Origin of the sequence: Enterococcus casseliflavus NBRC 100478 (assembly GCF_001544095.1) — a bacterium.
Classification (GTDB): Bacteria; Bacillota; Bacilli; order Lactobacillales; family Enterococcaceae; genus Enterococcus_D; species Enterococcus_D casseliflavus.
On the sequence record NZ_BCPT01000010.1, the window covers coordinates 1 to 115,343 of the forward strand.

106 protein-coding genes, 1 riboswitch and 2 other annotated features are annotated in these 115,343 nt (G+C 44.3%); of the genes, 21 read left to right on the forward strand and 85 right to left on the reverse strand.

Features of this window, described 5'->3' with window-relative positions:
* Positions 1 to 11: 11 nt before the first annotated feature.
* The 10 genes from ECA1_RS09700 to ECA1_RS09745 all read right to left on the reverse strand — a co-directional run bounded on the left by ECA1_RS09700 (position 12) and on the right by ECA1_RS09745 (position 9,775).
* Positions 12 to 686 (reverse strand): HAD family hydrolase, encoded by a 675-nt coding sequence (locus ECA1_RS09700; protein WP_016609611.1) that lies wholly within the window; start codon positions 684 to 686, stop codon positions 12 to 14.
* 46 nt (positions 687 to 732) lie between these two features.
* A complete protein-coding gene (gene proC, locus ECA1_RS09705) occupies positions 733 to 1,533 on the reverse strand; it encodes a pyrroline-5-carboxylate reductase (RefSeq protein ID WP_060792363.1) in 801 nt (266 codons plus the stop codon).
* A gap of 61 nt (positions 1,534 to 1,594) precedes the next feature.
* Positions 1,595 to 2,296, reverse strand: a complete 702-nt coding sequence (locus ECA1_RS09710; protein WP_005232219.1) for a GntR family transcriptional regulator — start codon at positions 2,294 to 2,296, stop codon at positions 1,595 to 1,597.
* 41 nt (positions 2,297 to 2,337) lie between these two features.
* A complete protein-coding gene (locus tag ECA1_RS09715; RefSeq protein ID WP_060792364.1) occupies positions 2,338 to 4,776 on the reverse strand; it encodes an FtsK/SpoIIIE family DNA translocase in 2,439 nt (812 codons plus the stop codon).
* Between the two features lie 130 nt (positions 4,777 to 4,906).
* The gene (locus ECA1_RS09720) at positions 4,907 to 5,344 is read right to left on the reverse strand and encodes a type II toxin-antitoxin system VapC family toxin (protein WP_060792365.1); all 438 of its coding nucleotides are present in this window, start codon (positions 5,342 to 5,344) and stop codon (positions 4,907 to 4,909) included.
* Between the two features lie 7 nt (positions 5,345 to 5,351).
* A complete protein-coding gene (locus ECA1_RS09725) occupies positions 5,352 to 5,669 on the reverse strand; it encodes an AbrB/MazE/SpoVT family DNA-binding domain-containing protein (protein ID WP_005227274.1) in 318 nt (105 codons plus the stop codon).
* A gap of 175 nt (positions 5,670 to 5,844) precedes the next feature.
* A complete protein-coding gene (locus ECA1_RS09730; RefSeq protein WP_016609607.1) occupies positions 5,845 to 6,648 on the reverse strand; it encodes an amino acid ABC transporter substrate-binding protein in 804 nt (267 codons plus the stop codon).
* A 13-nt stretch (positions 6,649 to 6,661) separates the two neighbouring features.
* The gene (locus tag ECA1_RS09735) at positions 6,662 to 7,294 is read right to left on the reverse strand and encodes an amino acid ABC transporter ATP-binding protein (protein ID WP_005227272.1); all 633 of its coding nucleotides are present in this window, start codon (positions 7,292 to 7,294) and stop codon (positions 6,662 to 6,664) included.
* A 12-nt stretch (positions 7,295 to 7,306) separates the two neighbouring features.
* On the reverse strand, positions 7,307 to 7,951 hold the full coding sequence (locus tag ECA1_RS09740; protein ID WP_010748717.1) for an amino acid ABC transporter permease: 645 nt from the start codon (positions 7,949 to 7,951) through the stop codon (positions 7,307 to 7,309).
* Between the two features lie 308 nt (positions 7,952 to 8,259).
* Positions 8,260 to 8,494: a binding site (T-box leader), on the reverse strand.
* A gap of 126 nt (positions 8,495 to 8,620) precedes the next feature.
* The gene (locus tag ECA1_RS09745) at positions 8,621 to 9,775 is read right to left on the reverse strand and encodes a cobalamin-independent methionine synthase II family protein (protein ID WP_172462562.1); all 1,155 of its coding nucleotides are present in this window, start codon (positions 9,773 to 9,775) and stop codon (positions 8,621 to 8,623) included.
* 126 nt (positions 9,776 to 9,901) lie between these two features.
* Between ECA1_RS09745 and ECA1_RS09750 the strand changes: the two genes are divergently transcribed.
* The gene (locus tag ECA1_RS09750; protein ID WP_005227268.1) at positions 9,902 to 10,822 is read left to right on the forward strand and encodes a LysR family transcriptional regulator; all 921 of its coding nucleotides are present in this window, start codon (positions 9,902 to 9,904) and stop codon (positions 10,820 to 10,822) included.
* A 129-nt stretch (positions 10,823 to 10,951) separates the two neighbouring features.
* On the opposite strand, the gene ECA1_RS09755 is transcribed toward ECA1_RS09750, so the two are convergent.
* From ECA1_RS09755 to ECA1_RS09775, 5 genes are all read right to left on the reverse strand, one after another.
* The gene (locus ECA1_RS09755; RefSeq protein WP_060792367.1) at positions 10,952 to 13,318 is read right to left on the reverse strand and encodes a phosphoketolase family protein; all 2,367 of its coding nucleotides are present in this window, start codon (positions 13,316 to 13,318) and stop codon (positions 10,952 to 10,954) included.
* A 197-nt stretch (positions 13,319 to 13,515) separates the two neighbouring features.
* A complete protein-coding gene (gene araA, locus ECA1_RS09760) occupies positions 13,516 to 14,940 on the reverse strand; it encodes an L-arabinose isomerase (RefSeq protein WP_060792368.1) in 1,425 nt (474 codons plus the stop codon).
* Entirely contained in the window at positions 14,934 to 15,656 is a 723-nt protein-coding gene (locus ECA1_RS09765) for an L-ribulose-5-phosphate 4-epimerase (protein ID WP_060792369.1), read from the reverse strand. The genes araA and ECA1_RS09765 overlap by 7 nt, the downstream gene beginning before the upstream one ends.
* A gap of 19 nt (positions 15,657 to 15,675) precedes the next feature.
* On the reverse strand, positions 15,676 to 17,271 hold the full coding sequence (locus ECA1_RS09770) for a xylulokinase (protein WP_060792370.1): 1,596 nt from the start codon (positions 17,269 to 17,271) through the stop codon (positions 15,676 to 15,678).
* A gap of 4 nt (positions 17,272 to 17,275) precedes the next feature.
* The gene (locus tag ECA1_RS09775) at positions 17,276 to 18,382 is read right to left on the reverse strand and encodes a GntR family transcriptional regulator (RefSeq protein ID WP_081091733.1); all 1,107 of its coding nucleotides are present in this window, start codon (positions 18,380 to 18,382) and stop codon (positions 17,276 to 17,278) included.
* A 149-nt stretch (positions 18,383 to 18,531) separates the two neighbouring features.
* Here ECA1_RS09775 and ECA1_RS09780 point away from each other — a divergent pair, with 149 nt between their 5' ends.
* The 3 genes from ECA1_RS09780 (at position 18,532) to ECA1_RS09790 (ending at position 21,648) form a co-directional block, all read left to right on the forward strand.
* The gene (locus ECA1_RS09780; protein WP_060792372.1) at positions 18,532 to 19,395 is read left to right on the forward strand and encodes an SHOCT domain-containing protein; all 864 of its coding nucleotides are present in this window, start codon (positions 18,532 to 18,534) and stop codon (positions 19,393 to 19,395) included.
* A 205-nt stretch (positions 19,396 to 19,600) separates the two neighbouring features.
* Positions 19,601 to 20,431 carry a helix-turn-helix domain-containing protein gene (locus tag ECA1_RS09785; RefSeq protein ID WP_060792373.1) on the forward strand — a complete coding sequence of 277 codons (831 nt, stop codon included), beginning with the start codon at positions 19,601 to 19,603 and terminating at the stop codon, positions 20,429 to 20,431.
* Positions 20,432 to 20,538: 107 nt separating this feature from the next.
* Complete coding sequence (locus ECA1_RS09790; RefSeq protein ID WP_005227260.1) at positions 20,539 to 21,648, forward strand: ABC transporter ATP-binding protein; 1,110 nt, start codon at positions 20,539 to 20,541, stop codon at positions 21,646 to 21,648.
* Positions 21,649 to 22,160: 512 nt separating this feature from the next.
* Here the strand turns inward: ECA1_RS09790 and ECA1_RS09795 are convergent.
* The 4 genes from ECA1_RS09795 to chvE form a co-directional block, all read right to left on the reverse strand.
* Positions 22,161 to 22,496, reverse strand: a complete 336-nt coding sequence (locus tag ECA1_RS09795; RefSeq protein ID WP_060792374.1) for a PTS sugar transporter subunit IIB — start codon at positions 22,494 to 22,496, stop codon at positions 22,161 to 22,163.
* Positions 22,497 to 22,508: 12 nt separating this feature from the next.
* On the reverse strand, positions 22,509 to 23,705 hold the full coding sequence (gene mmsB / locus ECA1_RS09800) for a multiple monosaccharide ABC transporter permease (protein WP_060792375.1): 1,197 nt from the start codon (positions 23,703 to 23,705) through the stop codon (positions 22,509 to 22,511).
* Between the two features lies 1 nt (position 23,706).
* The gene (gene mmsA / locus ECA1_RS09805) at positions 23,707 to 25,236 is read right to left on the reverse strand and encodes a multiple monosaccharide ABC transporter ATP-binding protein (protein WP_005231476.1); all 1,530 of its coding nucleotides are present in this window, start codon (positions 25,234 to 25,236) and stop codon (positions 23,707 to 23,709) included.
* Between the two features lie 147 nt (positions 25,237 to 25,383).
* Positions 25,384 to 26,484 (reverse strand): multiple monosaccharide ABC transporter substrate-binding protein, encoded by a 1,101-nt coding sequence (gene chvE, locus ECA1_RS09810; protein ID WP_005231478.1) that lies wholly within the window; start codon positions 26,482 to 26,484, stop codon positions 25,384 to 25,386.
* A 232-nt stretch (positions 26,485 to 26,716) separates the two neighbouring features.
* Between chvE and ECA1_RS09815 the strand changes: the two genes are divergently transcribed.
* From ECA1_RS09815 to ECA1_RS09825, 3 genes are read left to right on the forward strand one after another with little or no spacing between them, the layout of a single operon-like run.
* On the forward strand, positions 26,717 to 27,721 hold the full coding sequence (locus tag ECA1_RS09815) for an ABC transporter substrate-binding protein (protein WP_005227255.1): 1,005 nt from the start codon (positions 26,717 to 26,719) through the stop codon (positions 27,719 to 27,721).
* 10 nt (positions 27,722 to 27,731) lie between these two features.
* Positions 27,732 to 29,180: a sensor histidine kinase gene (locus tag ECA1_RS09820; protein WP_010748706.1), complete on the forward strand. Its 1,449-nt coding sequence runs from the start codon at positions 27,732 to 27,734 to the stop codon at positions 29,178 to 29,180.
* Positions 29,158 to 30,711: a response regulator gene (locus ECA1_RS09825; protein WP_060792376.1), complete on the forward strand. Its 1,554-nt coding sequence runs from the start codon at positions 29,158 to 29,160 to the stop codon at positions 30,709 to 30,711. The genes ECA1_RS09820 and ECA1_RS09825 overlap by 23 nt, the downstream gene beginning before the upstream one ends.
* A gap of 77 nt (positions 30,712 to 30,788) precedes the next feature.
* Here the strand turns inward: ECA1_RS09825 and ECA1_RS09830 are convergent, their stop codons facing one another.
* Positions 30,789 to 32,861 (reverse strand): DNA topoisomerase III, encoded by a 2,073-nt coding sequence (locus tag ECA1_RS09830; protein ID WP_005227252.1) that lies wholly within the window; start codon positions 32,859 to 32,861, stop codon positions 30,789 to 30,791.
* Positions 32,794 to 33,171: a DUF1033 family protein gene (locus ECA1_RS09835; protein WP_005227251.1), complete on the reverse strand. Its 378-nt coding sequence runs from the start codon at positions 33,169 to 33,171 to the stop codon at positions 32,794 to 32,796. The genes ECA1_RS09830 and ECA1_RS09835 overlap by 68 nt, the downstream gene beginning before the upstream one ends.
* 313 nt (positions 33,172 to 33,484) lie before the next feature.
* On the opposite strand from ECA1_RS09835, the gene ECA1_RS09840 reads away from it, so the two are divergent.
* Positions 33,485 to 34,345, forward strand: coding sequence for an AAA family ATPase (locus tag ECA1_RS09840; protein WP_060792377.1), 861 nt, complete (start codon positions 33,485 to 33,487; stop codon positions 34,343 to 34,345).
* A gap of 56 nt (positions 34,346 to 34,401) precedes the next feature.
* Here ECA1_RS09840 and ECA1_RS09845 read toward each other — a convergent pair whose 3' ends face one another.
* From ECA1_RS09845 to ECA1_RS09870, 6 genes are all read right to left on the reverse strand, one after another.
* On the reverse strand, positions 34,402 to 34,692 hold the full coding sequence (locus ECA1_RS09845; protein ID WP_236596099.1) for a hypothetical protein: 291 nt from the start codon (positions 34,690 to 34,692) through the stop codon (positions 34,402 to 34,404).
* Positions 34,693 to 34,846: 154 nt separating this feature from the next.
* Positions 34,847 to 35,599 (reverse strand): class II aldolase/adducin family protein, encoded by a 753-nt coding sequence (locus ECA1_RS09850; RefSeq protein ID WP_010748701.1) that lies wholly within the window; start codon positions 35,597 to 35,599, stop codon positions 34,847 to 34,849.
* Positions 35,600 to 35,616: 17 nt separating this feature from the next.
* Positions 35,617 to 35,868, reverse strand: coding sequence for a hypothetical protein (locus tag ECA1_RS09855; RefSeq protein WP_008376154.1), 252 nt, complete (start codon positions 35,866 to 35,868; stop codon positions 35,617 to 35,619).
* Positions 35,869 to 35,896: 28 nt separating this feature from the next.
* The gene (locus ECA1_RS09860; RefSeq protein WP_010748700.1) at positions 35,897 to 37,288 is read right to left on the reverse strand and encodes a PTS galactitol transporter subunit IIC; all 1,392 of its coding nucleotides are present in this window, start codon (positions 37,286 to 37,288) and stop codon (positions 35,897 to 35,899) included.
* 36 nt (positions 37,289 to 37,324) lie between these two features.
* The gene (locus tag ECA1_RS09865; protein ID WP_005227245.1) at positions 37,325 to 37,624 is read right to left on the reverse strand and encodes a PTS sugar transporter subunit IIB; all 300 of its coding nucleotides are present in this window, start codon (positions 37,622 to 37,624) and stop codon (positions 37,325 to 37,327) included.
* 20 nt (positions 37,625 to 37,644) lie between these two features.
* Complete coding sequence (locus tag ECA1_RS09870; protein ID WP_060792379.1) at positions 37,645 to 38,106, reverse strand: PTS sugar transporter subunit IIA; 462 nt, start codon at positions 38,104 to 38,106, stop codon at positions 37,645 to 37,647.
* Between the two features lie 281 nt (positions 38,107 to 38,387).
* Here ECA1_RS09870 and ECA1_RS09875 point away from each other — a divergent pair, with 281 nt between their 5' ends.
* Positions 38,388 to 39,149, forward strand: coding sequence for a DeoR/GlpR family DNA-binding transcription regulator (locus ECA1_RS09875; protein ID WP_005227243.1), 762 nt, complete (start codon positions 38,388 to 38,390; stop codon positions 39,147 to 39,149).
* Positions 39,146 to 40,102 (forward strand): 1-phosphofructokinase family hexose kinase, encoded by a 957-nt coding sequence (locus ECA1_RS09880; protein WP_060792380.1) that lies wholly within the window; start codon positions 39,146 to 39,148, stop codon positions 40,100 to 40,102. The genes ECA1_RS09875 and ECA1_RS09880 overlap by 4 nt, the downstream gene beginning before the upstream one ends.
* A 123-nt stretch (positions 40,103 to 40,225) precedes the next feature.
* On the opposite strand, the gene mnmA is transcribed toward ECA1_RS09880, so the two are convergent.
* Positions 40,226 to 41,344: a tRNA 2-thiouridine(34) synthase MnmA gene (gene mnmA, locus ECA1_RS09885; protein WP_026008140.1), complete on the reverse strand. Its 1,119-nt coding sequence runs from the start codon at positions 41,342 to 41,344 to the stop codon at positions 40,226 to 40,228.
* Positions 41,345 to 41,847: 503 nt separating this feature from the next.
* Here mnmA and ECA1_RS09895 point away from each other — a divergent pair.
* The gene (locus ECA1_RS09895; RefSeq protein WP_060792381.1) at positions 41,848 to 42,561 is read left to right on the forward strand and encodes a C39 family peptidase; all 714 of its coding nucleotides are present in this window, start codon (positions 41,848 to 41,850) and stop codon (positions 42,559 to 42,561) included.
* Positions 42,562 to 42,647: 86 nt separating this feature from the next.
* On the opposite strand, the gene ECA1_RS09900 is transcribed toward ECA1_RS09895, so the two are convergent.
* From ECA1_RS09900 to ECA1_RS10000, 21 genes are all read right to left on the reverse strand, one after another.
* Entirely contained in the window at positions 42,648 to 43,166 is a 519-nt protein-coding gene (locus ECA1_RS09900) for an Asp23/Gls24 family envelope stress response protein (protein ID WP_005227237.1), read from the reverse strand.
* A 56-nt stretch (positions 43,167 to 43,222) separates the two neighbouring features.
* Complete coding sequence (locus ECA1_RS09905; RefSeq protein WP_005227236.1) at positions 43,223 to 43,417, reverse strand: DUF2273 domain-containing protein; 195 nt, start codon at positions 43,415 to 43,417, stop codon at positions 43,223 to 43,225.
* Positions 43,418 to 43,428: 11 nt separating this feature from the next.
* Positions 43,429 to 43,992, reverse strand: a complete 564-nt coding sequence (gene amaP, locus ECA1_RS09910) for an alkaline shock response membrane anchor protein AmaP (protein ID WP_060792382.1) — start codon at positions 43,990 to 43,992, stop codon at positions 43,429 to 43,431.
* 205 nt (positions 43,993 to 44,197) lie between these two features.
* A complete protein-coding gene (locus ECA1_RS09915) occupies positions 44,198 to 44,803 on the reverse strand; it encodes a metallophosphoesterase (protein ID WP_005227234.1) in 606 nt (201 codons plus the stop codon).
* A 41-nt stretch (positions 44,804 to 44,844) separates the two neighbouring features.
* A complete protein-coding gene (locus ECA1_RS09920) occupies positions 44,845 to 45,690 on the reverse strand; it encodes an aldo/keto reductase (RefSeq protein ID WP_060792383.1) in 846 nt (281 codons plus the stop codon).
* Between the two features lie 177 nt (positions 45,691 to 45,867).
* Entirely contained in the window at positions 45,868 to 46,209 is a 342-nt protein-coding gene (locus ECA1_RS09925) for a DUF1831 domain-containing protein (protein WP_005232263.1), read from the reverse strand.
* Positions 46,210 to 46,277: 68 nt separating this feature from the next.
* Positions 46,278 to 47,417 carry a cysteine desulfurase family protein gene (locus ECA1_RS09930; RefSeq protein WP_015508865.1) on the reverse strand — a complete coding sequence of 380 codons (1,140 nt, stop codon included), beginning with the start codon at positions 47,415 to 47,417 and terminating at the stop codon, positions 46,278 to 46,280.
* 199 nt (positions 47,418 to 47,616) lie between these two features.
* The gene (gene manA / locus ECA1_RS09935) at positions 47,617 to 48,570 is read right to left on the reverse strand and encodes a mannose-6-phosphate isomerase, class I (RefSeq protein ID WP_170920124.1); all 954 of its coding nucleotides are present in this window, start codon (positions 48,568 to 48,570) and stop codon (positions 47,617 to 47,619) included.
* 45 nt (positions 48,571 to 48,615) lie between these two features.
* Positions 48,616 to 49,632 (reverse strand): serine hydrolase domain-containing protein, encoded by a 1,017-nt coding sequence (locus ECA1_RS09940; RefSeq protein ID WP_081091734.1) that lies wholly within the window; start codon positions 49,630 to 49,632, stop codon positions 48,616 to 48,618.
* A 199-nt stretch (positions 49,633 to 49,831) separates the two neighbouring features.
* A complete protein-coding gene (locus ECA1_RS09945; protein ID WP_015508862.1) occupies positions 49,832 to 50,653 on the reverse strand; it encodes a VOC family protein in 822 nt (273 codons plus the stop codon).
* A 175-nt stretch (positions 50,654 to 50,828) separates the two neighbouring features.
* Positions 50,829 to 51,590 carry an acetylglutamate kinase gene (gene argB / locus ECA1_RS09950; protein ID WP_060792385.1) on the reverse strand — a complete coding sequence of 254 codons (762 nt, stop codon included), beginning with the start codon at positions 51,588 to 51,590 and terminating at the stop codon, positions 50,829 to 50,831.
* 35 nt (positions 51,591 to 51,625) lie between these two features.
* The gene (gene argJ / locus ECA1_RS09955) at positions 51,626 to 52,816 is read right to left on the reverse strand and encodes a bifunctional glutamate N-acetyltransferase/amino-acid acetyltransferase ArgJ (RefSeq protein ID WP_060792386.1); all 1,191 of its coding nucleotides are present in this window, start codon (positions 52,814 to 52,816) and stop codon (positions 51,626 to 51,628) included.
* A 78-nt stretch (positions 52,817 to 52,894) separates the two neighbouring features.
* The gene (gene argC, locus ECA1_RS09960) at positions 52,895 to 53,917 is read right to left on the reverse strand and encodes an N-acetyl-gamma-glutamyl-phosphate reductase (protein WP_016609579.1); all 1,023 of its coding nucleotides are present in this window, start codon (positions 53,915 to 53,917) and stop codon (positions 52,895 to 52,897) included.
* Positions 53,918 to 54,063: 146 nt separating this feature from the next.
* Positions 54,064 to 55,209 carry an acetylornithine transaminase gene (gene argD / locus ECA1_RS09965; RefSeq protein ID WP_060792387.1) on the reverse strand — a complete coding sequence of 382 codons (1,146 nt, stop codon included), beginning with the start codon at positions 55,207 to 55,209 and terminating at the stop codon, positions 54,064 to 54,066.
* 204 nt (positions 55,210 to 55,413) lie between these two features.
* Entirely contained in the window at positions 55,414 to 57,294 is a 1,881-nt protein-coding gene (locus ECA1_RS09970; RefSeq protein ID WP_005227219.1) for an ABC transporter ATP-binding protein, read from the reverse strand.
* Complete coding sequence (locus ECA1_RS09975) at positions 57,291 to 59,018, reverse strand: ABC transporter ATP-binding protein (RefSeq protein WP_005227218.1); 1,728 nt, start codon at positions 59,016 to 59,018, stop codon at positions 57,291 to 57,293. The genes ECA1_RS09970 and ECA1_RS09975 overlap by 4 nt, the downstream gene beginning before the upstream one ends.
* Entirely contained in the window at positions 59,011 to 59,679 is a 669-nt protein-coding gene (locus ECA1_RS09980) for a TetR/AcrR family transcriptional regulator (protein WP_005227217.1), read from the reverse strand. The genes ECA1_RS09975 and ECA1_RS09980 overlap by 8 nt, the downstream gene beginning before the upstream one ends.
* Before the next feature lie 266 nt (positions 59,680 to 59,945).
* Complete coding sequence (locus tag ECA1_RS09985; protein ID WP_060792388.1) at positions 59,946 to 60,977, reverse strand: LPXTG cell wall anchor domain-containing protein; 1,032 nt, start codon at positions 60,975 to 60,977, stop codon at positions 59,946 to 59,948.
* Positions 60,978 to 61,103: 126 nt separating this feature from the next.
* Positions 61,104 to 63,116, reverse strand: coding sequence for a glucose PTS transporter subunit IIA (locus ECA1_RS09990; protein WP_081091735.1), 2,013 nt, complete (start codon positions 63,114 to 63,116; stop codon positions 61,104 to 61,106).
* Positions 63,116 to 64,024, reverse strand: a complete 909-nt coding sequence (gene murQ / locus ECA1_RS09995; protein WP_060792389.1) for an N-acetylmuramic acid 6-phosphate etherase — start codon at positions 64,022 to 64,024, stop codon at positions 63,116 to 63,118. Before murQ ends, ECA1_RS09990 begins: the two co-directional genes overlap by 1 nt.
* Entirely contained in the window at positions 64,017 to 65,081 is a 1,065-nt protein-coding gene (locus tag ECA1_RS10000; protein WP_060792390.1) for a DUF871 domain-containing protein, read from the reverse strand. The genes murQ and ECA1_RS10000 overlap by 8 nt, the downstream gene beginning before the upstream one ends.
* 246 nt (positions 65,082 to 65,327) lie before the next feature.
* Between ECA1_RS10000 and def the strand changes: the two genes are divergently transcribed.
* Positions 65,328 to 65,891, forward strand: coding sequence for a peptide deformylase (gene def / locus ECA1_RS10005; RefSeq protein WP_005227211.1), 564 nt, complete (start codon positions 65,328 to 65,330; stop codon positions 65,889 to 65,891).
* A 78-nt stretch (positions 65,892 to 65,969) separates the two neighbouring features.
* On the opposite strand, the gene ECA1_RS10010 is transcribed toward def, so the two are convergent.
* The 7 genes from ECA1_RS10010 to ECA1_RS10040 form a co-directional block, all read right to left on the reverse strand.
* Complete coding sequence (locus ECA1_RS10010; protein ID WP_015508853.1) at positions 65,970 to 67,178, reverse strand: M20 family metallopeptidase; 1,209 nt, start codon at positions 67,176 to 67,178, stop codon at positions 65,970 to 65,972.
* Between the two features lie 59 nt (positions 67,179 to 67,237).
* Entirely contained in the window at positions 67,238 to 68,077 is an 840-nt protein-coding gene (locus ECA1_RS10015; protein WP_005227209.1) for a MetQ/NlpA family ABC transporter substrate-binding protein, read from the reverse strand.
* Positions 68,078 to 68,129: 52 nt separating this feature from the next.
* Positions 68,130 to 68,810, reverse strand: coding sequence for a methionine ABC transporter permease (locus tag ECA1_RS10020; protein ID WP_010748680.1), 681 nt, complete (start codon positions 68,808 to 68,810; stop codon positions 68,130 to 68,132).
* On the reverse strand, positions 68,811 to 69,887 hold the full coding sequence (locus ECA1_RS10025) for a methionine ABC transporter ATP-binding protein (protein ID WP_016609570.1): 1,077 nt from the start codon (positions 69,885 to 69,887) through the stop codon (positions 68,811 to 68,813).
* Between the two features lie 359 nt (positions 69,888 to 70,246).
* Positions 70,247 to 70,485, reverse strand: a binding site (T-box leader).
* Between the two features lie 121 nt (positions 70,486 to 70,606).
* Complete coding sequence (locus tag ECA1_RS10030) at positions 70,607 to 71,131, reverse strand: transcription repressor NadR (protein ID WP_060792391.1); 525 nt, start codon at positions 71,129 to 71,131, stop codon at positions 70,607 to 70,609.
* Complete coding sequence (locus ECA1_RS10035) at positions 71,128 to 71,976, reverse strand: chorismate mutase (protein WP_005227205.1); 849 nt, start codon at positions 71,974 to 71,976, stop codon at positions 71,128 to 71,130. The genes ECA1_RS10030 and ECA1_RS10035 overlap by 4 nt, the downstream gene beginning before the upstream one ends.
* A gap of 13 nt (positions 71,977 to 71,989) precedes the next feature.
* Complete coding sequence (locus ECA1_RS10040) at positions 71,990 to 72,682, reverse strand: NAD-dependent protein deacylase (protein ID WP_060792392.1); 693 nt, start codon at positions 72,680 to 72,682, stop codon at positions 71,990 to 71,992.
* 157 nt (positions 72,683 to 72,839) lie between these two features.
* On the opposite strand from ECA1_RS10040, the gene ECA1_RS10045 reads away from it, so the two are divergent.
* Both ECA1_RS10045 and ECA1_RS10050 read left to right on the forward strand, forming a co-directional pair.
* Positions 72,840 to 73,508, forward strand: coding sequence for a response regulator transcription factor (locus ECA1_RS10045; protein ID WP_015508850.1), 669 nt, complete (start codon positions 72,840 to 72,842; stop codon positions 73,506 to 73,508).
* 14 nt (positions 73,509 to 73,522) lie between these two features.
* Positions 73,523 to 74,428 (forward strand): sensor histidine kinase, encoded by a 906-nt coding sequence (locus ECA1_RS10050; RefSeq protein WP_060792393.1) that lies wholly within the window; start codon positions 73,523 to 73,525, stop codon positions 74,426 to 74,428.
* A 75-nt stretch (positions 74,429 to 74,503) separates the two neighbouring features.
* Here the strand turns inward: ECA1_RS10050 and ECA1_RS10055 are convergent, their stop codons facing one another.
* Together ECA1_RS10055 and ECA1_RS10060 are read right to left on the reverse strand one after the other, a co-directional pair.
* The gene (locus ECA1_RS10055) at positions 74,504 to 75,265 is read right to left on the reverse strand and encodes a DUF2705 family protein (protein WP_010748673.1); all 762 of its coding nucleotides are present in this window, start codon (positions 75,263 to 75,265) and stop codon (positions 74,504 to 74,506) included.
* Between the two features lies 1 nt (position 75,266).
* The gene (locus ECA1_RS10060; RefSeq protein ID WP_060792394.1) at positions 75,267 to 76,184 is read right to left on the reverse strand and encodes an ABC transporter ATP-binding protein; all 918 of its coding nucleotides are present in this window, start codon (positions 76,182 to 76,184) and stop codon (positions 75,267 to 75,269) included.
* Between the two features lie 315 nt (positions 76,185 to 76,499).
* Here ECA1_RS10060 and ECA1_RS10065 point away from each other — a divergent pair, with 315 nt between their 5' ends.
* The 6 genes from ECA1_RS10065 (at position 76,500) to ECA1_RS10090 (ending at position 83,475) form a co-directional block, all read left to right on the forward strand.
* Entirely contained in the window at positions 76,500 to 76,802 is a 303-nt protein-coding gene (locus tag ECA1_RS10065; RefSeq protein ID WP_005227198.1) for a hypothetical protein, read from the forward strand.
* Positions 76,803 to 76,949: 147 nt separating this feature from the next.
* A riboswitch (Lysine riboswitch) is annotated at positions 76,950 to 77,123 on the forward strand.
* 115 nt (positions 77,124 to 77,238) lie between these two features.
* A complete protein-coding gene (locus ECA1_RS10070) occupies positions 77,239 to 78,828 on the forward strand; it encodes an ABC transporter permease subunit (RefSeq protein WP_016609561.1) in 1,590 nt (529 codons plus the stop codon).
* Between the two features lie 11 nt (positions 78,829 to 78,839).
* Entirely contained in the window at positions 78,840 to 79,574 is a 735-nt protein-coding gene (locus ECA1_RS10075) for an amino acid ABC transporter ATP-binding protein (RefSeq protein ID WP_005227196.1), read from the forward strand.
* Positions 79,575 to 79,778: 204 nt separating this feature from the next.
* Positions 79,779 to 81,131, forward strand: a complete 1,353-nt coding sequence (gene brnQ, locus ECA1_RS10080) for a branched-chain amino acid transport system II carrier protein (RefSeq protein WP_010748670.1) — start codon at positions 79,779 to 79,781, stop codon at positions 81,129 to 81,131.
* Between the two features lie 118 nt (positions 81,132 to 81,249).
* Complete coding sequence (locus ECA1_RS10085) at positions 81,250 to 82,755, forward strand: helix-turn-helix domain-containing protein (protein WP_005227194.1); 1,506 nt, start codon at positions 81,250 to 81,252, stop codon at positions 82,753 to 82,755.
* Positions 82,756 to 83,115: 360 nt separating this feature from the next.
* Complete coding sequence (locus ECA1_RS10090) at positions 83,116 to 83,475, forward strand: iron chaperone (RefSeq protein WP_034868967.1); 360 nt, start codon at positions 83,116 to 83,118, stop codon at positions 83,473 to 83,475.
* 65 nt (positions 83,476 to 83,540) lie between these two features.
* Here the strand turns inward: ECA1_RS10090 and ECA1_RS10095 are convergent, their stop codons facing one another.
* The 13 genes from ECA1_RS10095 to ECA1_RS10160 all read right to left on the reverse strand — a co-directional run bounded on the left by ECA1_RS10095 (position 83,541) and on the right by ECA1_RS10160 (position 98,081).
* Positions 83,541 to 83,894, reverse strand: coding sequence for a hypothetical protein (locus tag ECA1_RS10095; RefSeq protein WP_005227192.1), 354 nt, complete (start codon positions 83,892 to 83,894; stop codon positions 83,541 to 83,543).
* Between the two features lie 108 nt (positions 83,895 to 84,002).
* Positions 84,003 to 84,461 carry a low molecular weight protein-tyrosine-phosphatase gene (locus ECA1_RS10100; protein WP_060792395.1) on the reverse strand — a complete coding sequence of 153 codons (459 nt, stop codon included), beginning with the start codon at positions 84,459 to 84,461 and terminating at the stop codon, positions 84,003 to 84,005.
* A gap of 3 nt (positions 84,462 to 84,464) precedes the next feature.
* On the reverse strand, positions 84,465 to 85,034 hold the full coding sequence (locus tag ECA1_RS10105; RefSeq protein WP_005227190.1) for a TetR/AcrR family transcriptional regulator: 570 nt from the start codon (positions 85,032 to 85,034) through the stop codon (positions 84,465 to 84,467).
* A 208-nt stretch (positions 85,035 to 85,242) separates the two neighbouring features.
* The gene (locus ECA1_RS10115; protein ID WP_060792396.1) at positions 85,243 to 86,703 is read right to left on the reverse strand and encodes a helix-turn-helix domain-containing protein; all 1,461 of its coding nucleotides are present in this window, start codon (positions 86,701 to 86,703) and stop codon (positions 85,243 to 85,245) included.
* Positions 86,681 to 87,172, reverse strand: a complete 492-nt coding sequence (locus ECA1_RS10120; protein WP_015508844.1) for a hypothetical protein — start codon at positions 87,170 to 87,172, stop codon at positions 86,681 to 86,683. Before ECA1_RS10120 ends, ECA1_RS10115 begins: the two co-directional genes overlap by 23 nt.
* A gap of 44 nt (positions 87,173 to 87,216) precedes the next feature.
* Complete coding sequence (locus ECA1_RS10125) at positions 87,217 to 88,017, reverse strand: class A sortase (RefSeq protein ID WP_060792420.1); 801 nt, start codon at positions 88,015 to 88,017, stop codon at positions 87,217 to 87,219.
* Positions 88,007 to 89,089 carry a WxLIP family cell surface protein gene (locus ECA1_RS10130; protein WP_060792397.1) on the reverse strand — a complete coding sequence of 361 codons (1,083 nt, stop codon included), beginning with the start codon at positions 89,087 to 89,089 and terminating at the stop codon, positions 88,007 to 88,009. Before ECA1_RS10130 ends, ECA1_RS10125 begins: the two co-directional genes overlap by 11 nt.
* A 67-nt stretch (positions 89,090 to 89,156) precedes the next feature.
* On the reverse strand, positions 89,157 to 89,897 hold the full coding sequence (locus tag ECA1_RS10135) for a WxL domain-containing protein (protein ID WP_060792398.1): 741 nt from the start codon (positions 89,895 to 89,897) through the stop codon (positions 89,157 to 89,159).
* Between the two features lie 11 nt (positions 89,898 to 89,908).
* Positions 89,909 to 90,709: a WxL domain-containing protein gene (locus tag ECA1_RS10140; RefSeq protein WP_016609550.1), complete on the reverse strand. Its 801-nt coding sequence runs from the start codon at positions 90,707 to 90,709 to the stop codon at positions 89,909 to 89,911.
* 45 nt (positions 90,710 to 90,754) lie between these two features.
* Entirely contained in the window at positions 90,755 to 91,468 is a 714-nt protein-coding gene (locus ECA1_RS10145) for a WxL domain-containing protein (RefSeq protein ID WP_016609549.1), read from the reverse strand.
* Positions 91,401 to 91,769 (reverse strand): LPXTG cell wall anchor domain-containing protein, encoded by a 369-nt coding sequence (locus tag ECA1_RS10150; RefSeq protein WP_060792399.1) that lies wholly within the window; start codon positions 91,767 to 91,769, stop codon positions 91,401 to 91,403. Before ECA1_RS10150 ends, ECA1_RS10145 begins: the two co-directional genes overlap by 68 nt.
* Before the next feature lie 14 nt (positions 91,770 to 91,783).
* Positions 91,784 to 96,664 carry a hypothetical protein gene (locus tag ECA1_RS10155; RefSeq protein WP_236596100.1) on the reverse strand — a complete coding sequence of 1,627 codons (4,881 nt, stop codon included), beginning with the start codon at positions 96,662 to 96,664 and terminating at the stop codon, positions 91,784 to 91,786.
* A gap of 1,027 nt (positions 96,665 to 97,691) precedes the next feature.
* Complete coding sequence (locus tag ECA1_RS10160) at positions 97,692 to 98,081, reverse strand: hypothetical protein (RefSeq protein ID WP_060792400.1); 390 nt, start codon at positions 98,079 to 98,081, stop codon at positions 97,692 to 97,694.
* A gap of 462 nt (positions 98,082 to 98,543) precedes the next feature.
* On the opposite strand from ECA1_RS10160, the gene ECA1_RS10165 reads away from it, so the two are divergent.
* Entirely contained in the window at positions 98,544 to 99,437 is an 894-nt protein-coding gene (locus ECA1_RS10165) for a hypothetical protein (protein ID WP_060792401.1), read from the forward strand.
* Between the two features lie 24 nt (positions 99,438 to 99,461).
* Here the strand turns inward: ECA1_RS10165 and ECA1_RS10170 are convergent, their stop codons facing one another.
* The 14 genes from ECA1_RS10170 to msrB all read right to left on the reverse strand — a co-directional run bounded on the left by ECA1_RS10170 (position 99,462) and on the right by msrB (position 115,335).
* A complete protein-coding gene (locus tag ECA1_RS10170) occupies positions 99,462 to 99,719 on the reverse strand; it encodes a hypothetical protein (RefSeq protein ID WP_008376271.1) in 258 nt (85 codons plus the stop codon).
* Between the two features lie 258 nt (positions 99,720 to 99,977).
* Positions 99,978 to 100,142 (reverse strand): hypothetical protein, encoded by a 165-nt coding sequence (locus ECA1_RS17480; RefSeq protein ID WP_016609543.1) that lies wholly within the window; start codon positions 100,140 to 100,142, stop codon positions 99,978 to 99,980.
* 34 nt (positions 100,143 to 100,176) lie between these two features.
* Positions 100,177 to 101,136 (reverse strand): LacI family DNA-binding transcriptional regulator, encoded by a 960-nt coding sequence (locus tag ECA1_RS10175; RefSeq protein ID WP_005227180.1) that lies wholly within the window; start codon positions 101,134 to 101,136, stop codon positions 100,177 to 100,179.
* Between the two features lie 13 nt (positions 101,137 to 101,149).
* Positions 101,150 to 104,440 carry a GH36-type glycosyl hydrolase domain-containing protein gene (locus ECA1_RS10180; RefSeq protein ID WP_060792402.1) on the reverse strand — a complete coding sequence of 1,097 codons (3,291 nt, stop codon included), beginning with the start codon at positions 104,438 to 104,440 and terminating at the stop codon, positions 101,150 to 101,152.
* Positions 104,441 to 104,455: 15 nt separating this feature from the next.
* On the reverse strand, positions 104,456 to 106,606 hold the full coding sequence (locus ECA1_RS10185) for a glycoside hydrolase family 3 N-terminal domain-containing protein (protein ID WP_060792403.1): 2,151 nt from the start codon (positions 106,604 to 106,606) through the stop codon (positions 104,456 to 104,458).
* A 6-nt stretch (positions 106,607 to 106,612) separates the two neighbouring features.
* Positions 106,613 to 107,392, reverse strand: a complete 780-nt coding sequence (locus ECA1_RS10190; RefSeq protein ID WP_060792404.1) for an endonuclease/exonuclease/phosphatase family protein — start codon at positions 107,390 to 107,392, stop codon at positions 106,613 to 106,615.
* Positions 107,383 to 108,303, reverse strand: coding sequence for an acetylxylan esterase (locus ECA1_RS10195; RefSeq protein ID WP_005227176.1), 921 nt, complete (start codon positions 108,301 to 108,303; stop codon positions 107,383 to 107,385). The genes ECA1_RS10190 and ECA1_RS10195 overlap by 10 nt, the downstream gene beginning before the upstream one ends.
* Positions 108,296 to 108,898: a DUF624 domain-containing protein gene (locus tag ECA1_RS10200; protein WP_060792405.1), complete on the reverse strand. Its 603-nt coding sequence runs from the start codon at positions 108,896 to 108,898 to the stop codon at positions 108,296 to 108,298. The genes ECA1_RS10195 and ECA1_RS10200 overlap by 8 nt, the downstream gene beginning before the upstream one ends.
* A gap of 444 nt (positions 108,899 to 109,342) precedes the next feature.
* The gene (locus ECA1_RS10205; protein ID WP_005227174.1) at positions 109,343 to 110,944 is read right to left on the reverse strand and encodes a type 2 periplasmic-binding domain-containing protein; all 1,602 of its coding nucleotides are present in this window, start codon (positions 110,942 to 110,944) and stop codon (positions 109,343 to 109,345) included.
* Positions 110,945 to 110,958: 14 nt separating this feature from the next.
* Positions 110,959 to 111,840 (reverse strand): carbohydrate ABC transporter permease, encoded by an 882-nt coding sequence (locus ECA1_RS10210; RefSeq protein WP_060792406.1) that lies wholly within the window; start codon positions 111,838 to 111,840, stop codon positions 110,959 to 110,961.
* Positions 111,841 to 111,851: 11 nt separating this feature from the next.
* Positions 111,852 to 112,763, reverse strand: a complete 912-nt coding sequence (locus tag ECA1_RS10215; RefSeq protein WP_005232388.1) for an ABC transporter permease — start codon at positions 112,761 to 112,763, stop codon at positions 111,852 to 111,854.
* 352 nt (positions 112,764 to 113,115) lie between these two features.
* Entirely contained in the window at positions 113,116 to 114,117 is a 1,002-nt protein-coding gene (gene ruvB / locus ECA1_RS10220; RefSeq protein WP_060792407.1) for a Holliday junction branch migration DNA helicase RuvB, read from the reverse strand.
* Positions 114,118 to 114,131: 14 nt separating this feature from the next.
* Positions 114,132 to 114,722, reverse strand: coding sequence for a Holliday junction branch migration protein RuvA (gene ruvA / locus ECA1_RS10225; protein WP_005232405.1), 591 nt, complete (start codon positions 114,720 to 114,722; stop codon positions 114,132 to 114,134).
* Between the two features lie 181 nt (positions 114,723 to 114,903).
* Positions 114,904 to 115,335, reverse strand: coding sequence for a peptide-methionine (R)-S-oxide reductase MsrB (msrB, locus tag ECA1_RS10230; protein ID WP_008376288.1), 432 nt, complete (start codon positions 115,333 to 115,335; stop codon positions 114,904 to 114,906).
* Between the last annotated feature and the right edge of the window lie 8 nt (positions 115,336 to 115,343).

Here is a 115,343-nt window from a genome sequence, read left to right on the forward strand (position 1 = left end):
TTTTTTAGGTATTATTTCAGTTGATCCTTTGCCAATAAATCATACACATACTTCAATGAGGTAGCTTCGCCATATAACTGAAGATCTGCTTTTTCCTCTGGGGAATAGACTTGATCAAAGCTTTGATCGGGAATCAGCACGACATCGATGCCCGCACGTGTCGCGGCTGTTGCTCCCACAAGAGAATCTTCCATGACTAAAGCTTTTTCTGCTGCGACTTGCGCTTTTTCTAAAGTCAGCAAGTACGGTGCTGGATCAGGCTTATGGGCGGAGACGTCATCGCCAAAGGTCTGATAGTCAAAGGCCTGCAACAAATCGAAATGCGTCAACAATTCAGAGGCTCTTTTTTTCATCGTCGAGGTGGCTAATGCCGTTTGGAAGCCTTTCTCACGAGCCAAGGCGATGGTTTCTTTCGCATAGGGTTTGGTTTTGAAGGTGCCATCGGTTATTTGCTGGGCAATATAGACTTCCCGTTCTGCTCGTAATTCCTGCACCCGCTGCTGACCGCCTACGAGGTCGGCTAATTTAGTGGCAGTCTGTTGCCAACTTTGACCACGCCAACCAAAAATATCAGCGGCTGTAATCGGAAGCTCATACTTTTTAAATAGCGCCAACCACCCATCAAAATAGACTCTTTCGGTATCGACTAACAATCCATCAAAATCAAAAATCAAAAGTTCTTTCATAAACGCTCCTTCGTTTTGCTAAGATTTTTTCCTCACTCACTGGGGATCAAGACATCTTCCGACTTTTGTCAGCAGCTGCTTGCACTGCTTTGATGACAGCCGCCCGAAAGCCATTTTCCTCTAAGGTTTTGACTGCTTGGATCGTTGTGCCCCCTGGCGAGCTGACACGATCCTTTAAGACGCCTGGGTGTTCCTTCGTCTCTAATACCATCTTCGCTGCGCCTAATACCGCTTGAGCAGCAAATTCATACGCCATCGGACGCGGCATTCCTTCTGCCACTGCTCCATCTGCCAAAGCTTCAATGAACAAATACGTGTAGGCTGGTGAAGAACCGCTGACACCAATGACTGCATCGATCATGCTTTCTGGTACTTGCTCGGCTTTGCCCAGGCTTTCAAAAAGCTGTTTGACTTCGTTGGCTTCGGCTTCCGTCACTTGACCGTTGGGACTGATAGAAGACATCCCTTCCCCCACCAGTGCAGGGGTATTTGGCATGACCCGCACGATTTTGTGCGCACCGATGATTTCTTCCATTTGCGCGATCGTCACACCCGCAGCAATAGATACTAGCAAATGCTCCTTGGTCAAGCCCTCTTTTAAATCAGCAAGCAAGCTGGGAAAGACAAAAGGTTTGACTGCTAAGACGAGGATCTCCGCTTTTTCGGTGACATCTGCTAGCTTAGTTGTCCCAGTGATTCCGGTTTCTTTTTCTAATTGTGCCAAAGTCGGCTCGTAGCGATGGTTATAAACCAAGATCTCTGCTGGTTCATACAGGTTTGCTGCAATCAAGCCGTTGATGATGGCTTTTGCCATGTTACCGGCTCCTAAAAAGGCGATTTTTCTCATAGATTTCACGCTCCACTTCTGATTTTGGTACCACTTTTTGCTAAAAAAGCCTAATCAATGACTAGGCTTCAAACTCGATCATATACGGATGCAAGGCGGTGTTATAGATCCCTTCTGTATATTCTACCACTTCTCCTTGTAGATCATACGAATAACGGGTTCGTTTCAAGGCAGCGACCTCTGGCGTGATCATAAACTTCTGTTGCTCTTCGGTCAAGGTCGTTGCCACGAACGCATCTTGAAAGCGATCGATGATCATTCGATGTTCATCCAATAGGCGATACAATGATTTTTCTTCAAAGACCTCGATGGAGGTACCCTTTAGCTGCTTTGGCAAATGGTACTCATAGTAAATAAAGGGTTGGTGGTCAAAATAATACATGCGACGTAAACGCATGACTTCTTTGCCCATCAAAGAATACGCGGGGTGCTCAGGCGCAAGTTCGACTAATTCATAGCTGAGGTTTTTCTTCGTGTATTCCTTGCCAGTCTTTTCAAGCAATTGGCTAAACGTCGTGCCTTTTGACAGCTTGTTATAAGGGCGATTGCTTAAAACCGTCGTCCCACGTCCGCTGCGTTTTTCCACATACTCATCTGCCGCTAACAATTCGATGGCTTTGCGGACAGTGATCTTGCTGACATTGAAGGTGGCTTCCAATTCTGTTTCCGTCGGTAAAAATGAACCAATCGGGTAGCGACCCGACATGATGTCTTCTTTGAGCTTATCGGCAACATCACGGTAAAGAATGTGTTTGCGTTTCATTGCTATCTCGCCTTTCTCTCATTGGATTGGTCTTGTTCTCCTTATTCATCAAAGGTAGGAATGTCTTCTGGTTGCGGCTCGATCAAGACTTTCCGCGGCTTGCTGCCTTCAGAAGGGCCAACGACACCTTGATCTTCTAATTCATCCACTAACCGAGCCGCTCGGTTATAGCCGATGCGAAAACGTCGCTGCAAGAGAGAAACGCTGGCGGTCTGCATTTCCACCACAAGGGCTTTGGCATCTTCGAATAGCTCATCTTGCGGTTGTCCGCTGCTGCCGGTACTCGTTTCTTCCTCAGTGACCATCATTTTTTCTTCATAATTGGCTTCTTGCTGATCGGTCACGAATTCAACCACTCGTTCGACTTCTTGGTCGGAGATAAAGGCCCCTTGGACCCGAATCGGTTTGTTCTCACCCATCGGCAGATACAGCATGTCGCCGCGTCCCAGCAGTTTTTCGGCTCCGTTCCCATCAATGATGGTCCGCGAATCGACACCGCTGGAAACCGCAAAGGCCATCCGTGATGGAACATTGGCTTTGATGATCCCTGTAATGACATCCACACTTGGTCGTTGCGTTGCTAGTATCATATGGATACCTGCTGCCCGTGCCATTTGCGCCAAACGAATGATGGCATCTTCGACTTCGTTGCTGGCAACCATCATCAAGTCGGCTAACTCATCGACGATCACTACAATGAATGGCAAGATCGGACGATTTTCGCCGTCTTCTAAATTCTTATTGATCACTAAATCGTTGTAGCCAGTAATGTTTCGGACCCCAGTTGCCGCAAATTTTTCGTAGCGCTCTTCCATTTCCTTGACCACTTTTTGCAACGCTTGCGCCGCTTTGCGGGGATTTGTCACGACAGGTGTCAAGAGATGGGGAATCCCATTATAAACATTTAATTCAACCATTTTCGGGTCGATCATCATCAGTTTGACTTCATGGGGTTTTGCCCGCATCAAAATACTGGTGATGATGCCGTTGATGGCTACGGACTTCCCGCTCCCGGTCGATCCGGCAATCAAGAGATGGGGCATTTTCGTTAAGTCTGCCGTTTGGACACGGCCAGAAATATCGCGTCCTAAAGGTACTTCTAATAGTTTATCTGGATGATCCGGTTGAGCTTCGATCACTTCTCGGAATGAAACCATGCTGACTGCACTGTTTGGAACTTCGATCCCAATCAATGATTTCCCTGGGATCGGCGCTTCCATCCGCACATCTTTGGCAGCTAAAGCCAAGGCGATATCGTCGGTCAACCCGACGATTTTGCTGACTTTGACCCCTACTGCTGGTTGAACTTCGAATTTGGTTACTGCTGGTCCTAAGCTGGCTTTGACGACTTTTGCGTCAACACCGAAGCTTTGGAAGGTAGTTTCTAAGACACCGATATTTTGTTCGATCCTTTTGTACTCGCTGCTTTGATCCGTTGAAGGGATCGAATCGAGTAATTGCGCTGAAGGCAATTCATAATCACGATTTTCAGCTTCTTCCGAAATCTCAAATTCCAATACTTCACCATCATCATCAAGGATCTCCCCGTCTTCATTGACCTTTTTGCTTGGTCCTGGTTTGTTTCCTGCTGGATGTGGTGCTTGAGCGGCTTCTGGTCCCGCCGCTTGCGGCAATTCCTGGAAGTGGTCGATGGGTACAAAGCTCAACTGCTCTGGTTCAAAATCAGCTGGTGCTTGCATCTGCTGTTCTTTTGCTGATTTTTCGTCTTCTGTCATTGGTCGGACTTGATTCTTTTCTTTGATCTCTGCCATGACTGCTGCTCGTTCGGCTTCTTTTTTGGCTTCTTTCGCAGCTTGTTTCTCTGCTGCTCGTTCCGCTTTGCGGGCTTCTCGTTCGGCTTGCTTTTCTGGAGAGCCTTCTAACAACCGCTGCAGCTTGTCACCAGCTGCTTGCAGGTGCTCGACTAACTCGTGGCTGCTCATTTGGCTGAACAAGAACGCCCCAATCAGTATGAGTAAAACAGCGATGATGTAGCTGCCGATCTGGGAAACAAGAAAATAGGTCGCCCCATAGAGCATGGCGCCAATCATTCCGCCCCCGACATTTTGGGTCACTTGGCTGCGCCGAATATCGCCTAACAGCGTCATCCACGTCGTTTGGAAGATATTGGCTTGTTCTCCCACCACATTACTAAAGATTTGCGCATGGAGGATGATCAGTAAACCAAAATACACCAATACACAGCCAATCACTCGTCGAATACTCTTAAAGCGAGCATCGGTCGTTTTGATCGCTAACCAGACACCATAAGCGGCTAGGGCAACACTCAAAAATTGGTACGTGTTTCCGCCAACGATCCGAAATCCGTTGGCAATCAAGGTTCCTAAAAAACCTAAATGGAAAAAGCCAAATATCGAAAACAAGACAAAGAGCAGGCCGACGCCGACCAGCATTAATTTCTCTTGCTGTTTTTGTTGTTTTTTTGTTTTGCGTTTCTTTGCGCGTTTTTTTTGCGCCATTTCTATCCCTCTTTTCATCTTTCCCTATTATAACGAAAAAAGAAGGCGAACAAAAGTTTTCCTGTGAGAAATTTTGGTTAGCTGTTGGAATTTAAGGAAAAAAGAGGATGTCTGCCAGATATAGCAGTGATCATCCTCTTTTTAGCTGCTGCACAAATTCAGCGACTGTATAGACAATCAGTCCCGATGATTCAAAATCATCTGTATTGGTCGTTACTAGACTGTCGATTTGATTTCGCTTCGCACAAGCTGCTAAAACAGCATCCTCAAAATCTATCATTGTTGAATCAAGCGCCTGAAGGCAATCTGCTTCCGTAACGGTTAAGACGGTATGCACTTGGATCAGTTTTTTGACTTCCCTCCGAGCATCGACTCCTGCTGCTCCATCGAGAATATAGAAAAGATCCGTTAAGGTACTTGCCGTAATCACGCCCTCGCAAAGTCCATAAATGGAACTGTTGTATATCTGTTTGATGGCTTCTTGATGGCTTTTAGACCCTCTTCCTAATAAATAGTCAAGGATCACATTGGTGTCAATCACGACTCGTTTGGCTTTGTATTTAGTCATGCTTATTTTATTCTCCCAGATATTTTTTCCTACGCCGTTCGTTTCTTACTTTTTTGATGTCCACAACGTCAGGTGTTTCAAATGAATCTGCTAAAATGCCTTGCAAAGAATCGACTAAACGAAGTTTCTCCTCTGGGGACAACTCTCCTACTGACTGCTTTTCTGTAATAACTAACTGTTTTTTGCCATTGACTTCTTCTGCCAGTTCCATTTCTAGTTCAGAACCTACCTGGAGATCCAATTTCCGAATCATTTTCTTAGACAAGCGAACCCCCTGTCCGTTGCCCCACTTAATCAAATGAGCGGTCTCTTTATAATGTTCCACTCGGCTCCCCCCTCTTTATCGGATTTTCCTTACTATCGATCATTATAACATGAGCACGTATATGTATACACAAGTATATACTTCAATCGTTCCTTCTTTCCTTAAATACGCAAAAGAAATGAATGTATAAAAAAACACCAGCTGCTAAGCAGCCAGTGTATCTTGTTGACTTGTTTTAGTTTGGTGTGACATCTTCGCCAAACCACTTTTCAGAGATTTCAGCAAAGGTGCCATTGTCTTGCAATTCTTTCAAGCCATCATTGATTTTATCTGCCATGGCTTGATCGTCTTTACGCACACCTACAGCAAAATCTTCTGCTTCAAAGGGGCTTTCGATTTCGTTGAAGTCATCGGTTTTGCCTGTTTGAGTCAAATAATATTCTGCGTAGACGCGGTCGATCAAAAGACCGTCGATCCGACCGTTTTCTAGATCGATAAAGGCTTCATTAAAGCTGGCATACAAGGTTGCGTCATTGCCGTCTACGAGATCCTTCAGAACTTCCGGTTGGTTGTTGAAGGTCTCATAACCAGAAGAACCTTCTTGGGCACCTAAGACTTTGCCCTCCATATCATCAAAGCTAGTAATGCCGCTGGCTTTCGCTGTGACTAAGACTTGTTTGTTTTCCATATAAGTATCTGTAAACAATACTTTTTCTTCACGAGCTGCGGTTTTGGTATACCCGTTCCAGATCATATCGATGGTGCCATTGCTTAGTTCGGTTTCTTTCATGGACCAATCGATTGGTTGAAATTTGACTTTGGTTCCTGTTAGATCCAAAATCGCTGTGGCTAAATCCACATCAAACCCAACGATGTTGCCTTGGTCGTCTTTAAAGCCCATCGGTACGAAGGTATCGTCTAGGCCGACGATCACTTCTTCTTTGTCAGCGGCACTTGTTGTGGTGTCATTGCTGCTGCCACACGCCCCTAATAAAAATACACTTGCTGCTGCGATTCCCATCAATAGTAATTTTTTCATTTTATTCTCCCCCTTATTCTCCTGCTACTTTTAATAATTGATCACCGATATTTTCGGCAAAAACCAAATCATGGGTCACCACGATCTGGGTCACTCCTTCTTTTTTCAGATCCAAGATCAGCTGTTCGACTTGCTGTCTCAAGCCTGGATCTAAGGCGCTGGTAGGCTCGTCATAGGCCAACACTTTGGGATTCATCGCCATCGCTCGTGCGATAGCCACCCGTTGCCGCTGCCCCCCGGACAATTGGAAGGGATATTGGGCTAGTAGGTCACTTAATCCTAGTTTTTCTGCCAACTGTTCGGCTTTTGCTGTATACGCGGCCTTGTCTTGTTTTAGCACCATTTTTGGCGCCAAAGTGATGTTTTCAAAAACTGACAAGTGCGGAAACAATTGGAAGTCTTGGAAGACGACACCGACGACTTGTTCTTGTTCTTTTGTGTCGGTGGGATCAAAGGCTTTGCCATCCAGCAAAAAGCTTCCAGAATCGATCGTTTCTAAACCAGCCAGTGTCCGAAGCAAGGTGGTTTTCCCGCCACCGGAAGGACCGACCACCGCTAAGATACTGCCGTCTTCGATCGTCAAGTCTAGCTGATCGATGACTTTTTTAGCGCCAAATGACTTTGATACTTGTTTTAGTTCTAACATATGTGGTTCCTCCTAACGGTAATAGTCCAGTTTGGTCTCGATTTGTTTTAACAATAACGTAAAGACGCCTGTCATCACCAAGTAAATCAAGCCGACCCCAACTAACGGAAGCAAGGTACTGTCTCGCTCCATGGCGATTTTCCCGATTCGCATCACGTCTGACAATCCTAAGATGTAAACGAGGGATGTGTCTTTGACAAGATTGATGACTTCATTGCCGACAGATGGCAGGGTGATCTTGACGACTTGTGGGATGATAATTTTTTGGATCGTTTGGATCGGGGACAAACGCAAGACTTTCGCGGCTTCGTATTGTCCGGCTGGAATCGATTGGATCCCTCCACGGAAAATCTCGGCAAAATAAGCAGCGTAATTGATAATAAAGGCGATCAAGGCTGCTTCAAAGCGGTCAAAGACGATCCCTAAGATCGGCAGACCGTAGAATACGAAGATCAGCTGTAGCAATAAAGGCGTTCCTCGCATCAACCAAACGTAGACTTGCACGATCAATTTCAAAATACGCAGGCGACTGGCTAAAACAAAGGCCAACAAGATGCCTAAGGGAATGGACCCGATTAAGGTCAGTGCGAACAATTTAACGGTGATTCCAGTTCCTGAAATTAGTTGGGGCATAACATTGACTAAATACTCAAACATGGTGACTTCCTCCTTGATAGGTTTCAATTTCGATTGGCAGCGATACAGCTTCGCGACGGTTTGCTCCGACGCTTATGTGACGCTGGGCTTTGGCTGGTGAGGGGCAACTGGCAAGTTTCATTTTTCTAAAAAAGAAAAACAAAAAAAGCGCACACTGGCATTTGCCAGAGGACGCTTGATACGTGGTTCCACCTCAATTTGCCTTTCCTTCACAGGAAAAGGCCTCGTGCAGTCCTTGTGATCCTTCCACTTTCGGTTTTCGGTGAGATGCAAAAAAAGAGAAAAAAAACGTCCCCTAGCCATTACAGCTAAAGGACGTTATCAACGCGGTTCCACCTTTGTTTATCAGTGCTTCACAGCAACTGAACTCAGAAAGTCATCAATCAATGACTGCTGCTGTAACGGGCAAACCCGGTCTCTCCTACTTTTCTTTCGGAAAAACGACTCCAAGATGTGTTTCACAACCATGCGTTATCTCTTTGCACCAACCAGAGACTCTCTTCAAACAGCAAGCCTTGCTACTCTTCTTTTCGATGTCTGTTTCATTAAGTTGTGTCTTACTTTACTCGCTCTTAAAGAAAATGTCAAACATTTTTTCTGAAATTTTCGAAACTTTGTCGCATGCACCGGTTTCGAGGGGAAGATTTAGGGAAAAGAAGACGCAGCTGCTTAACCGAAGTACGCTTCAGCTAAGGCTTGCCCTTGCTTGATTTTTGCCCATTGCTGCTCAGTCGAAAGCTCATTGCCGCAGTCACAAGAGGCAAAGCCGCATTGATGAGAAAGATAAAGCCGCTCCTTAGGAATGATTTGGCTGGCTTTGTCTAATAAAGCGATCACTCGCTCTTCATCGTCTAATGTGGCGGTTTTGCTGGATAATAAGCCTAAGACAACTTCCACTTCTGGACGATCTTTCAGCGCTTCTAAAGCCGAGATATCACCGGCACGGTCATCGTCCCACTCTAGGAAAAAGCGGTCATAATGCTGATCACGCAAGAATTTTTCGGCGATCGCTTTGTAAGTACCGCTGGCTGCCGCGCGGCTTTGGTAATTGCCGCGACAATTGTGGGTCCAGACTTTTAATCCTAATTCGTGGGCGTATTCAGCGACTTCGTTGTTGATCGCCACGAATTCATCGGCTAACGCTTCTAAGCCGTCATTGCCTTGGGTGAAGAAGCTCTTGTCATTGTCTTCGGCGAATAATTCCCATAAACAATCATCGAACTGAACGATCTCACCACCGGCTTCTCGGTATTCCTGCAAGAATTCCTTGTAGGCGTTAAGCAGCCCTTCCCGCAAGGCTTCTTTCGTTGGATACACCTGACCTTCACCAACGAGGTCGTTAAAGACAGTCAGCTCGGTAAAGGCGTGGGCAGCCCCCCAGACGGTGATTTTGACTGGCAGGTCGCCAGCTTGGCGTTTGGTTTCTTTAAATAACGTCAAGTAATGATGGTTTTTGCCAGATAATGGTTCTGTGATTCGGATGCCGATGTCTTTACGTGTCTCAAAATGTCCACCGTCCAAATCTTCAAAGGCATACCCATGATCGGAGATATAGCGCTCAACGCCTTTTAATCCCCAGAGAAAATCCAGGTGCCACATCGAGCGGCCGTGTTCGCCGTCTGTGATGACTGTAATGCCGTGTTCTTTTTGCGCTGCAATGATGTCAGCGATCGCTTTTGCTTCCGTTTCTTGGTAGCCAGGAAACGCATCATAAAACGGGTAGCGGATATCCTCCCGATGCTCGATTTGATTTTTGTAGTCCAATAAATCTTGTGGTCGTAACAATGACCCCACAAGCTGAAATTTGTCTGTTGCCATATCCATTCCTCCTATACAAAGTTTTCAAAATTGTTAGATTTATTCTAGCAAACATCTTATACTATAGATAATACTTATAAACTTATATATTCCATAGGCAATACCTATAACATAAAAAGGTGGTTGTATCCCATGCGTATCCAGCAGCTTGAATATTTGGAAAAAATCGTAGAAACTGGCTCTTTCAATGAAGCCGCTAAACAGCTTTTCATCAGTCAGCCCTCCCTCTCTCAAGCCATGAAAGAGTTGGAAAAAGAGTATGATCTGCAGCTATTTTACCGCAGTAAATTAGGGGTGACCTTGACCGATGATGGCCGTTCCTTTCTCAACTATGCTCGAAATGTTTTAGACCAAGTCAATCTCTTGGACGAACGCTTTCGCAAAGACAGCCATCGCAAGCATGTTTTCAGTGTTTCCGCACAACACTATGCCTTCGTCGTCCACGCCTTCGTGGAGCTGGTCAAACAGTTAGGGGAAGATGAATTTCAATTCACCTTGCGAGAGACCCAGACACAAAATGTGCTGGATGATATCCAGACGTTTAAGAGCGAATTGGGGGTCATTTATCTGAATGATTTCAACACGACAGTCTTGACCCGTTTGATCCACGAAAAAGACCTGCAATTCATTCCTTTATTTGAAGCCAAACCCCACGTCTTCATCGGCCGAGAAAATCCCCTGACTCAGAAAAAAAGCATCACATTAGCTGATTTGGAACCATATACCTATCTGTCGTACGAACAAGGGGAAACCAATTCCTTCTACTTTTCTGAAGAGATCTTAAGCACTTTACAGCGCAAAAAACACATCCGCATCAGCGATCGTGCCACGATCTTCAATTTGATGGTGGGTCTCAACGGCTATACCATCAGCTCTGGGATCATCAGCAGTGAGCTGAATGATGAAAAAATCGTTGCGATCCCTTTGGAAGTCGATGATGCGATGACCCTAGGTTACCTCAAACACAAGAAAATGGAACTGAGCGAGATGGCCTTGGACTATCTCGCCTTGTTGAAGCAGCATATCAAAAACTACGGTTTCGACGTCTTTTAAAAAAAACGATCCGCAGACAGTCGGTCGGGCTACCTTAGTAAGGTGTCCCGACCCTGTTGCGGATCGTTTTGTTTCTTTTGTGCTTTTTTTGTTCTTAAACTGTCTTACGTTGGCGTTGTGGAGAATAAATCAACGCAATGGTTTCCATTCCCACTCTTCGACTTCAGCGATATCATAGCCGTTTTCTCGAATAAAGTCATGGTGATACGCAACGGTGTTTGCCATTTTTTTGGCAAAGTCCGCTGCTTTTTCTCCATAGACCCATTCGGCGGCGTCTTTGGCTAAGTGGAAGCGATCCAATTCAGAAAGGATCCGCATATCAAACGGTGTCGTGATGTCGCCATTTTCTCGGTACCCATGAATATGAAGCTGTTGGTTGCGACGGCCAAAGAAGATGTCGCGAATCAGTCCTTCATACCCGTGGAAAGCAAACACGATCGGTTTGTCTTTCGTAAAGTAGGCTTCGAATGCTTCATCGCTCAACCCACGAGGATCGACTTCTGGACGACGCAATTTCAATAGATCGACCACATTGATGAAGCGGACTTTCAACTCTGGGAAGGCTTCAATCAGCAACGAAACAGCAGCTAAAGCTTCCAAATTCGGTTCCGTCCCAGCAGCTGCGATCACAATATCGGGTTCTTGTCCTTCATCTGTCGATGCCCAGTCGATGACTTTCAAGCCATCTTTGACAAGCACTTTCGCTTCATCCGCCGAGTAAAACTGCGGACGTGGGTGTTTTGAAGAGACTACTAGATTGATCTTTTCTTCAGAAGCGAGTGTTTCTGCCATGACAGCCATCAAGCTATTGGCATCGGCTGGCAAGTAGACCCGCACAAAGTCGGCTTTTTTCTCTGCAATATGGGTCATGATCCCTGGATCTTGGTGGGTGTACCCATTATGGTCTTGTTGGAAGACCGTTGATGAAGCAATCAAATTCAATGAGGGGTACGGGTTGCGCCAGTCAAGATCATGGGCTTTTCGTAACCATTTGAAGTGTTGCGTGATCATAGAATCAACGACTCTTAAGAATGACTCGTAGCTGGCAAAGAAGCCATGACGACCCGTCAGCACATAGCCTTCCAAGAAGCCTTCTGCTTGATGTTCTGATAATTGTGAATCAATCACACGGCCCACTGAAGACAGCCATTCATCATAATCAGGATGTTTTGGCTCCAACCATTGGCGGTCCGTGACTTCAAACACATGGTTCAACCGATTGGATTTGGCTTCATCTGGGCCAAAGATGCGGAAGTTGTCGGGATTTTCTTTGATGATGTCACGGGCAAATTTCCCAAAGACCATCATATCTTGGGCAGTCGTTTCCCCTGGTGTCTCGATCGCAATGGCATGTGCTTGCCAATCTGGCAAGCGTAGCGGTTGCGGATCGATCCCCCCATTGGTGATTGGGTTGACCGCCATCCGCTGCTCTCCTTTTGGTGCCAATTCTTGAATCTCAGCTTTGATGCGGCCGTTTTCGTCAAAAAGCTCTTCTGGACGATATGACTGCAGCCAATCCGTCAAAGCATCCACGTGTTCCATATGTTTCGCATTGACAGGGATCGGTACTTGGTGGGCACGGAAGCCCCCTTCAATCGGCTCGCCATCCCAGACTTTCGGTCCAGTCCAGCCTTTCGGTGTGCGAACGATCAAAACAGGCCAATGAGGCATAGCGGCTTCTTCCGCAGAACCTTTGCGGGCTTCTGCTTGGATCGCGTGGATCTGTTCGATGGCTTGATCCATTTTCTGTGCCAATTGCGGATGAACGGCTTCTGGATCGTCCCCTTCTACGAAATAAGGGGTCCAACCCATACCTTCAAAATATTTCGTGAGATCTTGATCACTTTTACGAGCCAAAATCGTTGGATTGGCAATCTTGGCGCCATTCAAATGCAAGATAGGCAAAATTGCGCCATCATTGACTGGATTGATAAAGGTATTTGAAAACCAGCCGCCCGCTAATGGTCCAGTTTCGGCTTCGCCATCACCGACCACTACTGCTGCAATGACATCGGGATTGTCTAAAATAGCTCCGGTAGCGTGGGCGATGGAATAGCCTAGCTCGCCGCCTTCATGGATCGAACCTGGCGTTTCAGGTGCCGCATGAGAAGCGATCCCACCTGGGAAAGAGAAGGTTTTGAATAGATGTTTCATCCCTGCTTCGTCTTGGGTGGCTTTTGGATAGATCTCGCTGTAGCTGCCGTCTAAATAAGCATTCGCAACCATGACTTGTCCGCCATGGCCTGGTCCTTCGATATAAAACATGTTTAAGTCGTACTTATTGATGACGCGATTGAGATGGGTGTAAATAAAATTTTGCCCTGCGATCGTTCCCCAGTGACCAATCGGATTCACTTTCAAATCTTTTTCTTCGATGGGGCGGCGCAATAAGGGATTATCTTTCAAATAAATCTGACCAACGGAAAGGTAGTTGGCTGCTCGCCACCAAGCGTTCATTTTCTGGTAATACTCTGGTGTATCGTAGGTTGTCTTCATTGTGCTCCTCCTTTTAGTCCATTGTTCCACTCTTACATAAAAGTCTATGCCCCCTATATTTAAAAGTCAATTTTGCTGATTGCTGGTGCTTTCAGGGGTCTGCTTATCCGCACTTTGCAGATAGAAGGCAAGAAAGCTTAAGAAAAACGCAAAGAAACCGCCGACCATCGCCAACGGTTTCTTTTGTGATTGGGTACTTATTTGATCGTTACGTATTCTAATCCCACAAGCTTCGCCCATGTTTCGATCTGATCAGAATTTAGGACAAGTGAGACAACGGTGTGATGGCCACCGCCTGTTTCGATCCACTGTTTGACCCCATCGTGGAAGTTTGGTTTTGGTGTCCACATTACTCGTGCAACCGGTAGTTTTGGTGCTTCTTCAGTTGGCTCAAAGGCATCGACTTCATTGATCAATAATTTGTAGTGGGTGCCAAAGTCTGCCATCGAAACCACGACACCTTCGCCGCCTTGGCCGTCAAAGACGAGTCGGGCTGGGTCTTCACGATCCCCCATCGACAATGGCGAAACCACGATTTTTGGTTTGTTGACTGCTAATACTGGATCGACTTCCATCATGTGGGATTGCAAGATGGCTTCTTTTCCTGGTGTCAGCTCATAGGTATAGTCTTCCATAAAGCCAGTCGCTTTATTGTGGGCCATGATTTTCATCAAGCGGTCAATAGCGGCGGTTTTCCAGTCCCCTTCACCAGCAAACCCATAGCCTTCTGCCATCAAACGTTGTACAGCTAAACCAGGCAACTGCTGCATACCATATAGGTCTTCAAAGTTCGTGGTAAATGCCGTATAGCCGCCTGCTTCAAGGAAGCGGCGCAGACCGATTTCTTGTTTGGCTTGGGCTTTGACATGACGTGCCCATTCTTCTTTGTCGTAATCGCCATAATCGAAATCATACAGCTGGCTGTATTCTTCAAAGAGTGCATCGACTTCTTCGTCAGTCACCGCATCGACGACTTGAACCAAATCGCCGATCCCAAAATAATCAACGGTCCAGCCAAATTGGATCTGTGCTTCGACTTTATCGCCTTCGGTCACCCCAACGTTACGCATGTTGTCGCCAAAACGAGCGACTTTGATTTGGAAGCTTTCATTGTAGCCGACTGCCACGTCCATCCAAGCAGCGATTTCTTTTTGGATGGCTTCATTTTTCCAATAGCCGACAACGATTTTGTTTTGCTTTTTCAAACGGGCATTGATAAATCCATATTCTCGGTCACCATGAGCCGCTTGGTTCAAGTTCATAAAGTCCATATCGATGGTTTCCCATGGAATTTGTTCATTGTATTGAGTGGCAAGGTGCAGCAATGGTTTTTGTAATAATTTCGTGCCGCGAATCCACATTTTTGCTGGTGAGAAGGTATGCATCCAGGTGATCACCCCAGCGACTTCATCCCGATAGTTGACTTCTTTCATGATTTTCGTAATCGTATCGGCAGTAACAGCGAGTTCTTGTAAAACGACTGGATAAGGCAGCTTTGAGCTGTCATTTAAGCTTTTGACCATTTCTTCTGCATGGTCCCGTACTTCTTGTAATGCTACTTCTCCGTATAAGTGCTGTGATCCTACGACGAACCAAAATTCTTTTTTCCCGATTTCTAACATTCTACTTGCTCCTTTTTCGTTATTTTTTGCCCGTAATAGGCATTTTCTCCATGTTTGCGTAAATAATGTTTGTCTAAGACCCGCTGCGGCAATTCGGGTGCGTAACTGTTCAGCTGACGCGTGATAAAATTCATCTTAGCAACTTCTTCTAAGACCACTGCGTTCATCACCGCCGCATCCGCCGTTTTGCCCCAGGTAAACGGTCCATGACCGTGAAGCAAGACACCAGGAATTTCTTCTGGCGTGATGCCGCGTTCCTTAAAGGTTTCGACGATCACCTGTCCTGTTTGTGCTTCATAACCTTCATCGATCTCGGTTTGCGTCAAAAAGCGGGCACATGGGACAGCCCCATAAAACGTATCGGCATGGGTCGTGCCCATCGCTGGCAGATCAAGTCCTGCCTGAGCCCAGCTCGTCGCCCATGTAGAATGGGTATGGACGATTCCACCAATTTCTGGAAATGCTTTGTATAAAACGGCATGCGTTGGCGTATCGGAGGAAGGATTTTTCGCTCCTTCCACTACGTTGCCCTCAAAATCACAAACCACCATATCACTGGCTTGCATGGTTTCATAGTCAACACCGCTAGGTTTGATGACAAACAATTGCTGTTGGCGATCCACTGCTGACACATTGCCCCATGTGTATTTGATCAATCCTTGCTTAGGCAATGCCAAATTGGCCTGAAAGACTTTTTCTTTTAATCCTTCTAACACAAAATTCCCTTCTTTCTTTTTAAATCAACGCATCGATTGCCGCTTGCTCGATCGGCAACCCTGCTTGGTAACGTTGGGTAAAGACGGTAAACCCCTGAATGTCGGCTTCTGTCGGGGCTAAGGTCACGCCGTGGTCATTTTTAAACACTTGATCTGCTAAGAATGCTGCCAAGGATTGTTCTGGCGTATGACGGCGAAGGTACGCTGCTAAAAGGGCGATCCCCCAGGCGCCGCCTTCACCAGCCGTTTCCATGACCGTGACTGGGGCTTCCATGACAGCTGCCAAGACACGTTGGGCAACTTCTGGCGTTTTGAAGATCCCACCGTGACCAACGATTCGATCAATAGCGACGTCTTCGGCTTCCAGAATCTTCATCCCGATCTTCATCGCACCAAAGGCACTAAACAGATGTAAGCGCATGAAATTTGCTAAAGTAAAAGAACTCTCTGGCGATCGGACGAAAAGCGGCCGTCCTTCAGGGATCTTAGTGATATTTTCACCAGAATAATAGCCATAAGAAAGCATCCCGCCACAGTCTGAATCCCCTTTCAATGCTTCGTTGAATAAGGTCGTAAACAATTCTTCCGTGGAGAGTTTCATTCCAGCTGCGTCGGCAAATTCGCGGAAAAGTTTGACCCATGCATTGATCTCCGAGGTACAGTTATTCGTATGGACCATCCCCACCAAATCACCAGAAGGCGTCGTGACCAAATCGATCTCTGGATACACTTTAGTTAAGGGTTCTTCTAAGACGATCATGGCAAAAGCAGACGTCCCGGCTGAAACATTCCCGCTTCGCTGTGCCACACTATTCGTGGCAACCATGCCAGTGCCCGCATCGCCTTCTGGCGGACATAACGGGATGCCAGCTTGCAAAGTACCAGTTGGGTCGAGTTTTTTTGCCCCTTCTGCCGTCAATGTGCCGGCTGGTTCGCCTGCTGTCAACACTTGCGGCAAAAGGTCTTTGATCTGCCAAGGATACCCCTGACTGCTGATTTGTGCATCAAATTGCTGCAGCATATTCGCATCATAGTTTTTTGTCGTACTGTCGATTGGGAACATCCCTGATGCATCGCCGATTCCGATAACTTTTTCCCCTGTCAGCTGCCAATGGACATAGCCGGCTAAGGTAGTGAAAAAAGCAACCTCTGGGACGTGGGCTTCTTGATTCAAAATCGCTTGATACAAATGCGCGATACTCCAACGCTGCGGGATGTTGTATTGGAACAATGCCGTCAAGGCTTTTTCTGCTTCTTCCGTGATCGCATTGCGCCATGTCCGAAAAGGTACCAACAGCGTGCCTTGCTGATCAAAAGCCATATAGCCGTGCATCATTGCAGAAAAACCGATACTGCCGATCGTCGTCAAAGGTACCTCGAATTGCTGTTGGATGTTGTGCGCCAACTCTTGGTAGCTGGCTTGCAGTCCTTGCCAAATCGCCTCTAGTGAGTAGGTCCAAATCCCTTGCTCCAATTGATTTTCCCATTCAAAGCTACCTGAAGCGATCGTCTGAAACTGCTCATCGATCAAGACAGCTTTGATCCGTGTCGAGCCTAGCTCGATCCCAAGAGACGTGCGCCCGTCAATAATTGCTTGCCTTACTTGTTGCGTCATCTTCTTATTCTCCTTTTTGGTTATTGACTGAACCGCGAACGATCAGCTCCGGTTCAAAATAAAAGCGTTGCGCTTCTGTTGCCTTACCTGTAGTGATCCATTCTGCCGCCAATTCCCCCATCGCTTCTTTCGGGTGAGTCAGTGTGGTGATCGTCGGTGTGGACAAGGTGCTAAGAGGCGAGTCATCGTTACCCACGATCGAAAAATCAGTAGGAACGTTCTTCCCAGCAGCCGTCAATGCTTGAATCAAGCGATGCGCGATCTCATCGTTGTAACAAACGATGCCTGTGACTTGATTATCGGCAGCCGTCAAGCGCTGGATCGCTTGTTCAATAACGGCTTCTTTCGTCTCGGTCGTATACGTCAAGACGTCTTCTGCTGCAAACGTCCGCTTGGCTTGGGTCAAGGCTTTGACAAACCCTTTCATCCGATATTTCCCTTGTAAGTCATCGATTTTCGTGATCATCATCAACTGCTGATGCTGTTGTTCTAATAAATAATTGGTTGCTAAAAAACCAGAACGTGTATCGTTGACACAAATATGCGGCAAGTCTAGTTCTTCATAATAGGCATTGATCATGACGAGAGGAATCCCGGCTTCTTGGAGGGCGACATAATAAGCAAGATTTGGGTTGTACTGGCTGCTCTTCGTTGGCTCAACGATCAACCCGTCTACCCCTTGATCCATCATTTGCTGCAAGCACGCTCTTTCTTGCTCATGGTCATTGTTGGTTGAGCCTAAAAGCAGTGAATAGCCTTGCTCCCGCAATGTCTGCTCTACGCCGCGCATGATCGAAGGGAAAATATAATCAGACAAATAGGTCATGATGATCCCAATCGTTTTGCGGTTTTTATGATTGACAGTCTCAGGTTTTGAAACGTAGGTGCCTGAGCCCCGTTCTTTTCTTAAATAGCCTTCATTGACCAAAACAGCGATCGCTTGGCGTACCGTGTGACGGCTATAATGAAATTCTTCCTGTAAGGTTGCTTCTGAAGGGATCGCATCGCCTTCTTGATAGGTGCCTAAGCGGATCTTCTCTCTTAAGATATCCGCAAGTTGTTCGTACTTATTCGCCATTTTAATCCCATCTTTCAAAAGTTGTCCGTACATCTAAGATACCAAGAAACCGCTTCCGTGTCAATTGCTGCTATGGTTTTTTTTCTAAAAAAACCTAACGAAAAGAAGGCAAATGATAAATTCCCCTTATTTTCATCAGAATAAAACGAATCAAAACACTATTTGTTGTATAATTGAATAAAATGTTGCTTATTACGTTTAAGGAGGTAAGTATTTTGACGAGAACATCTAATGAAACCTACGAGGAACCCATTATTTTGTATTCAAAAAAATATCGAGAAAATCGCAGACATGATGCCAGCTGTCGTTGGCTCATTACGAAAAAAGGCGTCTGGATAAACAACACCCATCCAAAAATCCCAGATGAAAAGATCCCCATGGCAAAAATTGCCGATGTGGAATTACATATAGGCAAAGGTCTCTTAATGGACTACCTCCGACTGCAGGTACCAGGTAATTCTCAATTGCTCTATTTCACCAATCGAATCGATGCCCAAAAAGCCTATGAGTTTTTAACGGATCATTTGGCAGCACTTGGTGGGCAATCAGCCAAAAGTTACGTGGATGAAGAGGCTGGAAAAATCAAATTACTTTCCTATCATTATCGTGATGCTTGGGTCGTTTCAGAAGATACCCTCACAATCATCGATTACAAGAAGAAAGCGAAACAGGTTCTGCAGATTCCCCAAATCACCAGTGTCAATTTGAAAGAAGTTGCTGAATCAGGTCTTTGGAAAGGCAATGGCTTTTTAGAATTGTATATTGGCGGCGGAGCGATCAGAGAAACCCATTCCTTCAGACGAATGGAACCGAATCACTCCCTTTGCTTTGCCGAAAAAGACCTGGTGATTGCTCGGATCATACAGCGCTACCTCACCAACTTCCCTCGGGAGCGGTCGGTCCCGTTAACGAACCCATCGCCGCCAGCTGCGAAGCCGACGGAAGCGCTCATTGCTGAACTACGTGAACTAAAAGTGTTGGTCGACGAAGGAGTTTTGACTGAAGAAGAATTTGCATTCAAGAAAAAACAACTGTTAGGATTATAGAAGCAATCGCTTCGGAGAAAAAAGCCGCCCTCCTACCATGAGAAGACAGAGCTTTCGGTGAAGAGCTGTGCTTTTTTCCTGGGAAAATTTTGAACGGTTTTTTTAGAACATGCTATACTAAATGAAGAATACGTAGAGTATCTCAAAGGAGGTCTTTCTCATTTTTTCTTTTAATGACATCAAAGCACGTTTCCCTCAGGCAACGTTGCATGACAAAGTTGCCACAACGAAGGATATCGAATCCATCGCCTTCGGCAAAAAATATATTTGGCTGCCAACTGACCAATTAAGTGACAGTGAAAAATTGCTGATCCAACTGGGAAACGGCTCTTTGCAACCAGAAATCGATAACCGAAACCATCCATGGTATCCGATTTTATTTGAACATCAGCCCGTTCAAGAGCCAGAGTGGATTCGCCTGCTGCAAGTTCATTTCACCCGAACCATCGACTCTTTGCAATCCGAATGGCTCGCAGAGATCCAGCAAATGCTCCCTAGCGTGGTGGATCTTTTTTTCCTCACCGAAGACCATGCAGTGATCGTAGAAAAACAAGATGGTGCCAATTTGCCCATCGAAGATCTCGACGGCTTATTCGTCGCTTTGGATATGGATTTCGACTGCTTTTCTCAGCTGTTCGTCGGTCCCTTCCATCATCCGCGCCACGATTTCACTACCTTATGGGCAAGTGAGTCTAGCCTGTTCAAAAATGAGTTAAAAACGAAAACCACCAGTAAAAGTATGGATCTGCCCAAAGTGGTCTTCTCTCTTTTTCGCAACGGCTTTTCCGAGTATATTTCCTTGTTTCGTACCTTGTATCTAGATTGGTTTGAAGAAGAGACCGAAACGATCATTCAATCCCTGTGGCGCAATCAAGGCAATGCAAGCTCCACAGCCAAAGAACTGTTCATGCATCGGAATTCTCTCCTATATAAGATCGATAAGTTTCAAACACTGACACGTTTAAATTTAAAAAATATGGATGATCTGCTGCTTTGCTATTTATTGATCGATCAGTTCACCCATCAGAGCAATTAAACAACATGCACAAGAAAACGTTTTTTTCTTGTGCATGTTTCCGTTGCACCTTCGAAGCGTTTTCATTTATGATGTTCATGTAAACTAAATGGAAAGAGGTAATCCCAATGGTAGAAATGGCCTTAAAAAATATCCACAAAAAATATGATAATAATGATGCGTATTCGGTAACTGATTTTAATTTAGATATCGCAGATCGCGAATTCATCGTTTTCGTTGGACCTTCTGGTTGCGGAAAATCAACAACGCTTCGAATGATCGCTGGTTTAGAAGATATTTCTGAAGGCGAATTGAGCATCGGTGGAAAAGTAATGAACGATGTGGCACCAAAAGACCGTGACATCGCGATGGTTTTCCAGAACTACGCATTGTATCCCCATATGACTGTTTTCAACAACATGGCATTTGGTTTGAAATTGCGTAAATACGACAAAGAAGAAATTAAAAAACGGGTAGAAAATGCCGCTGAGATCTTAGGATTGACAGAATACTTAGATCGTAAACCAGCTGCCCTTTCAGGTGGTCAGCGTCAACGGGTTGCCCTAGGCCGTGCCATCGTCCGTGATGCCAAAGTCTTCTTGATGGATGAGCCGTTGTCAAACTTAGATGCGAAATTGCGGGTTGCCATGCGTGCGGAAATCGCAAAATTACACCAACGTTTAGAAACAACGACGATCTATGTAACCCATGACCAAACAGAAGCGATGACCATGGCTGACCGAATCGTTATCATGAAAGATGGCTTCATTCAACAAATCGGTTCACCAAAAGAAGTCTACAACACACCGAAAAACATTTTCGTTGCCGGTTTTATCGGTTCACCAGCAATGAACTTCTTCAATGTTACGTTGAAAAACGGTATGATCTCTGATGGACAAAGCTTGAACTTACGTATTCCTGAAGGCAAGAACAAGATTCTTGTGGAAAAAGGGTACGAAGGCAAACAATTAGTCTTTGGTATTCGTCCAGAAGATATTCACAGTGAACAAATCGCATTGGAAGCTTCTCCTGAAGCAACTGTACGTGCCGAAGTAGTCGTATCTGAATTATTAGGTGCAGAAACGATGCTTTATACACGCGTAGGTGCGACTGAATTTATCTCGAAAGTTGATGCTCGTGACTTCCACCGTCCAGGTGAAACGGTTGATTTGGCTTTCAACATCAACAAAGCACACTTCTTCGACAAAGATTCAGAAAATGTCATCACACTTCCTTAATTTGTAGTTACCATGCACTGTTCTCGGATTTGCCCCCTAGGCAGTCGCATTTAACTAATATCCACTTTTATTCCTTATTTGTATCCCCTAAAAACAGACAGTCAGCAGACTGTCTGTTTTTGGGTTTCGTTGTGTTTCCTACGAAACGCTTAGTTACGAACGAGAAACCAGAAGCGGTGTAATCAGCTCATTTCCCCCCTCCTACCGCCCACAGCCACGATGCTTTAAGTACGTGAAACACTCACCCATCACTTGCCTTTAGACAGCATACGCGTGGTGTCAGCTTCGTCCTCTTCCCCCTCAACTTCTCTTTTGTTTGTCTATGATGCGATGTCCTAAACACGAGAAAACGAACCAACGGGCTTGCCACGCATTGCTGCTTAAGAGGGGCTTTCTTGGCTAGTGTAGGCAGAAAAGCACCACAAAAAGAGTAGTGCTTGTGGGGGATGACAAGCACTACTCTGGGGAGCCTATTCAACTGCTGACCACCTAGCTTTTTGCCAAGCTGCTGGTTAGCGATCGTTTTGCAAGAGGGTCAGGCTGTCTGCAAGGACAGCTTCGCCATCTAACAACTCGTAATCTGTTTCTTTGATCAATTTATAAGGCACCGCTTTGACCATGAGAAAGTCTTTCAATCGATTGACTTCGTACTTCGACTGCGGACCGATCAGCAAGGCATCGACAGTCTGCTGCTGCAGGATCTGTTCAGCAATGATGGCTGGTGCCGAATAGATATGCACGGCTAATCCTTTTTCATCTGCAACTCGCTGCATATTTTTCACTAATAGACCCGTAGTGATACCTGCGGTACAAATCAATAAAATCGTCTTTTGTGCTTGTTCCTCCATAAACAGGCCCTCCTACGATATTTTCTTTTTCTTATTGTAGATATCCAACACGACGGCCAGCAGCAAAATCAACCCTTTGATGGCTTGCTGCCAATCGACACCGACTCCTAAGATCGACATCCCATTGTTTAAGACACCCATCACGAGCCCACCAACGATCGCACCCATCACAGTACCAATACCACCTGATGTGGAAGCCCCGCCGAAATACACTGCGGCCATTGCATCTAATTCCATTGACGTTCCTGCTTGCGGGGTGGCTGCGTTCAACCGAGCGGCTAAAACCAAGCCCGCCAAAGCTGCCATCATCCCCATGTTCACGAAGACCCAGAAGGTGATTTTCTTCGTCTTGATCCCAGAAAGTTCCGCTGCTTTTTTGTTGCCGCCTGTTGCATAGATTTGACGACCAGCAACGGTTTTGTTAGTCAAAAAGCCATAAGCAGCCACGATCACCCCTAAGACGATCAAAATGATCGGATACCCTTGATAAGAGGCAAAGATATAGGTAGCGCCGAGAAATATGACCGCAGTAAAGACGGCTTTAAAGGCAAAGGCTGCCATTGATTCCACTTCAAAAAGATTTTTTTTGCGACGCTCACGGGTTCGCCATTGGCCTAAAATCAGGATGCCCGTGATCCCTACACCTAAAATCATGGAAAGTAAATGGATCTGACCGCCTGCAATATCTGGCAAATACCCAGTAGAAATTTGTTGGAATGCCTTGGGAAACGGCGCCAATGATTGACCCCCTAAGACGACTTGGGTCAGTCCTCGAAACATCAGTAAACCAGACAAGGTCACGATAAATGCTGGGATACCGACATACGCGACCCAGAAGCCTTGCCAAGCACCGATCACTGCGCCCATCAGTAAGCAAAGAGGCACTGCCAGCCAAGGACTGATGCCGTTATTGACCATTAAGACGCCTGCAATCGCACCGACAAACGCCATCACGGACCCTACGGATAAATCAACGTGTCCTAACAAGACGACCAAAAGCATACCAGCTGCCAAAACGAGAATATGACTGTTTTGCAACACGAGGTTGGTGATATTCAGCGGCCGCCAGAAAATCCCGTCGGTCATGAGCTGAAAGGCCACCAGCAGCACTGCTAAGATAATGATCATACTGTATTTGCTAAAGATTTCCAGTGCCTTTTCTTTCAGCGAATGGCTGCGTTCTTTTTTTAATTTATTGGTTGTTTCCATCTCAAACCCCACTCTCTTCTAATGTCATTAGATTCATCAATCGTTCTTGATCCGCCTCTTCCCGCAGGACCTCGCCAGTGAAGCGGCCTTCATTCATCGTATAGATTCGGTCACACATGCCTAATAGTTCTGGCAGCTCCGAGGAGATGATGCAAATGGCTTTGCCAGCTGCTGCCATCTCTTCGATGATCGTATAGATTTCGTATTTCGCCCCGACATCGATCCCACGGGTCGGTTCATCTAAAAATAAGATGTCTGGTGTGGTCATCAGCCATTTTGCCAAAACGACTTTTTGCTGATTCCCGCCGCTCAAGCTGCCGACGTTTTGATAGATCGAATTGGTTTTCGTCCGCATTTTTTTGCGGAATTCTTCGGCCATCGTGACTTCTTTTTCTTTATCGATGACCCCTTGGCGGCTGATTTTGGCAAGACTAGCAATGGTGGTATTCTCGCGAATATCCATCAGCAGATTCAAGCCCAGCGCTTTTCGATCTTCCGACACATAGGCTAACCCATTTTTGATGGCGGTTGGCACGTCTTTGACAGAAATCGGTTGGCCGTCTTTATAGACTTCCCCCGAAATCGAACTGCCGTAGGAATGACCGAAGACACTCATGGCAAACTCTGTCCGTCCCGCACCCATCAAACCGGCGATGCCGATGATCTCTCCTTTGCGGATCATCAAGTTCAAATTCTCATTCACCACACGGGTATGGTCGATTGGATGATGGACCGTCCAATTTTTGACTTCAAAAAACGGTTCACCAATAGTGGGGTTCCGCTCTGGGTAGCGATTGGTCAAATCTCGCCCAACCATGCCGCGAATGATGCGCTCTTCAGAGATTTCGGCACCACTCAGCGTCTCGATCGTTTGCCCGTCACGTAAAATCGTGATGCGATCCGCCACATTGACGATTTCATTCAACTTGTGAGAGATGATGATCGAGGTGATCCCTTGGTTGCGGAACTCTTTGATCAGCTCTAACAGATTGGCACTTTCTTCTTCATTCAACGCCGCGGTTGGCTCATCTAAAATCAACAATCGGACGGATTTTGAAAATGCTTTGGCAATTTCCACCAGCTGTTGATGCCCGACACCGATTTGTGAAACCAGCGTATTAGGGTCTAATTTCAAGCCAACGATCTTTAAGAGGTTGTCTGTTTTCTTTTCGGTCAGATCCCAATCAATGATGCCGTGTTTGGCTTGTTCGTTTCCTAGAAAGATATTTTCTTTGATCGACAGGTAAGGACTTAATGCTAACTCTTGATGAATAATAACGATTCCTTTGTCCTCACTGTCCCGCAAATCTTTGAACTTGCATAACTCCCCTTCATAATAGATCTCTCCGTCATAGCTGCCGTAAGGATAGAGTCCGCTTAAGACATTCATCAGCGTGGACTTGCCAGCGCCATTTTCTCCACACAGTGCGTGGATCTCTCCTCGCTCGATCGAGAGGTTGACGTTATCAAGGGCGCGAACCCCTGAAAACTCTTTGACGATGCCTTTCATCATCAAAATATTATCTGCCATGTTCTTTCACCCTTTTCCTTTTTATGTAAAAGTGGTGCGCTGCCTTTGTAAGAAAAGCGGAAAGAACGAATAGTGGGGATGATTCGTTCTTCCCTACTGCTTTCGGGGAAACCATGTATCTTTTCTCGCTGGATCAGCGCTTCTTGCTTAAATGCCTAGCTCTTCTTCTGTATAGTAATCGGTATCGATCAGTTCTTCTTTGTAGTTGTCGCTATCCACAGAAACGGGATTTGACAAGTAGGTTGGTACGACTTTGACGCCATTGTCATAGGTTTCCGTATCATTGACTGGCACTTCCTCGCCATTGGTGATGGCTTCGATCATTTCGATCGTGTTTTTCGCCAACACCCGTGTATCTTTGAAAATCGTTTGGGTCTGTTCGCCCGCGATGATCGATTTCACCCCTGCCACCGTCGCATCTTGACCGGTAATCACAGGTAGTGGTTTATCGGAAGAACCATAGCCAACGCCTTTAAGCGATGAAATGATTCCTAGGCTGATTGGATCATAAGGTGAAAGAACGGCATCCAATGTTTGATCCGTATAGTTGGCACTCAACAAGTTGTCCATCCGAGCTTGCGCAGTTGAACCATCCCAACGCAAAGTAGCGATTTGGTTGAAGTTGGTTTGACCAGAAGGAACGACTAGCTGTCCGCTGTCAAAGTATTGTTGGAAGACCGAAAGGACCCCATTATAATTGATCAGTGCATTGTTATCATCTGGAGAGCCGCCGAATAATTCAATGTTAAATGGTCCTTCACCGTCTTTGAGACCCAATTTGTCTTCAATATAAGACGCTTGCAGCACGCCGACTCCAAAATTATCAAAGGTGGCATAATAATCGACGTATTCCGAGTTCATCAGTAAACGGTCATAGGCGATGACTGTGATATCTTCGTTATGGGCTTTTTCCAACACGTCTGTCAGTGCCGAACCATCGATCGAGGCGATCACTAAAGTATCAACGCCTTTGGTGATCATATTCTCAATTTGTGCCACTTGGTTTTCTACTTTGTCTTCTCCATATTGCAGGTCAGTTTTATAGCCGAGCTTCTCTAATTCTTCTACCATGTTGTCGCCATCTGCGATCCACCGTTCTGCCGATTTGGTCGGCATCGCGATCCCAACAAATCCTTTGTCTCCGTCACCGTTTGCCCCGCTGTCTGATCCATTCCCACAAGCTGCTAACAATCCGCCAACCAATAAGGTGGATGCTAGGACGACCAATTTACCAAAAGTACCTTTCATTGTGATCCCTCCATGTCTTTTTCTTACATTCTCAGTATAGCCAGTTAAGGAATCGCTTACATTTAGATTTTTTCGAGGTTTCTTGGATTTCTTGAGAAAAAACGACTCAGTTGCCCCCATTTCTTTTCGTAATCTTGGATTTTTTAAGATTCCCTTGGTTTTTATTTGATTTGATATTTTGTGTAAAGCGCTTCCGTATTTTTTAGTAGAATAGACCATAGAGGTGAAAAAAATGAGGAATATAAAAATTGGGTTACTCGTTTGGTTGTGTTTGTCTTTCTTGGCTGGTTGCCAAGCAGTCAAAGAAACGACCGCTGAAACATCGGAAGAAAGTATCGTGATCGGTTTTTCTCAATCGGGAACAGAAAGCAGCTGGCGCAAGCGCCACACCGAATCGATTCGCACTGAATTAGAGAAGGAAGGCTATGAAGTGCTCTATCGTAACGGCTATATGAATCAAGAACGTCAGATTCAAGATATCCGCAGTTTTATCGTGTATCAAGTCGATGCCATCGTCTTTACCCCGATTCAGGAAAACAATTGGGAACCGATTTTGGAAGAAGCTGCGCAAGCGGGGATTCCCGTTTTCGTGGTGGACCGTCATGTCAACGTCAGCGATCCCTCCTTGTTTCTGACTCATATCGGGCCAAGCTTCAAAGCCGAGGGCAATCGTGCAGGTCTCTACGTCAGCAATTATTATAAAGAACATCAAAATGAAACGATCAATGTTTTAGAATTGACGGGACTGGATGCTACTTCTCCGACGTATTTGCGCTCAGAAGGGTTCCGAGAAACCATCAAGCGTGATTATGCCCACAACAATGTAACGATCCAAGTCAAAGATGAGCTAAATGGTGACTTCATTCGCCGCAAAGGCAAAGAAGTCATTGAACAATACATCGCAGAAGGCAAAATGGAGCAGATCGATGTCTTGTTCAGTCACAATGACGAGATGACTCTTGGCGCTCTTGAAGCCCTCGAAAAAACCGATATTGAGCCAGGGAAGGATTTGGTGATCGTATCGATCGATGCCCAAAAAGAAATGATCGACAAATTGAAGCAAGGGATCGTCAATTGTGTCGTTGAATGCAACCCAGATGCTGGTGTGTTCGTCAAAAATGCCATCTCGCGCTACTTGGCTCGCGGCGCCGATGCCATTCCTCGTGAAATCTATGTCCATGAAACAGTTTTTTCCAGTGATATGGACTTTGATCAGATTCCACCAAGAAATTATTGAGGAGATGAAGATGAAAACAAAAAGTATCAAGGGCATCTTCCAGCAGACCAACAAACTGATGATCCTCGTCGCCTTTATCCCCCTCGTAGTAAGCAGTGTCTTTTACTCGCGGCAGATTTTTATTTACCAAAACACCATCAACAATATTGAAGAAGCCAATCAATTATCGGAAAAAGTCGATGCCATTGTCTTGGAAGAAATGTGGGATTTAGTCTTTGGTCAAAAAACCGTCGCACAAGTCCAAGAAACCAATGTGATCGATGAACTAAGGAGCGATCTGCAGCACATTCAAGAAAATACCAGCACTGCCAAAGAGCTCAATATTTTAGCAGTCGCCTTTCGGACGCTCGATTCTTTAGAAACCTATCAGCAACAGTTGATCGATAATATTCTCAACGATGAACCGGTGGAACAAAACCAATACGTCATGATCCAAGTGGATTCGGTGATCGATTTGCTATCCGATATTTTGCAGCAGTTTGTCGGGGTAGAGATCAGCTTAGCCAGCCAAACCAATCACGAACTGGTCCAATCCGTGTTGCTGCTAATCCTTTTTCAGGTCGTGTTGCTTTTGATCATCTTTGCGATCATCAATAAAAACCGCCGCTTTGTTCGTGACAATCTGCAATACCCGCTGGATCGGTTGTTAGACCTTTCCAATGAACTATCCCAAGGACATTTGAGCTACCGAGCAGAACTGCCCGAAACCCCAGAGCTGCGGACTCTGACGAGTAGCTTGAATCGGATGGCAGATGACTTGACTCGGCTCTTGGAAGAAAATGCCTTGAAGCAGTATCACTTAGCCCAAAGTGAGGTGCGGGTCTTACAAGCCCAGATCACTCCACATTTCATCTATAATAGTTTAGATGCGATCGTTTCTTTGATTGAAGCTGCCCGTTACGAGCAAGCAACCGAAATGACTTATGCGCTGTCAGATTTTTTCCGCATCTCCTTAAGCAAAGGGCAAGACTGGATTCCGCTGGAAAAAGAATTGCGGCATGTGGATGATTACTTGAAGATTTTGCAGATCCGCTATGGTAGGATGCTGTCTTACACCATTGAAGATCAAACCGTCAGTCCAGAACTACAGGTTTTGAAAATGGTCCTGCAGCCCCTTGTTGAAAACGCCGTATATCATGGCACCAAGTTTGTCCGTCGTGTCGGCATGATTCGAATCACAGTGTCAGAATTGCCTCACCAGATTCAAATGACCATCAGTGACAACGGCGTTGGGATCGACCCTGAGCGTTTGCAGGAGATTCGTCGTAACCTTAAAGAAACCACTGATCCCGCCTCTGAGAGCGGCTATGGCCTATATAACGTCTATCGCCGTCTCCAGCTGAACTACGGCAGCGAAGCGCAACTGACGATCCACAGTCAATACCAAGAAGGCACCACGATTAACGTCACAGTACCAAAAAGGGAGGAACCCAACCATGTACAAAGTGTTCATAGTTGAAGATGAACATCTGATTCGCGATAGTTTGCGCCACCAAATCATGACTCTCGCCAAACAATACCCGATCGTTTATAGCGATGAAGCCGCAGATGGCGAATTGGCGCTGGCTTCGATCCTTGATCTGCGTCCTGATATTATTATCAGTGATATCAAAATGCCGTTTATGGACGGCTTGGTCTTTGCGAAAGAAGCCAAGAAATTATTGCCGCAAGTTCGCATTATTTTCGTTAGCGGCTTTGATGATTTTGACTATGCAAAAACGGCACTGCAGCTGCAAGCAGACGATTACTTGCTCAAGCCCATCAAAAACGAAGAATTAGAACAAGCCATCAAAACCGTCGTTCAACACTTAGATGAACAACAAGCCACTCATCAGCAATTATCCAAAGAAGACGATTTATTCGAAATGGAAATCAAAAAGAATCACTTTCTGAATCACCTCTTTAAACAAAAGATCACGATCTCAGAAGCCTTTTTGCAAGCAGAGGAACTGGGCCGGCGCTTTTCAGGTAAACAGTTTTGTGTGCTATTAGCAAAAACCCCCTTCAATCAAAGCTTTTCTGACTACACTCGCTTTAGCCAGCAGCTGACCAAAGCCTATGAACAAGATGATGCCGTCTTGTTCTCCAGTGTGTCCAGCCGCTTCATCAAGTTTTTGCTTTTTGACCATGACCGAGAACAAGTTTTAGAAAAAGCCTATCAGATCGCTCAAAGCCTCGTTCATGGTTCTGGGGAAGAAGTAGCAGTGGCGATCGGACCGGTAGCAGATCGCTTCTCGGGTATCTCTCTTTCTTATCAGAAAGCTCGTGATATGCTAAAAACCTATGGCAGCATCCGCAAGGAAAAAATCATCAGCTATGAAGACGACATTCGCGAAGGGGAACTGTCCCCCACCAATCCTTTCAAAACCGACCTTGCTTCACGGCTGGCAAATGCTGGGAAACAGACGATCCCTGAGCTGATCGCTGAATTGATGGCGCCTCAAGGAACCGTTGAGCGAACGCAAATGTACCGTTTGTTCGTCTTAGTCGAACTGCTGGCATTGTTGAAGAAAAAAGACAGTCATTCGCTGCCCCAGATCGTTCAACACGCCCATGACTTAGACTATCTAGCGGCATTGACCCATGAGCCAGAGAACTATCAAACGACTCTGGCAGAACTGTTGCCATTATTGACCCAACAACCCATCAATCCTGCAATGGCGAAATATCAAAGCGTCATCAATCAAGCCAAAGCCTTTATCAGTGAGCACTTTTCTGATCCCAATATTTCCTTAAATGTAGTTGCTGAAAAAGTTCATTTGAGTCCAGCACATTTCAGCACCATCTTCTCGCAAGCCACTGATTCTACGTTTATCGAATACTTGACCGAGCAACGGTTGACCTTAGCTAAGGAACTGCTGTTAACGACCAATCTACGGCTATCTGAGATCGCCTTTGATGTTGGCTACAATGACCCAAATTATTTTTCCTTTTTGTTCAAGAAGAAAGAAAAAATCTCACCGAAAGAATACCGTCAAAAAAATGCCTAAATGAGTGAAGGGATGCAAAAAAAGAGTGAGGGACAGCAAAATCGTCCTCACTCTTTTTCATTTTCTGCCTCATGCAGTTATTTCTTCTCCATAGCAGCTTTTAAAGCAGCTGCTAATGGGCTTTCTTGCGGTTCTTCTTGATTGATTTTGTTCATCAAGCGGCGTTCTTCGTGTTTCGACAGCTTTTTGCTGCGTTCCTTTTTATCCGCCATTTTTTCGGTGGTCCCATCGAATTTACAGCGGAAATAGGCGCCGTTTTTGCCTTCGATGATCTCCATCTTTCGGTGGCATTGCGGGCAGCGTCGGTTTGAAACTTTCGGGTCTTTCCGACGACGGTACTTGCAGGTCCCACTGGAGCAAACATAGATCTTGCCATCACGGGTATTTTTCTCCCGCAAGGGTTCGCCGCATTCGGGACACCGTTTTTGGGTCAATGAGAAATCTTGGTACTTGCTTTCGCTTTGCTTGATTTCTTTGACCAGTTGTTTTGTGTCTGCTTCGATTTGTGCGAGGAAGGTTTGGGCAGAATAGGTGCCTTTCGCAATGGCTTCCAGTTCCTTCTCCCATTTTTCCGTCAATTCTGGTGTCACCAAGGATGGATTGACTAAGACTAACAGCTGCTTGCCTTTTGGCGATACTTGCAAGCCGCTTGGGGTCCGCTCCATCAGCTCAGATTTGATCAGCTTTTCAATGATCTCCGCACGGGTTGCCGGCGTACCAAGACTGTGTTTTTCCATTTTGCCTAAAAGAGTTCCTTCATTCAACGGTTTCGGTGGTGTAGTCAACTCTTTCTGGATGGTAAACTCAGGCTTGACGGTACTGCCTTTTTGCCAAGCCACATCACTGGTTTCTTCTTCAGAAGTCGTTTTCCATCCCGCTTCTAACACGGTATTGCGGTTGAATACAAAGGTTTCTGAACCAAAGGTCACGGTCACTTTCTGCTGCTGCTTTTTATGGGGTTTCGCAAAGAGCATTAAGAAACGACTAACGATCATTTGATAGATCCGTTGTTCATCGGTAGTTAATTTTTCATAACGTGCCCGCTGTTCCGTTGGCAATAGGGCATGGTGATCGGTAACTTTTTTATCATTGAAGACAGCTTGCTGCACCACTTGTCCGCCATTTTTCAAGTATCCTTTGACTTCTGGGGCAAAATCCGCAACTGCCTGCAGGCGTTCCTTCATGGTTGCCTTCATATCATTGGTCAAATACTTGGAATCCGTCCTTGGGTAAGTGACGATTTTATGGGTTTCATACAAGCTTTGAACAAGCGACAAGGTCTTCTTGGCTGAAAATCCATAACGCTGATTGGCTTCTCGTTGGATCTCGGTCAAATCATAAGGCAATGGCGCACTTTCTGTTTTGACCTTTTCTTCGATCGCTGTCACGCGACCATTTTGTTGACTCATTTGCTTGACCAATGCTTCGGCGTCGCTGCGTTCTTTTAGTTGATAGGGATTTTTTTGCTGCAGGCGGGCCTTGGCATCGCCTACGTTTAGGGTAATCACATGATAGGTTTGCGGACGGAAACTCTCGATCTGCATTTCCTGACTGCGCACCAAAGCTAAGGTAGGGGTTTGGACCCGACCCGCACTAAGATTGTCTTGATATTTGACCGTCAATGCCCGGGTGACATTCAACCCTACCAGCCAGTCGGCTTTTGCCCGCGCAAGGGCGGAGTAGTAAAGATTGTCGTAGTGCTTGGCTGACTGCAATTTTGCAAAGCCTTCTTTGATGGCTTTAGGGGTTTGCGAAGAAATCCACAAACGTTTGACTGGTTTGTCAAAACGAACCCACTCCAAAATCCAGCGAGCGACTAGCTCCCCTTCTCTTCCCGCATCGGTAGCGATCACGACTTCCCCGACATCTTTTCTTTGAGCCAGTTGTTTGATGGCTTTTAGTTGATGACCGGTTTTTGGTAACGGCTTGATCCCGATGGACTTAGGGATCATCGGTAACGTTTCCATCTGCCATGATGCCCAGTCTTTGTTTAAATCTTCAGGCATTTTCAAGCCCAATAAATGACCAAGGGCCCAAGTAACGATCGCCTTGGGTCCTTCGTAATAATTTTTATGTTTTTGCTCACAGCCCAAAACTTTGCTGAGGTCTTTGGCAACGCTTGGCTTTTCCGCTAGAATTAGTTGTTTCATAAAAATCTTTCCTGCTTTCATCGACGACTTGCTGATATTCTTTGAGCAATGCCAGTCCAATATATTGTTGGAGGTAATCGTCGCATTCTTCGCACCAGCGTTCGTCTTCTTCATTCCAAAAAGCCGTCATAAAGTTTGATTTTGCATTTATGTACGAATACTCTTCTCTGATTTCTTGCCATTTTTGTTCATAAAATGACTGCGCCTCGCTGAAAGTTGCAAATGTGAACGCCTCTTGAATATCTGACTGCCATCCCTCAAAAAACCACCACGGTTCATTGTCCCCATACATGACTACTACTTGATACATTCCATTGCTCCTTTCACGATTCCTTCCTCATATTAGTCACTTTTACTTAAACTTGCAAGGAATAAGTTTCAGCATTTAAACATTGCTTTAAAAATTCATTAAACCCTCGTTTTTTTTTGTACGATTTATCGGTTGTTTAAGATTACATCATTTCTATGCCCCTATAGTCTAGCACAGATGTTTCCTGTTGTGAATATAACATCAAAAGATTAAAAAAATATCAAACAAGATTTATTTTAACCTCGTAAAAAAAATTTGACTGCGATGGATATGCTACAATAATGACAACCATGAAATTGCCAGGAGGTGCCCCATGTATCTCGAACAAATCACTTTTCCCGATCAAGAGACCGAGTTTGATTTTTTCCTTTCCATCAAACGAACCGTTTATGATTCTTACTACCCTTTTCAGATTCTCAGTGCCCGCCTTTTTCAGCAGATCGATTTTGAACCGGTCACGATCTTATATGGCGGCAATGGTTCTGGCAAAACCACCGCATTGAACGTGATTGCCGAAAAGATCCACGCGCAGCGCTTTGCTGCGTATAATCGCTCGAATTTTTTTGAGGACTACTTAGCCTACTGTACTACTGGCAGCATCGACGAACCGCAAGAAAAAGTACTTTTGACCAGCGATGATGTCTTTGATTACATGCTGGCTATTCGAAACTTGAATCAAGGGATCGATCATCTCCGAGAAGAAGTATTCCAAGAATACTACCAAGCAAAGTATGCAGACTTTCGTTTCACGGGTTTTGACGATTACCATGAATTGAAGAAAATCAATCTTGCACTATCCAACACACAGTCTAAATTCACCCGTAAGCACTTGATCGACAATGTCCGAGAATATTCCAATGGCGAAAGTGCCTTTCGCTTCTTTCAAGAAAAGATTCGTCCCAACAGCCTTTACTTATTAGATGAACCAGAAAATTCTCTTTCTGCTGAGCGTCAACTGGAACTGGTGCAGTTACTGGAAGATTTTGTCCGCTATGAACAGTGTCAATTCATTATTGCTACCCATAGTCCTTTCGTTTTATCTTTAAAGGAAGCCAAAATCTATGATTTGGATCAAACGCCCGTCGATGTTCGGAAGTGGACCCAGTTAGCCAGTGTCCAGCAGTATTACCGCTTTTTTCAAGCACACCAAGCCGAATTTGATGATCGATCATGAGCAAAGTAAACCATTTTCCGCCAAAGATTTCTTTTGGTGGCTTTTTTCCGTCGCACTCACACAAAGACCAAAATCAAATTGATCAGCGCAATACAGAAGGCGACCACTCCCGCAATTTTGCCCCACTTGACTTCTGCTTGATTATACTGATCGGAATGCCCCGCAATTTGAGAGGACAAAAAGTAGAACTTTTTAAAAACAAGCAAATACCCGGCTAAACCCCATAGTACGGCTAAGGCAAGATGGTTGATTTGGCTTGAAATGACCTGAGTCTGATGAAGCATCACCACCCCTACGACACTAACGACAAGCCCCCATTTCATGAGATTGGCTTTGGTACGATTCATGCTCCTCCTCCTTTCTTTTAAAAATGCCAATGCATCAAAAACATTCATTTTCTATCTAAATTATAGCATAATTTGAATAAAAAAATAAAATCCAAGAACTCGTAAACGAATGTTCTTGGATTTTAATCAATCGAAAAAGATGATTACTTGCTGGCTAATCACCACCAGCAAAAATTTCTTCTTTATTATAAATCGGTGTATGTTTTTTCAAGTCTTCAAGGGTTCCTACTTGTCTCCCTTTGGAGTAAAAACCATCTAACAAGCCTAAAGATTGGAAAATCGTTTGCTTATAGGCAATTTCCGCATTCCATTCCGTGGTATCTAGTATTTGCAAAGCTTTATGGATTGCTTCGATGCCAGATGCTCCTGGCGCACTGATCAGTACCCCATGACTGTTGAGGAGCAACATATTCGGTAAGGCGAGTTGTTCTTTTTTCATATAATCAGAAACTAATTCTGCTAATTCTGGTGAGCAATTAGGTTCAAAGTCTAGTACAGGAATATAGCCAATTTTTTGGGTAGCTTCCGTTAAGTTAGGCATATCCAATCCGGCGGTTGCCCAAAACATCGAGTGAGGAGAATGGGCATGTAAGACTGCTTTTATCGCTGGATTCGTATCATAAACCGCTTCGTGTAAGTTGATTTCTCGTGTCAGCTGACCTACCCCATCAATCACCTTTCTCGTATGAGGCTCAACGACTAAAATCTGGGCTGGTGAGACTTCTCCTAAATAGGCTTCTGACATCATAGTTGGTGTCATAATAATGTATTCTTTTCCAGTTTCATCGGTTGTTTTAAAAGAAAAATTACCGCCTGCAACATTTGTATTCTTCCTGGTAAAAATCAACTTTACGATTCGTGCTAAATCTTCCCGTTCTCTTTCAAAAATCATCCGTCCATCTGACATATTCAAGACCACCTTTTTTATTTTTCAAACGTTTTGTTGCGTAAGATTGTTTGAACAGCTTCTCTTACTTTTGCTGCTTCTTCCTCTTTTTTCTTTTTCCGTTCATCGTATTCTTTAAAAAGTACTGGACTGCCATATTTATACACACAGACTGCTAGACCAATCGCTACGACATTAAATAGGTACTGTTGTGTCACCAAAGCTAAGAGATAGCAGCCAATTGCTAGAAAAAGAAGCAATTGCCATTTTATTTTTTCGCTCTTTCCCATTCCTGTCGCCCTTTCCTTTTTGAAAATATTAGCCATTCGTCGCACGCACTTGCGTCGATTGGGTCCCTTGTTCTTCATATCTTTGACTTGGTACCTTTACCTTACTCATATATTTATACAACCAGACAAACATTGCGATAAACACAACGGAACCGACGATACCCAAGATATTTCCTTTAAACGCTTCTGCAAATAAAATTCGAAATTCTGGTCCTTCGATCGAAGACCAAGTGATTTGCTGCCCTTTTTGTATTCCTTCTACTGCGCCGGTTCGATCTGCTAAGCCCGTTAAGATCGGCGTCAAATACGTAGCTGCATATAGATAGATTGGCATCGAAATAACCCCCATGATCAGCATACGAACCAAGTTTCCGCCGGTAAGCAATAATCCACCTACTGCGATCGAATAGTTAATGATTCCTGCTAAAGGCAACACAGCATTTCCTGGCAAGATGATGGCATAGCCAATAAATACAGGTACCAACAAGATAGCAGTGACCCAAATCTCAGAGCGACCAGCTAATACAGGCCAATCTAACCCAATGTAAACTTCCCGATCTTTAAAGCGTTTTTTCATCATTTCCGACATTGCATCAGCAAGTGGTGAAAGGGACTGCATAAACATTTTTGAGATCATTGGGAACAAAGCCATTGCCGTCGCGATTTGAATAGCTAAATTCAATGAACCTGACACGCCATAGGCTGCGGCTAACCCCAAGCCTAAGCCTATGAGAAAGCCCATCACCGAATTTTCAGAGAAGATGCCGATTTTCTTTTTTAAGGCTTTGGTATCGGCACGTCGATTAAAGAAAGGAATTTTATCCATAATCACATTGATCGGTAATAAAAGTACTGCTGAAATATTCATCAAGTGGGTCACTGTTACTAAAGGAATACCAGTCAAGTCCTCAATGTGGCGTTGGAACATATCCCCCATCTTAAGTTCCAAGATAACCTGTACGACGGCGGTGATAAACCCAGCAAGTAAACTCCCACTGATAAAGTAGACTAGATAGGCAGTCAGCGCTTTGCCCCATACATTCCACATATCAACATTCAACGTCTTGGTCCAGTTCAAAATCAACATGACAAAATTCACACCAAGAACGACGGCAAAGAAAACAAATGCATAAGACCATGACCAGGTGATACTTGCTGCTCCTGTCCAACCTAAATCTAGCGCAGGCAAGTTCAAGCCAGTATTTTTCGCCAATGCTTCGGAAGCTGGACTAACTGCATTTGACATAAAGCCGATGACCATCGACATCCCAGTAAAAGCAATACCTAACGTGATCGCAGACATAAAGGCTTTTTTGAATTTCATCCCTGCAACCAAGCCTAGGATTAAAATGATTAGCGGCACAAAAATAGCGGAACCTAAACCTAAAATATAATTGATAATGTCTTGAAATACTTGCATTTTTTTCACTTCTTTCTTTTGATAGGATGTTTTGTGCTAGCCAATCAATTCTTTGATTTCTTCATAAATCGTATCCATACCCATACCTGTAAGAAACGGAATTCCAGCAAAAACGTGTACACCTAGCTCAGCCGCTTTTTCCAATACTTCATCATCTGGCTGTGCAACATACACATAAATTCCTGTCGACGGCAATTCGTTTTGGATAGACTTGTAATCAACTGCTTCAACGGGGAAATCGATCCCGTCATCTTCAAGCATCCCAGCAATTTTACTTGCGATCGTTTGACTTGTTGCAACGCCACTTCCACATGCTACGATCAATCTTCTTTTCATCTTGAATCCCTCCAAAAATTTTATTTTGTATACTGTGTAACTAATTGATAAATTGCCTGTACTTCTTGTGTCCCAATGAATGCCTTTACAAATCCTTCATCCATAAATAATGCCATTAACGATTGCAGTAAGCCGACTTGCTCTTTTGGTTCTTTGATCCCTAGAAAAAAGAGATTCTTGACCTGCATTTCTTGACTGTCACCCATTTGCTTCATCTTCACCTCGTTTTTCAGACGCACGATCGCTATAAAAGGCTTTTCGACATACGCTGGTTCTGAATGAGGCAAGCCAATATTCAAATACTGTGTAATCAGCCCAGTTGGAAAGGCTTGTTCTCTTGCTAGTAATCCTTCTACATACTGTTCATTCACAAAACCTTGTTCCTGTAATCGTTTGGCTATCTCTTCAAATAGTTCTTTCAACTCCTCTCCTTCCACGTCGAGAAAAATCAGCCTTTCATCAAACATGCTCGTATAGCCCACCTATTCTTCCTCCTTGTTCAACTTTAATGATAAACATTGTTAAACTTTGTTATAATGTGTTTTATAATGTAAATATACAATAGTTAATTTTTCTTGTCAACGCTTTCTTTTCGTATTTTTTCCAAACTGGTTACTTTTACCGATACATAAAATTATCAAACTTTAACAAAGATGAACATTTATCCTTGCTTTTTCCAAAAGTAAATGCTATTAATTAATGTATAAAGAAGACAGTTGAAAAAGAAACTTAAAAAAATCGTTAATCAACCAGAGGTGAAACTATGTTAAAGAAAGAACGGCAAGAAAAAATTCTAGCGCTAGTGAATCAGCACGATTACTTATCCATTGCAGAAATAGCCAAAACATTAGACGTTTCCGATATGACCATTCGTAGAGATATTACAGAGTTAGCGAATCAATCTTTATTGGTAAAAATCTATGGTGGCGCCCAAAAACTCGAAAAAATCGAACACGAGCTTTCTACTCAAGAAAAAATCGATACGAATGTTGCTGAAAAAAAATTCATTGGAAAAGTGATGAACAGTATCATTTCAGACAACGATACTATCTATATCGGTGCTGGAACTACGATGCTTCACGCTTTACCTGAACTAAAAAAAGCAAACTTATTCGTGATCACAAATAGTTTGCTTGCTTTTAATTATTTGATTTACAACACAGACTATCGTGTCTTATTGACAGGCGGAGAATTTTCCCGCACGACGGAAGAATTTTATGGGGAAACGGCAGAGAAGAGTTTTGAAAATTTAAATATCGATATCGCTTTTGCTGCTACAAATGGGATCTTTGAAAATAATATCACCACTGCGAATCTTGTTGAAGGTTCGATTCAACGAGTCGCTTTCAAGCATTCCCGTAAAAAATGCATCGTTGCGGATAGTTCCAAGTTTAATCGCTCCGACGTTTACACCTTTTACTCACTTTCAGATATCGACTATTTGATCACTGATGATAAACTTTCTGAGACTACTTTTGAGTATTATCGCTCCTTTACAGAGATCCTCAAGGAGGAACAAAAATGATTTTAACCATCACAATGAACCCTTCCATGGACTACAACTATTTGGTTCCTTCGTTGAAATTAGATCAAGTAAATCGGGTAGATAACCCACATACATCAATTGGGGGAAAAGGTATCAATGCTGGCAGAGTCATCGCACAATCTGGGGAAGACGTTTTATTGACAGGTATTTTAGGTGGACCTGTAGGCAAAACGATCCTTGATTCTTTACTAGCCGAAGAACGTTATGTATTGGATTTCCTAACCATCGATGGTAATTCTCGCAATGCGATCACGATCATGCATGACGGTAACACCCATACAGAGCTAGTAGAAAAAGGACTTTATCTATCGGAGAAAAACGAACAACTTTTTTACCAACACCTTGCAGCATTAATTGAACAACATCCCATCACGGTCGTCTGTATTTCTGGATCAGTAAATTCTGATAATGGGCATTTTCACGATCAATTGCTTCAATTCATCCGTAAGACATTAGGTGAGCAGGTACCAATCCTCATGGATATAGCTGGTGAACAACTAAAAAATTGTTTGACTCAAACGAATGCTCGTCCGAATTTTATTAAACCGAATCAACAGGAATTAGAAGAACTAATAGGTCAAAAATTGTATTCATCTCAAGATATTTTCTCTGTCTTAGAGAGCACTCTTTTCGAAGGAATCGACACTGTCATGGTATCTCAAGGCGGCGATGGGGCAATCGTTAAACATCAGTCGACTTTTTATAAGATTGAGATTCCTAAAATCGCCGTCGTTAATACGACTGGCTGTGGCGATTCAACTGTTGGTGGCATGGCTGTTGCATTGAATAAACAATATCCAATGGAACAAGCATTGACCTATTCTATGGCTTGTGGCATGTCTAATGCGCTTTCGAAAACAAACGGTACGATTGATCCTGCACAAGTCGCTACATTTAGCGAACAGATCCACCTTTTCAAGATCAAAGAATAATCGGCTACCCTTTTTTTGGTTCTCTTGATTACGCAAAACATTCGTTGGTACAAATAAAAAAAGCCCTAGCTAAGTGCAACTGATTGGTTCAGTGGTCTTAGCTAGGACTGATTGTGTTAGTGGTTAAACATATTGTAATTCTTTGGCTTCTTTGTAGGCTGCATCGATCAAACCGCCGCCCAAGCATTCCATCCCGTCATAAAAAACGACTGCTTGTCCAGGAGTGATGGCGCGGACTGGTTCGTCAAAAATCACTTCTGCTCGATCTCCATCTAATAGACGCACCGTTACTGGTACATCTTGTTGACGGTAGCGGAATTTTGCTGTGCATGAAAATTCCGTGCCGCGGTCTTGTTCTGTAGTAAAGTGGATTTGGCTTGCTTCCAAGCGATCTGCATACAATGCGGGGTGATGGAATCCTTGTCCCACATACAAAGTGTTGGTCGCTAAGTCTTTGCCTACGACAAACCATGGTTCTTGAGTGGCACCGCCGCCGCCAATGCCTAAGCCTTGACGTTGTCCGATGGTGTAGTACATCAAGCCATCGTGTTGTCCTTTGACTTCGCCATCTAATGTAACCATATTGCCTTTTTTCGCTGGCAAGTAATTACTCAAAAATTGTTTGAAATTCTTTTCTCCGATAAAGCAGACACCCGTGGAATCTTTTTTCTTGGCTGTTGCTAGTCCTGCCCGTTCAGCGATCGCTCGTACTTCTGATTTTTCCATGCCGCCTAGTGGGAACATGGTTTTGCTCAATTGTTCTTGTGACAATTGGCTTAAGAAATACGTTTGATCTTTGTTGTTATCCACGCCTCGCAACATATGGGTCACGCCGTTTTCATCAACGGTCACTTGCGCATAATGGCCAGTTGCTACATAATCGGCACCAAGATCCATCGCATAATCCAAAAAGGCTTTGAACTTGATTTCCTTGTTACACATGACATCTGGATTTGGTGTCCGTCCGGCACGGTATTCTGCAAGAAAATATTCAAATACACGGTCCCAATATTCTTTTTCGAAATTCACTGAATAATAAGGAATCCCGATTTGCGCAGCCACTTTGGCTACGTCTTTGTAGTCTTCTGTTGCGGTACAAACACCGTTTTCATCGGTATCATCCCAATTTTTCATAAAGATCCCGACAACATCATACCCTTGTTCTTTCAGCAAAAGTGCTGTTACTGACGAGTCTACCCCGCCACTCATTCCAACCACCACACGGGTGTTTTCGTTAGACATGATCGTTTCACCATCATTTCAATTATAGATTCTGAAATCATCTACGATTTGAAGGTCGCAACTTTTCAGTAATTTGCATTATACAACAAAACACAAAAAAGTTCACTGTTTGCTGTCTTTTCTTATAAATTCCTTTTTACTAGATAAGTTCTTCTTTCATCAGATCCGCAGCCGTCTTCCTATTACTGATGTTCTTGGCGTAATAAAACACTAGGGGCAAAATCATTTTTAGAAAAGTCATCTGGAGGATACCTGCTGTCCGTTCTTCCCCCATTCAGCCCAATAGAAGAAGCGCTGCTTTTTGTGTATCTTATCGACAGCCATCCAAACGACTCCCATTGTTCAAAGACAACTAGATAAGTGAATGCTAAGAAGCCGCATTTTACCTTTTAAACGGTCGTTTGTCATAAAATCGTATGGAATTCTTCAGGAAATGTAGAAATGCCGCTATCAGAAAAAGACTATACTTCTTTTAGATACTACTTTAAGAGGAGGGGCATTTCATGAGATCACACACAGGGATATCGAAAACTAGGAGAAACGACGGAAAGAAAAGAAAGAGCCTTGCGCTACTACTTTTTCTCATCGGTGGTATTTTTGTCATTCATTACGTGATTGATCAGGTCAGGGATGCTGCGTTTGATCAGACAGCGCTTGTCTCAAAAGAGTTCACTCACCAAGCCAATCAAGCGATTCAACAAGCGATGGCAGACACGCAGCAAGTGCCATTGATTGTACAAGCCGATCAACGCTGGGGCAATGACACATATGGATATGGAGAAACGCAAAATACGTTTGCAGCAAACGGGTGCGCTATTGCTTCTTTAGCGATGATCGATTCTTTTTGGACGGATCATCCGTCGAATCCTGACAAACTATTAAAGTGGGCTGGCGATCAATTTTATCTTCCCAAACAAGGAACGAGTTGGCAAATCTTTCCTCAGTTTGCCGAAGCTTTTGGTTACCAATTTGCCGATTTAGGAAGTTCCTTTGCGGCTGCCTATGAGAAAATGACACAAGGCATCCCCGTTGTGGTCTCGGTTCAAGCAGGAACCTTTACGACCTCAGGACATATCATGGTATTGGCTTTGAACAAAGAAGGAGCGATTCAAGTATTCGATCCTAATGATTCCCCCGAAAAAGCCCATTATGAGAAAAGCTATCCTAACGATGTCTTTCAAGCAGAAGGAATCCATTATTGGAGCTTTTGGCTTTGATGTTCTGATCGGCTGAAGCTGCAAAAACACGCCATTTTTGCGACAAAAAAAGACTAGCCGAAGCTAGTCTTTTGCTTATCTTACTATTATTGAACGCGTGGTTCGTTGTTTTCTTGAATACGCGTCGTTGTTCGGTTGAAGGCACCTTTGGCTTTACGTGTTTGTTTTGACGCAAAGTCACCAGTTGTTTCTGCCGCACTGCTTACTTTGTCTTGAACTGTTTCAGAGTCTTTTTCGAATTGTTCACGTGTTTTGACATCTGCTACGTTCACGTTTACTTCGATGACGTCTAAATTCGTCATTTTGTTGACTTGTGTTGAAACAACCTCTTTGATTTGGTCGTAGATCGTGGTCATGTCGCTGCCGTATTCTGCAACGATATCAAGATCGACTGCCACTTGTTTTTTCCCAACTTCAACGTTGATCCCTGAAGTCACATCATCGGTGTTGACTAATTTACCTGCAATATTTGAGAAGAAACCGCCATCGACTGTTAAGAGTCCGTCTACAGATTCTAATGCAATGCCTACGATTTTTTGAATCACTTTATCTTCGTAAGTTAATTCTCCTTTAACACCTGTTGTTGGTTTTGTTTGGTTTTCCATCGTACATTCCTCCTACTATAATCTTGATATAAATTAAACTAATAATGTTACCAAAGTTAACGGCGCGGTCTTTGAAATTGTTCAAAGAATCCGACTTCTTTGAGATAAAATCCCAGATACATACCTAGTGCCGTAAACAGCACCAGCAGTATGGTTTTCAAAAAGCCGATCGTTAGAAACAGGATCGCTAGGATCAAACCGAAACCTGCAAAGATAAGCGGGATCTTATAGTGGTAGAACCATTCACTCATACCTGTTCCTCCTAAACTACACGTGGCTGGTCATGGGCTGCTGGCGTTTCTTGCGTATCTTTTAAGACAACTTCCGTTTGGATATTGCTTTCGATACCGAAAAGCTGCTGCAGACTGCTGCTGATCTCACCAACCAATGCTTCTTGTTTTTGCGGGATGGCTGCTGTTTGTTTCATTTCTCCATCGATTTTTACGGATACTTTATTCTTGACGATTTTGATTTTTACGGATGGCTGATGGATGAAATCTGCTTGTTTCACCCGTTCAAGCACAAAATGCTCTAACGCCTTCTTCTGAATCACTAAATCGCCTGTCTTATGGGAAATGATCAAGCGGTCCGAACGTTTTGGATAAAACAAAACGACAAAGAGCGCGATCACGGTAAAAATGGCAAAGCCAACAGATAACCAAAAGAGCAGCATACTCATGGAAGATCCGACCCAAGGATATTCATCCAAAGGAATCAAGTAAACAGGCAATGAAGCCGCTTGCTGATTGGCGATGATCCCAAAATAAAAGACAAGTAAGAGTAAAAGCAATCCGATGATAAAAATCACTTTAGAAATCTTACGCATTGGCAACCTCCTTTACTGCTTTCTACTTAAAGCATACACATTTCTTAAATATCCATCAAATAATAACTCTTGGAATCGATTATTTTTTACATATAAAGTTTATTTTTATCAAAAAAATTTCCTTAATCAAAGCTTGCTGTCAAAGTCATCACAAAAAAAGCAAGCCGCCCAAATCTGTTTGGACGCTTGCTTTTTTTGTTATCTGTTAACGAGCCAGCTTAGTAAGTTCTTGTTGTTTTGCATGATACAACACCGCCAGTTCATTTTCGGAAACTGGCCGACCAAAAGGACGCGGCTGTGGCAGAAACGCCAATTCTGGTGCATCGACTCCTACGTTGAGATTCTCAGCGATCGGTACACTGTGATGATGAATGTGCCCATGCAGATTGCGGCTGTTTTTGGTGATCCCCAGCAGCATAGGATAATGGGTCAGTATAAATTGCTGATGAGCAAACTTCAGCAAGACACCGACATCTTCAAACGCATACTTTTCGGCTCCCAAACAACCAGGATCATGCTTGCGCAAGTACGCAAAGAAAGCTCTGGTATCATGATTGCCTTTGATAAAAACGATTTTGCCCTGCAGCTGTGCTAACAGCGCAGCAATTTCTGGAAAGCCCGCTTCGTAATCAGGGTGCATCGCGACATCCCCTAAATGATAGACGACATCTTTATCCGCAACGACCTCATTCCAGCTGGCGATCATCGTTTCATGCATTTGCGTCACTGTCTCAAAGGGGCGTGGGGCAAAGTCATTGTCCCCGAGCAAGGCTGCATGAAAATAGTGGGTATCAGACGTAAAAAATTTCATAGTCGCTCCTTACCTTGATGCTTTTTCTGTGACCAGCGTCTTTAAATCATCGCTAGCGGCTGCTTTTTCGTCGGTGCAGGAAACCGCGCATCGATTGCTGCCAATTCGCTTTTGGAAAAAACGATTTTGCAAGCTTCAATGTTCTGCAGCATATGCAGCGAGTCACTGGTTTGGGGGATCGCTAAGACGTGGGGTTGTCGAAGGGTCCATGCCAAAAGCAGCTGAAAGATCGTGCAGCCTTTGGCTTCTGCCAGCTCTTTCAACACTTCATCATTTTTGAAGTGGTGTCCTAGCCGATCGCCTTGAGCAATGGGTGAGTAGGCAATCACAGGAATCTCAGCCTCTGCCTGCCAAGGCAAAAGATCGTATTCGATCCCCCGGGCACCTAAATTATAGAGTACTTGGTTGGCGGCACATTGATCGCCGTTTTCTAACCGCAACAGCTCCTCCATATCTGCCACGTCAAAATTAGAGACGCCCCATGCGCGAATTTTTCCAGAGGCTTTGGCAGCTTCTAGTGCGTCAACTGTTTCTGCTAACGGCACATCTCCTCGCCAGTGGAGCAGATACAGATCAAGATAGTCGGTGCCTAAACGCGTTAAGCTGCGGTCTAAAGCTTTCGGCAATTCATCTGAGGAGGCATTCCAGGGATAGACTTTTGAAATCAAATAAAGATCCCCTCGTGTAAAGGGCTGGATCGCCTTGCCAACTAGCGTTTCTGCGTTTCCCTCGCCGTACATTTCTGCGGTATCGATGACAGCCGCTCCAGCTTTGATGCCCGCTTGCAACGCATCGATCTCGGCTTTTTCCTTGGCTGGGTCATCCCCCATATGCCAAGTCCCCATGCCGACGGCTAGCACTGATTGCTTGTTTAAGGTTCGTTTCATCTTGATTCCCTCTTTCTCGTCTTAACTCATCCTGTTCCTGCGAACACCTTGGGTTTGTTTTCTATAGTATAAAAAGAAACCGCCAAAGATACAAAAGAAGTGTATCAATCCCATGCCTGCTTGGCGGAGTGACACACTTCTTGCCCTTTGAATGATATAGCTACTTTTGACAAAAGCTTACGCTTTGACAAACAACCCGCGGCTGATAAAACCATCCATTAAAAAGTAAAATTTTTCTTGCAGCATTTTGTGCTGTTCATCTTTGAAAATGTTGACTGCTTTTAACCCATTGGCTGTCGTGATGGACATCTTGAAGGTTTGCAGATCTTTTGCAACAGTGATTTTTAATTTAAAGCCTTCTTTGCTTTGGGGTGTTGCTTCAAGGCCGCGAATCAATTGGAAGTTGCCGCCGTTCGTTTCTGTAAAGCCATTGTCCCGCAACGTATATTTTTTTGCTTCAGGAGCAATGCGGTATTGGGTTGCTGCGCCTAAAACGGTTGCTGTTGTTTCAAATGCCATGTTCTTCACCTCTTTAACATCATTTCTTTCATTATAAATAGTTTTCAGCGAGATTGCTAGCCGTTCTCCTACTTTTTCGTTGCTAAGACAGTTTCTGCTAATAGCTGAGCAAATGCTTCGATTTCCGCCAATGTGTTGCCATAGCCAAAGCTGACTCTGACCGATTCCCGGATAGCTGGATGCTCTTTGCCCACCATCGCTTCGAGCACATGGGAGGGCTCCACATTGCCCGCCGTACAAGCGCTGCCTGTCGAGATCGCAGCCCCTTTTAAGTCCAATTTCATCAGCAGCAAGTCACTGCTGACACCTGGGAAACGCAGATTCAAAATATGCGGCAATTTGTGTGCTGGATCACCATTCAACTGAACATCGACGCCTTGTGCTGCTAAGGTCTCCATCAGTACATCGGCAAACGTTTGATATTGTTCCGCCGCTGCTTGCTGCGCTTCGGGGGTATGCAAAGAAGCTGCTTTGGCCATTCCCATGATGGCTGCTAAGTTTTCCGTCCCTGCTCGCCGTTTTTCTTCTTGCTCGCCGCCATGGAGCAGCGCAGGCAGCGACAAGCCATCTCGTTTATACAAAAAGCCGATCCCTTTTGGTCCGTTGATTTTGTGAGCAGAAATGCTTAGAAGATCAATACTGTTTTCATTGATTTCAAGCGGGATCTTGCCATAAGCTTGCACGGCATCGGTATGAAACACGGCGGGATGTTCCCGTAAAAGGGCCCCAATTTCTGCAATCGGCAGCAAATTGCCCGTTTCATTGTTTGCCGTCATTATGGATACTAAAATCGTATCGGGACGTAAGGCAGCCTCAACTTCACTGACGGCCAATTGCCCCTTTTGATCTACGGGCAAATAGGTCACCTCAAAGCCTAAGCCTTCTAAATAGCGCATACTCTCAATGACCGCCGGATGTTCGATCTGGGTCGTAATGATATGTTTGCCTTGTGCTTGTTTGCTAAGGGCTGTACCGATGATTGCTGTATTATCACTTTCGGTACCACCACTATTAAAAATGATCTCATGTTCTTTGACTCCTAGCTGCTGAGCGATCGCTTGACGAGCCAATTCTAATTGGGTGTGGGCGTCTCGACCATAATGATGAATGCTTGATGGATTGCCAAAAAATGTCTGCATCGTTTCACTCATCACTTTGATCACTTCTGGATGCAGCGGTGTCGTTGCTGCATGATCTAAGTAAACCATTCTTTTCACCTATCCTTCATTACTGCCATTATAACAAATCTTCCTCAGACGTCTATCGTGAGTGTCCATACGAAAAAACCTGTCAGTCAAAAGCGGAAAAATCGCCAATGATGACAGGCAGCTGAATGAGTTCAGCCTTACGAAAAATCAGGAACGTGTGCTGTTTTGCTTGTGCGGCTCACGTCACTTACTGATCGTTTTATTTTTTTCCAGGTTCAGAGGCAATGACAGTCAATTCACCAACCAATTCCCATTTCTTGATCGGGTTTGGCAAAATGCAGCTCGTGCCCATTTTTAGTTCATAGGAATGACCGTCGATCATCAAATGCCCATACCCATCGATCACGGTCATCAAGGTATAATCGGCCTTTTGTGCCAACGATAATTTTCCACGTACTTCCCACTCATACACATTGAAAAATGGCGTTTCAAGATAGGTAACGACTGCTGATTGTCCTTGTTTAACCTCACGGATCGATAATTCTGGCGTCCGTGCAGGAATCGTCGTCACATCGATCGATTGTTGGATATGCAGCTCCCGAGTTTGTCCTTGATCATCGGTACGATCATAGTCGTACACCCGATAAGTCGTATCCGAACTCTGCTGGGTTTCCAAGATCATGATCCCTTTTCCAATGGCATGGATCGTTCCACTTGGCACATAGAAGAAATCGCCTTTTTTCACAGGGACTTTTGTTAACAAATCATCCCAACGACCCGCTTCGATCATTTCCGCAAGTTCTTCTTTGGTTTGTGCATGGTGGCCATAAATGATTTCCGCACCTGGTTCGGCATCAATGATGTACCAGCATTCCGTTTTCCCTAATTCCCCTTCATGGGCTAAACCATACGTGTCATCAGGATGGACTTGAACGGATAGATCATCTTCCGCGTCTAAAATTTTAATTAATAATGGAAAGACTGGTTCGTCTGAATGACCAAATAGTTCTTGATGGTCTTGCCAAAGATCCGCCAATGTTTTGCCTTTAAACGGACCATTTTCAATGACGCTCACCCCATGAGGATGCGCACTGATCGCCCAATCTTCACCGATCTTGTCGCTCGGTAAATCAAAACCAAAAACAGAATGCAGGCGACTGCCGCCCCAAATTTTTTCTTGAAAAACAGGTTTCATAAACAATGGTTCCATAATTGTTCCCCTCTCTAGTTGTTCGTGCATATTATAGCATGAATCCGCTTATTCGGCAGTTTCTTTTAAGTAACATTGCAGGATTTCGTCACGATGACCCAAATAGCTTTCTCGATGATCCACTGGATGGACCCGATTCGATAAGAAAATAAACGCTTTTTTGTTAGGGATATCTACTGCGAGAAACGTGCCTGTATAGCCTGTATGAAATAATTGATACGGTGCACCTAACAAGTCCCAACCATAGGTGCGAGGCTTTGTGCTTTCAGGCGTCTGCCTCTGAGCCAGCGCCTGCATGACTTTTTCTGAGAAAAACAGCGCTCCTTGCTGCTGACCATTTGCCAGTAACAGTTGAACGAAAAGCGTCAAGTCATCCAAGGTAGAAAACAACCCTGCGTTGCCGGCATGGTTTCCCAACACCCGTGCCTTAGGATCGTGGGTGATTCCTCTAAGGATGCTGCCGTCTGGCTGCTGCTGGGTAGGAACGATCATTGGCAGCTGTGAGGGAGGAAAAGGCGGAAAGCCGCTGTTCTTCATGCCTAAAGGCGTCAAGACTTCTTCTTGAAAAATCTCGGTCACTGGTTTTTGATACAGCTCCTCCAATAAAAAGCCCAGTAAAATCGTCCCAGTATCCGTATAGTTGACCGTTTGACCGATCGTATCACTGCTTTCAAGCTGCAAATACGCCTTGCGCAAGGCAGCAGCATCCAACTGGTCTCGATGAGGAATCCACGTGTTGATGGCTGCCGTATGCGTCAGCAAGTGCTTGATCGTTACCCGATCGTCTTTAAACGCTGGCAGCCAACGAGTAAGCGGCGCCTCCATCTCGATTTTTCCTTGATCCCACAATTTTAACAGAACACTCGTTGTACAAACGACTTTCGTCAATGAGGCTAAATCAAACAAATGATCTTTCGTCATAGGTTCGTTTTTCGGAAGAAGCGCTGCCTGTCCGAATACATGGGTCTCTTGGGTTTCACCAGCGATAAAACGCAGCACCGCTCCTGGGAAAACGGTCGGCATTTTTTCTTGAATGAGCTGTTCTGTTTTTGGGTACATTGTCATCGCTCCATACTCGCTCCTTTCAGGCTTGTCTTGCTTCTAACTTTAGCACTTTTTAGCAGCAAACAAAACTCGTTATCCCCTTTTTTCCTCCAACTATCCGACTCGATCAGCTAGTCGATTCGCTTGCTTGGTTTCTTAGTCATCAAAAAACATCGACTACTCAAAAGAGTTTCCGATGTTTTTTCTTATCTATTTAGATTTATTTTTTAACGATAAACCACCATTCGATACCGATCGCATCGTAGGTCGTCAACAACTTCCGTTTTTTGTCGATGAAGAACTCTTGGTTCTTCTCAGACAAGTGCTTTTCCAATGTATCGATATCTTCTTGACTGATGGAGATTTTCAAGAAGTCTAAGCCAAGCACCTCATGGGTCGGCAAATCGATCGTACCACCTTGTGCTTCAGTCAAGCCGACTTGGAAGTCACCATCATTGAGGATAAATTCCTTCGTTTCGGCTTCTTTTGTTTTCAAGCCTAAGCTTTCTTCTAAGAAAAGCTGCTCTTTGGCTAGATCACTGACGTTTAAATACAGCTTGCCAAAATGAGCTTCTTTTGATAAGCCAGCCGCTTTTGCAGGTGCCGCTTTGATCAATTCTGCTTCGTCTTTTGGTACCGCAGTTCCTGCGGGTGCTGTAAATAAGACTTCAATTTTGTTCCCTTCTGGATCAGCTATAATAAAGCCTAATTGATTCGCTTCATAACGAGCTTCTTCGAAAGCAATCGCTTTTTGTTGGGCATTGCTCGCGATAGTTGCCGCTTCTTCTAATGAGGATACGGCTAAGACGATGCGCTGCATTTTTTTGATCTCGCCGAAGTGATCGTTGGCACGCGGGCTTTCTTCCAACCATAAAACTTCTCTATCTAATCCTTTTAGACCAAAGATGGCCAATTCATTTTCTTCTCTTTTCAACTCAAAACCAAGTACATCCCGATAAAAGGCAATCGCTTGATCGCGGTCTTTTACCCGGATTGCAACAGTCAGCAACTTCGTACTGCTCCCCAATAAGAAATCTGTCATTGTTTCTCCCCCTACTTACATATGTACTCATTGTACTGATAAAACGAAATTCTAGCAAATGAAATCCCTACCTATTTTATTCTTTTTTTAGAGAAAATAAGAAGAAAAGCAAAGAAAAGTCAGAATTTTGCATTTTTATGAGTAGAGAAGAGGCATTTGGGTGTTGCTAATGACTTCAGCTACAGACAGCTGCGGCTGGACTTGCCGCGAGGATCTGGGTTCCTAAACGATCGATTCGATCGGTGATACAAACGGCAGCTACCCCTGCTTTCAAGGCTTTCTGCGCACTTTTTAGTTTTGGCAGCATGCCGCCTGTGACTACTTCTTCGGTGATCAAACGGGGGATCTCTTCAAAAGAAACAGCTGATAACCACTGGCTTTCTTGCTTGATCCCAGGGACATCCGTCAACAAATATAGTTTTTCGGCTTGTAAACTAGCAGCAACCTGACACGCTACTTCATCGGCATTGATGTTCAGCCATTTCCCCTCTGGGGTAATTCCTAGCGGTGCCAGGATCGGGACATGTTTTTTCTCTGTCAAGAGCTTCAGGAAAGCAGCGTTGATTTGTTGAACCTTCCCCACCTGTCCTAATTTTTCTTCATTAATGACTTCTCCTTGAATCAGTTGATCACAGCCAGCATTCAGTCCTACGGCATGGAACCCAGCTTGCTGGAAAGCGGTCGTGATCAGCGGTTGAACTTGTCCCAAAAGGACCATTCTAGTTACTTCAAGCGTCTGGGGGTCGGTCACCCGCAGGCCGTCTTTGATCGTGACTGTCAACGCCATTTTCTCCATCATTTCTGAGATGTAGTGACCGCCGCCATGGACGATGACTACTTTTTTGCCCGCAGCTTGCCAATCTGCTATAGTCTCAAAGAATGACGGGGTTAAATTGTCTGAGGCGACACCGCCGATTTTTACTACGATCGTTTTCATCTACTCGCTCCTTTTTGTCTAGTACCTGATTTCTTTCAGGTATGATATAGTGCGTTGATTTTCACATAGTCATACGTCAGATCACAGCCCCAAGCGGTGCCAACACCTGCCCCTTCTTTCAGCTCGACAGCGACTTTGACTTCATTTTCCGCCAACTGTTCTTGCATGATGGTTTCGTCAAAAGCTACCGGTGTCCCTTGGACAAAGACGGGAATGTCGGCTAATGCAATCGATACCGTTGCTGGATCGATCGGCTGCCCACTATAGCCCACTGCACATAAGATACGCCCCCAGTTCGGGTCTTTGCCGAAGAGGGCTGTTTTGACCAGTGGCGAACCGACGATGGTTTTGCTGATCATTCGGGCTGCTTCATCGGTCACAGCTCCACTCGTGTAAGCTTCGATCAATTTGCTGGCGCCTTCTCCGTCCTTTGCAACTGCTTTGGCTAGTGCGGTCAGAACTGCTTTGAGCATCCCTTTAAACTCATGATAAGCTGGCGTGTCAGCTTCGATCGTTGGATTTTTGGCTAACCCGTTGGCTAAAACTAACACCATATCATTGGTGGATGTATCGCCATCGACCGTGATTTGATTGAAGGTAACGTCGGTTAATTCTTTCAGCAGTGCTTGCAAGAGTGCTGGAGCGATCGCCGCATCCGTCGTAACAAAGGCCAGCATCGTAGCCATATTGGGATGGATCATACCAGACCCTTTGGCACAGCCCGCAACAGTCACCGTTTTGTCAGCGATCGTTGATTGGATGACACTGCTTTTTTCAGTCAGATCCGTCGTCAAAATCGCTCTTTGAAATCGGTGGGCATCCCCTTGCCTGTTTAGTTGCTGAATCCCTGCAGTGATTTTTTCCATCGGTAAGCTCTTACCAATGATCCCGGTGGAGGCTACCGCAAAGGCTTCGGGACTCGTATGCAGCTGGGCTGCTGCCAATTCTGCCATCTCTTGTGCATCTTTTAAACCTTGCTCCCCGGTACAAGCATTGGCATTGCCCGCATTGACGATCACGCCTTGCAAGGTGCCTGCTTGCATTTTTTCCTTTGTAACGAGAATGGGTGCCGCTTGTACTTGATTGGTGGTAAAGACTGCCGCAGCACTGGCTGGCACTTCAGAGACGATCCAACCAAGATCGACTTTCTCTTTCTTCAGACCGCAATGCAGACCGTCGGCAAAAAAACCTTTGGGGGTTGCGATCGTTCCTTCGATTTCTTTCATTTTCTTTCCTCCTACTGCCACCTTTTTGCGGATTGTCCACTGGCTGACACGAGTATCCTCACGCGTCTGTTGGCTATTTTATGGATATAACGGTGCTTGCATAAGACCAGTCGTTTCTGGTATCTTTGCCCATCGATTGAAGTTTTGGATCGCTTGGCCAGCAGCCCCTTTGCCTAAATTATCGATCACTGCGACAACGGTCAACACTTGGGTCAGCGGATTGAAACATATGCCAATGTCACAAAAATTCGTTCCCGTCACTTGCCGCAGCTCGGGCAGCTTTCCTAACGGTTGCACTCGGACAAACGGATGGTCTTGATACGTTTTTACGTACTGCTCATAGATGTCCTCTTGCGAAATCGCGTCTTTGATAGGCGCATAAAGCGTCATAAAGATCCCTCTTTTGACAGGCAGTAAGCTGGTAGAAAATTGGATCGGCGGCATTGCCTGATCCCATTGCTGAAACTGCTGCATGATCTCAGGAATATGCTGATGCTGATTTGGCTTATACATCGTCATGTTATCCGCAGCGGTTGCAAAGTGACTGCTGTCCGTCAATTTCTTACCAGCACCCGACAAACCCGACTTGCCATCAAAAATCAACGTACCGCTGAATAGTTTTTGCTGAACCAACGGCGCAGCAGCTAAAATGGCAGCAGTCGCATAACAGCCTGGATTGGCGATCAAATTGCCAGGAGTCGTTGCAAACTCAGGCAGCGAATAGGTCGCTTGTGCCAACAACTCGGCAGGTGCAGCTTCTTGGTGATACCATTTTTGATAGCTATCCCGATCCTTCAATCGCAGATCACCAGAAAGGTCAATCACTGGAAAGTCATTTGCGACAAGAGTCGCTGCGAGTTCTTTGCTGATTCCAGCAGGAGTCGCAAAAAACACGAGTTGATTTTCCTTTTGGATTTTTTCTGCATCAAAAGGTTCGATCAGCCGCTCTGTCAGTCCAATTAAATGAGGATACAAAACTGATGAATTTTCATGCATAGAATGACTATGCAAGGTGCCCACCTCCAATTGGGGATGTTGCTGGATCAAACGAATCAATTCAATTCCGGTATACCCTGTTACACCAACGATTGCTGCCTTCAAACACGTCACTCCTCAAAAGAATTTACTTAAGATTATAAGAAACTCCCATCGCTTTGTCAATGATTATTTATAAAACTATTCAAAATAAATTCGCTATTATTCGGTTTTTATAAGAAAAAAAGCCCGAAAAATCTATTTTTATGCAATTATGCTAAGACAGCTTGCAAAATCGCCAAGGCTGCTGTCGTTTCCTCTTGCGAGATCGTTAAAGGCGGCAGCAAGCGCAAAACCTTGGTTCCCGCTTTTAATGCGAGGAGGCCTTGGTTCCGCAGTTGGGTCAACACGGATTGCAAGCTTTCCGAATCGGCTAATTCGATACCGATCATCAATCCTTTCCCACGAATCGCCTGCACCTTAGATAGTCCTTGCAATCCGTCGAGAAACTGCTGCTGGCGCAATTGAACATTGACTTGAATGTCCCCTTCTTGCAACACACTGCAAACGGCACTAGCAGCGGCCATCGCTAATTTATTGCCACCAAAGGTCGAACCGTGACTACCGGGTCCAAAAGCCGTTTGCAAATGGCTTTTGCCTAGCATCGCTCCGACAGGGATCCCGTTACCAAGCCCTTTTGCTACGGTAAAAAGATCAGGTTCAATGCCATATCCTTCAAAAGCAAACAGTGTTCCTGTCCGTCCCATCCCGGTTTGGATCTCATCCACCACCAGTAGTACCCCCAACTCCTGACAAAGGGCTCCCACCGCTTGGACCCACGCCACCTCAGCAGGGATCACACCGCCTTCGCCTTGGATCAATTCTAAAAACACGGCTGCCGTCTGCTCATCTAAAACGGCTTGCAATGCCTCAAGGTCATTAAAGGGTACATACACCATCTCTGGTACTAACGGTCCAAACCCATCATGGATACTACTTTGCCCAGTCAAAGACATCGCCCCAAAGGTCCGACCATGGAAAGATTGTTCAAAACTAATGACTTTGCTGCGGCCAGTCGCTTTGCGAGCCAGCTTTAAAGCAGCTTCGTTCGCCTCAGCGCCACTATTGCAAAAATAAGCCAGATACGGCTCGTCTGAAGCGCTCTTTTGATTTTGGGTCAGCTTTTGGGCAACTTCTTCTTGCAACTGGCTGTCATACAAATTCGGCACATGCCAAATCTGCTCTGCTTGTGTCATCAATGCGGCTTGCACTTTGGGATGCCCATAACCGAGATTAACGACCCCGATGCCGCTTGTTAAATCTAAATATTGGTTGCCTTGCGAATCTACCACATAGCTGCCGTTGCCTTGCTGGATATCGATGGGTAAACGGCTGTAATTAGGAAAAAGATGACTCATTGGGTTCACTCCTTGTCTTGGATCATTCGAAATTATGTATTAATATACATTTTAATCCAGTTAATTGCAATAAATATTTAAAATAAAGCGATAAAAACTCATAAAAAAAAGAAAGCAGTGACAATCACTGCTTTCTTTCAGTCAACCTTTGGCGGTCTGTTTATAATCATTTGGGGAAGAATTTCTTTCATTACAAACAGTGGATCACGCCACTTCTTCTGAAAATTGACTGTTATACAGGTCTGCATAGAAACCGTTTTGTGCCATCAATTCCTCATGATTTCCAGTCTCAACAATGGACCCGTGATTCATCACGATAATATTGTCAGCATCACGAATCGTAGAGAGACGGTGAGCAACCACAAAGCTGGTCCGATTTTCTAACAAACGACCCATTGCTTTTTGGATCAAGATTTCCGTCCGCGTATCGACACTAGAAGTTGCTTCATCCAAAATCAAAACGTCGGGATCCGCTAAGAAGGCGCGGGCGATCGTGATCAGCTGACGTTGACCTTGGGAGATGTTGCTGGCTTCTTCATTCAAGACCGTATCATAGCCTTCTGGCAATTTGCGAACAAAATCATCCACATGGGCAGCTTTCGCCGCAGCGATCACTTGCTCTTTGGTCGCTTTTTCATTTCCATAATGAATGTTGTCATAGATGGAACCAGTAAACAACCACGTATCTTGCAGCACCATCGAGATATTACTACGCAACTCATCACGAGTCAAGTCTCGGGTATCTTTGCCATCGTAACGAATGCTACCGCCAGAAACATCATAAAAACGTTCCAAGAGATTGATCAGCGTGGTTTTCCCAGCGCCGGTAGGTCCTACGATAGCCACCATCTCACCAGCTTTGACATCCAGATTAAAATCGGTCATCAATAATTTGTCTGGGGCATAACCAAATTGAACATGATCGAAACGAACTTTGTATTCACTGTCTTCCACTGGCAATCCAGAAGGCTCATCAGTCATTTCTTCTTCATCCAAGACTTCAAAGACCCGTTCGGCAGATGCAACGGTTGATTGGATGGTGTTTAGCAAGCTAGCGATTTGAGTGATCGGTTGAGAGAATTGATTGGTGTATTGCAAGAATGCTTGCACATCCCCTAACGTCATGTTCCCATTCGCCACTTTGATCCCACCAAGGACAGCCACGAAGACATAGCCTAAGTTTTTAATGAAGTTCATCAAGGGCATAATGATCGCTGATATAAATTGGGCTTTCCAACCAGCGGAATACAGACGGTCATTTTCTTCTTCAAAAACGACTTGATCGGCGGCTTCATGGTTGAAGGTTTTGACAACGGTATGACCGCCGTAAGTTTCTTCGACTTGGTCATTGAGCAATCCTAAACTTTTTTGTTGTGCCGCAAAGAATTTTTGCGATTTTGGTGCGACGATCATCACGACGATCAAGCTTAAAGGAACCGTTGCTAAAGCAACCAAAGTCAGTTGCCAACTGATCGTCAGCATCATCCACAAAACCCCGATAAAGGTCACGACACTCGTAATAAATTGGGTCAAGTTTTGTTGCAGGGTACTTGCAATATTATCCATATCATTGATCGCCCGTGACATGATATCCCCATTTGAGTGAGTATCATAGTAAGAGATCGGCAAGCGGTTCATTTTTTCATCTAAGTCACGACGCAGCTCATAAACCGTCCGTTGCGAGACACGGGTCATAATAAACTGTTGTAGAAAGTTGAAGACGGCTGAAATCACATACATGCCGATCGCGATCAAAATGATTTGACCAACTTTCTCAAAATCGATAGGAAATTCTGTTACCTGTTGGCCGGCTTGCATCTGCTGCGCACCGATCATGACACCTTTAAAAATTTCAGTGGTCGCTTCCCCTAAAATTTTCGGTGTTTGTATTTGGAAGATCACGGCTGCGATCGCTAAAACGAAGACGGCGATGATAGCGATGGAGCGTTTCGACATGTACCCGAAAAGCCGTTTGACCGTCCCCCAAAAGTTTTTTGGTTTTGGTCCTTTGGCACCGATGTTACGGCCTGGACCGCCGCCCATTGGTCCGCCACGGTGTTGTGTTGTTGTTTTCTTTTCACTCATGCAAGATCCTCCTCTCTCAATTGTGAAGAAACGATTTCTTGGTAGGTTTCATTGTCTGCCATTAATGATTCATGGGTCCCTTTTCCTACGAGTTTTCCTTCATCCAATACTAAGATCGTATCGGCATCCATGACGGTGCTGACCCGTTGGGCAACCACGACCATAATGCTGTCTTGCATGTCGCGTTTCAGCGCTGCTCGTAAGTTGGCATCGGTTTTGAAGTCCAGTGCGGAGAAGGAATCATCAAAGACATAGACATCTGCTTGTTTCACTAACGCACGAGCGATCGCTAAACGTTGACGTTGTCCACCAGAGAAGTTGCCGCCGCCTTGTTCTACACGGCTATCTAAGCCATCTGCCAGTTCGGAGACAAAATCTTTGGCTTGGGCGATCTCTAAGGCTTGCCAGATTTCTTCATCTGATGCATCGGGTTTTCCGTATTTCATATTTTCACGAATGGTACCAGAAAACAGTACCGCTTTTTGCGGAACAAAGCCCACGACTTCTCGTAGATTGTGCTGGGTGACTTCTGCAATATTGACCCCGTTGATTTTGATTGCACCAGACTCCACATCGTACAAACGAGGCAAGAGATTGACTAAGGTCGTTTTCCCTGAGCCCGTCCCACCGATGATGGCAACAAAATCACCAGATTTTGCTTGAAAATCGATATCTTCCAACGCCAATTTCTCAGCGCCTTGGTAGCGATACGCCACATGGTCAAAGGCCAAGGTTGCTTGGTCCCCTTGTAAGCTCAATGTCGCTGGTGTTTTTGGATCGAGAATTTCATCTTCTTCATTTAAGACTTCGTTGATCCGATCAGCTGATGCTTGGGCTCTTGGCACCATCACGAAGATCATGGACAGCATCATAAAGCTGATCAAAATTTGCATTGCATAGGTCATAAACGCAATCAAGTTTCCGACTTCTAAGGTCATTTCGGCAATATAATGACCCCCAAACCATGTGATGGCAATGTTCGTCCCACTCATGATCAACGTCATCAATGGCATCATCAATGCCACGATGGTGTTTACTTTAATCGCGGTGTGGGTGTAATCTTTGTTGGCTTCATCAAAGCGATTCGCTTCATAATCCGTCTTGTCAAATGCCCGAATAACGCGGACCCCCGTCAAGCCTTCACGAAAGACTAAGTTCAAACGGTCGGTTTTCTTTTGCATACTTTTGAATAAAGGAACGGCAAAATACATAATACCGCCGACCAATACTAGCATGATAGGAATAACGACTAAAAAGATTCTTGTTAATTGGGCATCTTTTTGATAGGCCAAGAAACTCGCCCCAATCAGTGTGATCGGTGCATTGATCATCATACGTAAAAACATTTGCGTCACCATTTGAATTTGGTTGACGTCGTTGGTGGTTCTTGTAATCAATGATGCGGTCCCGAATTTATCAAAAGATCGAGAAGAAAAATTCTCAACTTTTTGGTAAATGTCCGAACGTAGTTTTTGTCCTAATTTTTGTGATTCTCTTGTTGCGAAATACGTATTTCCTAAAGCGGCGATGATACTGATCAATGAAAAGCCGATCATGTAAAAGCCGGTTTTCCAAATGTAATCAATGTCGCCTGTCGCCACCCCATTGTTGATAATATTGGAAGTCAATGTCGGTAGATACAAATCAGAAACGACTTGGATCACCATAAACACCACTGCCATGATTATGGAAATGACGGATACGCGTTTTATCAGCTTAATCATAGGTTTCCCCTCTTTCTTTTTTTGCGCCCTCTCTTAACCAGCGGACTTTACTGTTGAAATCAGCGATCGCTTCGGCAGGATCATAGTCTGGATCAAACGCTGATTGGCGATAGGCTTCGGCAATCGTCGAAAAGACGGTATGCATCAGCAGCTGGATCAGCATTTTCAACTCATGGTCGTCTTTGACTTTCAATAAATCTTTGTCGACCTCTGACAAAAAGATGGCTTGCTGCTTCTGCCGATCGGCTTTGTTTTCTTGATGCATCTTGTGCTGCATCTCTGGCACGACTTTATGGAAGGAACGATAATCCATACTCATAAATAAATTGCGGTAAAAGTTTGCGTTTTTGCCTTTGAAAACCTCGGCGATCATCCGTGAAAAGTACCATTCGAACCCCGCAAACAGATCCCCGTTTTCATGTTGGATCGATTTCAGCAGATCTCGCTGACTATTTTTTTTCAACGTATGGAAATAATAGTAATAAAGATCTTCTTTGTTTTCGAAGTATTGGTAAAAACTCCCGCGAGGAATCTCGGCATCTTTGATGATGTTGGCGATTGAGGCGTCTTTCAGCGGCAGTCTTGAGAATTCTTTTTTCGCCGCATTTAAGATGCGCTTTTGTTTTTCTGGCGGCAAGTGAAAAAATGTATCGGTCGGCATCACAAGCAACTCCTTTCTAATTTAAAATAAATCACAGCTCTCGATATGACACGTTGTCATATGACACTGTGTCATTATACACCCCTCACCAGAGAATGCAAGAATTTAAATTTGACTTTTTTATGAAGGAATCGATTCTGGTCTTTTTATAAAGGGCGTTATTTGAAAAGAAATAACCAATGAAATTTCTGAAAACAAAAAACCTTCGTTTCCCTGATGGAAAACGAAGGTTGCTATTTTTTCATTCTGACGATTATAAATAACAATCATTTTTTCTTGCGGCGCCATAGAATCAAGAAAACAATCAGCAGCAGGATAACACCTGCGATCAGTAAGGTATAGCTTGGCGCTTCATTGGTTTTAGGTAATGTTTTTTCACCATCGGCAGTAGCGTTGGCCTCTTTCGAAGAAGTCGTTGTCGCTGTTTCTTGAGCACTCGTCGATGTTGCGGTCGCTTCTTCAGTCGTACTCGTTTGCGTGCCTGTAGGCAGATACATGGAATCATTTGCCGCTTGAATGATATAAGAGATCCGTCCTGGGACAAAGGCACCTGGATCGACTTGCATCTCTTGTTCCATCTGATTTAAATTGGTCAAAATTGAGATCATCCATTCGTTGGAAACGGCTTGATTCAAATGTAAAAAGACTCCGTCTGCTGGATAGACGACCCGTAAATATTCCTGCAGCTGATCCACAACAGGAATCAAGTCAGCAAAACTGGCGTAGCTATTTGCATCAAAAGCCAATTGCGGCTCAATGGCTTCCCAGGATAACGTCTGATCGACAAACAAGGCACCGATGATTTTTGCTAAGTAAGCAATATCAAAGCCCATCGCATCACTGGAATAACGTAGCGCCAGACGATTGCCATTGGTCAATTCTTCATCTGTCAACTGGTCCAACTGTTCTTGGGTAAATGCGGTCACACTTCCTTCAGTGATTCCTTGGGTTAAGGCGCTACGCAGCGAACTAGGTTCATCGGCTAACGTGTTGATCTCACTGACATCTTGCGTCCCCGTCTCTGCTTGGATCGAGGCAATAACAGCTTCGGAATCGACTGGTTCTTGATTCTCGGTAGTCGTAGTTTCTGAAGCAGCGGATTGATCCGTCTCTTGATTTTCTACTGTACTTTCTTGGACAGCAGCTTGTGTCTGATCCGTTCCTGATTGCTCCTCTGATGAAAGCGTCTCGCTAACGGTAGCCTGATTGCCACTTTCACTCGTAGCTGTTTCATCTGCATGAACCATCAGTGGTGAAAAAGCTAGCGTCATTAGTCCGAACCAAATTATTTTTTTCATCCTCATTGCCTCCTCGAATGGGATCACTCCCTTTGTAACGAAACTGTAACATAAAGGAAAATTTTTCGCAATCTATTTAGTAACTTCTTAAAAAACCTCTATCTTTATCCGATAGAGGTTTTAACATTATTTTATCGTTGCCACATGCATGACGGCTTGACCCGCTTTTGTTTCTGTTCCTGGTAACCCTTCGACATTGGCTACTTGCTCCATATTGGTGATGATCACGAGCATCTCAGAAGCTTTGCCTTTAGCCGTCAACTGCGCCAAATCGACTTGGGCAACTTGGGTAGCTGGTGTCACGGCTTGGCCTTCCTCCACCAGGATCTCAAAAGGTGCTCCTTGCAATTCGACGGTGTCAACACCCATGTGCAGCAGAATCTCTAGCCCGCTGGCAGTCTTGATTCCCAATGCATGTTTCGTGGGAAAAATCGTCGTGACGGTTCCTGCTGCTGGTGCAAAGATCGCACCATTGTCTGGCAAGACGAAATACCCGTCGCCCATCATTTTTTGCGAAAATACCGGATCACTTGATGCACTGATCGCTTTTGTCGTGCCTGTGGCTACTGCGTATAAAGGGGTATCGATCGGTTCTTTTGATGGAGTTGCTGTCGTTTCCTTTGCAGCCGTTTCTCTCGTTTGTTTTGGTTGCGGTTGCACAGTAACGGTTGCAGCTGGTTTTGCTTCTTCTGCCTCGCTTTCTTTGAATGCTTCTAAGCGATCTTTCGGAATCCCAAAGAAGTAGGTGGCAACGAAGCCGCCAGCATAGCCTGCTAACAAGCCGAAAATATAGCCCATCCAACGGCCGTTGGCAATCAAGGGGATCAAAGCTAGCCCTGATGGTCCAATCGCCGTTGCGCCGATATTTGTCAAAGCGCCAATGACCGCACCACCGATCCCACCACCAATACAAGCAGTGATAAATGGTCGACCTAATGGCAACGTCACTCCATAGATCAATGGTTCGCCGATGCCTAAGATCCCAACTGGCAATGCACCTTTGATCATTTCAGAAAGCTCTTTGTCTTTACGTAGTCGTACCCATAAGGCTAAAGCTGCACCGACTTGACCAGCACCAGCCATGGCTAAGATCGGTAATAATTGCGTGCTGCCTGTTGCTTCGATCATTTGAATGTGGATCGGGGTCAAAATTTGATGCAAACCAAACATGACCATTGGTAGGAAGGCCGCCCCTAAGACAAACCCGGAGAAAGCACCGCCCACGTTCAAGACCCAAGTGATCGAACCGACTAAGCTGTCAGAGATCAGACCTGCCAATGGCATGATCAAGAAAATCTCCGTCAAACCGATGATCAGCAAACACAACGTCGGGGTCACGATAATATCGATTGCTTCAGGAATCACTCGATGCAGCACTGCCTCTAATTTCGCCAAAAGCCATACAGCGAAGATCACACCGATGATCCCTCCTTGGTTGGCAGCTAAAGCTTCGCCAGTGAACAAGTTTTGGATCGGGGCTTCTGGGTTCATACCTGTCAGCAAGATGATCGAACCGATCACGCCACCAAGGGTTGGATTGGCTTTAAAGACCTGCGCTGCATTGACCCCAGTAAAGATCGCTAAATAGGTGAACATCCCATTTCTGAGGACGTTTAAAATCATGACATAATAATTCCAAGTATCTCCATCTAATCGGCCAGCCGTGATCATATTGGTCAGGACAGAAGCGATCCCTGCGACGAGTCCTGCACCAACGAAGGCTGGAATCATTGGAACAAAGATATTAGAAATATCTTTCAGCAGCGACTTTAATGGTGATGATTTTTGTTTGGCTTTTTGGGCTGCTTTCATCTCTGCCGTTTTTTCTGATAACGCCTCTTTGCCTGATTTTTGCTGTGGGATCTCTTGCCCTAAATCAACACCAGCTTTTGCCACCATTGCATTGGCTACTTTGTTGACTTTCCCTGGTCCGATAATGACTTGCAGCTGCTCATCATTGACCACACCCATCACACCGGGAATCTCTTTTAACCCTTGTTGATCGACCTTGTCGTGGTCGCGGACGGTCATTCGTACGCGAGTCATACAGTGATTGACTGTTTCTACGTTGTCCATTCCGCCGGCTTCTTGAAAAATCTTCTCCGCTAACTCTTCTACCGTCAGTGTTTCTTTTGCCATTACTTTTCTCCTCCTAACGCCGTTTTGACAAACCCTTGTGCCGTGGCAAGTTTTGCTTGTGCTTCGTCTTTCGTACTATCAGTCAACAGCATCACGATCGCCAATTTGACATTCTGATCTGCTTCTTCAAATGCCGCGGCGGCTGTTTCGTAATCAGCTTCAGTCGCCTGCATGATGATCCGTTTTGAGCGTTCCACCAATTTTTCGTTGGTCGCTTTCACGTCGACCATCAAATTATTGTAGACTTTGCCGATCCCTACCATCGATAACGTCGAAATCATATTCAAAATCAATTTTTGGGCAGTCCCTGATTTCAAACGAGTCGAACCTGTAAGAAATTCTGGTCCACAATCGACCTCGATTGGAAAGCTGGCATGCTGAGAGATCTCCGCATCTTTATTACAAGCGATCGTAGCCGTTGTGGCACCGAGCTCATTGGCATAGTCAAGCGCCCCGATCACGTAAGGGGTTCTGCCACTGGCAGCGATCCCGATCACCATATCATTTTGGTTCAACTTCAAATCGATAAGGTCTTGTTTGCCTAGCGTTAAGGAGTCTTCTGCTCCTTCGACAGCGACCGTCATCGCTTCTTTACCACCGGCGATCAGACCAACCACCATCTCTGGTGATACCCCAAAGGTTGGGACACATTCGGCCGCATCCAAGACGCCTAATCGACCACTCGTACCAGCGCCAAGATAAATCAAGCGTCCGCCTTTTTTAAAAGCAGCGATAGTTTGTTCAATGACTTTTTCAATACTAGGAATTTCTTTTTCCACCGCATAGGCAACTTTTTGATCTTCTTGGTTCATTTTTTGACACGCTTCTAAAATCGTCATTTCATCTAAATTGCTCGTTTCACTATTGCGTCGTTCGGTCGTTAATTTGTCTAAATTGATTTTATTCATCGGAATCATCTCTTTCTAATTTAAATCGCATCCCTGCTTTGATTTGTTGGATCAACGGCAGATCGGCTGGTATCACCTGAGCGGCGAGGTTGACTTTTGGGTCTGCCGGCAAAGGTCGTTTGCACACTTGGATCTCTCCCATATAGCGCAAGTACTCTTGGTTATCGATCGTCACAGCCCCCACTGGCCGCTCTTGACTAAGTTCAGGTGTGACTTCTGGAATGGCATTGAAACGGGCATCGGCGCTGCGCAAGACATCCCGAGCTTCATCGTAACGATTTTGGTGATTCCCTAAGACGTGTTCAAAGTAAGTGGAACCAAGATCTTTGACCCGCAAAACGATCCGCGCTTCTTGCAGATACGTCGCAAACTGCTGCGCACTTTTTGCAGAAACCATCCCATCACCAATGTAAACAGCATCAACTGAACCGGTAGCCAACAAGTCGATCGCTGCGGCAAACGGCGACCAGTTGCGGTGTCTTTCCAGTGTGGGTAATCCTTGAAATAACGGCCCGCGTTTCTTGGCATCTCCTGGAACAAAGGCTTGGACAAAAAAGCCTTGTGCTTTCAACCAGCGGTTCTTCTCCTGAAACCAGTCAGCATCCAGTCCCGTTTCTGGTCGAGGGTAATAATTGTGCCAAGCTTCCAATCGAGTAAAATCGGCTCCATACGCCTGCAGCTCTCGAATGTCTTTTTCCGTTAATGTACTGGCATTCAAACTGATGGTCATTTCTTTTGAAAAAGCTGCGATTTGCTGATTGTCGATCGCATAATCCATTCGTAAACCAGTGACACCGATCTCCCTTAGTTCCGCCAGATTGTCGATGGAAAAGCCCGCTTCTGCTAATGCGTTTCCAGAAATATCTACCATTAAAGACAGCTGATGGTCTTTTGCGAAACCTCCCAAGTCCGTCAAACGCTGCCGATAAGTACTGCGATCATCTTCTGGTATGTGCATGGAGGTGAAAATCCCTTTAAAGCCTGATGCCATCGCAGTCATCTGCTCAAGTTCTGCTGCCGTCAAGTCTTCGTTCATAAATACAGAAAAGCCGAACATCTCTTTGCCTCCTTGATGGGTCACTTTCGTGATACCGTTTTCTATAAAAGCATTATAACTGATTCTTTTCCCGTTCGCAACTATATTTCATAATTAAATCATTAATATAGAAATATCGTTTCATTTAATAAGAAAGCTTTACCGTTTAAACTTTCTTATGCCCTTCTTTCTACACTTATGGTACACTTTATTAGGAACGAAACTTGCTTTCGTCATTTTTACATAGTAGGAGGAATCACATCATCAATGATTACAATGGATGATATTATTCGCGAAGGCAATCCAACCTTGCGTGAAGTAGCAAAAGAAGTACCTTTTCCTTTGAGCGAAGAAGATATCGCACTAGGAAAAGAAATGATGACCTTTTTAGAAAATAGCCAAGACCCAGTCAAGGCAGAAGAACTTGAATTAAGAGGCGGCGTTGGTCTAGCAGCTCCTCAATTAGATATTTCAAAACGAATCACAGCGGTCCTCGTCCCTAGCAGCGACCCAGAAAAAACAGAACCTGATTTTAAAGATGTTCTATACAATCCCAAAATTTTAAGTCATTCCGTGCAAGAAGCTTGTTTGGGTGAAGGCGAAGGCTGTCTGTCCGTTGACCGTGAAGTCCCTGGCTACGTGGTACGCCATGCCCGGATCACGATCAGCTATTACGACATCAACGGCAAAAAGAAAAAAGTTCGTTTGAAGAACTATCCTGCGATCGTCGTTCAGCATGAGATCGATCATTTGAACGGGGTCATGTTCTACGATCATATCAATCAACAAAATCCTTTTTCATTGAAAGAAGGCATTTTAGTCATCGACTAACTAAAAAGTCTCTACCGACATTTTGCGGCAGAGACTTTTTTTCTATACTATTGACTATCTTCCTTCACGGTTTTGGCATTAATTGCCTTTCGCTAGGCTTTCTTGATGATCGGCTTTGATTTTTTCTAATAACGCTGGCTGCTCAAAAAGGTCTAATGCCGTCAGCGCTAAAAGTTCCGCCGCGATGGCGATCGATTGCAAGCCTTTTTCACTCTTGGCAGCGGCTTTGAATTCTTCCGAATGCCCCGCAATGTAATCATCTGAAATCGAAACAGTGGGTTGGATCGTTGGAATCACTTGGCTGACATTGCCGACATCAGACGAACCAAGGCTTGTTTTGGCTTCCGTATCGATCTCATCGGCAGGTACGCCCGCTTCTTGGGCATGGGCGAAGAAGATCTCATCAAAACTTGGTGTCACGATCACATCGTCGACGGAGTTTTGGAACAAACCAAATTCATAGGTCGCTCCCGTAGCTAAAGCGGCTCCTTTTACGATGTTTTCGACTTTCTCGTAGACATCATTCAAGGTTGCTCGATTGGCAGCTCGTAAATAAAAACGACCGGCTGCATATTCTGGCACGACATTGGCTGCCACGCCGCCATCGGTGATCACACCATGAATATTGACATCTTTTGGTAAATGCAGGCGCAACCCATTGATCCCGTTAAAGACTTGCAGCAATGCTTCTAACGCGTTGATGCCTTTTTCTGGTGCAGCTGCCGCATGGGAAGCCCGACCATAGAACTTGATATCCACTGGATCATTGGCTAATGAAGCCGTCGTTTTGCCATAGCGATGGGCTGGATGGACACAAAGAGCGGCATCGACATCATCGAAGAACCCTTCACGGACAAAACTGCCTTTAGCGGAACCATTTTCTCCACCTTCTTCTCCTGGCGTCCCATAGACTCGAATCTCCCCGCCTAGCTCATCGATGAAAGGTTGCAGAGCACTGGCAGCTAAGACGGAATAAGTCCCGAAGAGATTGTGTCCGCAGGCATGACCGATGCCAGGTAACGCATCATACTCGGCTAAAAAGGCAATCGTCGGACCCGGTTTCCCACTGACATAGCGGGCATCAAAGCCGGTGCGATGGCCTGCCACATCCTTTTTAACAGCAAAGCCTTCTTTTTCTAATTGGGCGATCAGGGCATCGGCTGAATAAAACTCATAGTTGCTGACTTCTGGGTGATTGTGGATATCTAATGCCAAGGCTTGATAAGCGGCTAAACGCTCTTGGATAAATGGTTTGATGGCTGCTTTCGTAATAGTTGCTGTTGTCATAATCAAATCTCTCCTTTTTATACATGCTTTTTCAGTTTTTTTATCAAATTACATGGTGCTTATTTTGCCCCAAAGGTTTCCCAAGCAGGAACGCTTGATCCTTTTGACGTTTCCTCGATGACTTTTTTCGTATCCTCTGTTTGGTAAGCAGCGACCACTTTTTGGTAAACTTCATTGTCTTCCTCTTCTTTACGGGCGGCAATGATGTTGACGTAAGGACGGGCCGTTTCATCAACAGGCTCTAAAAAGATCGCATCTTCGGTTGGTACAAATCCTGCATCCACCGCCATACCGCTATTGATGACCGAAACATCGACATCCGAAAGTGCCCGGGCGGTTTGCGCTGCATCAAGTTCTGAAATTTCTAAGTTCAAACGGTTTTCTGTAATATCCGCGACCGTTGGTGTTTGTCCGGCTGCTTCATCCACTTTGATCAATCCAGCTGATTGTAACAAAAGCAATGCCCGACCACCATTGGTCACATCATTAGGGATCGCAACTTTAGCTCCTTCCGCCAAATCGTTGACATCCGTCACTTTGTCGGAATAAATGCCTAATGGCGCATTGACTGTATTGCCGATCGATACGAGATCAGTACCAAATTCTTCATTATAGTTGTCCAAGAAAAATTGGTGTTGGAATGAATTAAGGTCGATGGAACCATCAGCTAAAGCTGCATTGGGTTGATTGTAATCAGAGAATTGGACATATTCTAAATTGATGCCTTCGTCTTTCAAACGATCCTTGACATCATCCCAAACGTCGGTGTCCGCCCCGATCACCCCTAATTTCACCGTCACTTCTTCTTGGTCATTGGCTGCGGCACTGCCATTGTTTCCGCATCCTGTAATAAATAATAATGCTGCCCCTAAGACGATTGATTGTACGATTTTTTTCATTTTTGCTTCCTCCATAGACTTGCTTGTTTTTTTATTTGTACGTAAGTAGTGGTCAGTGTGATACTCGTTTAATGAGTAGGTTGCTGACAAATTGACTGATAAAAACGAATACTAAGATGATCAAGGTCGCCATGATCGTGACATCGGTCTGGAATCGGTTGTACCCGCGGGTGATGGCTAAGTTGCCTAAACCGCCAGCGCCAACTGCTCCTGCCATAGCGGTCAATCCGATCACATTGATCACGGTCAACGCAGAGACCCGAATGATTCCCGCCACGCCTTCTGGTAAATAGACCCGAAAAATGATACCGAAAGGACTGGTGCCCATCGCTTCAGCTGCTTCTACGACACCAGGGTCAACTTCTAGCAAGGCGATCTCGATCTGCCGAGCAAAGAAAGGAATGATCCCAGCAATCAGAGGAACCAATGCTGCTGTTTCGCCGATGGTCGTTCCAACAAGGAATCGGGTAAAGGTTCCTAGTAACGTCAATAAGATAATAAAGGGGATCGAGCGGACCACATTGATGACTTTATCGAGAAATTCAAAGAGCGGTCGATTTTCTAAAATCCCATTCGGTCGAGTTACTACCAAGACGATCCCTAACAAGATACCTAAGATGCCCGCAATCAAAGAGGTCCAAAAAACCATATACAAGGTTTGGATCGTTGCTGTCACAAATTCATCTTGGATCGCAACAACATTGGGAAAATATCTTTCTAATAAGGCAGCCATCTAAAATCCTCCTTTAATCACATTGTTTAATGGTTCTGCATGATTTTCTTTTAAAATATTGGTGTAAACTCCTTGAGCCTTCAAGTATTCTAAGGCATGTTTACGCTGATGATATTCGCCAGATAAGCTAACGACTAAGCTGCCGATCGGCACTTCTTGCAAGATCTCCACGTTGCCGTAAAGAATATTGGTGGTCACTTTGTAGCGGCTGTACAATTGGGCGATCAGTGGTTCATTGGTTTGATCGCCAACGTAGGACAGCTCCACCAGCCATTCATTTGGTGCCAAGGAAGAAAACTTCGAACTGCCAAGGATCGTTTCTAAGGCTTGGTCGATGTGCGTCGCCGTTCGGATGAAATCTTTGGTCAATGGTTTTTCTGGTTGACTGAAAATCTGAACGCTTGAACCTTGCTCGATGACTTCGCCGTCTTCCATCACTGCCACTTTGTTGCAGATTTCTTTGACGACTTGCATCTCATGAGTAATGATCACGATAGTCAAGCCGAGGGTTCGATTTAATTTTTTCAACAAAGCCAATATCTGTAAGGTCGTTTTCGGATCAAGGGCGCTGGTTGCTTCATCACAAAGCAAGATCTCTGGATCATTCGCTAACGCTCTGGCAATCGCGACCCGCTGTTTTTGTCCTCCAGATAGTTGGCTAGGATACGCTTGGGCTTTTTCTTCCAATCCCACCAATGCTAACAGCTCGGTTACTTTTTGATGACGTTCCTGTTTGGACCGTCCCCCATATTTTAAGGAGAAATCCACGTTATCAAAAACATTGCGGCTGTCCATCAAGTTGAAGTGCTGAAAGATCATTCCGATCGTTTTCCGTTTTTCTCGCAGGGCTTTCGCAGAAAGCGTGGTCAGCTCGGTACCATTGACGACGACGCTGCCGCTACTTGGGCGCTGCAATAAGTTGATCACACGGACGAGTGTACTTTTCCCGGCGCCTGAGTAGCCCACGATGCCGTAAACGTCCCCTTTGTCGATCTCGATCGATACGTTTTTGACCGCTTGGATCGCGGGTTTCTTTGGTTGATTGAATGTTACTGATATGTCTTTTAATGAAATCATCGTCTTCCCCCTAGTTCTTGTCTTTTTCAATAAAAAAAGGCATCCTCAAACAAGTCACCTGTGACTTGTTTGAGGACGCCTTTTTGCGTGTTACCACCTCAGTTTAAGCTGCACTCACATACAGCTCCTTTTCGAGTACGATCATACTCTAGCCAGATAACGGTCGCTACCGTCGTCGCCTTGCAAACTACTGCTCGGAACGAATCACTCCTTGGCCATTTTCTAAAAGTCGTTTGATGCTTCTTTTCAGCTACCGAAGCTCTCTGTTGAAAAAACGTGCTTTTGTACTTACCAATTCTTCGTGTGTGGTGCTATTTGATTTTGGGTATAAAAAAAGTCCTTTTACCAGCGTTTGCTAGTAAAAGGACGAATACTCGTGTTACCACCTTTTGTTTAGAAGGTTTCCCTTCCCTCAACCCAACGTCTAGTCGTGCTAGAGATTGGTGCACTTTGTAACGGTAGTGCGTATCCGTGATTGCCTACTTATCGACAATCAATCCTCCAAGGCCATTTTTCATCGCTTCTGACTTGACTCTTTCCACCAACCAGAGTCTCTCTTTGAAGTATCCGCGGTTACTTTCCTTCTCAACAGATTCATTATTCTTGTTGAAGAGTACTTTACTGGAAAATGAACGCCTTGTCAACAAAAAATCACAATTTTTTCATCTGAGGATTTGCCAAGACTTCCGCAAAGCGTCCTTGCCAGAATGGTTTACGCCTCAATTTTGATAGAGCATGCCTTTTTCTGCTAACTGTTGTTTGGCTTTTTCCAGAGCCGCAGGATCGGTGTAGCGCAACGTATGCAAGTGTACCCCATTGGTTAAATCTGAGAGCAAGCGGGCTGCTGCATGTTTGGTTTTGTTGATGAAATCAGTCACGTCTTGGTCTGTTTGAATCTGCAAATTGCCAGTGATCTCTCCATAGATCTCATGCTCAACGATGACATCGACCACTTCCACACCACAAGCGACAAAGATGCGCAATTCTTCTTCCGTTTGTTCAGGTCGATGCTGCACTGCTAGCTTACTTACATGTCCTGCCTCATCCAACAGCGCTTGCAGACGATAGCCGCGAGCCGTAGCCACAATCGCTTCACCAGCTGCTCGCAATAAGGCAATATCCCCAACGATGATTTGACGGCTGACTCCGAGGGATTCTGCCAGTTTGCTGGCACTGATCGCTTTGTCCGCTTGCTTCAATGCCGCTAAAATGTTTTCTCGACGTGTTCCTCCATCCATACTCATTCCTCCAATTGATTCTCTTGATAGGTTTTTGAGTGGTTCATAATTGATTGAAACATAGCCAAAATCGTTTCTTCATAGGCTTGATTAGAAATCGCCTGCCGAATGTTTTCCAGCACTTTCTCTTCACGATTTTCATCTAATACTGGCAATTGACTGCTTTTCTTCAATTGTACGATTTCGTTGACCGTGCTCATACGTTTTTCCAAAAGATGCGTGAGTTGCCAATCAATGTCATCGATCGCTGCCCGCTGAACAGCCAAGGGATCTTGCTGGTTGTTTTCTTCTTCTAAGTCGATCGTCTTGATGACCCGTGCTGGATTTCCCGCCAGCACGACATTGTCGGGGAATGATTTGGTAACGACACTGCCAGCGCCTACCACGACATTGTTGCCTAAGCGGACCCCTGGCAAAATCGTGGCCGCGCCACCGATCCACGCGTTATCGCCAATCACGATCGGTGCCCCTAATTCTAAGCCGCTATTTCGTTTGACCGGATGTAATGGATGAGTCGCCGTAAACAACCGAACATTGGGTGCCAGCATACAATTGTCGCCAAAGGTAATCGGGCAAACATCTAATAGCACACAGTCGTAGTTAGCATAGAAGTTTTTGCCGACAGAAATATTGTAGCCATAATCAAAGCGGACATTCGGTTCGATATAGATTCGACCAGTCACAGAGCCGAAAGTTTCTTTTAGTAACTGCTCTTTGATTTTTGTATCAGTTTCTTGGTTGATCAGGTTCATTTGTTCACGGGCATATTTTCGATCTGCCACCAATTCTGGATCTGGGGAAAAGTACAATTCGCCAGCAATCATTTTCTCTTTTTCGGTACGTTGTGTCATATCATAAACTCCTTCATTCAATTTTCTGGAAAAACGTTTCGGCTGCTGCGGTCAACATGCCATATTCATTCGGGATCGCCAATGGTTCCTTATTGATGACCAACACCTGCTGGCTGTAATCGACTAACCCTGCAAAAGGATAGACTTGCAGCGAAGTCCCCACGACCACCGTCAGGTTGGCTTGAGCAACGGCTTGAATGGCTCCTTCAATGGTTTCATCAGTAAATCCTTCCCCGTAAAGCACGATCGCTGGCCGAATCTGACCGTCGCACCCTGCATGGTGCCAATCTTGCAAATACGCTTGCCAAGGTACCTGATTGCCGCATTTTCGGCAATAACAGTTGTACAAAGAGCCGTGAAAATCGATTCTTTGGTGACTGCCTGCTTTTTCATGCAAGCCATCGATGTTTTGCGAAACGACCCAGACGGTTTTCTTCGCTTGCAGCTCAGCCATTTTTTGATGAATGATATTAGGCTGTGCTTGAGGATGGTAGAGGTGCTTAACGAACTGATAAAATGTTTCCGGTTCGTTTTCTAAACAGTCATGACTTAACAAATACTCTGGTTGTGCCACTCCTTGATAGACCCCTTTTAAGGAACGGTAATCAGGAATGCCAGATGGGGTCGAAACACCAGCCCCCGTCAAAAAGGTCACGGATGGTGCGGCGGTGACCGCTGCGATTGCTTGCTCAATAGATACCTTCATCGTTCTAACTTCCTTTATGGCTTTTCTCTTATTCTAACCGAAAAAGAACCGTTTTTGCGAAAAATCAGCCATTTTCTTTTTTAAAAGCAACTAATGCTTTTTCGTGCGGAATTGCTTATAATAGATGAAATAAATGCAAGGAGAATGGGAAAACCAAATGAAAATTTTGATTATCGAAGACAACAATGAGATCAGCGAAATGTTGGCTACTATTTTAGCAGCTGACTATACTGTCCAGCAAGCCTATTCAGGCACGGAAGGTCTGCTACTTTTTCAGCAAGATGCTTTCGACTTGATTTTGCTAGATCGAATGCTCCCTGGTAAAGATGGGACACAAGTCTTGCAAGAGATTCGCCAAACCTCCACGGTCCCCGTCATTATCTTGACTGCCTTAGATGAACCAGCCGATGTTTCCACCCTTTTGCTGGCGGGTGCCAATGATTACTTGACCAAACCCTTCAATGTCGAAGAATTAAAAGCCCGTATCATTGTTCAGTTGCGCACAAATAAACAAGCCCCTCCTGTTGCCAGCAGCCTCTCGTATAAAAACATTCAACTGTTGCCTGACTCGTTTCAGCTGCAACGAGGAGAAGCAACGGTTCAGTTGAAGAAAAAGGAGTTTGAGATTTTTTCCCTGCTCTTAGCCAACCCCAAAAAAGTTTATACGAAAGAAATGCTCTATGAAGCTGTTTGGCAAGAACCCTATTACGGTGAAGAAAACACGATCAATGTCCATATCAGCCATTTACGCAGCAAAATCAAAACACTCGATCCAGAGGAAGCGTATATCGATACTGTCTGGGGCATCGGCATCAAGCTAGCTTAAAAAGGAGGAACCCCATGCATATACTTCAGTTTTTCGCTGCCTTGATCGTTGCTTTATTGATCGGTTACTGGCTATTTTTACTGTATGATCTGAAAAAGTACCACCAACAATTAGCAAGAATCAGCGAAATCGAAACAAATCAAGAGATCCATTTGCAGACCCGAGTGCCCGCTTTAAAAGCGATCGCCTTGTTAAACAATCAGATACTTAGAAAAAATAAGCAGCAACACTATCAAATGCTGCAAGAAAACCAGCAATTGGAACAAGCCATTCAAAATATCTCTCACGACTTGCGCACACCTTTAACGGTCGCCAGCGGCTACACACAACTGCTGCAAGCCGATACGACCCTCAACAACCAACAGCTGCAGCTGTTGGAAAAAGTCAGCAGTAACCTAGAAAAAGTCGAAAATCATCTGGAACAGTTATTGACCTATCAGTGCCTCAAAGACAATCAACTGGCTTTGACCTTAGAAGAATTCGATCTTTCTCGTTTGCTGGAGGAGGAACTGCTCCAGCTCTATCCTTCTTTTGAGGAAAACCATTTATCACTGACGGTTGCGATCCAACCCAATATCATGATCATTTCAGATAAAAAAAGTTGGCAGCGTATTTTTCAAAATGTCCTTGGTAATCTGCTGGAACATGGCAATGAAACGGGAACGATCCGCTTGAAACAACAAGGAGATCGCATCGTTTTCCAACAGGAAAATCAGCTGAGGACACCGATCCAGCATCCAGAAAAATTGACTCACCGCTTTTATACGGAAGACCTTTCACGGCACAAACAGCAAGCTGGACTTGGTCTGTATATCATCGCGGCATTGACTCATGCATTAGCTGGCGAGATTCAACTGGATACAACCGAAGAGACGTTTCGTTTGACTTTGTCTTGGCAGCAGTCTGCTAAGTCCCATTAAACACTGGCTACACGGACAAAAACGCCCAACAGTCTGACCTTTTGCGGTCGGTCCTGTTGGACGTTTTTCTTTTCTTTATAATTCTTGTCTCTTAAACACCAGATGTGCAGCCAAAAGACAAAGCAACAAACTAATCAGACTCCCAACAAAAATTGGTTGAACCATTTCCCACGTTTTGAAAGTGGTCATAGTCACCATCTCTAATCCGCCTTGGAAATCCAAGTATTCTAAGAATTTCCAGGTTGGCAAAGAAAAACGTGCAATCGCAAAGCCCATCGGAATAAAGATCGTCGCCAACACGCTGACTGCTGTATTTTTGGTCAAATACAACACCAACAAGGCAAAAGATGAGGTAGCCAGTAAGATCAATACAAAGCCAGCGAAATAATACACTAAGTTTTCTAGCTGAGAGATGTCTTCAAAGCCGGTACCGCCAATGATCGTTCCCGCAACAAAGCTCACTAAGCAAATAGCCAAAATTTGCAAGACAAGTACCAACGCATACACCAAGAATTTTCCAAAGAGATAGGCGGGTTTAGAAACACCGACGGTAATGATATTCTTCATCGTCCCTTTCGTGTACTCACTCCCTAAAACTTGCATCACTAACGGCAGTGAATAATACAATAGCATGGAAGACAGGCTGGTCTGGATCGCAAGAAAGCCCGTCATTTCGGCAAGGCTGCCTGTGGTTTGCGTACTATCTCCCAGGGTGACTCCCACGTCACCATTTGAAACAACCGCTAAAATCACCAACAATAAAATAATTCCTTCTGTGATCCAAAAACTTTTACTTTTAGATAAACGATACAAATCTGCTCGAATAAAATTCAACATCTTAATTTCCCCCTTCACTTGTCACTAACTCTTTGAAATACGACTCTAGGTTTTCCCCTTCAAAAGAAATCTGGTCGATAGCGATCCCTTCATAAACCAATTGACGGATTAGATCACGAATCAATACATTTTCTTGGTAGATGTGGATCTTGTGGTCACTGACAACTTTATATTCAGAAATCAGTTGACTGTCCAGTAAGCGGCTAGCTGTGGCTACATCATCGACTTCTAATTGAATAAACCGTTTCGCCATCAGATCGAATTCGTGTTTGGTCATCTCTTTGATCAGACGCCCCTTACTAATGACCCCAAAGCGTGTAGCCACTAAGTACAGCTCTTCTAAAATATGGCTGGAGATCAAAATCGTCATGCCGCGTTCTTGATTCAATCGTAAAAGCAGCTCTCGAAATTCAACGATCGCGACAGGATCCAAGCCATTGATCGGTTCATCTAAAATTAGAAAATCTGGCTGATTCAATAAAGCAATCGCTAAGCCCAATTTTTGTTTCATCCCTAAAGAAAAATCACGGTATTTCTTGTTGCCGACATTGGTCAAACCAACAAACGCCAGTGCTTTACTAACGGCATCAGGTTCCACCACTCCGCTGATTTTGCAATAATAGTTCAAATTTTGTTCTGCGGTCAATTGGTCGTATGCGACTGGGGTCTCAATCACATTACCGACCCGTTTCAGCATCTGGATGTACGCTTTGCCGCCTTCAACACCAAACAACTGCAGACTGCCACTGGTGGGTTGGATCAACTGCACGATCGCTTTTAGTAAGGTCGTCTTCCCAGCACCATTTCTCCCTACCAATCCATAAATATCTCCTTTGGCGATCGTTAGATCGACATCATGCAGCGCCAGCTGTTTGCCGTAACGCTTGTTTAATCCTTTGATTTTAAGAACATTTTCCATTTCTACTTCCTCCTTGCTTGCTTCTGTGATCATTCTAGCAAGCAGATCTAAATCAGCTATTAACTAATTATTAATTGATTCTTAACTCGTATTCTTTTGCAAAAAACAACTTATTTCTATTATACACAGCTGAAAATGCACCTTTCGAAGAAAATCTCTCTTTGGCAGCAACCCCTCTAGCAATAAATATAGAAGACGATCATTTTGCTGCAGCTTTTGCTCTTTGTTTTTTGCCTCACAAAGAAAGAGATTCCTTCATGACAAGGAACAAAAAACGTGGTAAACTAGTCACGAATCAAAGTGAGGTGAAATACATTGGTAGCAGCTATTATTTATTGGGCAATGATCATTATCAGTTTCGGTTGGTTGGCAGTCAGCTTATATTTCTCTATCTTCTATTTAGCACGTAAAGAAAATGGCAATTTATGGGCATTTGGCTTTTTAAATGTCATCACAGCAATCATTCAAGCCATCGTCCTTGTGGTTTACCGTACCTTAGGACAAGATTGGGGCGTTACACAATACTCAAGCCTCATCTATCTAGCACTTGGCTTATTGCTTGGCTTGACAGTCATCCAAGCTGTTTTAGGCCGTGAACCAAAAGCGAAAGTCGCTTAAGGGTTCCAATAGACACTCGTAAAAACGATCCGCTTTCTCTTTGATAAAAATAGGGAAATGGTCGTTTTTTTGTTAAAAAGAATTGACATTTGGGTGCTTTTCTTCTAAACTCTGAGAAGAATCAAATTAAATACGAGTACCCTTTAACATTTAGGTAGAGGTCGCGAGGTTCATTAATCCTGCTGAGTGAAGCAACACGTTTACAGCAGAGCTAGGGAACATCGCCGAAACAAGATCGGTTTTGCTTGAATCGATTTTGTTGGGCCGCAAATGAACAATTTGCGGACTGTCTTAGCTTGTCTAAGTTGCGCTATGTTTTGTGAAAGGTTTGTCGACGATGACCTGTCAACAGCCGTTTTCCAATCATGGAGTACGGCTGTTTTTTTGCTTTTTCATCCTTACCTGCTTGTCCAACTCGTGAAAGGAAAGAGATAAAATGAAAAAAAATAATTGGATCTGGGCGGTCTTCGCCCTCTGTCTAACCCTCATTCAGCTGCCCCTAACCGTGCAAGCGGATGACCAAACGCCTGCGGAACAATTCCGTGTCGGTATGGAGGCAGGCTATGCCCCCTTCAACTGGACGCAAACGACGGACGCCAATGGTGCCGTGCCGATTTCCGGGGAAGAAGGCTCTGCGTTTGCCGGCGGTTACGATGTCCAGATCGCCAAACGAATCGCTGAAGGTTTAGGCAAGGAATTAGTGATCGTTAAAACCCAATGGGACGGTCTGCCGCCAGCATTACAGGCGGGGACTATCGATGCCGTCATCGCTGGTATGTCACCAACGGCCGAACGCCGCGAGCAAATTGATTTTACCGATCCTTACTATGAATCCGACTTGGTGGTCGTAGTACGTAAAGATGGGGCATTCGCCGATGCCAAAAGCCTCGCCGATCTTTCGGGGGCAAAAATCACTGCTCAGCTGAATACCTTCCATTATACGGTCATTGATCAAATCCCTGAGGTCCAAAAAGAACAAGCCATGCGGGACTTCTCCTCCATGCGCGTTGCTTTAGCTTCGGGCATCATTGACGGTTACGTCAGCGAACGTCCAGAAGGCGTCACTGCCGTCGGGGCAAATCCTGATCTGAAGATGGTCGAGTTCGATGAAGGGGCCGGTTTTGAAACCAATCCAGAAGACGTCCAAGTAGCAGTCGGGATGCGCAAAGGCGATCCCGATGTTGAAAAAGTCAATGAGATCCTTGCAGGAATCTCTGAAGAAGAACGGGTTTCCCTGATGGATCAAGCAGTCTTAGATCAGCCTGCAGATGCCAGCGGAGAAACGGCGGATCAAGGTCTGATCGCTGATTTCAAAAAAATCATTGATGATTACGGCATGCTCTTTTTACGAGGCGCTGGCTTGACCTTATTCATCGCGATCCTTTCAACGATCATCGGATTGATCATCGGTCTTTTAGTCGGTATCTTCCGGACACTGCCGCTTTCAGAAAATCCAGTAGGACGTTTCTTCCAACGAATCGTCAACGGCCTGCTGACCATCTATATCGAAGTTTTCCGCGGTACCCCAATGATGGTTCAGGCAATGGTTATTTTCTACGGAACAGCTCTAGCCTTTGGTGTCTCCATGAATCGCACGCTGGCAGCTGTGCTGATCGTTTCTATCAATACGGGTGCCTACATGTCTGAAATCGTTCGTGGAGGGATTTTTGCTGTAGATGACGGTCAATTTGAAGCAGCTCAAGCCATCGGAATGACCCATTGGCAAACCATGATCAAAGTCGTGTTGCCGCAAGTAATGCGCAATATTTTACCAGCTACCGGAAATGAGATCATTATCAATATCAAAGATACTGCTGTCTTAAGTGTCATCAGTGTTGCGGACCTCTTCTTCCAAGGTACGTCAGCCGCTGGAACGAACTTCCAATACTTCCAAACATTTGCGATCATCGGTGTGATCTACTTAGTCTTGACCATCAGTGCCACCCAGATCTTGCGCTTTGTTGAACGCAAAATGGATGGTCCCAGTGCGTATGTCAAATTAGAAGACATCAACCCGAACGAATAAGGAGGAAGAACATGTCAGCAATCATTGAAATTGACCATTTAAAAAAGAGTTTTGGCGACAACGAAGTCTTAAAAGACATCAGTTTGTCTGTTAATAAAGGAGAAGTTGTCACGATCATCGGTTCTTCTGGTTCAGGAAAATCCACACTTCTTCGCTGCATCAACTTGTTAGAAAAACCAACCAGTGGGCAAATCATCTACTTAGGTGAAAATGTGCTGGAAAAAGGCTATGACTTGCCGAAATACCGTACGCATCTAGGAATGGTTTTCCAATCCTTTAACCTATTCAACAATATGAATGTATTAGAAAACTGCGTGACGGGACAAGTCACTGTTTTGAAACGTGATCGCAAAGAAGCAGAAGCGACTGCCAAAGAAAATCTGGAGCAAGTCGGTATGGCTCAATATGCCAACGCCAAGCCTTCCCAGCTTTCAGGCGGACAAAAACAACGGGTAGCCATTGCCCGTGCCTTATCGATGAATCCAGATGTCATGTTGTTTGATGAGCCGACTTCTGCACTGGATCCAGAAATGGTCGGTGAAGTGTTGAAGACCATGAATACGTTAGCTCATACTGGCTTGACGATGGTGATCGTTACCCACGAAATGGGCTTTGCCAAAGAAGTATCTGATCGGGTCATCTTTATGGATCAAGGTGTCATTGCCGAACAAGGGACACCTGAAGATATCTTTATTCATCCAAAAGAACAGCGCACCAAAGAATTCCTTTCCCGTGTGTTGAATTAATTTTCTGTCTTGAAACACTTAGCGATCTTCTTCCGAGCTTTTTCGTCCTTTTTCAGTACGCTTGGAAGAATTTAATGCTAAGTGTTTTTTTATTCTCTAAACGACAATTGTCAGAATTTATCAAAAAATCACAAAAAACCATTGCTATTTGTTAGAAACTTTGTTATTTTTTTTAAAACTAAGGAATTATAGGAGCTTTCATTTATGGAAAAAAAGTTACAGTTTAAGGATTATATGTATGTTGGATCAATGCTTTTTGGTCTTTTCTTTGGTGCGGGAAATCTGATTTTCCCAGTCCACATGGGACAAGAAGCCGGTGCGAATGTCGGCTTGGCCAATCTTGGCTTTTTAGTAACAGGGATCGGCTTACCGTTTTTAGGGGTGATCGCCATTGGGGTTTCCCAGAGCAGCGGTGTTTTTGAATTAGCTTCTCGAATCAATCGACGCTACGCACTTATTTTTACGATTTTGCTTTATTTAGTGATCGGGCCGTTCTTTGCTTTGCCCCGTTTGGCTACCACTTCTTATGAGATCGGGATCGCTCCCCATGTTTCATCTGACATGCAAACTTGGTTATTGGCGTTGTTTTCTGCCCTCTTCTTTGGCGCTGCCTGGTGGTTTTCTCGTAAACCAAGCAAAATCTTAGATTATGTAGGGAAATTTTTGAATCCATTATTTCTGGTCTTACTAGGCGTTTTGCTGTTTTTTGCTTTTTGGCAACCTCTAGGAACCATCAGCGATGCGCCGATCTATCCTAGCTATCAAAGCGATGCATTCTTTACTGGTTTCACCAACGGTTACAATACCCTTGATGCGCTGGCATCTTTAGCCTTCGGGATCATCATCGTCTCGACGATTCGCAATATGGGGGTTGAAAAACCTACGACGGTCGCAAAAGACACGATCCTTTCTGGTTCTGTCAGCATCGTGTTGATGGGGATCATCTATACCTTACTTTCTTATATGGGAACCAAAAGTCTAGGGCAATTTCCTATCAGCGAAAACGGGGGGATCGCTTTAGCACAAATCGCCAACCATTACCTTGGCACTGTCGGCAGTCTGCTGTTGGCTTTGATCGTTATCTCCGCTTGTTTAAAAACTGCCATTGGTTTGATCACGGCTTTTTCCGAAACCTTTGCTGGATTGTTTCCCAAGCAAAGCTACGGGTTCTTTATCGCTTTGACAAGTATCTTGCCAGCGATCTTCGCCAATGTCGGCTTGACCAATATCATCGAGTTTTCTATTCCAGTCTTGATGTTTATCTATCCACTGGCGATCACGTTGATTTTGTTGGCGATCATCAGTCCCTTGTTTCATCATCGTGCCAGTGTCTACCGAATGACGACATACTTCACATTGATCGCTGCAATCATCGACGGTTTAAATGCAAGTCCTGCACTGATTACCAACAACGCTTTCGTGCAAGGAATCTTGTCTTTTGCATCAGATTATCTGCCCTTCTTCCAAATCGGGATGGGGTGGGTCGTACCGGCTGCGATCGGATTTTTGATCGGTTTGCTATGGTCGTGGTTCAAAAAAGACCCTGTTTCAGCCTAAATTAGTTAAAAAGATGAAAATAACCTACCTTTTTTTAAAGGGTAGGCTATTTTTTTGATTAAAAAGACTGACAGTTTCGTAAAAAAAAGATACAATAGAGCCACAAAGGAGGATACCTATGTTTTATGAAGAACTTATGATGGACCCGCAAACATTAATTAAATTTAAAATATTCCGGCGTATGCTGACTCTGCAAAACCCTAGCCACCCAATCGCACAATTGGCAAAGGAAATGGAGTTAAGCTACCAACAAGCTTTTATAGAGTTGACTGAGATCGACCAAGATCTAACTGAGTTAACTCCGGATCATATGTCGATACTCGGTCGTGGCGGTAAATTACAGCCTCAGAATATCGCGGTAACGATCGATGAATACCGCTTCTATTTATTGAATAAAAGCGTTCCGTTCTTATATGTTCTTTACATGCTGAATGAAGACCATCCTACGATCACGGATTTTTGTGCAAAATACGATGTCAGTCGTTCAACGGTGTCTCGCAAATTTGAACATCTAAAAAAACATTTGAAGCAATTTCAGCTTCGCTTTACGTACACTGAATCAAACTTGGTGGGCGATGAGCGTCTTGTGCGGCTCTCCCTATTCAATATCATTTGGTTAGGTACTCGTGGAATAGAATGGCCATTTGCGATCGCTGAGAGTGAGACAGAAAAAATGGTGGATCGATTCACGGAGTACTTCCCAATGACTCATTCTTATCTTGGCCGATTAGAGTTGAAGTATTTCGCCGCCTTGATTCTTTTACGAATCAAAAAAGGAAATTTTGCCAAATACGACAAGCGGTACAATTTCCTAATGAAAAATAATCCATATTTCGATTTTGAGCGTTTGACACAAGTCGTTGATCCTGAAGTTTCAATGACAGACAAACAATTAAAAGGCGAATCAGGGTTTATTTATTTGATGGCGCAAATCTTCCCATTCTATTTGAGTCCTGAAGAAGAAGCGTTGCAACAAACCTTGCAATTCTTTTCAAGCAAACAAAACCCAGTTTATCCATTAGTCGCAGACTTGTTAGCAGAGATGAAAGCAACCTTCTTTGCTTCACAACCTGGCCTGTTAGATGAGCCATTGGTCGTGGGTAATTTAATCAATGTGACTTTCGGCAACTACGTTTTCCGTCAGCCGTTTCCAAATATCTATCGCTTGCTGACGCCATCGATCAATCGCGGGTCTGCTGAAGAGCAGCTGCAGCAAAAAATCGATGAATTCTTAACGAGTTATCGCGAAGAATCCGCGGTGGACTATATCAACGATGAAAACCAAGAGCAGATGGCAACGATGTATACTCACGCTCTGCTGCCGTTTTATGATCAAATCCGTTATTCGAATCGTTTACGGGTAGGGGTTGCGTTAGAAGACAATTTCTTAGTCGTTCAAGGATTGAATCAATTCTTACATGACTTGACCTTCGTAGCAGCAGAACCTTATGATCTAAACCAGCAAGAAAACTATGATGTCATTGTTAGTTCCAATCAGTTGATGAAAAAACTCAAACCAGAAAAAATGAGTTATATTTGGGATTATGCGGCAGATGATCGGCAATACATTGATTTGTATCGTACCTTGAAAAACCGTTTTGATGAAAAGAACCTTTCTCTGTAATCAAACCGTTACGGTTTCTTAAGAACTTCCGAAAAGATTTGTCACAAAATATTCATATTTATCTCGTATACTCTATGTATACCAACAAACAACCCTAACTAACACTTTTTCATTTTTAACTCCTTCCCGTCGGCCACCCACCGACGGGTCTTTTTTTGCTTCTTTTCGCAGCCAGCAAACTTAAACACTTTCCAATCTTTTCTCCACAAAAAATTCATATTTGGACAGTATAGTATACATAACCCAACAAACAACCCTAACTAACACTTTTCATTTTTACTCCTTGCCTGTCAGCTACCCACTGACAGGCTCCTTTTTTTCTTACGGGGTTTGCCGTATACTAAAGCCAGGAGGTGTCCTATGACAAAAGCCATTACGACAGTTGACCAATACATTGCAACAGCTCCAGCAGAACGACAAGCGATTTTAAGAAAGGTCCGTCAAACCATCAAAGCCGTTTTACCTGAAGCGGTTGAAAAAATCAGTTATCAAATGCCTACCTATCATCAGGGAGAAACTATCGTGCATTTTGCCTGCGCCAAACAGCATCTTGGCTTTTATCCCACGCCTTCTGCGATCACGGCCTTCCAAGAAGACCTACAACCCTACAAAACCAGTAAAGGGGCGGTTCAGTTTCCTTTTGCACAGCCGATCCCTTACGAACTGATCGCTGTGATGACCGCTTGGCGACTCGCAGAAGTCAAAAACAAGCACGCTTAACCAGCAATAAAAAAACCGCTGTGTCTAATGACGCAGCGGTTTTTTTTTGCTATGCACAGGCTTGTCTACAAGCCAGGTTTTGTATTCAAGGTGCTAACTTTCAGCACATGATGCAGGGGAATAATCCGCAGCTGCTGACGGTCGCTTTGTAATTTCAAGACAACTTGTTCTTTTGCTACCGTTTTGCCGACGATCCAGCCGGTAACGGTTTCAAAACCACCCAATTTCTCTGTTTTTACTTGCAGCACGACCAGGTGCTTGGCAGCGGCTGCCTCTTGCAGCGTTCGCTGGATTTCTTTGACTTTTTCAGACTGATTCTTCTTGTCAGCATCATCACTGAAAAAGGTATCCAGCAACGTTGTGGATGTCATCACAATGAGTTTGCCCAATTGTTTGATGGGCGATGGTTTCTTTTCCATTGGACATTCCTTTCTGCGCGTTGCAGCAGTTTATAAAAACCACACATACGTTCGCATTTCAATGGTTCTATTTTAGCAAATTTTTGGTAAAATACAAGCGAACACGCCTTATTTTTCAGAAGAAATAACCTCTAGCCAAAAAGGAATTCCTTCTTGCAGCAGTTGATAGGTCTCTTCGAAATCTCCTGTATAATAAGGATCTGGTACTTCCGCGTTTTCTTTACCAGGAACAACACTCAAATACGAACGAATCTTTGCGTTGGTATCGGCAGGTGCCAGCGCTTGAAGTGTTTCAACATTGCTTTGATCCATGCCGATGATCCAGTCAAATTTGGCAAAGTCTGCTTCTGTGATCTGCCGTGAAATGAGTCCCTCGCTGGATAAGCCTGCTTGACGCAATCTTTTTTTGGTTCCGGGATGAGCAGAATGTCCGACTTCCCATGAGCTGGTCGCTGCCGAATCGATCTGCCAATCCAATTTGCGTTTTGCTATTTCTGCTTTATAAATAGCTTCTGCCATGGGGGAACGGCAAATATTACCTAAACAAACAAATAAAACTTTCGTCATCGCTCACTGCTCCTCTTTTTCATAGATTTGGTGGCCAAAAAATTCCACATCCTTCGCCAAACGAAACAATTGCGTTGCAATCTCTAAAGGGGTCTCTGGAAAGTCGTTGTGAATCCAATTTTCCAAAATGCCTCCGCAGCCGTAGGAAAAGAACCGGCTATAAAATAGAATGTCTTGTTTCGTCAATTGCTGCTCTTGATCGACCTCCAAGAACAAGCGCTGAAAAAGCGGTTCTGTGATCTGTAGAAATCCGTTCATTAAGATTTCGCGGTCATAAGCCAGTGATTTGCGGTAAAAGGCCGGCGCTTGTTTCATTGCTTTCAGCATGCGCAAGGCGGCTTCTTCCCAGTTATCAAGGGAGACATCTTCTGTCGTCAAAAAAATCAGGGCATCTTGCCGATAGATCCATTGGATCAAAGCTTTTTTATCAGGAAAATGGTAGTAAAACGTCTGCCGATTGACTTGCGCCTTTTCGGCGATCTCCTGTACGCTGATTTTATTCACTTCTTTGGTCTCACAAAGGGTGATCAATGTCTGGCCAATCACAGCCTTCGTTTGTTTCCCATCCATCATAGGGCACCTCTTTTTCTTCTCTTTCTATCATACCAAATTTTCCTGCAAAAAAAAATCCTATCAAATGGTCCTTTTTCACAGACCTTCCCCGAAACCTTCATCAGAGCAATAGATTCCTGGGCGCTTTTTAAATAGGACAGGTTTCTACAAAAAACGCCTGCCTCCATTTGAGGCAGACGTTGCTTTCGATAGTTAAACGGCGGGTTGCTCATTGTGCCAGTTTGGTTTGAAACTGTTCTCTTCGAATCACACTGACTTTTTCAGTGAAATTGGCCCAGTCGATGGGTCTAGGTGGTGCCAGCCATAAGATATGGTCGATCCCCAATGCACCATAAAAGGGTAAGTTTGAAAGAATCAGATGCGTATGATCATCTGGGTAACTTTGGAATTGGACATTTAAATCGAGGATTTTTTCGATATTCTTTTGGATCATCTGATTGTAGGAATCGCCAAATGAAAAGTCCACGCAGACATACAAGGGAACCAAAATCTCTTTTAGCGGAATCGTGGAAATCAACAGAATCAGGTACCTGAAAAACAAAAACTCTTTATTGTTCCATAAGATCGGCCGGTTGCGGCTTTCTTCCAGATAGTTACGGCAAAAGGCAGCATATTCTGGATAGGTTTCAAGAAAATACGTCACATCCATATATTGGTATTCATAGCGAGAACTAAAGGAAAACGACAAGAGCTGATAATGGATCGTTGTCGTTTCAGCATGAAGAAGTGCCAACGTATCTGCGGTTAAGGAAAACTGCTGTTGGACGGCTTGAATAAAATGCTCGTTTAATTGTTGGATATAGGTTTGTTCTTGATCGATGTAGCTATTGTTGTCGATCAGCCAGCCCTCAACGATCAAAAAGCGCAAAATATCTCGAGCTTCACGCTCTAGCACTTCTTGATCGGTGATCGTCAAAATCTCCTGCAGCCAGCGTTTCAATTCCTCAATGATCACGAGATGTTTGGGCAAGACTAAATCATTTTCCACGCTGTTTTGCAGGTAATGACCATTCGTCATCCGTGCCAAAACGATTCCTAGATAATGTTTCTTGCGAATCCGCATGCGAGCAGACTGTTCTGGTTTAAGCCAGGTGCTTTCATTAAAACGATCAAAGGTCTTTTCTTTTTCTAGGATTTCTTTTGGAAAAGGCGAATGATTCAGATAGTATTCCTTCATAAAAAAGAGAAAAATAAATTCCCTGATCTCACTTTCCTCCCCAACCAGCTGAAATTCTTTCGTCACTTCAATATCATATTCTTTCAAGATCAGTTTGAACTGTTTAAATTCTTTATAGACGGGATTATGGCTTAAATAGTGATTGGTGGCAAATTCGTATAAAGAAGACAATTGCTCAAAAAAACATTCTTTCAACATGGAAAATTTCAACGCTTGATCCAAATAATAGGTCAGCAGTGTATCGGAAGTTGCCAGCCCCGAGGCATTCAGTTTAATGACCGTCCCATCGGTCACGATCTCAAATTCCTCATTCAATCCGAGTTCATAAAAATCAAGATTCAATTCTTGAACGGTTTTGTTGATCAAAAATTCTGACATGGTCAATTGATCCATCAATGTTTCCTTCGTTTCCGAAAGAGCGACTGCGTTTTCCAAATATTGCAGCATCACCAATTTTCGTTTGTCCGCCTTATTCAAAAATGTCACAAACATGCGTTTTCAAGCCTCCATTGTTTTTTTGGCCATAAAGGACGTTTCCTGAAAATAAGTAGCACAAGCTGGCAAGATAAGAAGGCTTATCATCGCCATCACCATCTGTATTATTTCCTGGCAGTGCTAGATCGACGTTCAAACGATCCGGCGCAAAGACATCCTCCAGCATGACTCGTTGGGCAAAATGTTTTTGCTTTTCCAAAAAACTGCTTTCTGACAGTGAGGATCGCTCCGGCTCTTTTTTCGGAACGGTTTCTGGTTCAGGCGCGGGTTGTTCTTTGGATTCTTCCATTTCAGTTGGCGGTTCCTCCACTTTTTCTGGTATTTCTTCTGGTGGGTCCGTCGGGACGATTTCTTCTGAGGGGTCCAGCGGATTATAAATGGTCGCAAAAACGACTTGTTCTGTAACAAGATCGATCATTCCGATAATCATGCACGCACCAATGACAAAGCCAAATCTGCGTTTCATTTTATTCACCCTCCTTATCATCAGCGCATCTTCTGATGATGTTTCTACGACGCTGAACGGTCCAACAACTTATGGGCGCCCAGCAGACATCCACTAATTATAAATAAAATAACAAATAAAAGAAACCAATTTTTCATTGATTGTTGTTTCCATACCGTTTCTTGTTTTTCAACCATCACTTTTGCTGCTTTCGGCGTGCTGATTGTCGCCGCTGGTTTTTGTGGGTGATCGGCAGTTGCCTGCTCAGCAGGAATTGCTGTCAGCACGTACCGTTCTTCTGTTCGAGTAGGCGTAGGACAAGTGATCAAGGTCAATTTTGGTGTCTGTTCTTCCTCTAGCACCGACAAGTCCGACTCGTCTACGATTTTTTTATCCGTGATGATATACTGTTGACTCTCCTCGAGATAGGTCACTGATACTTCCATCCCCACCTGTGCTTCTAGCAATTGACCAAATAACAAACTTTGTCTCCCAAGATGATGCCCTAAAACGACAAAATTGCTATTTTTCAACGAACGTTCGGGAAACATCACGACGCCGCCTCTCAGCAGCTGTTGATTCGTTAGTCCCACCAACAGCGGCTGCTGGAAATCGATCGCCTCGATTGCGACAAAGCCGTACCCAGTGATCGTTGTCGGCTGAGGCGCCAATACATCTGACAGAGCTGGCATTTGGATCGTTTCTTCTTCTGGGATCGTTGCCGGCAGCTGCGTGGCTATCGTCAATTGCGTGGTGCGTAATTGCCAACTGACGATGCTTTCTTTTAGAAAAGGCAGTGCCAGCAAAAGAATACCTACGATGATCAACCCATCGATCAAGCATTTCTCAAAGTGCTCACGCTTCATCCGTTTCATTTTTTTTCTTTCGTCGGTACCATAAAAGCAGCAGCAAGGCGAGTAGTAGCAACAGTCCGCCGATCAAGAAATAAAGCCATGTGTAATCTGTTTCGATCGTCACATCCTTCTTATTAAGATCACGTGCGACCTCTCCAGTCACTGTAAATTCTTTTTCGAAGGTCCATTTATAGAGATAGCTTTCTTCTTCGCCTTCTTCATTTTCAATTTTGTATTGCCCTTCATCGCTTTTTCCACCATAAGCAACGGAAGTCAACACGTAGGTCCCTGCTTCTAAACGTTGTCCTTCTAAAGAGATTGGGTACGAGAAGTTGGAATTAGGTGCCATTTGCATTCGTGAGGTATCCGAAGAATACATGACGTCGCTATCACCTTTTTTCTTCACTTCATTGATCAGGCGTAATGAATTCAAGTAAGCTGCTTCAGGATTTTGAAGAGTGACATTGATAGTACTTCGGGCGTTGACTTGACCTGGTCCAACATCCAGCAGTTTTAGATCCGGTGAAACTTCTGTTGTGTTTTGTCGCAGTAAAATCGCAACGACATAGGCATACTCATTCTTGATAGCTAACCCTTGCTCTTCTTCACTGTCAGCAGTATCGGCTTCCTCTGTCGTCTCTTTTAAGGTCAATCCGCCTGCGATGACCCCTTCAAAGGATTCTGAAGGCATGGTGATCTTTAAGGGCAAGGTGATTTGGGATTGTTTGGGGATCGTGATCTCTTCATCCACTTCAATCAAATCAGCCATATCATAAGGCAAGGTTTCGTCCGCTTCGATGTCATTTTCGCCATATTCCACGACTCCGTTTAAGTTTGTGGTAGCTGAAGCGATCACTGGCGCGATGACGACCTCTTGATCGGTGTCATTACGCAATTGAACTTCAACGGTTTGTACCGCACCCGGCGCCATTTTCAAGTCAAAATAAGTTTTTTCTTTATCGATTTGATTTTCTGGAATTACGGGATTGACGGCAAAGTTAAATTCAGAAGCGGTTCCTATCGTTGGTACAAAAAAGAAAATACTTGCGAATAGGAGCGCCAAAAGCTGGTTGATTTTTTTCATGATGGATGTCCCTTCTTTCTATGTATTCTCCTTAAACCACGAAAGGGTTCAAGGAGAAAGCTGGTACTTATGGGTTTGTTGGTGTGTCTGTCAGTAACCAAGTAAACGTAGTGTTGTATTGGCTGGCATATTTTGTCGTTGAGCCTGGAACTTCCAACTCAATGCTATCCATAGCTGCAGCTAAACTATCGCCCCAGCTCATTAGATAGGTCCCTGCCCCTTCGCCATCTTGGGCACTCATCACTAAGGATTGGGCACCATTTGGATTCAATGTGATCGTTGAACTCACATTTGATGGTTTTGGTGACAAGGAAGGTGTTACTACAGTTCCCTTCGTCAAGCGAATTTGCGCGGCGGTCAATTCTTGATCTTCTGCTGTTTTGAACTGACCATTTTGGCGAACATTCAATGTCCAACCGCTCTCTGTTCCCCGATTGTCTGTCACTTGGACAAAATTTGGTCCTTCTTGATTCACATTTGCTGAATCTACGTATTTTTGGGTTTCCGCATGGTAGATCTCTGTTTTTGAGGTGATTTTTTGCGTACCAAAGTAAAGGCTTGAAGCAAAATCAATCGATAACGGTCCGTTGGTTCCTGGATTTGGTCCATCTGGGTCCGTTGGGTCAACTGGTTTGATCGGATTTTCTGGATCTGGGTCTGTTGGACTGATTGGATTGGTTGGGTCTGTATTTGGTTCAAAAGTGATCTGTCCGTTTGAATTGTATTCTGCGCTGTCCGCTGCTTGTGCCAGCACAGGAGCAGCGAAGCTTAGCCCTAATACTGAGAGAAATGCTAGTGTTTTTTTCATGTCTATACTCCTTATCCTTCCGTTCCTGGTGTATCTGATAATACCCAAGTTAGTGTAGTCGTGTAGCTAACGGCATCTTTTGGTGTGCTGCCGGGTACAGAAAGTGCGACTGCTTTGGTAACATCTGCTTGTACTTCTTGGCCATCCTTATCTATTTCAGTGACCGTCTCAACGCTTCCCCAAGCGTTGACCCATGTTCCAGCACCCGTTTGATTTGCTGCGGTCATCACCACTGATTCAGCACCTGCTGCATCCAATGTGATCGTCGCTTCTGCCACTGGAGCAGTAACGCCGATCGCATTTGATTTAACGGCAGGACTTGTTAGGGTAATGACAGAACCAGTCAATTCTTGATTCAACGTCGATTCGTTTTTGAATTGACCATTTTGCTTCACAGACAACCGCCAACCAGCATTACTACCGCGATTATCCGTTACTTGAACATAATTGGCAGTTTTTAATGTAGAAACTGTGTCATCGTCATTCAAATACCCTTGTGCTCGTGCATAATAGACTTCGTTTTTATTGGAGATTTTATTGACACCAAAATCTAAGCTAGAGGCATAATCGATCGATAATGGTCCATTCGTTCCAGGGTTTGGTCCATCTGGATCGGTTGGATCCACAGGATTGACTGGGTTTTCTGGATCTGGATTTTCTGGATTGACTGGGTTCGTCGGATCGGTATTTGGAATAAAATCAACCGCCCCATTTGAGGTGTAAGAAGCCGCTTCAGCTGCTGAAACCTCAGTTGCTGCACTCGCTGCTGCCAATACGGCAAGACTTAAAAAGACCCATGCTGTTTTTTTCATTTCTATTTGACACTCCTTTATCTGTTTTACTGAAAATCAGTGATTTTAATTGCTTTCAGGGACATTCTTTAAATTCCAAGTCAATGTCGTCCGATACTCTTTCGCTAATTTTACGGAACTGCCTGGTACATTTAATTTTACTGCCGTTGACCCTTCCGTTGCATCGTTCCCAAACTTGTAGATCCAAGTGCCCATTCCTTTTCCGACAGGTGCGTTGACCAATGTGATTTCACTATCGGGTACAAAGGTATGACTTGCCGTAACCGTTGGTGCATACTGCATATCGGTGACCGAAGTTGCTGCACCTGAGGCGATCGATAATGAAGCCCCGACTAGTTCTTCGTCATCAGCCGTTTTGAATTGTCCGTTTTGCACAACGCTCAATGACCAGCCTTCTTGCGTTCCTCGTTTATCTGTTACTTGCACATAGTTTGGTCCAGCAGCGCCAGCTGTGAACTCTTGCAGCTGTGCGTAATAATCTTTTGTTTCGGAAGTGATCAATTGGTTGCCAAATTGAAAGCTTGAAGCAAAATCGATCGATAATGGTCCAGCTGTTCCAGGGTTTGGTCCATCTGGATCGGTTGGATCGACGGGATCCACCGGTTTTTCTGGATCGGTCGGATCAACTGGATTGGTTGGATTCGGGTCCGCTTCAAAAGTGATTGCTCCATTTGAGGTGTATTCAGCGGCATTAACGGTTGTTGGTAACAGAGCAGTGCTCATCAATAGAATGCCTGCCGTCAAGAAAAGTTTTTTCATTTTTTGTTCTCCTTTTGATTAAAATGATTCCTGCTGCCAACAAAACGACAAGACCACTGCTTTGATAGCTATTAAAGTGATCCGACCCTGTTGCCGGCAGAATGTTGTTGCCTTTTTGATTTACTTGTTTATTCCCTGGATGTTCTTTTACGGGCTCTTCTGGCTCCTCAACTGGTTCTTCATAGACACCGAAAAAGGAAGTAATGCCATTGCTGTCATAGGCACCTGCTTCGGCTGCTGAAACGAGCTGAGGAAACATTAATAGACAGCCAGCAATAATACCGATCATGATTTTTTTCATTTATTTTCCTGCCTTTATGGGTTGCCAGGTGCCGAAACTAGCTGCCAGCTCAAGGTTCCTTGATAGTCCCCGACTTTTTGCTGTTCGACTGGAACGGTAAGCTTGATTCCTTCATTCTGACTTTCGCCCCAGTGCTGATTCACGACGTATGTGCCATTTTCTGTCAATTCCGTTTCCTCGATGATCATTTCCCCACTGGTTATCATCTGTTCTTGACCGTTTGTCACAAAGCGGAAGACATCGGTTAATTGATCTGTCCCATCCGTTAATGGCTGTTGCTCTTTGACCGTCAAGCGCCATGGACTCCGTTCGGACCCTCTCGTATCTTTCACTGCTAGCTCGCCTGTGATCGTTGGCCAATAATCTTGTGTTTCTGTGGCAACTTTCTGCTGCCCAAAATCAAAGTCTGTTGGCACACTGCTTAAAATAAGCTCGCCGGCAACTGCGACATTGACGACTTTTTCTGCCCGTTGACTGCCTGCTTCATAATGGTAAGCCGTTGACACATTTTTCAACAGCTCAGCTTCCGTTGCTTGCTGGATCGCGGCAAAAGCTTGCGGATCGACAGTCGGTGGTACATTTGCCCGATTATCTGCAAAAATCGTGGTTGCTTGGGTATAGTCTGCCAAAGCGGCTTCATCTGTCAGTGCCGTTGCTTCCGGTAAGGTCAAACGGACATCTTTTGCATAGATGGCAAATTGTCGGTCGTCAGAAATGACACTTTCATTTTTGACCACCACCAGATTCACGGTAGTTTCTGCCTGATTCTGATCGTTTTCCCCTACGGAAAAAGTGATCGCTTGTTTGCGATAGACCGCTGTTTCTAACGGTTCTTGAATCGCAGCTAAGACCTCATCTGTCAGCGTATCCTTAAAGAAAGGACGCCCACTAGCTTCGAGATAAGTCACAGCTTGTTCTTTGGTCAGCGATTGTGCCTCTTGTTCTGTAAGGATCACATTGCGGGCTTGGACTTCCGCCTTATTTGAGTAGCGGACACTGATATCGTAACTATACTCCCCATCAGGACTCGTCCAATCAACTGGCTCTGAATCTGGTTGTTCCGTCAACTGCTGATCCGTGCTATCCAGCTTGCTGGATTTGATTTGACCCCCATAGACCCATGAACCGGACGTTTGGGTTTCTGGTGTGAACGTCAATGTTGGCAATTCCGCTACCGTGTAGGGAATCAATAAACGCCCTTTTTGCACCTGTGTCCCCGCCTGCTCAGTTCCCCATGCTTGCAAAGTCAACGGCGTATTGTTCTCTTTGACTGCCGTTACATTGTGACTAATGGCACCGATCCCATTCGCGACTCCGGGTGTTTCGACTTCGTAGTTAATGATCGAACCTGGTATTGCAATACCGTACCCGTTGGCTGCATTGGTCACATCGTTGTCCCCGATGAAGGTTTTCCCAGTCGCTTTTTCGATCCCGCTGAAATTGATTGGCGTGATTGCTGCAGCATTAGCAGCAGTTGGATTTATGGTCAGTACTTGATAGGCACTAACCGCACCAAACCACGTTCCTTGACTGTTGACTCGAGAACCTGCATCATTGGTCGTCGTTTTCAGCCACGTTAAGTGATCTTTGTCCGTATCTGGTGTAGCGAAATCTGAAAGATTGATTCGCCCCGTTCCCGGCGGCGACTCGATCGTCCCTTTGTCTTCTACCGTTAACTTCGCTCCTGAAATCAAATTCATTGCGGAAGAAATCCCGATACCAGTATCTTTGGAAAGATGGATGTCACCGAACTGATGATAGGTCGTTGCGTGATTGGCAGCAGTCGCTGAACGGCCATTTTTGATGTCTCCCCCATTGGCCATCAGCTTGATGCCGTTTGTCACATTCAATTCGGTAAAGTTGACGATCCCCAGACCTGTCACAGCGATCGGGTCGGTTTGATAAGAAGCTGTCCCATCGACATTTTCACCAAAGTTCATCTTCACTTGATTACTGCTGTTGGCTACGATCGTGTTCGTAAAGTTATCTGACGCGTTTCCGCCTGAGATCCCATTGATACTTTTGGCTCCTTGAAGTCGCATCTCGACATCTCTTAAAATTTGATTGGAAGAAATATTGGAATAATACGTGGTGTATAAATTCCCGATACTTGATCCTTCCGCCTGGATATTCATATAAATTTTGCCGCTTCTCGTATTGCTAGCAGTCCGTCCGCCATCACCATAGATCGTTGCCCCATTCAGCGCATCTGACCCCGGCTTTGTGTAAATGTTCAATGTAATCGTATTGGAGCTGTCGGTCCCAACGATATTTGTACTGTTAAACGGATTACCGCCTGAGATGTTCGTTCCAGAAGGAAGCTTGAATTCTCCATCATAGTTTCTTAAATCGATTGTTAATTGTGCATCCCCTATCAGCGATCCTGCATTCGTGATTCCCCCGGAAAAAGCACTTGGACCTGTCCGAGGTGTTCCAGAAAAATCTCCGCCGTAAATTCGATTATCAGAATTACCATTGATCGTGTGTCCTGAAAAATACCCATACGAGGCACCCATTGAGGCATTGATGATACCATCATGAACAGTGACTGAAACGTCCCCTGTAATTTTGGCATCACCCCAACCACCACCACTGAGAAACCAGTCAACTTGACCGTAATTTACTTCAGCATGTGAATCACCGAATACACGTTTCCCGGTATATCCTGCACCTTCTAACGTATCAACGATCCCACCATTCAAGATGTTTGACGTGTTTCCTTCGATGATCCCTGAAAAGCCACCGCCATAGGTCCAACGAGCAACTACATTGTTTAAGACTGTTTTTGTATCCCCATAAATATAAAGATTGGTTGCTTGTACACCATTGGTACCGCCTCCGCCTACGATATCAAACGTTCCGACACCATTCGCACGTGAATTCAAGCTGTTTGAATAGGCCACACCATTTTTATAGGACCGTCCTCCATAACTATAGACAAATCCAGGACCACCAACCGTTCGGGAATCATTTAATACCCCTACTTCAACAGTTGTGTTGCCATCAATAAAACCGCCGTACCCAGCTGCCCGCGTATAGGATAAGTTGTCTCCCCCATAACTGACACAGCCTTCTAGGATTTTCGTCGTAATATCTCCGTATACCTTAAAGCGAGCTGTGGTTTCAGCGTAAGCCCGACGATCATCAGGTGTCATCGCGTCATACACACTATCGGATCCAGTTTGTAGACTGGTAACACTCACGTCCATTCCTGCTCCACCATCGACACGATTGAAAGACCCTTGATTGTAGTCTCCTGCTTTAATCGTATTTTTAATACTCCCAGTAATCGTTCCATTGGTTCGATTGGCGCCAATAAAATAGGCCGCTCCTGTAGAATAGGCGCTAGTGTCTACTTGGTTCGTAATGGCCGGTTGCTCTCGTGTCAGTCCAATATTTCCTTCTCTGGAACCACCATAATAATTCAATCCTGTGCCGGTCCAACCACCCACTCCTGTGAGAGTATTGTTGACTGTTCCACCAATGTTGCCGTATTGAACACCGCCATAGTAGGTTCCTAAACGGAAATTGGTGTTCGTTGTTTGAAAGACTGTTGCGACATTACCAGTAACATTGGCTGTATTTGAAGTAGTGGTTCCGACACCGCCCCCATAATAATTACTTAAGGTCCCATTCAAACGATTGATCGTGACACTGGTATTCCCATCAATCGTACCGATATTGGCACCTCCAGCGATCGTACTGATATTACCTACTGTATTATTTACGACAATCGCTGTATTCCCGGTCAATGTACCACCGTTTTGATTCCCTCCATAAATATTCCAAGTTCCTGAACCTGTCGCATTCAATGTGATCGTTGGGTTTCCCGAAAGGTCGCCATTGTTGCTTCCCCCATAAATCGCAAGACCATTCCCGGTGGACCCACCGTTCAATGAAAGGCTATACCCATTCATGTACATCCTCGTACCACTATAGTTGAGGTTTCGAATCACTACATCAGAACCGAAGTAAATGTCCGCGCCAAGTGCAACCGTGCGACTCCCAGTGGTCAACGTTGTTGCATCTGTGATGGGATCATCACTATGCCCTGTGATGATCAAGCGGCTGACTTTTCCTTGTAGCGCATAAAAAGTCATGTTCGTATTATCGACTGTGGCTGGAATCGTCTTTGAAGTCAGATTCGTTGGCAGTGATAGCGATCCACCCGAGCCAACATACAAAGCAAATTCTTGGCCATTGCCGTTTTGATACATATCAAACAACGCTTGACGAATGCCTTCAGCACTATTGGTGTATTCCGCATATGCTGATCCATCTCCAGCTGGGCTTGGTACAGCGATCACTTTCGTTTTATCGGCTTCTGCAATGATCTCTTTGATCGATTGCTCTGCCAACGAGATGTCCGCCGCTCTTGCCTTAACCGTCGGTTTAAAAACAGCAGTCAAGGTTTGGTTCTCCGTGAGAATCAATTCGGTCAACGCTTGACTTGTATAGACCGTGCCATCTAACGACCAGCCTTCAAAAGCAGTATCATCTTCAAAAACTGGCAACTCACTTTCTTTTAGTGCTTCCCCTTTGTTTTTGCTGATCTTAGTGCGGGTTTCCCCGGTAGCAAATAGATGCTCCGTGTCTGTCAGAAAGGTCACCTGTACTTCTTCTGCAGCTTCCGATGAAGCTTCTGTTTTAGATGAAGCTGTGTCAGTGGCTCCTGTAGACGAATCTGTCGAAGCAGGTTCACTAGATGCTTGCACTTCAGTTTCGTTCGTCTCTTCCAGACTGTCGATCGATGAAACGACAGGGTCAGAAGAAGACATACTTTGTTCTTCACTTGTTTTTGTAACACTTTCGGCTTGTGCCACTACCATTGCATATGAAAAACACGGACCTGATGTTAGTAGAAAAACAAGTAAAGTTGTTAAAAACCGTTTCACTTTATCCCTCCTATCTTAAAAAAATAAACGTATCGCGCAGTGCACGCCCTGTGTTACAACTCTTAGTTTAGCGAGTTGGCGAAAGAGAATTATAATTCTTTTTTTCTTCCATTCAAAATTATGATTATAATTGATTTTTCATAATTCCGATTTTTGTAACTTCCACATCTTAGAGCTATCTGTTACTCATCGATTGAAAAAAAGCGCAAATTATCAGGATGAATCATCGATTCTTTTCAAAAAACTGCTTTTCTCTTTCATAAATCATACAAAAAACGAGGGATAAATCAACACTCATAATTAAATTAGAATGAGAAAAATAAATAAAAAGTTAGAATATTTGACAAAATTCAGCAGCACAAAACTCTTTTCTAACGACCTAAAATAATAAGTTAAAAGAACGCTTCCTATCTTCTGACTGTAGATAATGATAATGTTATAATCAAAAATGAATAAAAAACGTTATTTAAAAATTCCATTGCATATAAAATAACAAAATAAAAATTATTATTTTTTTTATAAATTACTGATTTTGATAAAATAAGTAAAGTTATTTTTGAAATAACGCAAAAAAGAGACTGTGACAAAAGCCCATAAAAGAAAGCCGCAAGAAACGCTCTATAATTTATGGGACTGATGAGTCAAAATTGATTCTTCAGCCTCATTTTCATTTTCGGTATTAAAAAAAAATATCGTTCTCTAATATGATTAAATCACGACAAAATAAACAAACTAAGAGGACGATAAGTGGTATGAATGATTCTATCAAATATGAATACAAAACAAGGAAAATAATATTCAAAAAAATCTGAGCTAGAATGAGTTTCATCCTGCTCAGATTTATCTTTTTGCATATTAGCCTCTATTGAAAATAGCTATTATTCTCCAATGACTTGTGCGTATACATCGTTGCAAGATGTTGCCTCTCCATTAGCAAATGATACTGAATAGATGATGCCTCGGCTTCATTTGTTGCAGTAAAGTTTGTTGCTCTTATTGTAATTCCATCAAGTTCCTTTTCCATAATCTAATCTGGTGGAATTGACGTATAATTCGCAATAAATGAATCAATTTTTTCACTTAGATCTGATACTTTTGGAGAATCAATTGATGATGTCGTTTCTGATGAATGAGTTTCATTAAGCAAAGAACTGTAAGAAGTTTCTGTTTCACTTGCTATTAGACTTTGTGAGGTTGACTCTTCGGTTTTGTTATACGAATCTTCAAAGGATGTTTTATGTAGTTTTACATTATTCAAAAAACCATCTATAGCCACAAAGTACTCAATTGATTCTTCATCATCATTCAGGAAAAATGTCATATTGTTTTTATACTTAAAGTTTATTAATTCGGGAAAAATATTTTTTAGCTCATCATCAGACACTTCAATATAAAATCCATTTCCAGACTTTTTCACTGTGTAAAGAAAACCAGGTGAATTATAATCATCATTTCCATAATCGATTATTTTTTTCTTAATCTATTCTAAAAGAAAACTCTCCTTCCCCTCGTTAGCAACACCATACCAATCACCATAGAAGTCTTTAGCTGGATCTACAGATAGAAAATAGCCCCTACAAATCCAATTATAACCAACAAGATAAACCCTAATATTTTTATACTTTTTCATAAATATCCTATTATATTCGTTTTTTAATAATACAGTATAACGAATATTATGCATTGAAAATCAAGTTTGTGCCGCAAAGAACGAAGATTTACTTGCATATTATTGTATTCAACTTTGTTAAATTTTCATCCTTTCCTACATATTACAAAATTGTTAGGTTATAAATATAACTTAAAATATTTTTTATATATTATAGTATGATATATTAAATTTTTTAGTAAAATAATAATGAAAAAGGAGATTAAAACAATGAAGAAGCTTTTAATTAGTGTAGTTTTTGGTATATCAGTTTTAAGTTTTGGTCAAATAAATGGTTATGCAGATGAGAATGGTTTTGAGATAGATGAAACTAATCAATCATTAATTAATGAGGCAATATCCAATGAAGAGTCTAATAGAGATTATATTGATGGTGTAATTAGAATGTTTGAAGATTCTGATAGTGCTGAAGAGTTCAACGCATCTTTAAATGAGAGTTTAACAGTTTTAAATTCCTATGATGCCGAACAAGATGCATTGTTGGAAGAGTATAAAGCGGACGTTGCCGAATCAGTTGATCCTTTTTATGTTGAACCAAAGTCTAAGATAGGTGCTAGATCCTCGGTAACTCCTGCAAATCCAGTTTATGCGGCTGCAATTGCTGCATACAATAAAGGTATATCAATGGTTAAGAAAAAAGGTCACAATCAGACTGCTGCTTATATGAAGCACGCCATTATTTCTGCTGAGAATTACTATTGGAATCCAACATGGAAACCTTCGACATATGTTAATAAAAACGATAGCTGGGCAAAGACTGTAGACGGCGAGGAGTTAATGACCGCTTATTATTCTAGACTTAAAAAAGAAGCATTTTCTACAGGTAAAAAATCTGGTTCTTTCTCAGGAAGTTATACATTTCTAAGCGGCCAACTTCACACAGCATTACGTGGAGTTAGTTACACAGTAACTTATAAGAAACAAGCCAATGGAAATTATTGGACTCAAGTAAAGGTTACGGATATATTTGATTTCAAATGGGAGCTAAATGGTTATGATGGCAACTTCGAGGTGGGATTTGGAAACAATTATTGTTATGCAATGCAAAGAGCAGGCTTTATCATTCCTTATAAAATCGAAGTGATCCACGAAGTTTCTAGATAGTATAAAAAGAGATGAGCTTTACGCTTATCTCTTTTTGTTTAAGATATATATAATGGATTTTACTAGTGCACCCAAGAAAAGTATCAGGGCTAATACCTTAAAAACTACACCAAGTTCCCAGTTGATTGATCCTTCTCTTAAAAGCTCCTGTTTTTGGGATTTGCTTAGTCCTTCAACGCTTACAGGAATCCAATTTACACTTAAATAGACACCTATAAGTAGCGAAATCATTGAATATATATATAGGATTCTTATTTTTAAACCTTTTAAAAAGTTGATCATCTTAGCACTCCTTTACAAACTATTATATCAGAAAGCTAGCTTTAAATAATTATCGCTAATATAATTTAATAATTTGTGAGTACTTTTTATAAGAGGTTACTTTTGTCCGACCACTTGGTTATGTTAGCTATTTTAATATTCCTAATTTTATCATAGCCAACCTTATTACCACCAGCATATATTTCTAGTTCATCATGTCCCCTAAATATGGCCAACTATATCAGGAAAGTAATTCCCATCTCGATCATGCGCTTCAATTTAGATAGCTACTGATTTGTTCTTGAGTGTTGCCTGATTTAAAGTTTCGGCGATCTCATTAACATCCATCTGGAACTTTTGAATTGGTTTACTTCTTTCAATAGTTCTTTCTCCATCAATTGCTTTGGTATGTTCTGTAAGATAAAATCCTCCCCATTTCACCATTCCTTTTTCAACTATTTTTCCTTTAATGGATCAATTAAATAAATGATCCGCCATCCACAAAAGTGGTATAAATATGCTCGTCCGCCACTGGTTCCCCTTGGATCGATTGTACGATTTTCTCAGCTGCCACCATGCCCCATCGATGTTTCGAATAGGAGATCGTCGCTAAGCGCGGCTGCACAAAAGCGCCTAATTCCGTGTTATCAAACCCGATGATGCGGATCTCTTTTCCGATGCGATAGTCGGTCTCGCGGACATATTTGTAGACCCCGATCGCCATTTCATCATTGAAGGCAAAGATATCAATGGGAAACTGGGGATCATTTGCTAAGAGCTGTTTTGCCGCTCGATAACCAGAAGGTTCCGTGAAGTCACCAGGAATGACTTCATAAGGAATACCAAAGCGCGTCAATTCTTTCGTACTGGCTTCCAAGCGCTCCCGACTGTCGTAGCCTTTTTCTGGCCCTGCTAAGAGGAAGACTTTTTGGCTTTGTCCAGCGATCAAGCGATCGATCGCCAGCGCAGCCCCTCCTTTATTGTCTAACAAGACTTGATGGATGTTTTCATGAGACAAGACACGGTCTAACACGACGATTTGATGCCCTCGTTGGGCGTATTGCTCGATTTCCTTTGCTGGAAACGTCCAATCCAAAATGATGGCACCGTCCACCATCCGCTCAGGAATAAACAAGTGTGACTTCTTGCCGCTGCAGACGATCATTTCATAGCCGAAAAGTTCCAGCCCTTTCTTGATGCCATCTAGCAATTCCCCATAAAAACTTCCGGCATAATCGGCGAGATAAACACCGATGATGTTGGTTTGTCTGCGTTTCAGTGTGCGAGCAGCCATGTTCGGAACATAGTTCAATTCGTTTGCGATCGCTTGAATCCGCGCGCGGGTTTCCTCGGTCACTTTTGGACTGCCATTCAATGCATACGAAACGGTGGATATGGAGACACCCGCTTTTTGGGCAATATCTTTGATTCCTACCATGGCTTCTCCTTTCTTAACGATAAATATCGATCGTATTGGTTTGGTTTTCGTTTAATTTGGCGCAAAGTGCTGCTTTCTTCAGGACAAGCGCACCTTGACGGTAGCGATTTTCCGCAAACTCAGTGGACATTTCTTCCCCGTTGATCAATACTTTCGGCGTACTTGCCGAATGATAGACGATTTCGACCGGCCGATCAAAGAGTCGATACGTCAGTGTCAATCCTGCTAGCTCCGCTGGCAAGACGGGATCAAGTTCAACGTGATCAACAAAGGTACGAATGCCTAACACATTGCTGATCAACTGATTCATATAGATCCCTGGACCACTAGAATAGATGCGCCAGCCGCCTTTGACGCCGACTGCTGCCTCCTTAAGTTTACCAAAATTTTCTTGGGCTTCAACCCTTGTTTTGAAATCGCCATCAGAACTGCTGAAATACGCGTTTGCTTGACGGATCTCCGCGTTTTCGACCCGTTGAGCGATCTGGATCGGATTGATGACCCCAAGCGCTTGCCAAGTCTCTTCTTCTCGACCTAATTTCGCCATCGCTTCGGTAAAGCGGATGTGGGCGTGAACGTACTGCAAACCGATTTCTCGTCCAAAGTTGGCTGCTTGTTCTGCTCGCTTGAAATTGGTGCTGACACCACCCGCATAAGTCGCTGGACGATTCATCAAGCGCACCCCATCTGGAAATTGCAAATGCTCCTTGATGATCGCCACATGATGATCGGCTTGTTCGGGAGATAACAGCTCACCGATCATGCTTTGTTGCATCGGCAGCAAGCGGTATTGGATACCAGTTTTCTTGTCAGTCGGATGGACCATCAGTTCCACGTGCTCGCTATCTTCCATATAGACAAATCCTGGCAAAGTGCCATCAGCTAACATGTATTTTTCAAAGTCGTGTTTGATGCCCTTAGACAGTTCTGTTAAATGTTTGGCATACTCTGGGTCAAATGCCTGCAACTGGCTGGCTAATTTTTTCAATACTTCATAGGTCAAGGCAACGGTCCAGCTGCTGGCCATTTGTTTCTTCAACTTACTGTTATTTGGCTGCAAGGTGTCATCCCAATCGCCATCGCCATAACAAGACAGGTACGTTCCTTCCAAGAAGTTCGCTTCGATATACGCCACTTCTTTTTTCAAATGATCAAACAACGAAGCTTTGGTCTTGGTTTTCAGGAAGGTTCCGCGATCCGTATAAGGCAGTTCTTTTTCCAAAATCGCGAAATCTTTGGTTTTTTCGAGATAGTCACTAACGACTTTCATTGGCCAGACGATCACATCTCCGTGGCTCTCATCGGCTTTTTGTTTCTCATAGCGGTCAAACATAAACCATTGTGGCCAGTTGCCGTCATCTGCAAATTGATTTTCAAACAAATGCTCGATGATGGACGCCACCATTTCAGGACGATTAAGTGCTAAGAAATACTCAGTCGGTCCTTGGGAAACGTCTCGAGTCCCCCAAGCAGCACCACCGTACTGTTCAAGACCATGAGGAGACAGGTAATGAACAAGCATATTGTGGGTGTACCAACGTGCCAAGTGATTGAAGGATGTAACGTCCGCCTGCGAATGTTTCAATTCAAACTGATTCAACAAATCATCGACAAAGGCCGTATAGGCAGTGTCTTCTTGCTGGCGATCTAACGTTTCGGAAACAAAGGGTTCACCAGTCAGTGTGCCTTGGATCACGAAGGAAACCGTCGCCTGTTCTGCAAAGGTCAATACGGTCGTGCTATCAGCAGCGGCCACATTGAAGATTGCTTCATCGGTCAGTTCAAAAGGCTGAGCTGCATGGAGATAATACGTCAATTCTGGATAAGTTTCCGCAATCGGTGAATCCGCTGTTCCTTTGATGGTGAGCAATTGTTGGTCTTGCGTAACAGCAGCAGTCGGTGCGGCTTCATCGATCCCCATCACAAATTGATTAGTGATGGCCCAGGTGTAGGCACGTCCTGCTTCACTGGTGATGGTGGTTGCGATCGTGCGTCCGTTTGCTTTCGTGAAGGTCGTTACTTGAATGACATCATCCGCTGTTTTGTAGTACCACGTCGCCGAATTCAAGCCCATTTCAAAAGCAGATGGCATCGTTAAAATCCGCCATTGATCGCCGTCTTTCAGATAGATCCGCTGACCAGAACGTTTGAACAGATTCAATGAGTTGCGGCTATTACTCAACAATTTATTCATGTTCGTATTGCCTAATACGATTTGGGAGTTAAACATCCCCGTCATGTAAACAGTCGTGCTCAAAATGGGTTGATCGACGATCAACTCTTGTCCGCTCATCAAAATATGCCCATGGGAGCGTTCCATCTGTGCTTCTTTTTCCTTCAACACGACATGGTGATAGTCAGGGGTAAAAAAGGAATAAAGCTGTTCGTCAACGATTTCCACTGCTTCTTGCTGCGGGAACCGCTCGTTGATTTCTTCTGTGGAAAATGTCAGCCCTGTGAGCGGTCGACCGAAGTTTTTTCGTGGCTGCGCCGTTGCTTGCAACGAGTCAAAGGACAAGGCTTGATACGTTTCTTTCAGCGTTTCAAGTGCAAACTGCGGTTCATTGACTGCCGTCGCTTGATTGGCTTTGACCGCTGCGTAAAAAACGATTTCTGTAGGCGTCTCACTTACCGTCAACCATTGCGTTTGCAGTGCCGTATAGGCAAATTCGTATTGATACACTTCATTGGCTAACGTTTCTTGGCTAAGTGCAGCTGGTTGATTCGTTTCTTTGTAGCTGCGACCGAAAAATTGATAGCCATCCGTCGAGAAGCCTTTTAAGGCTTGGAAGCTGCCCTGTTCCACTAATGGAAATTGACCATTTTGTGGTTGATTTTGGCGCGAAGAAAGCACGATGCGACCCTTATCATGGCTAACATGATGGTCGATATATTGCGAAACATAGGCTTCATTGGATTGAACAGCACCTTTGGCGGCATTACCAAGATCTTGTCCGTAAACTAGTTCCGCTTCCCCAGAACCACTCAATTGAACCCGCCAGAACCAGCAATCTTGTGCCAATTGGAAATCAACTCGGTAATCGATGGACTGGTACGTCCCAGTCCAAGTCAGCTGTTTGTCTGAGTAGGCAAAGGCACTGTTAGCATTTGAACCGATCAAGGGAATAAAGGACAACTCCCCCGCCTCACGCAGACGTAGATAGATTTGATTCAAACTACCATCTAGCGCATTTCCGTTCAACTGATTGATCATCACACCGTGACTTTGGATCTCATATAAATCACCGTTTGGTAAAAACGTCACGGTCGTATTTGCGTTATTCATCACTATTTTTTTCGTCATAGAAACCTTCCTATCTTACCTAACTAATTGCAGGGTTGTTTGTTGGGTGTCTCGGCTGTTCCCACCAATCATGATGTGGAATTTCCCTGGATCACTGCTTAATTGTTGGTTGCTGTGGACATAGCGCAGCAGTTCTTCCGTGATCTCAAATTGAACGGTTGCTGATTCGCCAGCCTCTAGCCAAATTTTCTTAAAGCCTTTCAGTTCTTTCACTGGGCGAACCACTTCACCGACTAAATCGCGAATGTAGCATTGGACCGTTTCCCAGACCGCTGCTGTTCCTTGGTTCGTAACAGTGATGGAAGCCGTGACCGTTTGATCTTTGGTCATAGTCGGCTGATCCAACGTCACCGCAGAATACGCAACTGGGCTATAACTCAAGCCAAACCCAAATGGATATTTGGCATAATTGGAGACATCCAAATATTTCGAGACATATTTTTCATCCGGTGCACTTTCATAAGGACGACCGGTATTGTCAACGTTGTAATACACAGGAACTTGTCCAACGGTTTCTGGGAATGACATGCTCAAGCGACCGCTTGGATTGTATTCTCCCCACAGGATCTGAGCAAGTGCGTTTCCGCCTTCGGTTCCAGGGAACCAAGCCTCGACGATCGCTTTGGCTGCATCCACACCTTGCAAATCAAGAGGACGACCGTTATAAAGAGTTACGATCAATTGCTCGTTGTATTCTTTTAAGGTTTCAACCAAGGACAATTGGGCTTGCGGCAAACGAATGTCGCTGCGGCTGGCAGCTTCGCCGCTCATCCATTCCTGCTCTCCTAGTGCTAAGACCACTTTATCGGCTTCCTTCACTAATTCGATTGCTTCTTGGATCGCCGTTTCAGACGGTGCAAAATAATCAAAGGGCTCTTGACCGATCAACAGATCCGCACCCAAGGCTTGGGCACCCTCCACTAATGTCACTACTTCTTCTTGTTTCCCTTGCCAAGACCAAGCACCTAATAGATCACGGGAGTGAGCACCTGGGCCCACGATCGCGACTTTTTCGGTTTTCTGCAACGGCAGGACACCTTCATTTTTCAACAACACCATTGATTTCTTTGCGATATCGCTGGCGATCTCTCGGTGTTCTTGAGACAAAACAGTGGCTGCTTCAGCGGCTTCATCAGCGCCGCGGTATGGATTTTCAAATAGCCCCAGCTCATTTTTTAAGGTCAAGATTCTTAGCACCGCTTCATCGACTAAGGCTTCCTCAACGGTGCCTTCTGCGATCAACTCTTTCAAGTTATCGGTGTAGCAAGTCGTCATCATCTCGATATCGACCCCAGCTTTGATGGCTAGTTCAGCGGCATGTTTTTCATCCTCCGCTGCGCCATGAGCGATCACTTCTTTGATTGCTGCCCAGTCAGAGATCACAACGCCTTCAAACCCGAATTCTTCTCGCAAAACATCGCGGAAAAGCCAGCGATTGGCCGTTGCTGGAATGCCGTCTACCGTATTAAAGGAGGTCATCACCAGCTTGGCACCAGCATCAAGGGCTGCTTTATAGCCTGGCAAATAACTTTCTCGCAGTTGGCGTTCTGACATATTGACCGTGTTGTAATCGCGACCACCGATAGCCGCACCGTAAGCCGCAAAATGTTTGACGCAAGCAGCCACGCGGTTGAAATCCGTTCGCAGATCATCCCCTTGATAGCCTTTGACAAAGGCTTCAGCGAAGCGACTGTTCAAGTAAGGATCTTCCCCCGTCGATTCCATGACACGGCCCCAGCGTGGGTCTCTTACTAAGTCCACCATCGGTGAAAAGGTCACATGCAAGCCAGAAACAGCTGCTTCTTTGGCAGATACTTCCGCCATTTTCTCCGCTGCTGCCAAATCCCATGAACTACCTAATCCTAATGGAATCGGGAAAATCGTCCGAAAGCCGTGAATGATGTCCGCCATCAATATCGTCGGGATATTCAAGCGGTTATTGGCGATATACTCTTTTTGGACGCGGATCGCTTCTTTTGCACCAGAAACACCTAGCGTTGTTCCCGCATTGTTGATGTTTTCTTGTGTCAGTCCTAAGTCGCCCATCGGACCTGTTTTCTCTTCTGCTTTATCTGAATAAAAAGCCGCTGCCAGTTGCAGCAACTGATCGATTTTTTCATCTAAGGTCATTTCTAAAAGTAGTTCGGTTAATTTCTGCTGTTCCATTTTTATTCATCCTTTGCTTTCTTCAAATTGGACTTCTGCTTCTAAAGGGAAATGATCGGAGGGAAAACGACGATCACAAGAATCCGTTAGACAGGCGGTTTTGACCACCGTGAAGCCTTTCGTATAGATATAATCAATTTCTTCTAGTTCTTGCCATGGTAACGTATAAATAAAATTTTGATAGGAGCCTTTTGGCCCATGATGGGGCTTCTGTCCATGTTCTTTGGCATTTTGAAAATGCTGCTCTAAGTACCGATGCACCCGCTCCGTTGGCTCCGCATTCAAGTCGCCCATCAGCAATACAGGATAGCGTTCGATCTGATCTGCCAGCTGCTCAAGGATCACTTTCATCCCTTCAAAACGAGCCATTTCTGAAATATTATCTAAATGAGTCGTGATAGCAAGAAACGGCGGATTCTTTTTTTCCTGCAAGACTGCCCAAACACATAAGCGTGAATACGCAGCTTCTGGATGAATACTTGGTTCAGTCGGTGTCAATGACAACCAAAACGAACCTGAAGCTAATAACTCGAAAGCCTCTTTTTGATAATACAGTCCGATGCCTTCACCTAAGCCATCACCGTCACGTTCAGCCGTGACGGAAGCATACTGCGCTAACTTTGCTAAATCTGCAAATTGGCTGGGACGAGCTTCTTGGATCGCCAGAACATCCCAGTCGTAGTAATCGATCAAGGAGCAGACCGCCTCCGATCGATAGTGCCATTGCCATTCTTGGTCATAGTCGGTATCGACTCGTAGATTATAGGTTGCTGCTTTCATCTGCATTCATTTCCTTTGAGTAATTTTGTGATTTGCTGCATCTCACGTCGGATTTGTTTCGCTTCGCCGCCGCCATGCCCTTTATTTAAGTAAATACGCAATTCTTTCGGTCCAGGAATCTTTTTATAGGAAACGAAGAAATCTTCCATGGGACAGATGGGATCAGCACTGCCGACCGATGTATAAACAGGACCAGTTATCTGATGAGCAAAATACTTCAAATCAAAATAACTCATGACTTGATAGATCGTTTCCCGCGTTTCTGGAAATTGTTCGATATACTCTTGAATCACCTGGTAACTTCCTGTTTTTTGTTCGATCCGATGGACAAGATTGGAGTGGCTTGGCACATCGGCAAACGTCGCAAAAATCGGGACGTTCGTTAATGCGTTGACCAATAAGGCGATGCCGCCTCCTTGTGAGCCGCCTCTTAAAATAATGCGCTGCGGATCGATTTCCGGTATCTGTTGAAGGACTTCTAGTGTGCGCAAACTATCTGCGACCAATCGCTTCATATAAAAATCTTCTTTTTTCAAGATGCCGCGTCCAAAAGGTGCTTCATGCTGCGTGGTTTCATAGGGAACCTGATCTTGCGTGCGTCCCCCTTGTCCGCGATTGTCGATGACAAGACAGCCGCAGCCGATCAATAACCAATGAGCAAATTGGAACGGTTCTTGCACATGATTCATATAGCCTAAAAAATCAATCACGATTGGACAATCTGCCGCTTGTTCTGGCAGCAGCAGATGCCCATAGATCGTTTCATTACCAAGACTTTGAAAAGAAATCGTAAAACAATCGATCCCTTTCAGCAAAGGCGCTTGTTTGGTTCTTTCAAAGGCTAGCGGAAGGGCGTCAAGTTCTTGTTGGACCGAAGCCCAAAAATAGGATCGATCCGTCGCTGTGGATTCAGTCATTTGTCTCTTCCCCCTTCGCTAATACTTTATTGAAAAACAACACTTGGACAAAGGCTGAGCCTGAGATCCCTAAACAAACAAATAAGAATAGGTTCACTTTGCTGCACAATACAAAGACAAGAATGGGGACCACCAATAAAATGATCGCATTCGCCGTACTGCTAAGAACCGCATAGGCCGTTTCTTTTGCTGTTTCTTGCAATGATTGGGCAAACAAGCTGTACAAGAGAACGAACACGACGAGATACAGCGCAGCCAAGCTAACGAGGATCACGGCTAAAACGCCAAAGTAAGGTGTAATCATCATCAAGGAATAGATCAACCCAGCAAAGACTGCGACATACGCAATAACAAGACCTTCTAAGAAGAGCCCACGTTTGAGGTTGCTTAAGAATGCTTGCTTGTATCGCTGCCAAATCGGGACATCCCGTTCCTTGTACAATTGATCGATCGTCTGATACAGCGCGATCAATGCTGGTCCTGCGAGAATCAGCGTCATTGCTGGAATCATAAAGAGAAAACTAACAATGATCATATCTGCTAAAAAAGCAAAGACCCGATAGTACCATCCTTCATAAGAAAATAGTCGATTCATTATGATCCTCCAATCAAAACTTGCTGATTTGTGCTGCGGGTGCTACGTAAACTTGTTTCTTGCCTTCTTGTGAATTTGGGTCGTTTCTCAACGTACAGTTTTCTGGGTTGCAGCTTGCAGCTTGCATGTCTCACTACGTGAGCCAATCGCAGTGATTCTTTGTATGGACACTACGCTCCCTGAGGTCGCCTAGTACTTTTCATCATCTGCTCGTCTCCGCTTTCGCTTCGCCTACAGTTGCACTAAGCAAAACACACTAAGTGCAGCTTGCATGTCTCACTACGTGAGCCAATCGCAGTGATTCTTTGTATGGACACTACGCTCCCTGCAGTCGCCTAGTACTTTGAAACATCAGATTTTGCGCAAAGTACGCGCAAATCCTGTGTTTCAAAGCAAAGGAGAGGAAAGGTCTTTTTTTTGGCTTCCTTTCCTCTCCTATGGGGGTTATTTTAGTCGTTCGCGGTTTTCGGCCATTTTTTCAGTTTTAATGTCTTTGATTGCATCCCAGTTGTTTGAATCTAAGAAGCTTTCAAAGTCGGTTAGTGTGCTGTCAAATGTTCCTTCATCTTTTGAACGGATCAATGAGATGATCGTGCTGTTGATTTTGGTTTTGATGGCTGTGTTTGAACGTGCTTCAGCAGTTCCAGCATCTGGATCCGTATTTTCGATCACAAAGTGTGGATACAATTTGCCTTCGCCCCACTCTTGCATTTGAGTCAACGCATTTTCGGTTTTGACTTTCAGTGCATTGACACGGTCATTGTTAAAGTAGTTGAAACGGCTGATACCATATTTTTTGTTGTAGCCTTCGTTGTCGGTTTGTTCCATTTCTTTGATTTCTGGCAAGTAATCGATTTTGCCTTCATCGTTGTATTCATACGTCACGCCTTCAACGCCGAATTTTGTCAAAATTTGTCCTGGTTCATCGATCAAGTACGTGAAGAGTTGGGTTACCTTTGCTGGATCCGCCGCATCTTTTGTGATGTAGTTGATCAACCAGCCAGAAATTCCTGTTTGGTTCAAGGTTGCTTCACGACCAGACGTGCTGGCAGGGCCATCGATTGCGATGTAGCGTGTGTCAGAGTTTTTCATGAATTCAGTGAAGTTCCCACCTTGTCCGCTCGTTCCTGCGACTAAGATCGTTGCATAGTCCCCTTGTTTTACTTTTTCATCATAGGTTGGACCGTCATCGGTAAAGCTGTCATCACTGATGTTGCCGTCACGATACACTTGATTGAAGGTTTTCAACCATGAGATATATTCTTCATCTAAATTACGGTCGTAGAACGCACCATCTTCATCTTCTAATGGAACACCTAAGAAATCTTGCAATTTATCTAAGAATGGTCCTGCTGTTTCGCCGATCGTTGTGAAGCCCATTGGTGTCAAATCAGGGAATTTCTCGCTGATTTCTTTCATGACTTTCACATAGTTTTCTGGCGTCGAAACATCTGGTTTGCCTAATGCTTCATAGACATCTTCACGGATCACAAAGTTGTCGTTGACGGGAATATTGCCGCTTTCGTAGTCTGCTGCTGTGTTGGAATAGTTTGGATAGCCATAAGTTTTGCCATCATCTAAAGCAAACCATTTGAAGGTATCTTCGGTCACGACATTCATCAAATACGGATCGTATTGTTCCGCTAAATCGTTCAATGAGTATGCCCAACTATCAGCTTTTGTGGCTGCTTGGCTGGTTTTATCCATCAACGTCACGATATCAGGCATATCACCACTTGAAATCAAAGCGTTTAATTTTGAATCATCCCCTGAAATAAATTCAATATCAATGTTCAAATCTTTTTTGATTTGGGCTGTCGTCACATCTTCACCAAATGGCAAAGCTGTCCAGTCTGAATTGATGTACCATGTGATCTTGGTTGGTTCTTCTTTGGTATCGAGTTTCCATGCTGGTGTCTTTTCATCTAACTCATACCGATCTTTGATAGAAAAATCCGAACTGCTGGCATTGTCTGAGCTGCCGCCACATGCTGCTAAGCTGAGTAATGCTGATGCTGCCAATAAACCGCCTACTACTTTTTTCATGTCTATCCCTCTTTCTATTCTTTTACTGCACCGGCCATCATACCGCCGATAAAGTGTTTTTGAAGCAATGGATATATAATTAAAATTGGCACTGTCGTGATGACGATCGTAGCCAACTGAACCCCACGGGTCGTTGCTTGGACGATAAAGTCGGTACTACCGCTTTCAGTCATCGTACTCAAGTTGGATTGGACGATGATTTCATAAATCTTCATTTGCAGCGGATAGAGATACTCTTTTGTGATATACAGTTTTGTCGTCATAAAATCGTTCCATTGGCCAACCCCGTTGAACAAGATGATGGTTGCCAAGGCCGGTTTCGTTAATGGTAAGAAGATTTTATAGAAGATTTGGAATTCACTTGCACCGTCGATCTTCGCAGATTCTTCGAGTGAAGGCGGAATCTCACGGAAAAAGTTCATTAAAATTACGACATCATAGTAGCTGAACAAGGCTGGAATAATGTAGACCCAGAAAGAATCCAGTAATCCTAGCGAGCGAATCAGCAAGTACGTTGGAATCATCCCACCACTGAAGTACATGGTGATGACCCCCATCGTTGTATAGATGTTGCGGCCGACCAAGCGTGATTTACTCAATCCGTAAGCCACGATCGCACAAAACAAGGTATGGGTCGCAGCCCCAAGAACCGTTTTTAACACTGAGATCAAGAAGGCACGGGGGATACTTGCGTCGGAAAAAACTTTCCGATAGTTTTCCCAGGTAAAGTCTTTGGGCCATAACACGAGGCCGTTGCCCGCTAATCCAGAACTAGAAGACACGGAGGAAACCAAGATATTCCAAATCGGTACGATGATCATCAATGAGAATAAAATCAAGATCACGGTATTGAAGAAGTAAAACCACGTGTTTTCTTTTGCTTTTCTTTTGATCATGTTTTTTCCTCCTATAAGATAACTGAATTGCCGTTGTTCAACTTGCGGGTCACTCGATCCGTGATCACCAATAAGATGACGGAAATGACCGCGATCCCCAAGCCGACAGCAGTTGCATAAGAGAAATCACCTTGCGTCAACCCCATTTTATAAACGAAGGAGTTGATGACTTCTGAACGGTTTTGGTTCTGTGAATTCATTAAAACTAATGTTTGATCTAGGTTTGACCCTAAGATACCGCTCACATTCAGAATCAAGTTTAAGGAGATGATCGGTGTCAGTAATGGCAATGTGATCGAACGAATCTGTCTTAGCTTGCTGGCACCATCGATTCGTGCGGCTTCATAAAACGTTGGATCGATCCGCGACATACCTGCCAAGTAAAGGATCGTTCCCCAGCCGACTTCTTTCCATAGATCAGAAAGGACCGCGATCCACCAATATTTGCTTGGATCCAATAGATGATTGACCCCTTTGTCCATCAATCCTACCGACATCAGCACTTGGTTGATAAAGCCGTTCGTTGACAGCCAAGAAATCATCATCCCACCTAGCACGATCCATGAGAAAAAATGGGGAATGTATGAAACCGTTTGAATAAATTTCTTCAAGCGGCCATCTTGCATTTCAAAAATCATAATGGCTAACACAATCGGGATCGCAAAACCTAAACCTAATTTCAATAAGCTGATGGCTAACGTATTTCTAACCGCTTCCCAGAAAAAACTGTCATTCATAATGATACGGAAATTCTCTAACCCGACCCATGGTGCTGATGAAATCGTGTCAATCACTGTATAGTTTTTGAAAGCGATTATAATTCCGTAGATCGGAATATAATTAAATACGATCATAAATGCCACGCCGGGAAAAACCATCCAGTGAAGCTGCCGTTGACTATAAAACTTTTGCAGTTTACTCATAAACAAAATCTCCTTCTTTCTATCCTCGCAACACTACCTATATCTCCACATTTTGGTGAAACGTTTCTACAAAAAGATTATATCCGCTGCCAATCGAAAATGCAAGCCTTTCCAATTATTTTTTTCAGCTTTTCTTTTTTCACAAATTTCGTTGGGTTCCTCACAAATAAAAAAGCTTTCATATCTGCTTTTTCAGACGAAATCATTTTTACAAACATTTCCTTTTAATCAAATTTCACAAATATTGTATTTTTTCAACATCGATTAATTCACAGAAATCATTAAAAAATAAAAAGAAACGTTTCACCAAAAGCACAAAAAAGCAGCAACCATCGCTGATTGCTGCTTCGTTCTATTCACTTCTTTGCGGATAACCAAAATGGTCATAGGCTAACGGCGTTGCGATCCGCCCACGCGAGGTGCGTTTCAAAAATCCTTTTTGGATCAAAAACGGTTCGTACATATCTTCCACTGTTTCGGTTTCTTCCCCGATATTGACAGCGATCGTACTTAATCCCACCGGGCCGCCTTGGTACAATTCGATCATCGTGCGGATCAATTTCTGATCGATATAATCCAAGCCAGCATGATCGACTGCCAAAAGCGCCAATGCCTGGTCAGCAACGGTGCGATCGATCAATCCATCTGCTTGCACTTGCGCATAATCGCGAACTCGTTTAAGCAACCGGTTGGCAATCCGTGGAGTGCCTCGGGACCGGCGGGCGATTTCGATCGCCCCTTCTTCCACGATATCCGTTTCAAAGATCGACGCAGTCCGCTGCACGATCTCTTTTAAATCATGGTCTTCATAAAATTGCATATGAGAAATGATCCCGAAGCGATCCCGTAGTGGCGCCGAGAGCATCCCCGCCCGCGTCGTTGCGCCGACTAAGGTAAATGGCGGGAGTGGAAAATGAACTGGGTGAGCCGTTGTCCCTTGCCCCACCATGATATCTACATAAAAATCTTCCATTGCCGAATAAAGCATTTCTTCGGCGACACGAGGCAAGCGATGGATCTCATCGATAAACAGAACATCCCCTGGCTGCAGCTCATTCAAGATCGCAATCAAATCCCCTGGTTTTTCGATCGCAGGACCGCTGGTCGTCTTGATTTGGACCTGCATCTCGTTGGCGATCACCATTGCCATCGTTGTTTTCCCTAAGCCTGGCGGACCATATAAGAGGACATGATCCAACGCTTCTTCTCGATTTTTCGCCGCTTGGATATAAATCGAAAGCTCCTGCTTGACTTTGTCTTGTCCGATATATTGGGCAAGGGTTTGCGGACGCAAGGATTTTTCGATGATCTCTTCTTGTTCTGTGCTTTCTGGCGAAACAATTCGTTCATCCATCGTCTACTTGCTCCTTACTTTTTCATCATCAATCGGAGAGCTTCCCGCAAGTACTCATCCGTCGATTTTGTGGTATTCGCCGCTAATTGTTTTTCGGCTTTCTTGACTTCTTTTTCGCTATAACCCAATGCTTTCAAGGCTTCCATCGCTTCATCTAAAGCAGTCGTTGCTACGCTTAGAGGAACGATCGCTTCTTCTCCAACCAGTTCAGCCACTTTGCCTTTCAAGTCTAGGATCATTTGCTGCGCCGTCTTTTTACCGACACCTGGGAACTTAGTCAAATAATTGACGTCCCCATTTTCGACTGCCGTGATCAACCCTGTATGGTCTTCATTGGCCATGATTGCTAACGCACTCTTTGGTCCAATACCTGAGACACTGATCAATTTTAAAAACAACTGCTTGCCTTCGATCGTGGCAAAGCCGTAGAGACTATGAGCATCTTCACGAATCACTTGGTGCAGATAGATTTTTACTTCTTGGTTCAACTTGCCGCTAAATGAATACGGATTGCCAAAAGCGATCTGATAGCCGATGCCATGGGTCTCAACGACGATATACGCCGGAAAGATATCCGTTACTTTTCCTATGATATATTCGTACATGTGCTTTCCTTTCTGTACATATGTTCCCTTTATTGTAGCACAGACGAGAGGGCAAAAAAAGGACTGTGAACGAAGGAAAAGGCTTAGCAGGAAACAAACGGAGGAAAAACCGTTGTTTCAGTCGCATTTTTTCAAACGAGACATGCTGCTGCGTCTTTTTTTCGCACACAGTTCCTAATACTTACTCAACGAGTGATTTGAATTCGCCATAGCCTTTTTCATCCATTTCTGCTAAAGGGATGAACTTCAATGCTGCCGAGTTGATACAATAGCGCAAACCGCCTTTGTCCTGAGGACCGTCTGAAAAAACATGTCCTAAATGAGAGTCAGCTTCTTTGCTGCGGACTTCTACCCGATGCATGCCGTGAGAAAAATCGGCTTTTTCTTGAATATCTTGGCGACTGATCGGTTTCGAAAAGGACGGCCAGCCACAACCTGCGTCATATTTATCAGTAGAAGCAAACAATGGTTCTCCGTTGACGATATCAACATAGATCCCTTTTTCATAAAAATCATCATACTCGCCAGTAAAGGGGCGTTCGGTTGCATTTTCTTGGGTCACCGCATATTCGATCGGCGACAATTTTTCTTTTAATTCTTTTTTATCTGTCATTTTTTCAC

What these genes read in the sequence shown, in the direction of transcription:
- ECA1_RS09700 (WP_016609611.1), bottom strand. Translation starts at nt 686, where the DNA reads ATGAAAGAACTTTTGATTTTTGATTTTGATGGATTGTTAGTCGATACC.
- proC (WP_060792363.1), bottom strand. Translation starts at nt 1,533, where the DNA reads ATGAGAAAAATCGCCTTTTTAGGAGCCGGTAACATGGCAAAAGCCATC.
- ECA1_RS09710 (WP_005232219.1), bottom strand. Translation starts at nt 2,296, where the DNA reads ATGAAACGCAAACACATTCTTTACCGTGATGTTGCCGATAAGCTCAAA.
- ECA1_RS09715 (WP_060792364.1), bottom strand. Translation starts at nt 4,776, where the DNA reads ATGGCGCAAAAAAAACGCGCAAAGAAACGCAAAACAAAAAAACAACAA.
- ECA1_RS09720 (WP_060792365.1), bottom strand. Translation starts at nt 5,344, where the DNA reads ATGACTAAATACAAAGCCAAACGAGTCGTGATTGACACCAATGTGATC.
- ECA1_RS09730 (WP_016609607.1), bottom strand. Translation starts at nt 6,648, where the DNA reads ATGAAAAAATTACTATTGATGGGAATCGCAGCAGCAAGTGTATTTTTA.
- ECA1_RS09735 (WP_005227272.1), bottom strand. Translation starts at nt 7,294, where the DNA reads ATGTTAGAACTAAAACAAGTATCAAAGTCATTTGGCGCTAAAAAAGTC.
- ECA1_RS09740 (WP_010748717.1), bottom strand. Translation starts at nt 7,951, where the DNA reads ATGTTTGAGTATTTAGTCAATGTTATGCCCCAACTAATTTCAGGAACT.
- ECA1_RS09745 (WP_172462562.1), bottom strand. Translation starts at nt 9,775, where the DNA reads ATGGATATGGCAACAGACAAATTTCAGCTTGTGGGGTCATTGTTACGA.
- ECA1_RS09750 (WP_005227268.1), top strand. Translation starts at nt 9,902, where the DNA reads ATGCGTATCCAGCAGCTTGAATATTTGGAAAAAATCGTAGAAACTGGC.
- ECA1_RS09755 (WP_060792367.1), bottom strand. Translation starts at nt 13,318, where the DNA reads ATGAAGACAACCTACGATACACCAGAGTATTACCAGAAAATGAACGCT.
- araA (WP_060792368.1), bottom strand. Translation starts at nt 14,940, where the DNA reads ATGTTAGAAATCGGGAAAAAAGAATTTTGGTTCGTCGTAGGATCACAG.
- ECA1_RS09770 (WP_060792370.1), bottom strand. Translation starts at nt 17,271, where the DNA reads ATGACGCAACAAGTAAGGCAAGCAATTATTGACGGGCGCACGTCTCTT.
- ECA1_RS09775 (WP_081091733.1), bottom strand. Translation starts at nt 18,382, where the DNA reads ATGTACGGACAACTTTTGAAAGATGGGATTAAAATGGCGAATAAGTAC.
- ECA1_RS09780 (WP_060792372.1), top strand. Translation starts at nt 18,532, where the DNA reads ATGTTGCTTATTACGTTTAAGGAGGTAAGTATTTTGACGAGAACATCT.
- ECA1_RS09790 (WP_005227260.1), top strand. Translation starts at nt 20,539, where the DNA reads ATGGTAGAAATGGCCTTAAAAAATATCCACAAAAAATATGATAATAAT.
- ECA1_RS09795 (WP_060792374.1), bottom strand. Translation starts at nt 22,496, where the DNA reads ATGGAGGAACAAGCACAAAAGACGATTTTATTGATTTGTACCGCAGGT.
- mmsB (WP_060792375.1), bottom strand. Translation starts at nt 23,705, where the DNA reads ATGGAAACAACCAATAAATTAAAAAAAGAACGCAGCCATTCGCTGAAA.
- mmsA (WP_005231476.1), bottom strand. Translation starts at nt 25,236, where the DNA reads ATGGCAGATAATATTTTGATGATGAAAGGCATCGTCAAAGAGTTTTCA.
- chvE (WP_005231478.1), bottom strand. Translation starts at nt 26,484, where the DNA reads ATGAAAGGTACTTTTGGTAAATTGGTCGTCCTAGCATCCACCTTATTG.
- ECA1_RS09815 (WP_005227255.1), top strand. Translation starts at nt 26,717, where the DNA reads ATGAGGAATATAAAAATTGGGTTACTCGTTTGGTTGTGTTTGTCTTTC.
- ECA1_RS09820 (WP_010748706.1), top strand. Translation starts at nt 27,732, where the DNA reads ATGAAAACAAAAAGTATCAAGGGCATCTTCCAGCAGACCAACAAACTG.
- ECA1_RS09825 (WP_060792376.1), top strand. Translation starts at nt 29,158, where the DNA reads ATGTACAAAGTGTTCATAGTTGAAGATGAACATCTGATTCGCGATAGT.
- ECA1_RS09830 (WP_005227252.1), bottom strand. Translation starts at nt 32,861, where the DNA reads ATGAAACAACTAATTCTAGCGGAAAAGCCAAGCGTTGCCAAAGACCTC.
- ECA1_RS09835 (WP_005227251.1), bottom strand. Translation starts at nt 33,171, where the DNA reads ATGTATCAAGTAGTAGTCATGTATGGGGACAATGAACCGTGGTGGTTT.
- ECA1_RS09840 (WP_060792377.1), top strand. Translation starts at nt 33,485, where the DNA reads ATGTATCTCGAACAAATCACTTTTCCCGATCAAGAGACCGAGTTTGAT.
- ECA1_RS09845 (WP_236596099.1), bottom strand. Translation starts at nt 34,692, where the DNA reads ATGAATCGTACCAAAGCCAATCTCATGAAATGGGGGCTTGTCGTTAGT.
- ECA1_RS09850 (WP_010748701.1), bottom strand. Translation starts at nt 35,599, where the DNA reads ATGTCAGATGGACGGATGATTTTTGAAAGAGAACGGGAAGATTTAGCA.
- ECA1_RS09855 (WP_008376154.1), bottom strand. Translation starts at nt 35,868, where the DNA reads ATGGGAAAGAGCGAAAAAATAAAATGGCAATTGCTTCTTTTTCTAGCA.
- ECA1_RS09860 (WP_010748700.1), bottom strand. Translation starts at nt 37,288, where the DNA reads ATGCAAGTATTTCAAGACATTATCAATTATATTTTAGGTTTAGGTTCC.
- ECA1_RS09865 (WP_005227245.1), bottom strand. Translation starts at nt 37,624, where the DNA reads ATGAAAAGAAGATTGATCGTAGCATGTGGAAGTGGCGTTGCAACAAGT.
- ECA1_RS09875 (WP_005227243.1), top strand. Translation starts at nt 38,388, where the DNA reads ATGTTAAAGAAAGAACGGCAAGAAAAAATTCTAGCGCTAGTGAATCAG.
- ECA1_RS09880 (WP_060792380.1), top strand. Translation starts at nt 39,146, where the DNA reads ATGATTTTAACCATCACAATGAACCCTTCCATGGACTACAACTATTTG.
- mnmA (WP_026008140.1), bottom strand. Translation starts at nt 41,344, where the DNA reads ATGTCTAACGAAAACACCCGTGTGGTGGTTGGAATGAGTGGCGGGGTA.
- ECA1_RS09895 (WP_060792381.1), top strand. Translation starts at nt 41,848, where the DNA reads ATGAGATCACACACAGGGATATCGAAAACTAGGAGAAACGACGGAAAG.
- ECA1_RS09900 (WP_005227237.1), bottom strand. Translation starts at nt 43,166, where the DNA reads ATGGAAAACCAAACAAAACCAACAACAGGTGTTAAAGGAGAATTAACT.
- ECA1_RS09905 (WP_005227236.1), bottom strand. Translation starts at nt 43,417, where the DNA reads ATGAGTGAATGGTTCTACCACTATAAGATCCCGCTTATCTTTGCAGGT.
- amaP (WP_060792382.1), bottom strand. Translation starts at nt 43,992, where the DNA reads ATGCGTAAGATTTCTAAAGTGATTTTTATCATCGGATTGCTTTTACTC.
- ECA1_RS09915 (WP_005227234.1), bottom strand. Translation starts at nt 44,803, where the DNA reads ATGAAATTTTTTACGTCTGATACCCACTATTTTCATGCAGCCTTGCTC.
- ECA1_RS09920 (WP_060792383.1), bottom strand. Translation starts at nt 45,690, where the DNA reads ATGAAACGAACCTTAAACAAGCAATCAGTGCTAGCCGTCGGCATGGGG.
- ECA1_RS09925 (WP_005232263.1), bottom strand. Translation starts at nt 46,209, where the DNA reads ATGGCATTTGAAACAACAGCAACCGTTTTAGGCGCAGCAACCCAATAC.
- ECA1_RS09930 (WP_015508865.1), bottom strand. Translation starts at nt 47,417, where the DNA reads ATGGTTTACTTAGATCATGCAGCAACGACACCGCTGCATCCAGAAGTG.
- ECA1_RS09940 (WP_081091734.1), bottom strand. Translation starts at nt 49,632, where the DNA reads ATGACAATGTACCCAAAAACAGAACAGCTCATTCAAGAAAAAATGCCG.
- ECA1_RS09945 (WP_015508862.1), bottom strand. Translation starts at nt 50,653, where the DNA reads ATGACAGATTTCTTATTGGGGAGCAGTACGAAGTTGCTGACTGTTGCA.
- argB (WP_060792385.1), bottom strand. Translation starts at nt 51,590, where the DNA reads ATGAAAACGATCGTAGTAAAAATCGGCGGTGTCGCCTCAGACAATTTA.
- argJ (WP_060792386.1), bottom strand. Translation starts at nt 52,816, where the DNA reads ATGAAAGAAATCGAAGGAACGATCGCAACCCCCAAAGGTTTTTTTGCC.
- argD (WP_060792387.1), bottom strand. Translation starts at nt 55,209, where the DNA reads ATGAGTCATCTTTTTCCTAATTACAGCCGTTTACCCATCGATATCCAG.
- ECA1_RS09970 (WP_005227219.1), bottom strand. Translation starts at nt 57,294, where the DNA reads ATGAGTGAAAAGAAAACAACAACACAACACCGTGGCGGACCAATGGGC.
- ECA1_RS09975 (WP_005227218.1), bottom strand. Translation starts at nt 59,018, where the DNA reads ATGATTAAGCTGATAAAACGCGTATCCGTCATTTCCATAATCATGGCA.
- ECA1_RS09980 (WP_005227217.1), bottom strand. Translation starts at nt 59,679, where the DNA reads ATGCCGACCGATACATTTTTTCACTTGCCGCCAGAAAAACAAAAGCGC.
- ECA1_RS09985 (WP_060792388.1), bottom strand. Translation starts at nt 60,977, where the DNA reads ATGAAAAAAATAATTTGGTTCGGACTAATGACGCTAGCTTTTTCACCA.
- ECA1_RS09990 (WP_081091735.1), bottom strand. Translation starts at nt 63,116, where the DNA reads ATGGCAAAAGAAACACTGACGGTAGAAGAGTTAGCGGAGAAGATTTTT.
- murQ (WP_060792389.1), bottom strand. Translation starts at nt 64,024, where the DNA reads ATGAATAAAATCAATTTAGACAAATTAACGACCGAACGACGCAATAGT.
- ECA1_RS10000 (WP_060792390.1), bottom strand. Translation starts at nt 65,081, where the DNA reads ATGTTCGGCTTTTCTGTATTTATGAACGAAGACTTGACGGCAGCAGAA.
- def (WP_005227211.1), top strand. Translation starts at nt 65,328, where the DNA reads ATGATTACAATGGATGATATTATTCGCGAAGGCAATCCAACCTTGCGT.
- ECA1_RS10010 (WP_015508853.1), bottom strand. Translation starts at nt 67,178, where the DNA reads ATGACAACAGCAACTATTACGAAAGCAGCCATCAAACCATTTATCCAA.
- ECA1_RS10015 (WP_005227209.1), bottom strand. Translation starts at nt 68,077, where the DNA reads ATGAAAAAAATCGTACAATCAATCGTCTTAGGGGCAGCATTATTATTT.
- ECA1_RS10020 (WP_010748680.1), bottom strand. Translation starts at nt 68,810, where the DNA reads ATGGCTGCCTTATTAGAAAGATATTTTCCCAATGTTGTTGCGATCCAA.
- ECA1_RS10025 (WP_016609570.1), bottom strand. Translation starts at nt 69,887, where the DNA reads ATGATTTCATTAAAAGACATATCAGTAACATTCAATCAACCAAAGAAA.
- ECA1_RS10030 (WP_060792391.1), bottom strand. Translation starts at nt 71,131, where the DNA reads ATGAGTATGGATGGAGGAACACGTCGAGAAAACATTTTAGCGGCATTG.
- ECA1_RS10035 (WP_005227205.1), bottom strand. Translation starts at nt 71,976, where the DNA reads ATGACACAACGTACCGAAAAAGAGAAAATGATTGCTGGCGAATTGTAC.
- ECA1_RS10040 (WP_060792392.1), bottom strand. Translation starts at nt 72,682, where the DNA reads ATGAAGGTATCTATTGAGCAAGCAATCGCAGCGGTCACCGCCGCACCA.
- ECA1_RS10045 (WP_015508850.1), top strand. Translation starts at nt 72,840, where the DNA reads ATGAAAATTTTGATTATCGAAGACAACAATGAGATCAGCGAAATGTTG.
- ECA1_RS10050 (WP_060792393.1), top strand. Translation starts at nt 73,523, where the DNA reads ATGCATATACTTCAGTTTTTCGCTGCCTTGATCGTTGCTTTATTGATC.
- ECA1_RS10055 (WP_010748673.1), bottom strand. Translation starts at nt 75,265, where the DNA reads ATGTTGAATTTTATTCGAGCAGATTTGTATCGTTTATCTAAAAGTAAA.
- ECA1_RS10060 (WP_060792394.1), bottom strand. Translation starts at nt 76,184, where the DNA reads ATGGAAAATGTTCTTAAAATCAAAGGATTAAACAAGCGTTACGGCAAA.
- ECA1_RS10070 (WP_016609561.1), top strand. Translation starts at nt 77,239, where the DNA reads ATGAAAAAAAATAATTGGATCTGGGCGGTCTTCGCCCTCTGTCTAACC.
- ECA1_RS10075 (WP_005227196.1), top strand. Translation starts at nt 78,840, where the DNA reads ATGTCAGCAATCATTGAAATTGACCATTTAAAAAAGAGTTTTGGCGAC.
- brnQ (WP_010748670.1), top strand. Translation starts at nt 79,779, where the DNA reads ATGGAAAAAAAGTTACAGTTTAAGGATTATATGTATGTTGGATCAATG.
- ECA1_RS10085 (WP_005227194.1), top strand. Translation starts at nt 81,250, where the DNA reads ATGTTTTATGAAGAACTTATGATGGACCCGCAAACATTAATTAAATTT.
- ECA1_RS10090 (WP_034868967.1), top strand. Translation starts at nt 83,116, where the DNA reads ATGACAAAAGCCATTACGACAGTTGACCAATACATTGCAACAGCTCCA.
- ECA1_RS10095 (WP_005227192.1), bottom strand. Translation starts at nt 83,894, where the DNA reads ATGGAAAAGAAACCATCGCCCATCAAACAATTGGGCAAACTCATTGTG.
- ECA1_RS10100 (WP_060792395.1), bottom strand. Translation starts at nt 84,461, where the DNA reads ATGACGAAAGTTTTATTTGTTTGTTTAGGTAATATTTGCCGTTCCCCC.
- ECA1_RS10105 (WP_005227190.1), bottom strand. Translation starts at nt 85,034, where the DNA reads ATGATGGATGGGAAACAAACGAAGGCTGTGATTGGCCAGACATTGATC.
- ECA1_RS10115 (WP_060792396.1), bottom strand. Translation starts at nt 86,703, where the DNA reads ATGTTTGTGACATTTTTGAATAAGGCGGACAAACGAAAATTGGTGATG.
- ECA1_RS10120 (WP_015508844.1), bottom strand. Translation starts at nt 87,172, where the DNA reads ATGAAACGCAGATTTGGCTTTGTCATTGGTGCGTGCATGATTATCGGA.
- ECA1_RS10125 (WP_060792420.1), bottom strand. Translation starts at nt 88,017, where the DNA reads ATGAAGCGTGAGCACTTTGAGAAATGCTTGATCGATGGGTTGATCATC.
- ECA1_RS10130 (WP_060792397.1), bottom strand. Translation starts at nt 89,089, where the DNA reads ATGAAAAAAATCAACCAGCTTTTGGCGCTCCTATTCGCAAGTATTTTC.
- ECA1_RS10135 (WP_060792398.1), bottom strand. Translation starts at nt 89,897, where the DNA reads ATGAAAAAAACACTAGCATTTCTCTCAGTATTAGGGCTAAGCTTCGCT.
- ECA1_RS10140 (WP_016609550.1), bottom strand. Translation starts at nt 90,709, where the DNA reads ATGAAAAAAACAGCATGGGTCTTTTTAAGTCTTGCCGTATTGGCAGCA.
- ECA1_RS10145 (WP_016609549.1), bottom strand. Translation starts at nt 91,468, where the DNA reads ATGAAAAAACTTTTCTTGACGGCAGGCATTCTATTGATGAGCACTGCT.
- ECA1_RS10150 (WP_060792399.1), bottom strand. Translation starts at nt 91,769, where the DNA reads ATGAAAAAAATCATGATCGGTATTATTGCTGGCTGTCTATTAATGTTT.
- ECA1_RS10165 (WP_060792401.1), top strand. Translation starts at nt 98,544, where the DNA reads ATGAAGAAGCTTTTAATTAGTGTAGTTTTTGGTATATCAGTTTTAAGT.
- ECA1_RS10170 (WP_008376271.1), bottom strand. Translation starts at nt 99,719, where the DNA reads ATGATCAACTTTTTAAAAGGTTTAAAAATAAGAATCCTATATATATAT.
- ECA1_RS17480 (WP_016609543.1), bottom strand. Translation starts at nt 100,142, where the DNA reads ATGGTGAAATGGGGAGGATTTTATCTTACAGAACATACCAAAGCAATT.
- ECA1_RS10175 (WP_005227180.1), bottom strand. Translation starts at nt 101,136, where the DNA reads ATGGTAGGAATCAAAGATATTGCCCAAAAAGCGGGTGTCTCCATATCC.
- ECA1_RS10180 (WP_060792402.1), bottom strand. Translation starts at nt 104,440, where the DNA reads ATGACGAAAAAAATAGTGATGAATAACGCAAATACGACCGTGACGTTT.
- ECA1_RS10185 (WP_060792403.1), bottom strand. Translation starts at nt 106,606, where the DNA reads ATGGAACAGCAGAAATTAACCGAACTACTTTTAGAAATGACCTTAGAT.
- ECA1_RS10190 (WP_060792404.1), bottom strand. Translation starts at nt 107,392, where the DNA reads ATGCAGATGAAAGCAGCAACCTATAATCTACGAGTCGATACCGACTAT.
- ECA1_RS10195 (WP_005227176.1), bottom strand. Translation starts at nt 108,303, where the DNA reads ATGACTGAATCCACAGCGACGGATCGATCCTATTTTTGGGCTTCGGTC.
- ECA1_RS10200 (WP_060792405.1), bottom strand. Translation starts at nt 108,898, where the DNA reads ATGAATCGACTATTTTCTTATGAAGGATGGTACTATCGGGTCTTTGCT.
- ECA1_RS10205 (WP_005227174.1), bottom strand. Translation starts at nt 110,944, where the DNA reads ATGAAAAAAGTAGTAGGCGGTTTATTGGCAGCATCAGCATTACTCAGC.
- ECA1_RS10210 (WP_060792406.1), bottom strand. Translation starts at nt 111,840, where the DNA reads ATGATCAAAAGAAAAGCAAAAGAAAACACGTGGTTTTACTTCTTCAAT.
- ECA1_RS10215 (WP_005232388.1), bottom strand. Translation starts at nt 112,763, where the DNA reads ATGAGTAAACTGCAAAAGTTTTATAGTCAACGGCAGCTTCACTGGATG.
- ruvB (WP_060792407.1), bottom strand. Translation starts at nt 114,117, where the DNA reads ATGGATGAACGAATTGTTTCGCCAGAAAGCACAGAACAAGAAGAGATC.
- ruvA (WP_005232405.1), bottom strand. Translation starts at nt 114,722, where the DNA reads ATGTACGAATATATCATAGGAAAAGTAACGGATATCTTTCCGGCGTAT.
- msrB (WP_008376288.1), bottom strand. Translation starts at nt 115,335, where the DNA reads ATGACAGATAAAAAAGAATTAAAAGAAAAATTGTCGCCGATCGAATAT.